Genomic DNA, 115343 nt, shown 5'->3' on the forward strand with positions numbered 1-115343 from the left:
AGCATCAGAAGAGCTTGGAAATACAGATCCTCACGACATATGGCCTGGCGTAACAGCTGAGCAAATGCGCCTTTATGTATTTGATACAGTGATGCTGCTGCAGACATATTCTCCGGCGATCCGAAAACTCAGTGAATTAAAGGCATTTAATCATTTTGATATTCAGCAGGTGCTGTTAAAGCTAGTGGAATCGATTCGCGAAGCAGAGGTATTAAATGAAAATCCTACTCATTCCTTAACGGATGCAGCTCAGCATTTGCAAGAGCTGCGCCAAAAATTAAGCGAACTCGAACCTCAAGACGAAAGATATAAAGACTGGCTTTACTTAATACGCCGTATCGAAACGATATCAAATCACGTCATTGATGAAGCGTATGAGCTGCAGCAAGCAATTGTGAAACAAGAAAAACAGCCTCAAAAAGAAGCGGAAGAACAAGAAGACGAAGAGGATAATGATGAAGAAAAAGGATTAAAACCGTCTACGAAAAAGTCTATTCAAGCGGTCATCACTGCTGTTGCGACATTAATATTTGGCTCGTTTTTATCTCCATCGCATCAATATTGGGCGCTTTTAGCAGGCTATTTAGTTCTTCTCGGTACAGAAACGATAGGAAGTACGTTTGTAAAAGCCGTGCAGCGAAGCGTAGGCACGCTTTTAGGAGCAGCTGTCGGCTTTATTGTCGCAAGCTACGTTTCCCCTGGAATACTTGAAGTAACGCTGCTCTTTATCTGTGTGTTTATGGCTTTTTATTTCTTTCCCATTACGTATTCGTTTATGAGTTTTTGGATTACGATGATGCTGGCCTTTATGTATGACATGCTTCTTGGCGGAATTTCAGAGAGTTTATTGCTGGCCCGCGTGTTAGATACGGTCGTAGGAGTTGGAATCGGTTTAGCCGTAGCTGCTCTCGTGTTTCCTAAAAGAACAAGAGATAAAATAACCGACACTTCAGTAGAATACGTAGCGGCTTTAAAAGAATTTGTTCACACCTATTTACATCGTTTTACGAAGCAGTACGCATTTGCCAATTTAGCTGATAAAGGAATGGAATTAGAAAAAAAGCTAAAACAGCTTCATGTCGATTCAGATCCTATTATCAAAGGTTTCGTTGGCCGTTCACGTCTTCAGCAATTTTTGACCGTTTTTACCGCCATTAATTATTACGCCAAGCATTTGGTAGCTTCTTCTACTAGAAACGAAGCTTTTTATAAGGAAGCAGAATTCCATGGCGTAGTAAAGGAAGTGGAAGAGAAAGTGGCAAGCAACTTCACTCAGCTTGAAAAAGCATTACGAGGAGAAAGAGGAACGTATGTATACACGCTTGAAGATGTAAGACAAAAGATTGAACAATCTTTAGATTATTTTGATACGTCCGTTCAATCAAGAAACTTACAGCATCTTCAGCTGCTGCATAACATTTATTACGTATGGAAAATCAATCAATCGGTTGTTCACTTAGCCAAAGATCTAGGAGCAGAAGAAATAAGTAATGAAAGCTAAAAACCAGCGAATACCTCGCTGGTTTTTTAGTCTGATGAGTAAGGAGACGTATCTTTTCTAATCGTTCTCCACGTTGTTTTAAGACCGGCATAGCTTCCAATTGCGGCGTATCCATAAAAATATCCCATAAACAATCCGGCAATAATATGATGAGGGTGACTGATAAATACTGAAAAAAGCACGCCCACAGCTAAAGCGATAGTCGGAACATACTGCTTTTTAGGATGAAAAAGCCATTTGATGAGCTGCGTCACGATTAATACGACAGGAACGCCAATGACTGCGTCCCAAAAGTTTGTATGAATTGTTGGGAAATCCATGTTTAAGCACCTCGTTAAATGTGTTGGATGTAAGATTATCTATGCTGTTTTACCTAAGAACACTTCAATTAGAGTTATGAGGGGCTCCAGGTGGATAATAATAAGGGGGAATTTTGAGCCATCCTTTTTGCTGCATTAGAATTTTTATTTTTGATCCTAATATGACCTTTTCAGTGTGGAATTTCAACCACATTAATCCAATATCGGTTCTAATAGATTGTCCCATATTCGTGCTGCACATGACGATATTAGAGGCAATTTTTATAGATATTAAGTTAGCGATTTCAGAATCCGTGGCTTTTGCTCCTAATGGAATACTGTTAGGGTCGGATTTCGGTTTGGTAGCCGGTATTTCAGGAAGGGGAATTCCTTCTTTAATCATTAATTTTTTTAGTGTATCAATCTGAGATTCAGCCAGGTTTTTTGAGTCTTGAGCAAGCTTAAGCAATTCACTGTTGGTTGTTGTATTAAGACAAGTTTCTAAGGCAGGTATTTCTTCCGCTAAAGCAGTAAAATACAGCCAGCATCCCATAGTCTCACCGATATGTGGGCGAGGGGGCGGATCATCTGTAGAAGAGTTCTTTATATAATCAAGTAGTGTCTCAATGACGTTAATCATAACTTTTCACCCTTTATATAGTTTATGCATCTTCATTATTACCTTCAGCAGAAAAGGATAAACACAGCTAAGAAATGTTACATATAAAATTGATTATGATGAGTGGAAGAAAAAGCATCCCATTCAGCAATTTATAATAGTGATGGTACAAACATCCAAAGGTATAAAAATTGTTGAAATGCTTAATAAATAGGTTGGTGCTAGAAGATAAAGTCAATAGAAAAAAATCTCCTTGCTCATCAAGGAGATTTTTTATCTTGAGTATTATACAGTTTTTCTCCGATACTCTCTCCATAAAGAAGTTAGCTCTTCTGACCAATATTTATAATCAAATACCGTTATATTTTTACTGGGCATAAAAACGTTTAACAGCCAATTAACCCTTAATTTGTCTCTGACGCCTATCGTTTTATCATTTTTACAGCAGCCTTCATCACAAGGTTTATCGTGTATCTTGTAAGGAATATTTTTAACGACTAATCCATTTTTCACACGCTTTGTGTACTCAATTCCTATAATCAAATATATCACTCCTCACAGTAACTCTTATCTTCATAATAATATGTAAGGATGACTTCTTTAATGAAAGGGGAAAAAGGGCAGAAGACAAAAATAAAAAAGCCCTGCCGTAGGGCTTTTAGATTAAGCAACTTTTGATGCAACCACGATTACTTTGCCGTGATCTAATTCTTCTTCATAGCGTTCAGCTTCCGGCTGTGATAGGCCTAATGAACGCATTTTGGCACGAAGCTCGTCTCCTCGAGAACGAAATACATTCGCAATCGCATCAAAAACACCTTGTTCAGAAAGGCCGATATTGTTTGTATTTGTTGCAGCTGTTAAATCCTCGGAGCGATCTTGATGGTGTGCAAGTAAATAAACTTCGTCTTTTGTAAATCCTTCACGCAAAAATTGTTCGATTGTATCTTTTGCCTGTACGCCATTTTCAACTACTTTTACATTTACCATTTCAAAAAACCTCCTTGTATGATAGACAACTTTCTAGAATATGTTTAGTAATGAAGAGAAGTTTAAGTAACTTATCTCCTTGCTTTGTGTATACACGTTATTGGAATAGATAAAACCTATTTCATAAAATTGAGTTAAAAAGTCTAACATAGGAGAAGAGGAAACAGCGCGGTTATCTTTGAGGAGAATCTGGCGGACAATAAGCAGAAGAAGGCTTTAGCCAGCCTTTTTCCTGCATCTTTTTTTTGACCTTTTAAGGTACAGTACAAACTGCAAAAAGCCTAGATCTTAAACAGCTAAGATCCAGGCTTTTTGCATACATAAAAATAGAGAAATTTAAGATGAAAGACGTTCTTTTTGTTTTTCATAAACAGAAGTAGACTCGTTCCATGTATATCGACCATCTTGTAATTGAATGGTTGCGCTGAATGGACAGTCTATTGACGTTTCTGCGTCATCTAAACTACTTTCAAGTAAACGTTTTTTAAATCGAAGCAAATCTTCTTTTGAAGCAACTCGAAAAACCATTTCTAACGTAAGATCATCGTCCATCGCATTGTGTAATTGACTAATACTTTTGCGGAATTCTTTATTATATTGAAGCATAATTTTAATATCTGCTACGCAAGCAACACCAAACACATCTTTCACAACAGACTCAACCGTTAACTGAGTTGTGGAAGCATATGTTGAGATATTACGCTGTGGATTTTCTAAATAATAAATCGTTTCTACAGGATGTCTCGTGATAAGCACCTCTTTCCTATTCTTAAGTATACAGGAAAAAAGAATGGAATGGGGAAAGATTTTTAGGAAAGGAGTCCTGACATACATAAAAAGATTGTTTGTGATAGGAAAGAGGGTTATAAATTGATGGCTTTTCGCTTATCATTTTTGCTATATCCTTAAATCGACGAATTCTGTGCAACATCCCTTAAGATTTGATAAAATAAAATCCTACGTCTTAATTCCTTCTAACTTACTTCCTCAACTACTATTTCTACTTATTTTAAAGGAGGACACTATTTTGCAATTTGAACACGCTTTAACACATTTACAGTCCTATTTTGGCTATGATTCATTTCGAAAAGGACAGGAAGAGTCGATTCGTTATGTTTTAGAAGGACACAATACCGCTTGTATTATGCCGACAGGAGGAGGAAAATCACTTTGTTATCAGATTCCTTCGTTGCTTTTAGAAGGAACAACACTGGTTATTTCTCCGTTGATTTCTCTCATGAAAGACCAAGTGGACACGCTGAACGCAGCTGGTATTCCGGCCACGTATATTAACAGCTCGCTGACGCACACGGAGGTACAGCAGCGCTTAGAAGAAGTGGCGCTTGGCGAATATAAGCTACTTTATGTAGCGCCGGAACGACTGGAGTCTCCGCAGTTTTTAGAACAGCTTCAAATGCTTCCTATTCCGCTTGTAGCGGTAGATGAAGCGCACTGTATTTCACAGTGGGGCCATGATTTTAGACCGAGTTATTTGCGTATCAATGAACTCATCAGCAAGCTGTCTAATGCGCCGATCGTGATGGGGCTGACGGCTACTGCGACGCCTCAAGTGCGTGAAGATATTTGCCGAGCTCTTCATATTAACGAAGAGTACACGGTGATGACTGGTTTTGAACGTGAAAATTTATCGTTCGCTGTGGTAAAAGGTCAGGATCGAATTAGTTACATCGATCAGTATATCCGTAAAAATGACCAAGAAGCAGGGATTATCTATGCAGCTACGCGTAAAGATGTGGAAGAGCTTCACGCTAGGTTGCAAAAATCAGGAGTTAACGTGTCAAAATACCATGCTGGTATGAACACAAACAGCCGTGATGAAGAGCAGAACCGTTTTCTTCAAGATGATGTCCAGGTAATGATAGCCACGTCTGCCTTCGGAATGGGGATCGATAAATCCAATATTCGCTTTGTTCTTCACTATCAGCTTCCGAAAAATATGGAAAGTTATTATCAAGAAGCAGGACGTGCTGGTCGTGATGGACTTCCAAGTGAGTGTATCGTGCTTTATTCACCTCAAGATATTCGCGTGCAGCGCTTTTTGATTGAACAGTCAACGTCGAATCCTAAAAAGCAGATTCAAGATCTTGAAAAGCTGCAAAGTATGGTGAACTACTGTCATACAGAAGGATGCTTGCAGGCGTATATTCTTCATTATTTTGGAGAAAGTGAAGCGCATGAGTGCGGCCGCTGCAGCAACTGTACAGATGATCGCGTGGAAATAGACGTAACGGTTGATACGCAAAAAGTGTTGTCTTGTATGATTCGTATGGGCGAACGTTTCGGTAAAATGATGATTGCTCAAGTGTTAACGGGCTCTAGAAATAAAAAAGTAGTTGATTTTGGTTTTGATAAACTGAAAACGTACGGCGTCATGAGCGACCGGTCGGCTAAAGAAGTGAGCGATTTTATCGAGTATTTGATTTCAGAGCAGTTTATTTTAGTAGGACAAGGGTCATTTCCTACTTTATCCGTAGCGGCCAAAGGAAAAGGCGTGCTTCTTGGTACGGAAAAAGTAATGAGAAAAGAACAAATGGAAGTGAAGCAAATTGTCCAAGACGACGAGTTGTTTGCTCATTTGCGCTCCGTTCGAAAGCAGCTAGCAGACGAAGCCGGCGTGCCTCCTTTTGTCATTTTCTCAGACGATACTCTTCATGATATGTGTGCAAAACTTCCGGTAACTATTGAACAGTTCGCCACTGTAAATGGAGTGGGAGAACAAAAACAAGAGCGATACGGAGAACGATTCACGACTGAAATCAAACAGTTTTGTGAAGAACATCCAGACCGAAAGCGAGAAGTTTCAGCGCCTGCTCCGAAAAAAGCAAGAGCTTCATCAAAAGAAGGCTCTCACTTAATGACGTATGAGCTATTTCAACAAGGGAAATCGTTAGATGAAATTGCTGAAGAACGTGAACTGAGCCGCATTACCATTGAAAATCATTTGTTTAAATGCGCGGAAGAAGAAAAAGAAATTGACTGGGCTCCTTTTCTTTCAGAGGAGGACGAACAGCTTATTTTAGAAGCTGCTTCCTCAGTAGGCGATGAAAAGTTAAAACCAATCAAAGAAGAATTACCTGAAAACATTACTTATTTTATGATTAAAGTAGCACTGTTTAAACAAAAAATGAAGCAGCTGTCTTAAACAAAAAGCTCCTATTAAAGGAGCTTTTTGTGTTGAATAAGCGAGTTTACTGATAAAATAGAAGGTATAAATATTTGAAAAATCAGATCAAATAAAAAGGGGTACTGCACTGAGATGATTGAACGAGAGCTTGAAGCTATTTTGCATGCTTCTAACGACAATATCGTCATCACTGATGAAAAAGGGTGTATTTTACGAGCGAGTCAAAACTGCCGTGATATATACGGGTATGACGTGTCAGAGTTAGTCGGACAAACCGTATACGAATTGCAAGACCGTGGGATCTTTTCACCTTCCGTTACGATTGAAGTGTTAAAGAAAAAGAAAGAAGTACAGCTGATGCAACAAACAGAAACGGGTAAAGTTGTAATGGCAACCGGTATTCCCGTGTATGATGAACATCAGTGTATGAAAAGAGTCATCAGCTTTTCGCATGATTTAACAGAGCTTCAGCGCTTAAAAGAAGATTATGAGCAGCTCGAAGTGAAAATGAAAACATATCAGCTAGAAGTGGAAGAGCTTCGTGAACAGCAGTCGAATGATATGGTCATACGAAGTGAATCGATGAAAAAGGTATGGTCGATTATTAATCGTGTGGCAGACAGCGATGCAACGGTTGTGCTGCTAGGTGAATCGGGTGTTGGTAAAACGGCTTTTGCCCGCGCTTTACACTATGGAAGTGAACGAAAAGAAGAGCCGTTTATTGAAATCAATTGCGGAGCCATTCCAGCTAGTTTGTTTGAATCTGAAATGTTTGGATACGAAGCAGGCTCTTTTACAGGTGCCAGTACAAAAGGGAAAATAGGAAAGTTTGAATTAGCTCATAACGGTACGCTTTTTTTAGATGAAATAGGAGAGCTGCCTCTTGATATGCAAGTGAAGCTGTTAAAAGTGCTACAAGAAAAAACAGTCACCAAAATTGGAAGTGAACGAGCCAAACACGTAAACTTCAGGCTGATTGTAGCCACAAATCAGCCGCTTGAAAAAATGGTCAAAAAAGGAACGTTTCGTGAAGATTTGTTTTATCGTTTACACGTTATTCCGATTACCATTCCGCCGCTTCGCGAGCGAAAAGAAGACATCGCGGCACTGCTTTATCACGTGTTACATAAACAAAATGAAAAATATAGCATGAAGAAATTTTTTCACGCAGAAGCATTAAATCTGCTTCTTGAACATCCGTGGCCCGGAAATGTGCGCGAACTTGAAAATACAGTTGAACGCCTTGTGTTAACAACGGATGAAAACAGCATCTCGCCTCAAGACCTCCCGTTTTATTCAGAAAATAGCATCAGTGAAAAAGAAGAATGGGAGCCTCTGGACACGTTAACCTCTCAAGGAATGACGCTTCAGCAAGCACTTGCAGAAGTAGAGAAAAACTGGCTAATTCGCGCTCATCGTCAGTGTCAAACAACGTATGAAATGGCAAATGCACTAGGAATCAGTCAGCCTACGGTCGTAAGACGTTTACGAAAGTACAATATAAAATAATGAAATTTTAATTCAAAATGAATTAGCTGATTCAATACTGAATCAGTTTTTTTGTTTTGATTCTATTATGAATTAAAAATCGTCCATAATTGCGCGGAATAAGGCGATAAAAATTGGCATGCATTTTGCATTAATAAAAAGTATCTAAATAAAAAGCGTCAGTATTTAAAATAATGATGCGGCGCTAATGAATGAAACCCACTAGGAGGAATAAATTATGCCAAAATATCAGCCGAAAAATTCATTTGAATCTCCGCGTTTTTGTGGACCTCGAACGTTTATGAGACTTCCGTATGTAGAACAAGTAAATTCAGAGATGGATTTTATTGTAACGGGTATTCCATTTGATTCAGGTCAATCTTTTCGAACAGGAGCACGTTTTGGGCCGGAAGCTATTCGAGATTTCTCCATTTTGCTTCGTCCGTATAACCCAGAACAAAAGATTAATATTTTTGATTACATCTCAGGCGTGGACTACGGCGATTTATCAGTGGTTCCCGGGTATATTTTAGAAACGTATAAAAAAATTGAAGAAGGGCTAGCACCGGTTGTGAATGAAGGAATTATTCCTATCTCACTGGGCGGTGATCATTCGATGACCCTTGGTGAACTTCGTGCTATCGCGAAAAAGCACGGACCGGTAGCACTTATCCAGTTTGATGCTCATTCTGATACGTGGGATAGTTATTTTGAACAGAAATACAATCACGGTACGGTATTCAGACGAGCAATTGAAGAAGGGTTAATCGACGTGTCGCGCTCGATTCAAATTGGTATGCGAGGCGGTCTGTACGGCATTGAAGATTTAGAAGATGCAAAGAACTTAGGTCTAGCTCTGTATACGACAAATGAATATAAAAAGCTTGGCGTTGAAAGAATGCTAGACATTATTCATGAGCGTGTAGGGGAAGGACCCGTATTTTTATCGTTTGACATTGACTTTTTAGATCCAGTTTACGCGCCGGGAACAGGAACGCCTGAAGTCTCAGGTGCAAGTATTGACGATGCGCTTCAATTCGTTCGAGGCTTAACAAATATTGATTTTGTCGGTTTTGATTTAGTAGAAGTACTGCCAGCTTATGATCATGGCCAAATTACAGCAGCGGCGGCCGCTAATATGGTCTATGAATTTATTACCCTTATTGCGTTAAGAAAAAAAGCAAAAGAAGAAGAAGCGCTGTTAGTGAAAGCACGCGACTGAATATAAGCAAGACGGTAAAAGTGGGAAGGTACTAGTATCTTCCCATTTTTATATAAGAGTTCTCTATGAGGGGTGTTTGACTATGAACGGGCAAGTAAATGTAAAAATAGATAAGAAACAAGCAAAACCATGTAAAAGAGAAATAATCAACCCAGCGACCAATAAGATTATAGCGGAAGTGTTTGATTCGTCGCTTCAACAAGTAGAGGAAGCGGTAGGTAAAGCAAAACAGGCTTTTGAACAAAGTGAATGGAAGAAAAATAAATCACTGCGTGTAGAGGTGCTTACGAAACTAGCAGACTTATTAGAAAATGAAGCGAGTATATTCGCTGAAACAGAAACATTGAATACTGGCAAACCGATAAAAGAAGCGCAGTTAGATATTGAAGATACAATTAATTGTTTAAGATATTACGCACATTTAATAAAAGAAAATCAGCCGTGGACAAAGAACATGTTCGACGACACAAACAGTAAAATCATTCAAGAACCTATTGGGGTATGCGCGCTAATCGTTCCTTGGAATTTTCCTTTGCTGCTTGGCATGTGGAAGCTGGCTCCTGCATTAGCAGCTGGAAATACGGTGGTGTTTAAGCCGTCAGAATTAACGCCGCTTTCTTTTTTAAACTTAGCTTCACTATGTAAAAAAGCTGGTATACCAGAAGGCGTGTTTAATTTACTTACAGGAGACGGTGAAGTGGGAAGTGCCCTTGTTGAACACAAAGACGTAGCCAAAGTCTCTTTTACAGGAGGATCAGAAACAGGCAAACGTATTTATCAACAGTGTGCAAAAGAGATGAAAAGAGTTTCGCTTGAACTGGGAGGGAAATCTCCGCTTCTTATTTTTGAAGATAGCGAAATTAATATTGCAGTAGACTGGACAATGTTTGGCTCATTTTTTAACCAAGGACAAGTGTGTGTAGCTTCATCGCGTATACTCGTACACGAATCTATTTATAAGCCGTTTCTTTCTGCTCTTACGGAAGCTGTTGCTGCTATAAAAATTGGTAATCCGTTAAGAGAAGAAACGGAGATGGGTCCGGTTATTAGCAAGGAGCATCTGAATAAAATACAGAGTTTTATTAAGCTAGGTCAAGAAGAAGGTGCGAATTTATTAACAGGAGGAACGTTAATTGACTGCGAAGGTGGAAACTATATAACGCCAGCGGTGCTCGTTGACGTGGAGCAGCATATGAAAGTCGTCCAAGAAGAAATATTTGGTCCCGTCATTACCGTTCAATCTTTTTCAAGTGAAGAAGAAGCCATAGCCCTTGCTAACGGCACAAAATTTGGTTTAGCTGCAGGGATTTTAACGAATGATTTAATGAAAGCAGAGCGAGTTGCTGAACATCTTCAAGCGGGAACGATTTGGATCAACGGCTACCATACGCCTCATATTGAAACGGCGTGGGGCGGTTTTAAAGAAAGCGGCATTGGCCGGGCGTTAGGCCCATCAGGATTAGCTGCTTTTACTGAAATAAAACATGTGAATACAAATTCCAAGCTAGCTCGAGCCAATTGGTATCAATAAAAGTGAAAGGTGGAAAAGGGATGACAACAAAAAGTGGTCTCGCCCATGATGATGTGCAGCCGATTGCAATGAATAAAAGAAGTATGGGCTTCTTCTCTACATTTTCCATGTGGATAGGAGCCAATGTGGTAGTAACGACCGTTTTTACGGGAATGCTGTTTGTACCCGATATGACCTTTTTAAAGGCATTATTTGTGATTGTGCTTGGCTCTTTAGTTGGTGCCATACCGCTCGTGCTGATGGGGAATATCGGAACTCGAACCGGTCTTCCAACCATGGTTTTGATGAGACCTGCTTTTGGACAAAGAGGGGCTATGCTTCCTGCTGCTGTTAATCTTATTACATTAATAGGATGGGCATGGATTCAAGCCTACATGGCAGGGCTAAGTTTAAATCATGCCGTCACCTTTTTGACCGGTTACAGCAATATCAATCTATTTACGATTCTTACTCAAGTACTAGTAGTAGCTATTTCTATATACGGACACAAAGGTATTGAAGCAACGGAAAAGTTAGTAGCTACGCTAATGGTCATTTTAGCAACCGTTGTGTTTAGCTATTTGTTTATCGAATTTGATGCAGCAAAATTAATTCAAATGAAAGCAAGCGAAAATCCTGGTATTACAGGAATGTTAGCTTTTGATATTGTAGTAGCTACAGCTTTTACGTGGATTCCTATTGTTTGCGATTATAATCGAAACTGTAAATCTGAAAAAACGGGCATTGCGGGAACGTATTTAGGCTATAACGTTGCGACTTTGATTGCGATGGGATTAGGCGCAACGGTTTCCGGCTTTTCAATTCTCGGAAATATGACGCAAACGTATGACCCAGTAAATTTAATTGGCGCATATAGTCCGCTGTTGGGATTAGTAGCAGCCATCGTCATTTTTTTATCGGTGTTGTCAACCAACGTAATGGTACTATATAGCGCAACAATGTCTTATTTGTCTATTTTTCCAAAGCAGCGCTTTTGGATACCGGCACTAACAGTGGGAGTTGTCACAGTCCTAGGTTCTTTATTAAAAGAGTGGTTAATGACAAATTTTCAAAGCTTTTTGCTTATGATCGGCGTCTTATTTATTCCTATTATTGCGATTGTTCTTGTTGATTACTATATCATTCGCCGAAAACACTATGACATTTCAGCTATTTTAGATAAGGAAAATAAAATATATTGGTATACAAAAGGATTTAACCTTCATGTGTATCTATCATACGTAGTGGGGGCTGTATTTGCCTACTATTTTACGTACGTTCACCCGCTAGCCACAGGAGCAACAATCTTAGCTTTTTTATTTACAGGTGTTTTACACGTATTGTTCACCAAGCTTTCACAGCTCTCCATCACTTACTCAAAGGGAATCGACAAAAATGCTTGATAGATATTTAAAAAAGACTGAATTATCTAAAATATATTGAAAGCTCCTGTTTAAAGGAGCTTTTTGTCTTGAAAATAGGTGAGGAATAAGCAAAAGCATGGGGAAGAGAAGTTCTTAATCTAAGTGGTAACAATGTATTTGATTCTATAAGGGGTCTTTTCTATAATAAATGTAGGAAAACTTTCCAAAGGAGAATTTTATGCTCGAATTAGAGGCTATTCAAAGCAGGGCCATTGAAAAAACTAAGCATACATTGCTACAGGATATAAAAAGCGTATTAGGTGAACAAGAAGAATGTCCGGATTTAGAGACGTATTTAACAGACAGGCACTCTTTTATTAAAAAAGCCTGGGGGACTGCGTGGAGAAAAATAGTTGTTTCTTCTGTATCTAAGAAAAACAGAAGATCGTATTTAACAGAAAGAGGCTTTGAGATAAAAGGATATAAACCCCAAGCTATCGATAAGTTATTTGCTAAAGAAACGAGAAAAGGTATAGAATTTGATGCTTTTTCTTGGTTAGAAAAGCAGTACGGAAAGGGTAATAAAGCAGAGTGGCTATCTCTATACGGAGAAGCAAGAGTTGAATTTGCCAAAAAAGAAGAAGAAAGAAAAGAGAAAGAAAGACAGCAAAGTATTAATGATCGAAAAGCCAGATATCAATTACAGTTAAATTTAGAAGCAGCTCCTATTTTGGAAGTAAACAAAGAGCTGTATTACCTACATATAAGAGAAAAGCTTTCACAACAGCTATTAAAAGACATTGAAACAAACTCAAAGTATATTGAAAACTATGCGCCGCATACTGAGCTTGAAGATGAATTAATAGAAAACGGTGATTTAACACGTCATGATTATGAAACGGTTCATGACTTTTTTCAAGAGCTCACCGGGAACGTAAGCTCAGAATTAGACAGATATTCAACGATTATATTGTTTGAAACGTATGAAGATGTATACGAGGTATTTATCACCGATAAAATTTATGAAATCATTCCAACTATGATTATGGATGACCTTCCTGCTTCATTTAAAGAAGAGTATAAATCTTATACAAATGATTCGGTAACACGAATGGATATTATAAAAGCACTCAGAAGTGATTTATCGGATTTGGTCTATGAATATAAAAGAATGCTTGTAGAAGAAAAGCTTTCCGATGTACTGGAAGTTTCAGATCACAATTTAACAATCGAAGAACATCAAGAGAGATACACACAGCAGCTGGAAGAAAGACGATTACAACAAGAACGTGAACGTGAAGAAAAGAAAAAGCTGATTGAAGAAGAACAGCGACAGTTAAATTATATTTTTGGTGCAGAATACGAAATGGATCCAAGAAAAGAAACGGAATACATTCTTCATCTCGGTGATACAAACACAGGAAAAACGTATACAGCATTAAAGTCCTTAAAGAAAGCTGCTTCAGGTAGCTACTTAGCGCCGCTTCGCCTGTTAGCTTTAGAAGTCTTTGAAAAGCTGAACAAAGACGGAGTTGCTTGTTCGTTAAAAACAGGTGAAGAAGAAAAGGTTGTTGAAGATGCTCAGCACATGGCCGGCACCGTAGAAATGTTTAGTGAATTAGAACATGGCGATGTAACCGTAATTGATGAAGCACAGATGATTCAAGACCGAGATCGGGGGTTTTCATGGTATAAAGCCATAACCCGAGCTAATGCCAAACAAGTTCATGTGATCGGAAGTTTAAGCATTCGAAGTATGTTAGAAGAGATGTTAGACGGTGTAATCTCAGAAATTCATGAGTACGAAAGAGATATACCTTTAAAAGTAGATCTTCGAAATTTCAAAATTGAACAAGTGAAACCCGCAGATGCTTTAATTGTTTTCTCGCGTAAAAAGGTGCTCCAGACAGCAGCTAAGCTAGAAAAAGATGGTCACAAAGTGAGCGTGATTTATGGAAGTATGCCGCCTGAAACAAGAAGAAAACAAATTGAGCAGTTCATTAATAGAGAAACAACTGTCATTGTGTCTACAGATGCGATCGGAATGGGGTTAAATCTTCCAATTAGACGAATTGTTCTTTTAGAAAACATGAAATTTGATGGGCAAAAACGGAGGTTGCTGACTTCTCAAGAGTTAAAGCAAATTGCAGGTCGTGCTGGAAGAAAGGGTCTCTATAATGTGGGAGAAGTTGCATTCGCTAAAGATGCAAAGCAAATGAGAGAACTGTTATTTTCAGCAGACGAGCAAATTAGCAAATTTTCAATTGCGCCTACTTCAGATATGCTAAGAAGATTTAAAGAATATCATCATGACCTCGGAACGTTTTTTGACATGTGGGCTAAATTTAAAAATCCAAAAGGTACACAAAAATCAAACTTGGCACAAGAACGTGAGCTTTATGAGGAAGTGAAAGACACGCTGATTGAGGCGAAAATGCCAATTGTTGATTTATACGGCTACTTGCAGCTGCCGTTTTCAGCAAAAGAAAGCTCTTTGAAAAAGCAGTGGGTGGCTAGCATGAATGCAATTGTTAACAGAGAAGAGTTACCTGAACCAAGGATAATAGAAGGTTCACTGGAAAAATTAGAGCTGTCTTATAAGGCGATTGGCCTGCATCTTTTATTTTTATATCGAATGGATAGAAGACCGGAAGCTATTTACTGGGAGCGTGTCCGAGAAGAGCTTACAGATAAAATCCATAACGTATTAAGAAAAGATATGAAAAAATTTAAAAGAACGTGCAGTGCTTGTTCTAAAGACCTTCCTTGGAATCATGATCATGCGATATGCGATTCGTGTTTTCATAAAAGGTTCCGCAGAAGACATGGGGACGACGATTTTAATTACTAAGATGTAGTGATAAAAAAAGAGGCTTGTATGAACGTATGTTAGTTAAAGGAAGATCCGACCGAGTTCGATTCTCGATTGAGAATCCAATTCGTTCGGCTTTTTTTATTGTGAAGGTAGCTTTCATGTGTTTCGTTCCTTCTAGCAGTTGATTGGAGGGCAAGGCAAAGACTACTGCGGGAGAAGCGGAACAGGTGAGACCCCGCAGGAGCGTAAGCGACGAGGAGGCTCAGCGGCCGCCCGCGGAAAGCGACGTCTTGCACGGAAATCAGCTGCGGGGTCACAAGCTGTTCAGCTCGTGTATCCCATTTGTGCTTCTTTAGATGGCATTGATGTAGTTATGTCTCAATCTCATTTTTCATAAAGGTTTTTTATCTTTTTCCTATGAATTTCCGTGTCAAAGCAGATTTTTGTAGAAAAAAGCCGGAAATGTATAAGCGGTCATCTTGTAAAAAGAGCAATAAATTATTATGATATAAGATGGAACTTATATTTTAAAGGATTCCGTGATTTTTTTGTTGGGCGGACGTGTATTGTCTTAGAGTAAGTTTGCTATCATTCATTATGTTAAAAGCAGCACTTTTAAATAGAGATACGGTTCGTAATAGAAGGGAAGAGGATGATGACAAGTCATAACAAAGAAAACAAAGCTGCAGTCGAGCAGTACAGTAAAGGGAAAATTTTGTGGCAATTAACCCGTCCTCATACGTTAACGGCATCGTTTGTACCCGTTTTGATTGGAACAGTTCTAGCTATGTTTTATGGCCATGTGAACGTTTGGATGTTCCTAGCGATGCTTTTTTCATGTTTGTGGATTCAAATTGCGACGAACTTATTTAACGAGTACTATGATTTTAAACGCGGGTTAGACACAGAAGACTCCGTAGGAATTGGAGGAGCCATCGTCAGACACGGAATGAAGCCGAAAACGGTATTAAATTTAGCACTGATTTCTTATGGAATTGCTCTTATTTTAGGCGTATATATATGTGCAAACAGCAGCTGGTGGCTTGCTTTAGTTGGATTAGTAGGTATGGCGATTGGTTATTTGTATACAGGCGGACCGCTTCCGATTGCGTATACGCCGTTTGGAGAGTTATTTTCAGGTCTGTGCATGGGCGCGATGTTCGTGTTGATTTCATTTTTTATTCAAACGAATACCGTAACGTCTGAAAGCATCTTTGTATCACTCCCTATTGCGATTTTAGTAGGCGCGATTAATTTGTCTAACAACATTCGTGATATAGAAGAAGATACAAAAGGCGGACGACGTACGCTAGCTATTTTATTAGGTTCTAAAAATGCAATTAGATTTTTAGCTGCTTTGTTTGGCATTGCGTATATTTGGACCGTTGCATTAGTTGTATTTTTCGATATTAGCCCTTGGATTTTCTTAGTGTTTCTTAGTGCACCTAAGCCAATTCAAGCCGTACAAGCATTTGTACGCGGAGAGCTTATTGCAATGAAAGCAACTGCTCAAACAAATACGTTTTTTGGATTTACTTTATCAATTGGGTTATTAATTGGCTATTTAGTAAGCTGATTGTGTTGAAAAAGCCTGTCTTTTTAAAGACAGGCTTTTTGTTATGCTCCAGTTATTTTTTCTTTTACTGCGCTAAGAAATGCGTTCATATTTTCAGAAGATGAAAAGCTGGCTTGAGCTTGTTTTGGTCCGCCGCCGCCTTTTCCATCGTAAAGCGGAAGCAGCTCTTTATAAAGCTCTCCGCATTTTACCTCACTGCCGCTGTGAGCCAGTAAAACTTTTTGATCACTTGAAAAAGCAAAAAGAAGCGTCGTATCAGGCGTTTGAAGCAGCTGCTTTGTCAAAGCTTGCACATCTTTTAATGTACGGTTTTCAAAGTGATGGTACAGAAATGATCCTTCTTTTTTTGCTTCTAATTCATTTGCTAAAAAAGCTGCATTTTCATTTTTTAATTCTTCTAGTTGTTTTTGCAGCTCTTTTTGTTCAGTCTCCAATTTTTTAATTCGTTCTACAACTAATTCACGGCTTGTGCTGAATTTGTTGCTAAGTTCTGCTACGATTTCTTGAGACTGCTGATAATCAGCTAATGCACGCATACCGCATTTGAAAAAGAGGCGTGTATTGCCGCGCTGCTTTTCTGTTTTCGTAAGTTTAATGAGACCCAGCTCTCCAATTTGGTTCACATGAGTACCGCAGCAGGCAGAAACATCAATGCCTTCAATTTCTACGATGCGTACCACTTCGTCTTCTAGCTCGGGCACTTTGCGAAGCGCAAGAGTATGTAAGTCTTCCTTTTTCACTTCGTACGTTTTAATGGGGCGGTTGCTGTAAATAGCATTGTTTACAACTTTTTCAATGTGTAATAGCTGCTCATGAGATAACTGAGGTACATTTAAATCGATAGAGACTGCTTCGCTTCCTAAGTGAAAGCTAACGGTGTGAATATCATATGTATCGATTAATAGAGCCGAAAGTAAGTGCTGTCCGCTATGCTGCTGCATATGATCAAAGCGGCGGTGCCAATCAATTTCACACGTGACGTTCGTTTGTGCAGGCAGTGTATCGACGAGATGATAGACTTCTCCATTTTCTTCGTAAACATCTTTTACGTCGATTCCGGCAATAGTACCGTAGTCAGAAGGCTGTCCGCCGCCTTCTGGATAAAAAGCGGTTTGTTTTAACGTTAATGCGTAGCCAGTTGAAAGAGCGCGCGTCTCTGTCACTTCTGTTTCCCACGTTTTTGTGTAGGGATTGCTATAATAAAGTCTTTCTGTCATGTTCATCATCCTTTCTACTAAAACCATATCTAACTTTTTCTATAGTATCAGAAATATGTTTCTTCGAACATGGATAAGCTAACTTGTAACAATAAAACTGGGTGGGACATATGAAAAATACTGTTTATATTTATACGCGCGATTTAAAAAGAATTTTCACCAATTGGGCGATGATTATCATTGTGCTGACGCTTATGATTCTGCCGTCTTTTTACGCATGGTTTAATATAAAAGCATCTTGGGATCCATACGGGCGGACTGAAGGTATTGCCATTGCAGTAACGAGCGAAGACGAAGGTTCTACGATAAGAGGGCAGCACGTAAACGTGGGAAAAGATATTATTGCAACGTTAAAGAAAAATAAAACGCTTGGATGGACGTTTGTCTCCAAAGAAAAAGCTGATCACGGAGTAAAGCACGGAGACTATTATGCAAGTATTGTTATTCCAAAAGATTTTTCACAAAAGCTTGGTACCGTTCTTCAAGATCGTTTGGAAAAGCCGGTCATTATTTACAAAGTAAACGAAAAAATAAACGCCGTAGCGCCTAAAATTACAAGCAAAGGAGCCAGCAGCTTAACACAACAGATTAGTGAAAAATTCGTCAAAACAGCGAATGGAGCCATTTTTTCTGTTTTTAACGAACTAGGTATTACCCTGCAGCGGGATTTACCGACCATTCAACAAGTTGAACAACGGATTTTTGAGCTTGAAAATCGTCTTCCTGAAATTAAAAAAGTAATTAATGAAGCGAATGACACCACTCAAAAAGCTGGAGCTATTGTATCGAAAGCTCAGGCCGCTCTTCCTGAAGTAGAGAGATTAACAGCTGACGGCGCACAGATGACTCAGCAGCTAAACACTTTTTTAACTAAAAGCGATGAAGTGTTAAAAAACGCTGAGCCAACGATCAGCGAAACGCTGCACCGTGTTCAACAGCGAGCTCTCGGAGTTCAAGAATTGAAGAATCAGCTGATGGAAAAAGATATAGCCCCGGCTGAAGTCAGCGCAGCAGCGGAACAGCTAAAAGTGCAGTTAACAAAACAAGTTGCTGACACAGGAGAAATTCTTACGCTTCTTACGGATTTAAATGCGGTGTCTCAAGGGAACGTTCTTTCACCGGTTATTAATCAAATAAAAAGTGTACATACGCTTTTACAGCAGCAGCTGCCGGATGTAAACGACTTGCAGCAGCAAACAAAAAATGGAGATGCACCAGATCCAAGTGTGCTTGAGAAATTCAGTTCTCGCACCGACCAAGCTGTTTCTAAATTAAATACGTTAACGAATTCGTATTCTTCTACGATTGTGCCGGCTGTTGAACAAGCTATCAAAGAAGCGAAAGATAAAACAGCAAGCGCAAACGCACTGCTTGATGAAGCTAATAAAAGCATGCCGGATGTTTCGAACGTGCTGTCTAAAACAGCGAGTGGCATTTTGCTCGGACAGCAGGAGCTTGCGAAAATAACAAAAGACTTTCCGCGAATTGAACAAAACGTGCACAATATAGCGGATAAAATACGCGAATTTCAGCGAAAAGAAAACATTGAAGATATTATTAATTTGTTAAAAAACGATGTGCAAAAAGAAAGTGATTTTTTTGCTAAGCCGGTTCTTTTAAAAGAAGAAAGACTTTATCCTATTCCGAACTACGGGTCGGCTATGTCACCGTTTTACACAACGCTTTGCTTGTGGGTCGGGGCTTTGCTGTTAGTTTCAATTTTAAGCGTAGAAGTAGCTGATGAAGAGCGTTTCAAAAGCTATGAAGTCTATCTTGGAAGACTTTTAACGTTTTTGTCTATTGCTCTTGTGCAAGCTTTTATTGTGACGCTAGGCGATTTATTTTTAATCAAAACGTACGTCGTAGACAAAGTGCCTTTTATCTTTTTAGGCTTGCTGTGCAGCTTAGTGTTTATGACGATTGTCTATACGCTTGTTGCGATATTTGGCAATGCAGGAAAAGCGATGGCGATTGTTTTGCTTGTGCTTCAGCTTTCTGCTGCAGGCGGTACATTTCCGATTCAAGTCGTGCCTGCTTTTTTCCAAGCACTCAATCCGTTTTTACCATTTACGTATGCAATAAGCATGATGAGAGAAGTTGTGGGAGGCATGTTAGCGGATATTGTAAGAAAAGACGTTACGGTTCTACTTTGCATTTGGCTTGGCGTGCTGCTCGTTGGCATTTTTCTTCACAAGCCTCTTAGTAAAACGAGTGCAAAATTAACAAAAAAAGCGCGTGAAAGTAAATTAATTCATTAAAAAAACGTTTTGGGTTTCCAGACAGAACAAAATGCGGTAGTGTAGATAGAAAGGAGTGATAAGCATGGGTATATTAGATGGACTATTAGGAAATGCATCAGAAGCAGATATAAGAGGAACTGAAAAAGATTTACAAAACATTTTAATTGCCAACGAGCGAGTGGAACAAGCGTATAAAGTCATTCGCGATTTAATGGTGTTTACGACGAAACGTTTAATTATCGTTGATAAACAAGGAGTGACGGGAAAGAAAACAGATTATCATTCCATTCCTTATAAAACGATTACACATTTTAGCGTAGAAACGGCTGGAACGTTCGATTTAGATGCCGAATTAAATATTTGGGTATCTGGTTCTAGCGCGCCAATCTCAAAAGAATTTCGTAAAGATAAAAGCATTTACGACGTGCAAAAAGTATTAGCATCTTATGTATTGAATTAAAAAGTTGAGCCATGAAAAATTGGCTCGACTTTTTTTGTGTGTAAAACAAGAAAGCATAGCAGTCTTGCATACAGTCGTTTGAAAATACTCAGGCTGTTGTCCATTCCTATTTTCACTTTACTCATTACCAAAATGCATGAAAACGATTTACATAATGAATTATACAGAATAAAAAAACCGTGATATGCTTTTTTTAGAGAAAAAAGGAAGTGACCAACTGTGAGCTATACCGTAATTGGAACATCGGCTTTTCGCAAAACAAATGTTGCGCTTTTTGCAGCAGGCTTCAACACATTTTCAATTTTATATTGTACACAGGCCATTTTACCTGAATTTTCTAGAGAATTTGGGATATCTCCGGCGTTTGCAAGTTTATCTCTTTCGTTAACGACCATCACGCTTGCGGTTAGTATGCTTTTTTTAGGTTCTTTGTCGGAAGTGTGGGGACGAAAGAAACTGATGGGCCTATCGTTAATTTTTGCGTCATTGCTATGCATCATGACAGCATTTAGCTCTACCTTTGAAACGCTGTTAGTTTTTCGCGTTATTCAAGGAATCGTGTTAGCAGGACTGCCTTCTGTGGCCATGGCTTACTTAGGAGAAGAAATTGAACCCGGAAGTTTAGGAAAAGCGATGGGGATTTATATAAGCGGAAACGCCTTTGGAGGCGTAGCGGGAAGGCTTATGACAGGAGTGCTTACGGAGTATTTTAACTGGTCTGTAGCTCTTGATGTTGTAAGCGCAATCAGCTTATTGGCCACATTTGTTTTTTTTATGAACTTGCCTGATTCACAGAACTTTACTTCCCGGTCATTTGAACTTCGTCAGCTTACCGGCTCTCTTCGCAGTCATCTTCAAGATAAAGGAATGCTTTGTCTTTTTGCTATTGGTTTTGCACTGCTTGGAAGTAATGTAGCTTTATACAATTATATTGGATACGCTTTATCTGCTCCTCCGTATTCTTGGAATCATACACTTGTAAGTTTTATTTTTGTTATTTTCTTTGTTGGAGTATTCAGCTCAGTCTGGATGGGGACGCTGGCGGATCGATACGGCCGGAAAAAGGTGCTGTTATGTACGATTGCTGTTACGCTTATAGGTTCAATCGTTACGCTGCATCCCGTTTTATGGATAAAAATTACCGGGCTTTTGCTGCTGACGTTTGGCTTTTTCGGAAGTCACTCCATCGCCAGCAGCTGGGTAGGAAGAAGAGCAACGCATGACAAAGCGCAGGCTTCGTCTTTGTATTTGTTTTTTTACTATGCAGGATCGAGCATTGGAGGGACTGCGGCTGGCTTATGCTGGAGCGCGTACGGCTGGAAAGGTGTGATTGCTCTAATTGGTGTGTTTCTTACAACAGCCTTTTTCTTAGCTGTTCGTTTATCAAAAATGCCGGCTCAGCAGACGCACGTTCACTAAGAAAATGTAAAGACATATAGCTCTATTGATTTAAAAAAAGAGGCCGGTACAAAAGGATTTTAGCCCAAGTGAAAAACGAACCATTGATCAACATGTTTGATTAGTGGTTCGTTTTTTTTGTTATGGTGAACATAGTTTCATCTGTTTCGTTCCTTCTAGCAGCTGATTGGAGGGCAAGACGGAGACTCCTGCGGGAAAGCGGAACAGGTGAGACCCCGCAGGAGCGGAAGCGACGAGGAGGCTCAACGGACGCCCGCGGAAAGCGAAGTCTTGCACGGAAATCAACTGCGGTGTCGCAAGTAATTTATACTAGCTACTTTAGTCTTTAGATTGAAGTAATTTAGTTATGTCTTAATTTCATTCCCTAGTTTAAAAGCTGGATAAAAAGCTCCGCTACTTTTTTATGAGCGCTGTTAGCAGGATAGATATAAGAAAAGCGGCGCTTAAAAGGAGCGGTGTTAACATTGAGAATCGATAGGTGCTTTTGTTCTACATCTTCTTTAATAGCACAAAGCGAGAGTACAGACATTCCTAAATCGTGAACAATCGCTTCTTTAATTCCTTGATTGCTGCTGATCGTTAGCATGCTTTTCATTTTTAAACCGTTGGACATTAGAACGTGATCTAAATATTCTCTTGTTCCAGAGCCTTTTTCACGCGCTACCCACCGCTGGTTTTGTAAATCATCAATTTCTACTCTTTTAAGCTGAGCTAAAGGGTGATCCACTGACGCAACGATGGCAAGCTCATCGTCCATAAAGGACTGAATATGTAAATCGGACTCTTCCGTGTGACCTTCAATAAGCCCTACATCCACTTTGAAATGACGAACAAGCTGAGCAATTTCTTTTGTATTACCGATCGTCACTTCTACATCAATATCAGGATATTGTTCACGAAGCTTTGCTAAAAAGGAAGGAAGAATATATTCGCCAATTGTAAAGCTGGCGCCAATCGTTAGCATTCCTTTGACACGGTGATGGTGTTCGTAAATATCTCGTTTCGTATGCTCATATATTTGAATCATTTGTTTAGCACGATCGTATAAAATTTCGCCGCTGGGTGTGATTTTTAACATTTTAGGTGAACGCAGGAACAGGGAAGTTTGAAATTCTTTTTCGAGATTTTTGATGTGTACGCTTACGCTTGGCTGTGAAATCATTAATTTTTCCGCAGCTTTTGTAAAGCTTTGCTCTTCTACAACAGAAACAAACGTCTTTAACGCATCATAGTACATAGAGTATGGCTCCTTTTATATTAAAAAAATTAATTATAAACATTATAAAACATTATTATGGTAATAACTAGAGGCACTTGGTTAAGAAAAGTAAAACAAGGTGCTGACTTAAAGGAGTATGTTAGCTTGCAACGAAGGCGGCCTGCGCAATTTGTTTACAGTTATTTTTGTTTCATCTATAAAGCTATTAAACACTTTTTTGTCATCTATTTGTAACAAAAGTAAAAAAAGTACTTGTTTTTTCCAGAAAACATACTATAATATTAACTGTAATGCGACAAGTAATACAGTTAATACACCTAGTACACACATCATGATTTTGGGTAGATGAAGGGAGGCAGACTATGTTCGATTTAGATATTCGTAGTCGTAAGCCGATATACGAGCAATTAGTAGATAAATTGAAAGAGCTTATTATTCATGAAGTCTTTAAGGCTGATCAAAAGCTTCCATCTGTTCGGCTGTTAGCAAAAGAATTAACGATTAATCCAAATACAATTCAAAAAGCGTATCGTGAACTAGAACATCAAAACTATATTTATTCAGTTCCAGGCAAAGGAAGTTTTGTAACGCCTCAAGTTGATACACTAAATAACGAGAAGGTGAAAAAGATGAAAGAAGAATTAGTAAAGCTGTTGGCAGAAGCTATGTATTTAGGAATGGACAAAGATGAAATTCTATCACTTATTTCACAGGCTGAAAAAGCAGTAAAAGGAGGAAGCGATAGTGATTGAACTGAAGGCGATAAAAAAAGAGTTTGAAGAAATGGAAGCTCTAAGAGACGTCACGCTTTCTATAAAAAAAGGATCTATTTACGGACTGCTTGGCTCCAACGGGGCAGGGAAAACAACGCTATTAAAAATCATTGCAGGTATTTACAAGCAGGATCACGGAAAGATTGCCATAGACGGCGAGGAAGTATTCGAAAACGTTGGTTTAAAAGAACGTATTATTTTTATGCCAGATTCTCTTTATTTTTTCCCTCAAACAACGATTAAGCAATTAGCGTCTTTTTATAGAAGCGTCTATCCGACTTGGAACGAAGAACGGTTCCAAAAATTAAAAGAAGCTTTCCCAATTCAATTACATAAAAAGGTACATAGAATGTCCAAGGGAATGCAGCGTCAAGTAGGATTTTGGTTAGCGCTGTCTGCTATGCCTGATGTACTTATCTTAGATGAGCCGCTCGACGGTTTAGATGCGGTAATGCGTCAAAAAATTAAAAACCTTCTTGTTCAAGACGTGGCAGAACGGGAAATGACGATTTTAATTTCGTCACATAACCTGCGAGAAGTAGAAGATCTTTGTGATCATGTAGGCATCTTGCATCACGGTCAATTATTAATTGAAAAAGAGCTGGATGATTTAAAGTCTGATGTGCACAAAATTCAAGTTGCATTTGAAGGAGATGTGCCGCTAGCGCTTTATGACACGCTAGACATTTTATATCAAGAAAAACGAGGAAGCGTCTTGCTTTGTATTGTTCGAGGAAAAGAAAATCACTTAGTAAACAAAGTCCGATCGTATAAGCCTTTAATTTTTGACATCTTGCCACTTACGCTGGAAGAAATCTTTATTTATGAAATGGGGGATGTGGGTTATGCAATCGAAAACATCATCGTTTAACCGCGGCATGTGGATTCAATCCATGAGAAACGTGGGATGGATTGGGCTTGTATATTTGCTAGTACTGCTGTTCGCTTTACCTTTACAACTGATTTTTACTTTCACAGGAAAGGTAGAGCCTTATATAGAAAAACCAGATACGCTATTTAACGTATTGGATGGGCTGGAATTTGTGTTTATGTTTGTTGTACCAGTGTTACTTGGTATTTTTCTATTTAGATATATCCAAACGAAGATTGCGGCTGACTATATTCATAGTTTACCAATTAAGCGTTCTACGCTGTTTCATCAAAATATGCTTCTGGGCGCGTTGGTTTTAGTTGTTCCTATTTTAATTACGGGAGTCGTTACTTTTGCCGTTAAAGGAGTTTTAACCGTTGAGGATGTTTATACAACAGGAGATGTTCTAAGCTGGGTCGGTTACAGTATTTTAATTAACTTATTTGTGCTGACTGGAACTGTTTTAGCGGGAATGTTCACCGGAATGTCTGTCCTCCAAGGAATCTTTTTATATGTTCTATTTCTTCTACCCGGCGGAATCTCTTATTTAGCTGTATCTAATGTAAAGTTTTACTGGTACGGTTATGCGTATGACTATTACGTGAACAAAAATGTTGACAGCCTTGTTCCGTTTTCACACGTAGCGCAAATGGTAGCTCATAAAAGCTTTTCTACTAGTGCATTTGTTTATATTGGGCTCATTGTCTTATTTTACATCATTGCTTTAATCACCTACCAAAAAAGAAAAGTAGAAGCTGCTACGCAAACCATTTCAGTTAGCTGGTTAAAACCGGTATTCGTATACGGAGTAACCGCTTGTTCACTCATGTTAGGCGGATTTTACTTTATTAGCATGAAAGGTGAATTTTCATGGATGGTCGTGGGCTATATTATTGGTTCATTAATAGGTTATATCGTTGCTCAAATTATCTTAAATAAAACGTGGCGGATCTTTACGAAATGGAAAGGGTATCTAGGCTTTGTTATAGCCGCAGCTATTGTGGGCTTTATCATTCATTTAGATGTATTTGGCTACTCTACTAAAGTACCGGCAGCTTCAGAGATTGAAAGTGTATATTTCGATGAAGATATATATCCATTGACTGATAAACCTGAAAACTATGCAAATGGAATGAATGGCTATTATGAAGCTCCATATTACTATACAAGTAAAGAAACGATTCAGAGTGTTCGTCAGCTGCAAAAACAAATTACAGCATCTAAAGATAAGAAGCTGGATCCTGATAAACAAAGTGAAATAGAAAGCAGAAACGGTAAAATGGCTGTATTTGCTTATAAATTAAAAAATGGAAAACAAATGGTCCGAGAATACTTTATTCCATTTTCAGACTATAAAGCTTTTTATAAAGAAATTGCAGAAACAAAAGAATACAAAGAAAATTTCCATCCGCTTTTACGAACAAAAAACACGGATAAAATTAAAAGCGTGAGTTTTTCTGTTCAAGGAAAGTCAAATTCAATCAACATTACAAATCCAGATAAAGTACAAGAACTTATACACGTAGTCAAACAGTCGATGATGAATGAAACGTTTGATGAAATGTACAGCACAAAAGAAAGCTGGGCTTCAATTGAGTTTATGGATGGAAAAGGACAGTACGTACAAACTGCATCTTGGGATAAGTCTTATAGCGAAGTAGAAGCATGGCTGAAAAAAGAGGGTTTATATGAACGTGCTCGTCTCATGCCAAAGGACGTAGAAAAAACCGAAGTGTTTAAAAATTCTTCTCATCTTAAAAACGATTATCGTCTTCAAGAAGAGTTTACATCTCTAATGAAGGATGAGAAAGCAATTAAAGTAAAAAACAATCAGCAGGTAGAAACACTTCTTCAACATGCGAACTTACGAGACACGGGAGATTATCTTGTTGCTTTTTATTACAAAGACCAAGTAGATACTCCTCAGATTTATATGTTGAATGAAAATGAACTGCCAGCAGAACTAAAAGAAAAACTAAAATAACAAGGGAGAACTTATTATGTGCGGCGAGGAATTACAAGATTATTTAAATCAGGTGCTGGCTTATTTATTAAAAAATGGTGTGAATAGACAAGACGCTGAAGATATTACGCAAGAAGTAGCATTAAAATATTTAGAAAAACAAGAAATGGTCGATCCTGAAAAAATAAAAGCTTGGATGTTTCGCGTCGCATTAAATAAACGCTGTGATTTAGGCAGGCGTAAAATAGTGAAAGACCGCTATACGTCTTCTTACAAAGAAGAACCCGTTATGTATACGCCTATTCAGCAGGTCCTCAGAAATGAAGAAGCGGCTGAATGTCAGGCGATTTTAAATCAATTGAATCCTAAGTATCGCAATTTGCTTCTATTAAAATATGGATTAGGATTTAAATATGAAGAAATTGCCGAGTTATTAAATATGCAGATGACTACGTTAAAATCAGCTCTTTACCGCGCGCGCAAATACTTTGTGAAGGGATATAATGAAGTCATTTAATATAAATGAAACAGCAGCAGTTTGTGAAAAAGAACTTTTTTACACAAACTACTGCTGTTTTTTTCGTATTTTTCTTCTTTGAACGGCATAGATAATCAAACTGATCGCACAAAAAGCTAAAGTGATCTCAATCACATCAGTATAAGAAGATGTCGTATTAAAAAAGGAACCGAAAATAAATAAAGCCAGCGTCCAAATGAAACCAAAAGAAAATGAGACTTTAATGTAATGACGATGCTTCATTCCGCTTGCCCCTAGAAAAAAAGGCATCACATGTCGCATTCCTGGTAAAAAGTAGCTTGCGATGATGGCGTGAGATCCATATTCTTGAATCGTTCGCTCAACTTTCATGACATTCTTTTCCCATCGCGGGCGTTTTAATAGCGCAAGCGCCTGAGCTGAAAAAAGACTGGCTATCAAAAACTTGAGGTATAAGCTAAGCATCATGCCGCTGTAGGTAAGTATAAAAGCTGGAATATACTGAACGGATGGAGACGTAGCCTGGCTGCCTGCAAGCATAATATATACCGGGTCAGGAATAGGAGTAAGGTTGGCTCCGACTAAAATGATAAAAAAGAAATATCCGTAGCCTAATTGGTTAATGGCTCCGATAAGCTGATCAATCACGTTTTCTTCCTCCTTTCTTGATTAGAATACGAGAGAGTGACACACAGTGTTCGCTCAAAATAAAAATAAAGTATAGGTACGCACAACTTAGGAAAAAAGAGTTATAATAAATAAGAATGTACGTTCTTCTTTCGGGGATTAATTATACAGAAAGAGGTGATAGTATGAAAATGATGTACCCTAAAAACGGCAAAGTTATTCTTCATATTGATGCTAATGCTTTTTATGCATCTGTTGAAACCGCACATGATCATACGCTCAAAGATAAGCCTCTTGCTATTGCTGGCAATCCAAAAGAACGAAGAGGAATTGTTGTAACCTGTAACTATATTGCTCGTAAACGCGGAGTGTATGCGCCTATGCCTCTTTGGGAAGCGAAAAGAAAATGCCCCGAGCTGGTTGTTATAAAGCCTAATTTTCCATTATATCGCCAAGTGTCCAAAAACATGTTTGATTATTTAGTAACCATTTCACCTCTTTTAGAGCCCGCTTCAATTGATGAAGGCTATTTGGATATTACAAACTGTGCTGAATTAGGCTCTCCTCTTGACATAGCAAAGTCCATTCAGCAGCATTTAATACAGACGCTGCAAATTCCTGTGTCAATTGGAATCGCACCGAATAAATTTTTAGCCAAAACGGCAAGTGATATGCAAAAACCTTTAGGAATTACCGTTCTTCGAAAAAGAGATGTCCAAACAGTTCTTTGGCCAAAAGCCGTAGAGGAAATGCACGGAATCGGTAAGAAGACAGCTGAAAAGCTAAATGCGATTAAGGTGGTGACGATCGGTGATCTAGCAAATGCCGCTCCCGGTCTTCTTAAACAAACTCTCGGAGTAAAAGGAGAAGTTATGAGAGACCGAGCGTGGGGCCAAGATGATCGACAGGTGAACCCTGATCGCCAATCACAGTTTAAATCAATTGGAAACTCTACGACGCTATCTCAAAATGCAGTAGATGAACATGAAGTTCTGCCTATTTTAAATAAACTATCGCACTCAGTGAGTTCTCGTATGAAAGCGAAAAAAGTTGTAAGCAAAACGATTCAGTTAACGATACGATATAGTGATTTTAAAACTATTACTCGAAGCCAAACTATTTCTAAAACAATTAGCGAGCCAAACGATCTTTTTCATTACAGTGCGGTATTATTTCAAAAGCATTGGAACGGAGAACCGATTCGTTTATTGGGCGTAGCTGCTCTTCAAGTGAGTCACCAGCTTCAAGAAGAAGAACAGTTGGATTTGTTTACATACGGAGAACAAGCAAAAAAAGAGCCTTTATACAAAGCGGTCGAAAGTTTGCGTGAAAAATATGGAGATAACATTATTCAAAGCGGTTTAAAAAAACAAAGAGGAAAAGAAGAGAGGTAACTCTCTTTTTTTGTATAAAATAATAGGTTTACACTCATTATAGAAGGGGAAGTACATTACTATCACGGTAATCAAAGTGATTACAAAATGAATTTGATTGCGACTTTTTTAATTGTCTGCAATGAAATTACATAAAATAATCTATGAGGTGATCTTATGTCAGACGCACTATTTACATCTAAAGCAACAGCGGTTGGAGGCCGAGATGGTCGAGTTAAATCAGATGATGGTATTATTGATTTAACCCTTGTAAATCCTTCTCCAAATAACAAAAAAGAAGGAACAAATCCCGAGCAGCTGTTTGCAGCAGGGTATTCTGCTTGTTTTGACGGCGCTTTAAATTTAATCGCTAAAAAACAAAAAAAAGACATTGATTCGTCTATTACTGCAGAAGTAAGTCTACTAAAAGACCACACTGATGATGGATTCAAAATTGGCGTGGTGTTAAACGCTCATATTAAAGGCGTTTCACAAGAAGTAGCTGAGAAGCTAGTAGAAGATGCACATCAATTCTGCCCGTATTCTAAAGCAACACGCGGAAATGTTAACGTAACGTTAAATACAACGGTTGAGTAAATAAAAAAACGCTTGGATTTTTCTGAAATCCAGGCGTTTTTTTTATGTGCAATTTTATATGGTCTATTTTTGATTGTACGTATGCAGTGATTTCAGTAACTCCTGCAGCGTTTCTTTCAGCTTTTCTAATTCTCCCTGTGACTTATTTGTCATGCTAAAAACTTCTTCTGGAATATGACAAGCTTTATCACGTAATTTTTTTCCTTTTTCGGTTAAACTAATAAAAACAACGCGTTCATCTTCATGAGAACGTTCACGAATCACTAATTCTTGATCCTGCATTCTTTTTAGCATAGGAGTAAGGGTGCCTGAATCCAAATACAGAAGTTCGCCCATTTTTTTCACGCTGAGTGTTTCATGTTCCCATAAAACAAGAAGGGCTAAATACTGCGGATAGGTTACTCCTAATTTATCGAGCAGCGGCTTGTACACCTTTGTAATTTCTCGAGACGTGGCGTAAATTGAGAAACAAAGCTGATTTTCTAGCTGCAGCTGCTTATAAAGTTGTTCCATTCATGTTGCCTCCAGTCTATTGCTTTTTATTTAATTATACACAATTAAATAGGGGTGTCCAATAACGCTGGATGAAAAAGTGATCAAGCTGTAAATAAAAAATGGGAATTTTACATATACTAAGAAAAAAAGGGAGCTGTGCACATGTATTTTGCAAAAAAAGCCGTAGAAGAAGAAGTAGATCAAATGATGGATACGACTGTATATGCGTGTCAATCTGAATCATGTAATGGGTGGATGAGAGAAGATTTTGTTACGGTTGATTATAACTGTCCGATGTGCGGAACAGGAATGTCGCAGGAAGTACGCGAGTTGCCGAAAATTAAGTACGACCACCAATTTTATAATAAATAAAAAAGAAGCAGCTGCTTCTTTTTTATTTTTCACTAAAATTTCATTAAGGTGAGCTAGACTAAGAACCAACATATGATGAAGGTGAGGAATATCAGAATGAATCAAGGGAACTTTTTGAAAGGTTTATTTTGGGGAACCTTATTTAGTATTCCTATTTGGATTTCATTGTTTGGCTGGTTCCGCATTTTATCACATCTTGCATAGTTTCGTTTTATAAACCGTCATACGCGCCCTTATCTTTCTATTTCCGCTATAATAAGGGTGATAGAAAAAATAAGGAGCTGTTCTCTATGATTCAATACAAAACGGAGCAAATGACGGTTTTTGAAAGCGCGCTATTTCAAACAACATCTGCAGTGATTGAAACAAAAGACTGTGTGATTGTTGTTGATCCAACATGGCTTCCTCACGAAATTAATGAAATTAAACAGCATGTTCAAGAGATCTTAAATCATCGCAAGCTGTATGTATTTTTTACTCACGGAGATTTTGATCATGTCATTGGGTATGGCGCTTTCTTAGAATTAAATGCCACCTTTATCGGCAGCAAATTTTTAAAAAATCATCCGGACAAAGAAGAAAAAGTTCAAATGATTAAGCAGTTTGATCATGACTATTATATAAAAAGATCTCATGATATTATATTCCCGGAGCTGGATATTGTGGTAACCGAAAATGAACAGCACATTACCTTAGGTGAAACATCTATTACCTGTTATTTTGCAAAAGGTCATACAAACGATGGACTATTTATGATTGTCGATAATTCAATATGGATCGCAGGGGATTATTTATCGGACTTTGAATATCCGTACATATATGAAAGTGTAAACGATTACCGCGACACTCTTGCTACTGCGCGACACATTTTAGCTAAGTACCAAAATCTAACACTAGTTCCCGGACACGGAAAAACGACACATCACCGAGCTGAAATTCAAAGACGAGTGGAGATGGCCAGCTCTTATTTAGATGAACTGCAAGCTGCAGTGAAAGAAGACAGTAAAGAAGCGCTTGATAAGCTAAACGACAAATTGGCATTCCCATCTGATTTCACGGCACAATGTCATCAGAAAAACGTTGAAATTATGAAAAGAGAATTGCTGTTATAGAAATCGAGTGCACAGTCATCTCGTTGATATTAAAAGTAAGAAACCGCATCTTCTGTTGGAGATGCGGTTTCTTACTTTCCTTTATTTATCAATTTAATGAAACTTTTTCCTTTTATATCCGTTTATATAAATAAGAAGTTATTTTATTTGTAAAGGAGTATGGCAATGGGGAAAAACGGTTGTGTAAAATGCGGACATACAGAAGCAAAAACAAAAGAAATTGCTACAACGGGAACGGGGCTGTCTAGATACTTAGACGTTCAGCACAATCAATTTACTGTGGTATATTGCACGAGCTGCGGGTATTCAGAGCTATATAATAAATCATCTTCAAGAGGCAGCAATATTATTGACTTATTTTTTGGAGGATGAAAATGAGTATCGAACTTATTGAAATTGATAAAGACCGGCACGCTTCCTATTTAAACCTGCTATTAATAGGGGATGAAGACGAAAAAGTAGTGAAGTCGTATATAAATGAAGGTTCCTTATTTACCATTGTGTATGAAAAGAAGGAGATAGGAGTTGTGCAGTGCCTCACCGATGAAGAGGAGTCGGCAGTAGAAGTAAAGAATATCGGTTTAAAAGAAGCATACAGAGGAAAAGGAATCGGCAGCAAAGTCATTAAAAAGTTAGAAGTACTGTATGAACGTAACCAATATTCTAAAATGATTGTAGGAACAGCGGACTCCAGTCTTGAAAACATAGCATTTTATAAAAAGGCAGGCTTTTATCAAAGCGGTGTCAAAAAGAATTTCTTTTTGCAGTACGTTCCACCGATTTACGAGAATGGCCTGCAAGCTATCGATATGATTATGTTTGAAAAGAAATTAAAAAGCAGAAGCGACTAACACGCTTCTGCTTTTAATGATTAATCTAAAATTTGAAGTTTTACCGTTTTGCGTCCCCAATTTAAAGCTGAGCTTTGAGATGCCATAAATAAATCAACGCGAGTACCTTTAATGGCACCGCCAGTATCTCCAGCAATTGCTTCTCCGTAACCTTCTACGTATACGCGAGAACCTAATGGAATCACGCGAGGATCAACTGCAATTACTTTTCGATTAGGATTTGACCTTAGGTCGATGCCTGTAGCAGTGATTCCGCTGCAGCCCGCACAGTAAGCAGTATAAGCTGTTGCTTCAACCGTAATCTCTTTCGAAACCGACTTACTTTCTTGCGCTGGAGCAGGTGCCGGCGTTGAAGTCGACGGTGTTGAAGGAGTAGCAGGTGATGGCGTTGATGGTTTCGCCTGAGCTGCAGCTTGTCCGCCTACTTGTAGCACTTGATTAATGTAAATCGTATTAGACGATAAGTTATTCCACTGTTTTAATTGAGAAATTGAAATGCCGTGTCGCTGTGCTACGCTCCACATTGTATCTCCAGGCTGAACTTTATAACTTTTACTGTTGCTAGGAGCCGGGGATGCCTGCGTTTCGTTTGTTTTTTCTTGTACAGGTGCTGAAGGTGATGATGAAACTGTTCCTGTTCCGTTTATTTTTAATACTTGATTCACATAAATTAAATGACTAGATAAGTTATTCCACTCTTTTAGCTGCTGTACAGAAGTACCGTTGTTTTTAGCGATACGATAAAGCGTGTCACCTGATTTTACTGTATATGTATGATTTGAAGATGTTGTAGTTGGAGTTGAACTAGATGAAGAGTCAGTAGATGTAGATCCAATTTGTAATGTTTGGTTTGCATAAATTAGTGTGGAAGAAAGACCATTCCACTTTTTTAAGTCCTCAACTGTTACATTATGCTGCTGTGAGATGCTGAATAACGTTTCTCCAGCTTTTACTTTATGCGTGTCTGTGTCAGCCGATGCTGCGTCTGCAATTCCAATTGATACTAAAGCTGTGGCCCCTAATGTAAAAATGTGTTTTTTCATCTAATAATTCTCCTTTATTTCCAATAGTTGTCTCTTATTCTATCAGCAATATGTAACAAACTCATGACAAAATGGTAGGTTTTATATTACAAGTTTGTAACAATACGTCTAAAAATATAGAAAAAACGCAGTTTTTTTACGATTATGATGAAAAAAGTCTTAATTTGTCTGGAGAGATAGACTAGTAAAAAAGGTATTCTGCTTTTATAAAAATGAAGAAGAAAGAAGCTATGCTATATTCAAATGACATGATAGAATAGACAAGTTAGAAATGAACGGATAAAAAGGGAGTTAGACATCTATGGAAAAACGCTCTATCTCTTCATATTTAAAAGCATGGGTGCGCGCACTTTCAATTGAGATTAATTATATGAAGAAACACGGCGGAGAAAAGTATACGGTAGGAAAAGGAGAGTACTTAGGGCAGCAGGGAGATGCGTATCTTTACCGATTTGAACGCACAGCCGATTTATACCTTTTTGATGGAGCTCAGGTACGCCTTGTCCACCAGCATAAAGAAAGTAAAGGAGAAGTTATCGGAACGGAAGGATTTGATTTGTACCTTAAAATAGATGCGTTTATTGGACAAGAAGTAGACGAACTCGATATATATAACGAACCATGGGAATTATTGCAGGCGCTCATTGATAGACTGACGGAAGCAAAAGACTATAAGCAAAAAATAGTAAGAATCAAACGTCTTATGAGAGGCGATAGTCCTGTTCGCCATAAAGAGTATACGTCTAAGAACGCTCTTCATGAAGTGTTGCTGCGAGCGCGTTATAACCGTACTACTTATATTTGGGGGCCTCCTGGAACAGGGAAAACATATACGCTGTCCAAAATCGCGGCAAGCTATTACCGGAAATCAAAGCGTGTCCTTTTATTATCTCACAGTAATGCAGCGGTGGACGGTTTGCTGCAAGAAACTGCACGTCAGTTAAAAAAGAAAGAAGCTTGGAAAAAAGGAAAACTCATTCGATACGGAGCAACAAAAAGCAGCGGCTTAGAAAATATAAAAGTAGAAGAAGTCATTGGAGAAGATGATCCGGATTTAGCTCAGGAGATGCGTGATTTGCAAGAAGAACGAGTTTACTTAAGCAGGTATCCCAATAGAGCTCACCAGCTTCAGCAAGTTAATAAAAAGCTAAACGCCCTTCGTAACAAGTGGATTGAAGCGGAGAAAAATGTTTTTGATCAAGCGTATATTGTAGGCACTACTTTATCAAAAGCGGCTATTGACCGATTACTTTATCAAAGTGAATTTGATATGGTTGTGGTAGACGAAATTAGCATGGCATATGCACCGCAAATTGCTTTTGCAGCTACGTTAGGAAAACGAATTGTCGTATGCGGCGATTTTAAACAGCTTCCCCCGGTATCTCAATCTTCTCATGCTGAAGTGAAGAAGTGGCTGCAGCGAGATTTATTTGAGCAGACGGGTCTTGTAGAGCAAGTAGAAAGCGGTGAGATCCATCCGCATCTTTTTATGTTGAAAAAGCAAAGAAGAATGCATAAAGATATCTCAGCTTTTACAAATCGCTATATTTACAGCAATCGAGTAGGGGATCATCCATCTGTCACAACAAGTCGAGAAGTAGTAGCAAGCAGCCGGCCGTTTGCTCATGAAGCAGCGCTTATGCTTAACATTGGTCAGTTGCATTCTTCCGCTATGCGAGATGTCGCTTCCGGTTCACGCTATAATGTGATAACAGCTGTTTTGGCGGTAAGTTTGATACTGCGGGCACGCAAAGCTTCTTCGGCTACTATTGGCTATGTGACTCCTTATAAGTCTCAAGCTAAATTGATTAATGCATTTCTTCAAGATATTGAACCAGCCAGCGATATAATCGCAGCAACCGTACACAAATTTCAAGGCGCGGAACGAGATATCATGATTTTTGATACGGTCGATACAAAGCCGCAGTCAAAACCAGGTTTACTTTTAACAAATGAAAATAGCGACCGATTGGTAAATGTAGCGGTGACGCGTTCAAAAGGAAAATTTATGATGCTTTCAGACGAGTCGTTTGTCCAGCAGCGTGTACCAAAGGAGCGAGCGTTCTGGAAGTTGGTCAACCACTTTAACGAAAATCAAAAAGTATACCAACCTCAGCAATTTTTAAAAGAAGTCATTCAGCATCGGAAATTGATTTGGTACCATCCATCGAACAGCAGTCAGTTAAAAAAAGATTTATATCAAGCTCGGCAGCAGATTTTATTGTGTATTCCTTATGCTTCGCTTGTTCCTCAAGAAATACGGGAGATGTTACATTCATTTAAAGGTGAAGTGACCGTTCTTACTCGTGAACCAAAAGAAGTTCGAATTGACGGTGCTCACGTCATTTCATCTGCTGTTCCGATGTCACTGCTTATCATCGATGAATCCACTATATGGATCAATATGCCTTACGGCGGAAAAAATGAAGCGTTTATGGCAGCTAGAATTGAGTCAAAGCTAGGCGCTAAACAGCTTATTCGGTCAATTGATTTTACAGAAGATAAAACAAGAAATCAAGAAACAAAAATGTATATAGAAACAAATAAACCACAATATTCTTTGAGTAATTACCTTCGTAGCTGGGATCGCTGTGAATCCTGTCAGCATATGCGAGAAGTAGAGATAACAAAAAAAGGAAAAGTAAGGTTTATTTGCTATTATTGCGGGAAAACAAGTGGGGCAACACGTTTATTAGTGGAAAAATATTTAAACTACGTACATGCTGTATGTAGAGCATGCAAGCAGCCGATGAACGTAGAGTATGATGAAAATAAAGGCGTCTACGCATGTTGTCCATCTTGCAAAAAAGAAGTTTTGCCTAGAGATCTATTGTAACTTTAGGAAAAGGGCGTGATCTTATCGTTTACTCTCGTAGTGTAGCGGCTTTAGCTGATTGTTTGCTAGAAGGAGACGTTCAAAAAAGCTGGCTGCTCATTGCTATATATATAGAAGAAGGCCATTCTTCAACTGACGTATATACGTTTCTGACAGAAGCGATGTATGAGATAGGGAAAAGGTGGCAAGAAAATAAAATTTCAGTCGCGGACGAGCATTTGGCTACTGCAACCTGTGACTATGTGTTAACTCGCTTTCAGCTATCACAGCATCAATTGCTTCAGCGTAATCGAGCACTTCTTTTTTGTATTGAAGGAGAAGAGCATTACTTAGGCATTAAAATGATTGCAGGACTTATGAGCGAACACGGATGGGAAGTTAAAAACTTAGGAGCAAACTTGCCGCTGCCGTTCGCTCTAAAAAGTATTGAAAGATGGGATCCTGATGTAGTATGTTTGTCCGTCTCACAAGTGCATTTGCTGCCTGATTTACAAAAATACATTGCTGAGATTGAAAGCATGTCGCAAAGTCCTCTTGTATTAGTGGGCAGCAGGCTTCTCAGCACGCATGATTTATCGGCTTCAGGATCTTCAAAAACTATATTCATTAATCGTATTCAAGCTTTTAAAGACTGGCTTCTAATCAACAATAAAGAAAGTTCGACGCAAGATAAAATGTTAGTAATGGGGGAAGAAATATGATCAGTTTGCCGATTCAACACATTCCGGTTCCAATGTTTTTACTCAATAAAGACAACGAAATAATTGAATTTACACCAAGCGTCACGAAAAATTTCCCGCCTGTTCAGAACTTTTTAGATCTAGTTGATGAAGACAGCCAAGAAAAAGTAAAAAGAGCACTCCAGGGAAAGGAAGAAGTGCAAATCGAAGTAAATATGCGCACGTTTTCCAACCCGGTTGCTCTTTTTGATTTTCATTTTAAGCCTGAAGCGTACCATTCGCTGCATGCTGTTTTCTGCTATCCTATTCATGAGCATATGATGAGTGTTCAATCAACCCTTCAACAGTTTCGCTCTATACTTATGCAAGACTCACCACAAGTGAACCAAGGTTTTTCGGTCAGAGAAACAGATGTAGAAACGGCGAAAAAAATGCAGCTAGTTGATCTTCAGCGTCATTTTCGAGAAATGAAAACAAATGTGCTAACCATTCAAGACCTCCTAAGTATTATCCGCTCCGACGTAATTGAAGCAGGAAAAGGAGAGTATATTGAATTGGTCTCTACACATTTGTTTGACATTCAAGATTTAATTAATCAGGAGCTTGACTGCTTAAGACAGAAGAACAAAGTACATTAAGAAAGCGGCAATCGGATTTCTACCGTTGTTCCTTTGCCTTCTTCACTATCATACGAAATGCTTCCTTTATGATTACTAATGATTTTATGACTCACCATCAATCCTAATCCTGTTCCTTTTTCTTTTGTTGTATAGAAAGGCTCGCCAATTCGTGTTAATCGATCTTTCGGCATGCCTTTTCCTTCATCTATCACTTGGACGACTACTTGATTTGTATCTGGATCAAATTTAGATACCACTAGAATAGACCCGGGGTCATCCATCGCTTCAATAGAATTTTTCACCATGTTGATAAATACTTGTTTCATATCTTTTTCAATACAATGAACAACAGGTAATTTTTCTTCAAAATCCGTTGAAATAGTAATGTTTTTAAGAATGGCCTGTGTATGCAACAGTGTACATACGTCTTGAAGAATTAAATTTATCTGCTTATTTTCATATTTTACGACTTCGGGTTTGGCTAGAATGAGCAGTTCGCTAATAATCAGCTCTAAGCGGTTAAACTCGGACATCATGACATCCATATATTCTTTTTTGTACGTTTCTTCTTGCATCATAAGCTGTAAGAAGCCCTTTAATGATGTAAGAGGGTTTCGTATTTCATGGGCAATGCCGGCAGCCAGCTGTCCAAGTGCTGACAGCATCTCTGAATTTTTGAGCATCATTTCCGACTGTTTGCGCTGTGAAATGTCTTCACTTAAACCAATGTAATGGATGATTTCATCCTGATCATTTTTAACAGGCATTAAGGCTAACTGTTCCCAAACGGTTTCTCCGTCTTCTTGAACGTAGGAAATTTCTCCGTTCCATTTTTCTCCTCTATATACTTCATTCCAAATCTTAGGGAATCTTTTAACGCCTAGCTTTTTTGTATATAAGTCGTAGAGGTGTAGCCCAAATACTTCTTGCGGCGCATGCTTTTGCTCCATGAATTTTTGATTAATGTACTTAATTTTACCTTGATGATCGGTAATAAAAATGCCCGTAGGACTGTGAGCTACTGCAAATGATGTAATAGCCAATTCTTCATTTGAACGTTTAATTTCTGTAATATTAATAAACGTAATAACTACACCGTTAATTAAATTCTCATTCGTACGATAAGGCATCATTTTCATGCTATACCATTGGTTATCGTAGCTTTGAATTTCTTTTTGAAGGGTGTTATTTGTTCTTAAAACGTGCATTGCGTCCTCAATTAGATGGTCATATCTAAAGTTATGCGAAATATGAAAGAAAGGTCTTCCGATATCTTGATGAAGAACGTTGATTACTGTTTTCGTTTCCGGCGTAAATAATTTAATATTCAGCTGCTCGTCTAAAAAGATGGTAGCAATAGTTGTACTGATTAATAAATTATCAATATCGTTGTTTAAGTCCGTTAATTCTTCAATCTTTCGCTCGTACTGGTTGTTAACACTAATTAACTCTTCATTAACAGACTGCAATTCCTCATTTGTGGACTGCAGCTCTTCGTTGGAAGCAATCAGTTCTTCGTTCGTGGACTTTAGCTCCTCATTTGCTGTTTCTAGCTCTTCAATCGTCGTTTGCAAATGCTGCTGTGTGTAATGAAGCTCTTGCTCTAAATCTACTACAAGCTCACTAATAGAGCTTGTTTGATTAAGAAACATGGGCTCTTCCTTATCAATAATGGCACTATCTGTCTGTTCATCAAACATAAGTAAGTAAAGAGAGTGATTTGTTGGAAGGGCAGATATCGTAATATTAAAACGGCGCTGCACGTTGTTTATGACAAATTCAATGTGCTGACAGCATACGCTCATACCTTGCTCTTTTACGCGTTTAATAGCTGCTCCAATGGCTAAAGAGACATGAACGGGAACCATTTTGAAAATGGTATAATTAATCTTCCCCACAGGAACGTTAATAAGCTGAGTTGCTTCTTTTGAACAAAATATCACTTCGTTGTATTCATTTAATACAAGACAAGGGCTCATAAAATGATCAATCATTGACTGATACATCTCATCCAATTTAAGCGAAGGAAGAGGCTTATAAAGTTGACTTGGCAGCGGTACGCTAGAAAAATCACCTTCATGCAAGCTGGATTTTGAAAGATTAAAAGCTCCTGTAATTTGTCGGCTGGGCTGCCCCGAACGTTTAAATATTTTCCACTTACTGTTGATAGGGCGGAACAAATCAGACAAATTTCCCGTTGTTTCACTAGGGCCTAAAAAAAGTACGCCTTCTTCTGTCAAAGAAAAATGAAAAAGAGACAGAATGCGCTGTTGCAGTTCAGCTTGGAAGTAAATCATCATATTTCGACAGCTGATTAAATCAACGTTTACAAAAGGCGAGTCTTTTCCTATATTATGCGGGGCAAAAACAATCATTTTACGGATTGTTTTTTTAACTTGATAACCACCGTGTTTTGTTTGCTCAAAATATTCATTAATCTGAGCTGCTGAGAAGGAATGAACTTCCGCTTCTTCATAAATGCCTTGACTCGCTCTTTTGATTGCATGACGATCGATGTCCGTAGCAAAGATTCGGACATCGAAATAACGGTTGATTGTTGATAAATAGTCATGAAGCAAAATAGCTAATGTATATGCTTCTTGACCAGTAGAACAACCTGCTACCCAGATGCGGATTTCATCTTCTTGGCTATGAATCTTTCTTTCAACTAATTGAGGGATGACTTGTTCTTCAATAATAGAGAATGCTTCTTTATCTCTAAGAAATTGCGTCACTCCAATCAGCAGGTCTCGCTGCAGTTCGACGATTTCTTCGGCTTCCTTACATAAATAGTCCCGGTACTCTTCCATCGTTTGAGAGGGCGGATCGAGTAAAGCCATTCTTTTTTCAAGTCGTCGCAGCACCGTATTTTTTTTGTACATAGAGAAGTCGATGCCAGTTTTCTTCTTTATTAATGAATAAATGTATTGCAGCGTTTCTTCGTTATATGTAAATTCAGTTTGGCTGACATGCGTTTGCACAAGGTCAGGCATATCAGCAGGAGAAAGAATATAATCAGCAAGGTGTGCATCAATAGCGCTTAGGGGCATATCTCTGTACTTTGCTGTGCTCTCATCTTGTACAAGTACAGTTCCGCCATACTCTCTTATCGTTTTTGCTCCTCCTGTTCCATCATTTCCTTTTCCCGATAAAATAATGGCTGTGCACCGGTGTTTTTTTGCAGCGGCCAGAGAATGAAAAAAGGCGTCAATCGGATACTTTACCTGATCATTTTCTTCATAAGGACGAAGGCGAAGAGTATGATCCACAACGGTCACATAATGATGGGGAGGATTTAAATAAATTGTGTCTTCTTGTAAAGTCATCCCGTCTTGTGTCAGTTTGATATTCATTCCTGTTTTTTTTGCTAAAAGTTCTGGCATAAAACTTTTATATTTAGAGGAAAGGTGCTGTACAATAATAAACGCCATTCCATTTGGTGAAGGCATATTAGCGAAAAACTGCTCAATAGCTTCTAACCCTCCGGCAGAAGCGCCAATTCCCACAACGTGTAAATCCTGTTTCTCTATTCCTTCTGAAGACGATGGAACTGTAGAAAACGAGTTGTTCTTCATAATAGAACCTCCAATAATGTTTCGACACTTCCTAGATTGTATGTCGTTTTGTTTATTTTAATGTCGACAGCACAGCGTGGTTTACATCAAAAGTAAATTTTTCAAAAAAAACCAAGATGCCGGTACATAGGTTCATTTTAGCAAACCTATTATATTGTTCAAATAACGTTTTCAAAATTCCTCTATTTTTCGCAAAAAAATTTTAAAGTCCAAACTATATAGTATGCCCCGATTTTCCTTATATAAACGTATTTTTATAAAAAAAATCGTTTTTTTTTGCAGAAAAAAATATTTAAAAAAGTTTTGTTTACGCTTACATGCGCATAAGGTTATACGCTCAAGGAGGAAAAAACCGGTTAAATTCAACTTGACACTCTTTTTCAGCATGTTACTATAGGAACCGTTGAAAGAAACGAGAACAAAAATACGAACAAATGACAGGGGAGATTTGATGGATCAAAAACAAAAAGTTGCTTTTTTAGGTGCTGGATCAATGGCAGAAGCGATGATTTCTGGTATGGTCAATGCAAAGAAATTACCTGCTGAAAATATTATCGTAACAAATCGCAGCAATGATGCGCGACTGCACGAACTTGAAAATAGATATGGTATCAAAGCAGTAAAGCGCAGCGAGCTGAAAACAGATGACATTGACGTTTTTATTCTAGCGATGAAGCCAAAAGGCGCTGAAGAGGCATTAAACGAATTAAAGCCTCAAATCAACAAAGACCAGCTTGTCCTATCTGTTCTTGCAGGGATTTCATCTTCTTACATGGAAGAGTTATTGCATGATGAACAGCAGGTCATTCGAGTGATGCCGAATACATCAAGTATGATTCAGCAATCAGCAACGGCTATATCTCCAGGTCAATATGCTGCAATGGATGCTGTGCTAACAGCAAAAGAGCTGCTTTCTGCAATCGGAAAAGTGTACGTGATTGATGAGCCTCAAATGGACATTTTCACAGGAATTGCCGGAAGTGGACCCGCTTATTTTTATTTCCTTATGGAGCATATCGAAAAAGCAGCTAAAGAAGAAGGTCTCGATCCTGAGCTAGCACGTGAAATTGGCGCCCAAACCATTTACGGTGCAGCAAGAATGATGATGGAAAGAGATGAAACGCCGACGGAGCTTCGTGAAAATGTGACGTCTCCAAACGGTACAACAGCAGCTGGTTTAGACGCCTTAGCTAAACACGGCGGCGGAGAAGCAATGATGCAAGCAGTCAAAGGAGCATCAAAGCGTTCAAAAGAAATGAGTGCTCAACTACAAAAAGTGGCAAGTACTAATTAATTCGTCACTTATCTTCTTCGTGAATTCCTCACCACAAAAAAATAATCATAAACAAGAAAACATACAGAACACACTAGGAGTGATTTGATGAGTCCCGACAATAAGAAGCGGGTTGTAATTAAAATTGGAAGTAGTTCATTAACAAGTTCACACGGTGAAATCAGCAGACGGAAGCTCGAGCGCCTTGTGGATCAAGTCGTAGACTTAAAAGACAGCGGTCATGAAGTGCTATTGGTTTCATCAGGAGCTGTAGCTGCAGGATACCGCAAGCTTGGCTGCTTAGAGCGACCTAGCTCTTTACCTGAAAAACAAGCAGCTGCCTCAATTGGTCAAGGACTGTTAATGGAGGCTTATTCAGAACTGTTTCTATCACATGGATACGTTGCTTCTCAAATCTTAATTACGAGAGACGATTTTTCAGACGAAAATCGTTACAACAATGCACGAAATACAATTAATGTGCTGTTAGAACGTGGCATCGTACCAATTGTCAATGAAAACGACACGGTAACCATCAATCGATTAAAATTTGGCGACAATGATACACTTTCAGCTAAAGTTGCTGGACTAGTGGATTCCGACCTGCTTATTATTTTATCGGATATCGATGGCTTATACAGCGCAGACCCTCGTCAGGATCCAAATGCAAAATTAGTTCCTCACGTAGGGGAAATCACGCAAGACATCGAAGAATCTGCAGGAGATTCAGGAAGTTCAGTTGGAACAGGCGGCATGCGCTCGAAAATTGACGCGTTCAAAATCGCTATGGCGTCAGGAATTCCAGCATTTTTAGGAAGAGCTGGCGTGCCAAACATTTTAACACAAGCGGTTGACGGAGATGCAACAGGAACGTATTTTGAATCTGAAGATGATTCTGCGAACCTTAATCAGAAAAAGCAGTGGATTGCGTTTAACTCTGGTCCTGAAGGGGAAATAGTAGTCGAAGATGCCGCGAAACGTGCAATTATTGAAGATAAAGAGCCTTTACTTCGCGAGCATGTTAAATATATTAAAGGCCACTTTAGTGAACGAGCAGTTGTACGTATTCTAGATAAAGATGACAATGAGCTGGCTCTTGGCGTGACAAATTATTCATCTGATGAACTTGCACTGAATGAGCCAATTGATCAACCGATTGTTGACAGCGAAGGTCTAGTGTGTCACTTAGAAATTCCAGTACCGGTCGGTTTGTAAGCAAACATGCTGTAAAGAAAAGGAGCCCTTCCTTTTCTTTGCATGATTGCATTTACCTCTTATGCCTCACACTTTAAAATCAAACAAAACTAAAACGAATCCAGGAGTGATTTGGTGTTACAAACAAATGAAACGTATTCAGTAGAAGAACAAGCTATTTCAGCAAAAAAAGCAGCTAAGCAATTAAGTTTACTAACAACAAAGCAAAAGAACGATGCGCTGTTAACGATTGCTTCTACACTTGAAAGCAACACGGAGTATATTTTAAAAGCAAATGAAGTAGACTTAAAAAACGGGAAAGAAAAAGGTTTTGACGAAGCGCTTATGGACCGCCTTGCTCTTTCAGCGGAACGTGTAAAAGAATTTGCAAACGGCCTTCGTGAAGTTGCTGAGCTAGATGATCCAACAGGCGATATTTTATCAAGCTGGACATTGGATAACGGTCTAGATGTAAAGCAAGTACGGGTGCCTCTTGGCGTGATCGGAATGATTTATGAAGCACGTCCAAACGTAACGGTAGATGCAACAGGGCTAGCGTTGAAATCTGGAAATGCTATTGTGTTAAAAGGCGGCTCTTCAGCTATTTCATCTAACCAAGCTATCGTGGACATTATTCATAAAGCTCTTGATGAAACGCCAATTCCTAAAGAAGCGGTACAGTTTATTTCAAGTACAGATCGTGCGGCTACGCAAGAATTATTTACAATGAAAGAGCATATTGACGTGCTGATTCCGCGCGGAGGGGCTTCATTGATTCAAGCGGTCGTCAATAACGCAACCGTTCCCGTGTTAGAAACGGGAGTCGGAAACTGTCATATTTACATCGATGAAAAAGCTGACGTTAAGAAGGCCATTCCGATTTTAATTAATGCAAAAACAGATCGACCAGCGGTGTGTAACGCAGCAGAAACGGTTCTTGTACACAAAAACTGGCTCGATTCTCATAAAGATGAATTGATTCAAGCATTCAACGATCATAGTATTGAAGTATATGGTGACAAAGCGACAGTAGGTGAAATTCCTGGAGCAAAACCAGCGGCTGAAAAAGACTGGGCCGAAGAGTATTTACGCTTAGCAATTGCGATGAAAGTAGTAGAGAGTGTGGATGAAGCGATTGACCATATTGAAACATATGGAACAAAACACTCCGAAGCCATCATTTCAGAAGATGAACAAGCCGTTTCACGCTTTATGTCATTAGTTGATGCAGCCGCACTGTATCATAATGCATCTACGCGCTTTACTGACGGAGGAGCTTTAGGATTTGGAGCTGAAATTGGGATTTCAACTCAAAAGCTTCATGCACGTGGTCCAATGGGACTTCCTGCACTTACGACAATTAAATATATTATGAGTGGAAACGGACAAACTCGATAAGAAATCAAAAGCGAGCCTAATCATGTGCTCGCTTTTTTTTTATGAAAAGCAAAACAAGTAAATGGAAGCTGATTTGTAAAAAATTATAAACTCTGTTATAATAGTAAAATATATAATTTTTGTGATCTTCATTTTTGTTCTTTTCAGACTATCCCGTTGTTTTAAGAAAAGCAACTGCTATCTGCTTTGTTATAACTTCATTTTTATTTTAGTCTTTCAAGACGCCGTATTATTCCTCAAAGATTGATTTACGGATGTATAGTATCACTTTATCTTGCACCATTTACCGCATTTACACGCTAAGTTAATCTTCATTTATTATCCACTTAAAAAGTACTGTTTAAAGGAGACGATGTGTATGTATAATCGTAAAAATTTAGAGCCGGCTGTTATTGAAGAAACAAAAGTTTGGGAATGTACATCAGATACGTGTAATTGTTGGGTTCGAGATAACTTTAAAAGCGGAGATCAGCCAACTTGTCCAATTTGCAAAAGCGAAATGAAGCAAGCTGTAAAAGAGCTGCAGGTTATTCATAATCCTAGAGTCATTGATTAATAACTTTTAGGAAGACGTTTTTGAAAGGGGTTTGTGGATGTTTCTGGGAATTGATCATGTTCAGCTTCTTGGTCCAGAAGGATGCGAGCAAGAAGCAAGAAATTTTTATGAGAATCTTTTAGGAATGAAAACTGTTCTTAAGCCGGAAAATTTAAGGCACAGAGGCGGCATATGGTTTCAATGTGGGACTCAAGAAGTGCATATCAGTATTCAAGATGACTACATACCTGCTAAAAAAGCGCATCCAGCTTTTGTCGTGGAAGATATCAAGACGCTTAGACGTAAATTGGCACATTCGGGCTGCGTTCTTTCTGAAGAAGAGCCTATTGCAGGGAGAGAGCGTTTTTTTGTCCATGACCCGTTTGGAAATCGATTAGAATTTTTACAATATGACAAATAAAAGACCTCCAAGCGGAGGTCTTTTATTTTAGGGCTTTATCTAAATAGGTATATACCGTTTCTTTGCTAATTAATACTTCGTTCTCTCGGTCTTTATCTTTTTGCCATTTTTCTCGTGCTTTTGCTAATACTTCTTCGGCTTGCTCCTTGGGAATGACAATCACTCCACCGTCATCACCTGCAATAAAGTCCCCAGGACGGATTTTTACGCCCCCGCAGGAAATGATCTCGTTTACCTTTCCTTTTTCTTTTTTGCTGCTTGCTGCGATCGTAGAGCCCTTACAAAATACGGGGAAATCGAGCTTTTCGATGTCTTCTTGATCTCGTATAACCCCATCTAGTACAATACCGCTTATTCCAACAAGCTTCGCCATGGCTACTACGAAATCTCCTGCTAAGGCACGGTTACAGTAGCTTTTACCATCAATAACGAGCACACTTCCCGGCTCCGCTAGTCGAATCGCTTCAAGCACTGAGTAATTATTGCCAGCGGGCGTATCTATGGTAAGAGCCGGCCCGAATAGTTTGTAATGACGCTGCAAGGGCTTAATAGAAAAGTCTAAGTGGTTGGCACCTTCCATTGCATCTGATAAATTTGCTGTTGATAATGGGAGCTGTTCATTCAACATCATATCTCTCCTTTGTAACTTTAGTTTATCTATACATATTCATATAAGAGAAAGCTCTTATTTATGAAAGGGGGAGTAGATAACATTTGACTACGAATCGACTACAAACGTGGAATATTAAAGGTGTTCAGAACCATTTTTCGATGCATTGTACTATACTGAGACGCTGTTTCCTGTATGGTATTCGTCATGTAAACTCATATCTCCTTTATTACCACCAATAGAAGCGAAGGGAGCGTATAAAGGTATTTTTAAAAGAGGGGACTTGCTACAGAACTCTGCGAAAGTAATATGCTGGGCGAAGTGTAAAATAAGCGTTAACGAAGATGAAGAGTCTTTGTTAGTTTTATAAATTTCACTGATGTGTACATAAAAGGGTCTTATATCCATATGAAACGCGTCTAAATGTTTAATCCTGTGAACATTTAATGGAGCTTTATGCATTTTTATATAAAAAAGTGAAACCTTTTGGTATGATGAAACGTAGGAACATATATGGAAATCATATATGAAAAAACATATGTGACGTTAGTCATTTAGTGGAGGGAAAGCAATGGTAAAAAAATTATTGGCCGCATTTATCGCATTAGCGGTTGTGTTTTCACCAGTCGGTGGATCACTTATTCATGACGGTTCAAACGTAGCAAGTGCAAAAGGGTATAAATCAGGAAAGCGCTCTTTTGACAGCGGAAGCAATAACCAATCAAGCTTATTTAAAAACAATAACAGTAATTCGGTTAAGCAAAACAATACGTCTAAAAACTCATCATCTAAAAGTACAGCAGCTGGTTCAAAGCGCGGCGGCTTAATGAAAGGTCTTTTAATGGGAGGAATTGCGGGCTTATTATTTGGAAGCTTATTATCTAGTTTAGGACCATTAGGCCCAATTTTAGGCTTTATGGTAAATATGCTTGTGATTGTCGCTTTAATTCTTCTTGTAGTAAAGTTATTCCAAAGCGTACGTAGCAACAAGCGTAAAAATGAGGAAGTGAAATCTTGGAGACAATAAAAATTTCTGAACAAGATATTATCAATGCGATGTGTTTGTATATCGCAGAAAAAAAACAAGTTCAGCCTCAAGAAGTAGAGATTGAGCTAATGTATGATGATGACTACGGTTTTTCAGCAGAGTCATACGTGCATGATCGTAAACAGGTTCATATTACTTTGAACATTATCGAAGCCCTGCGCTATTGGCTGGATACGGAAATGAACGTAGACCCATACGCAGCAGGACTAGAACTGGAATTAGACGATGAAGAAGGCATTATCGCTTTTGCTAAATTAAGTCGATAAAGAAATCTTCAATGAAAAACCCGCTCACTTGAGCGGGTTTTTTTATCATGATTTTACCTGTTCGTTGGAACTGGACTTATCGCTTTTTTTAGTGAAAAACCACCAGTTGGCATCTCCAAGTAATTTCATAAGAGAAGGGACAAGAAGCATTCTGACAATCGTTGCATCGATAAATATAGCTAAGGCAATTCCTACACCCATTTGTTTAACAGGCGTTACGTCTGTAAAAGCAAAGGCTCCTGTAATGACAATCATGATTAAAGCAGCGCTCGTAATGATTTTACTAGTGGAAGCTAGGCCTTCTACCGTTGCTACATTGTTATCCTTCGTTTGATGATACACTTCGTGAATGCGTGAAATCAAAAAGACTTCGTAGTCCATGCTAAGCCCAAATACAAGGCCGAAAACAAAGACCGGCAGCACTAAAGCGATATTGGATTGGGTAAGACCTAGATGTCCATTTTGAAACAGCCATACAAGTAAACCAAACGTAGCTGTTAAGCTTAAAATATTCATAATGATAGCTTTTAAAGGAATCAGGACGGAACGAAAAGCAATCATTAAAATGACATACGTTGAAAATAAAACAAGAGCCAGGCCATAAGGCGCCTTTTCATAAATTTCATCAAATATTTCTTGTTCGAATTTTGGATAGCCGCCAATATGAACGGTGAAAGGTGAACGTTTCTCTTTCCATTTTCGAACAAAATCTTTTGCTTGATCTGAATTTTGGTCTGTATCTAGCGTAGCTTTTATGAGCATATAATGTTCGTTAATAAACGAATCTACAGCTGGCTTTGTCTGCGCGCTTATCTGCGGGTTGTTCAGCATAGCTTGAAGCTGATCACTGGATTTTACGTTTAAAGCGGTAGAAATAGAATCAACTTGCTTAACTAACGAATCTTCTTTTAATTGTTTTATAAAAGTAAAGGCATTTGTTAAAGGCTTTTCCTTCAGCATATCTTGCTTAGCTTCTAACACAAAATAAACGTCTGCCGTGTTTTTATTTATAAACGTATCGTTATACGTGTCAAAAGCTTGACGAGACTCGTATTTTGTTGGCAGTGCTTCTGAAGACGGTATTTCTAGATGCATGTCTCGAACGGGAATAAGTGCTACTAACAGAATAATAAGAGAAACAATCGTCATAGCTACAGGCTTTTTCATGACAAATGTAGCGAATGAACGCCACCTAGATTGACCGCCTTGTTCACTGATTTTTAAGATGCGTAAACGATTGATGCGTGTACCTAGTATAGCCAGTATGGAAGGAAGCAGCGTAAGAGCTGAAAACACAGCAATAAAAACAACAGCCATTCCTCCAAGAGCGACGTTTTGAAAAATATCAACTTGAATAAACAGCATTCCCGCTAATCCAATAAATACGCATAATCCGGAGAAGATGACTGAGCGTCCCGCTGTTTGAATGGTGATTTTGATTGCTTGTTCTACCGATTTCGTTTGAATTTCTTCTTTAAAGCGATTAATAAATAAAAGGGCAAAGTCAATACTAAGAGCTAATCCAATCATTGGAATCACGTTTAAAATGAAGATGGACAGCTCTGTGTACGGATGAAAGAAATAGACAACGCCCATGGTGGTAACGACGGTTACAATTCCTATCATAAGAGGAATTGCAGCGGCTACCACGCCGCCAAAAGCTAGAAGAAGCACAACTAAAGCAACAGGAATACCAATGGCTTCTGCTTTTGCTAAATCTGCTTGGCTTGCTGTATTCATATCTTTTTCAATAATAGGACCACCGGTTAATTTTACACTAACTTCTTTTTCTTCAGATGAAAGAGTTCTGATCTTTTCCACTCGTTTATCCATCGTTCCATCATCGTGATTAAAGTGGATAATTCCATACGCTGTGCTTCCTTTTATCATCTTGTTAGAAGCCGTTGGTATGTCAACTTTCGACGCGTCTGATTTGTCCTTTGCTTTTTGCATATACTGAGCGATCGTTTGCTGGAATTTCGAGTCAGAAACTCCGTCTTTTTTTTCAAACAAAACGATGATCTGAGCTTCGCTAACATCAAATTTATTAACTAAAAGCTGCTCGGTATCTTTATACATTCCTTTCATTTCAAATCCGTTTCCTCCAAGCACAGAAGGAAGCTTAGCCGCATAAAAGCCAAATCCGACAATTAGGATGACCCACAGTAGTAATAAAATTTTTCTGCCCGCATATAATGCGTTCGCTATTTTATTCATATTAACCTCCAATTTTTTGTACAGTTACTAGACTATTTTATACTAACAGTTATTGTAATTAGAAGAAGTATTGTGTTTTTTTGTTTTTCTTGCCTGAAAAAGCTTTTCAGATAGATGCGCAGGGGTGTTTCCTTAGCAAAATCGTGTTTATGTTTCAGGCGATTTAGGGAACACTGTACATAAATGCACGAAGGGGGATTTAAAAAGATGCAAATGAAACAGCCAGCTAAAATGACGAATAGTTATGGATGTAAAAATGAGTATGATACATTAAAACGTGTGGTCGTTTGTCCACCTACATATATGAAAATTGAAGAAATTATTAATGAAACACAAAAGCATTATGCGGACGAAAACATTGATGAGAGCTTAGCTTCAAAGCAGCACCGTCAATTTGTCGAATGTCTTCAAAAAGAAGGGATTGAAGTCATCGGACTATCTGCACAAGAGCCATTTCCAGAACAAGTATTTACACGGGATATTGGCTATACGCTCGGAGATACCGTTATTGTCACGAAAATGGGCAGCGAAATTCGAAGCGGAGAAGAACAAGTGCTAGCCGATTGGCTGCAGCAGCAAGGTATTCCTTTCCATCAGGTACCGGACCACTCCATTGAAGGTGGAGATGTGCTGATTGATGGACAAGCTATTTTTATTGCACTCAGCGACCGTACAAGTAAAGAAGGCGTGGAGCATATCCAAGAGCTGCTTCCAGCGTATGAGGTTGTTCCGATTCCTATTGATCGGTCTTATCTTCATCTTGATTGTGTGTTAAATATTTTATCACCTACAGAAGCGCTTGTATTTTCACCCGCTTTACATGAGAAAGAATTAAATTTACTTCGCATGAAATATGACTTAATTGAAGTAACAAAAGAAGAGCAGTTTACGATGGGAACCAATGTATTATCCATCGGTAATCAACGGGTGATCAGTCTGCCAATAAATACAGAAGTGAATGAAGAGTTAAGGAAACGAGGCTATAAAGTGATTGAAGTTGATATATCTGAAATTATTAAGTCCGGCGGTTCTTTCCGCTGCTGCACAATGCCTCTTGAACGAGTGTAGAAAAGCTTAAAAAGAAAAAAAGATCTCGGCGATAGCCAGGGATCTTTTTTTTTGAAGGATGTTGTATAAAATTTCAAGTGAAAGGAACATTAACCTATATAAGCTGTTGAAGGAAAGGAGTGATAAACATGGCAAATCGTAATCCTATTTTAGTTCAAGGTGCTGAACAGCTTCTTGATCAGTTAAAAACGGAAATCGCGGGAAGACTTAACGTTCAGCTTGGCGCTGAGCAGACGGCTCGTGCAAATGGTTCTGTTGGTGGAGAAATGACGAAGCATCTTGTTGCAATGGCGCAGCAGCAATTAAGCGGTGCACAAGGACACATTCGCTAGTCTGCTCTACATAAATACTTTGATGAAAAGTTCTGGCTCTTTTGAGCCGGAACTTTTTTTGTGTAGGAAACATCATTCTACTTTCTCATGGTCGCTTGATTTGAGATTTTGCTCGAAATTCTCCACTTTCAAGGTTGAAAAGTGCATAAAATGGGAAAAGAACAAAAAAAGAGAAAGTAGAGGTTTATCATGAAAAAGCTATTATCATTCGGAAAAAGTCTTGGTAAAGAAATTCAAGAAGACCAAGCAACGGGACTAGCGGCTGAGCAAGCCTATTATTATATGCTATCATTATTCCCTATGCTTATTTTACTGATATCGATTGTTCCGTATCTATCTATTAAACCGGCAGAGGCAATCGATCTTCTTCAAAGCGTTATGCCGGGAGAAACGGCTGCAATCTTTAAGGATAACGTAGCTCAATTTGTAAGCCAACCAAACGGCGGGTTACTGACTGTAGGGATTTTAGGAACCATTTGGTCCGCTTCAAACGGTATGAACGCCTTTATTCGTGCAATGAACCAAGCCTACGACGTGAAAGAACAGCGCTCGTTTATTAAAGTAAGAGGCTTGTCCATTCTTTTAACAATTGGATTAATTGTAACAATTGTTGTATCGCTTCTTTTACCAGTGTTCGGAGGGATTTTGTTAAATTGGATAAGCGAATGGTTTTCTCTTCCTTCAGGTACAACAGTGGTTTTAAATATTCTGCGCTGGATTGTTGGTGTCGGCATTATGGTACTTGTTTTATCCGTATTATACAGATTAGCGCCAAACAAAACATTTCCTTTTGCTCACGTATGGCCCGGAGCACTCGCTGCTACGCTGCTATGGCAGCTGACATCTTTAGGGTTCTCATTTTACGTAAGCAACTTTGGCAATTATTCTGCTACTTATGGAAGCTTAGGAGGCGTAATTGTTCTGATGCTTTGGCTATTTTTAACGGGGTTAATTCTCGTCATTGGAGGAGAGATTAATGCTATCTATCACCGAAACAAAACGGCTGCACCTCCTAAAGATACGTCTCAGGCGATGTAATAAAAAAGGAAACCTTTATAAAGGTTTCCTTTTTTAACGTTTAAAGCTATTAACAAGCTGTTTAAATGAGTTGGCTGTATATTTGACCGAATCTTTTTTGTACTGTATATCCGTTTTAATCGCTGCTTGTGTTACTTTTAAATGGTTTGTTTTTTCTTTAATATGATCAGTTTCGTTTTGAAGATGTTGAGAAGTGGCATTTACAGAGTTCACAGTTGGCTTGATTTTTTTATTAAATGATACGCCTGCGTAAATAAGATACGCAAGTGATGCCAAAACAACAGCTAAGCTTATATAAACAATAATCATCATTGTGCCTCCTTTGTACGTATTTATATTTATATAGGTGAGAATAAAATATATACGAATATCATCCTCTTTATTTAATTGTTATACCCATTTTTAATTAAAACAAACAAAAGCCTGCCGAGAAGACAATATATTGGATTTTTTCTGAAATTTCATTCATCATTACATATAGAGTTACCTTGAAAGGAGAGAGAAGAAGAATGCCGTTAGATCCGCATATTCAAATATTTCTAAATCAATATAACGAAATGCCCCGTCCTTCTTTAGAGGACGTTACACCCCTGCAGCTGAGGGAAATGGAAAAGATGTCTTTAACTCCTTCTAAAGAAGCAGTTAAAAAAGTATATAATGAAGAAATCCAATTAAATGAACGTACCCTCACTATACGAGTGTATGAGCCTGAAGGAACAGGGCCATTTCCAGCTCTTGTTTATTATCACGGAGGAGGCTGGGTATTAGGAAGCCTGGATACTCATGACTCCATATGCAGGTCGTATGCAAATGAAACAAACTGTATTGTAGTGTCTGTTGATTACCGCCTTGCTCCTGAGAGTAAATTTCCCGCTGCGGTGAACGATGCCTATGACGCCTTGGATTGGATTTCAGCTCACGCGTCTCAATTAAATATCGATTCAAACAAAATTGCCGTTGGAGGAGATAGTGCCGGTGGCAACCTTGCTGCGGTTGTAAGCATTTTAGCAAAACAAAGACAAGGTCCATCCATTGTTCATCAGATGCTTATTTATCCGTCTGTAGGATTTAAAAATCAGCATCCTGCCTCTATGAAAGAAAATGCCGAAGGATACCTGCTTTCAAAAGATCTTATGGATTGGTTTCGCCTTCAGTACTTAAATAATAAAGAAGAAGAACAGCATCCCTATAATGCTCCGGTATTACTAGAAGATTTATCGAGTCTACCAAGCGCTACCATTATTACAGCACAGTACGACCCTCTAAGAGATAGCGGAAAAGACTACGCGGACGCATTAAAAAATCACGGTGTTCCCGTCACCTACGAAAATTATGAAACGATGATTCACGGATTTTTAGGGTTTCATGAATTTGTCCCACTCGCTCAGCAGGCAATCAATAAAAGCGCAGCTCAACTGCGTCAAGTATTTGATTCTATTTAAGTTGAAAAGATGTACAGTGTCACAAATCATATGAACTTGAGGGAAACAGCACATGGATGTGCTGTTTTTCTTTATTGATAGGTAGAAAAGATTAGAAAATTATAAAAATGGAAAAAATATATTTAAGAAAAACAATAACTACTGAAGCCGTTCTAATTAGAGTGGCTTTTTCTCTTTTTAAAATAAATCTAGCAAATGAAAACTAAATCAACAAAAAATTATGTAATACTACTGTTAACAAGATTCATCATGAATATATGTTTGATTCGATTTTCCCTACAGGATCAGGAATTTTAATTACAGATGCTTATTATAAGTTTAATAAGTCAGGAAATATTGAGCTGGTTGATTTGAAACCTAGTGCTAAAGTGACGTGGCCGTTTTCTTTAGAAAAATCAGGTCAAAAGATTTTATCTAAAAAACCAGCATCTACACAAGCAGGATATACAACACACCAAGTACTGTATGACTTGAAGCTTTTAAAGGTACGTGAACCATATACAACTGATATAACATTTACAAAAGGTGTTGCGGTAAAAGGCAAGAAAGATACTTAAAGCAGTATTTAAAGTGACAGGAAGAGTTATTTAATGAGAGTAAAGATGTACATAAATAGCATTCAGCATGCTAACTTCTGAAAGGTAGATGAAAGTGTAAATATGAGTGTAATTTAATTGATTAATCAACAATTATTATCATTAACTCGAGGTCATATAGAACCGCAGGTTATAGCAAAAAAAGTAGGTGTTAGCAGGATTACATTATATAAGCAGTTGAAAAATCCTGAGTTTAATGCAGAGATTGATAGAAGAATACAAAAGTTCAAAGACTTTGGTGAGGTGTTAATGATCTTCAAGTTACATGAGACAGTACAACCCTACTGGTGATTAGCATTCGTCTCACGTAATAATGTCAGAGGTAAAATAATTGAATGCTTCATCGATCGTACGCTAGGTTGCCCAGTAGATAAGACAAATCTTACTATTATTAATACTGAAATTAAAGCTAATACAAAGTAAGAGTGAAGGACTTGGAATATGATGTTCTGATATAGGAGTTGAGAAACTAATAGTAATTTCAATTCAAGTCAATAAAACCATAAAAGCCACATTTTTATATAGTAAAAAAGACTTTATTGCTTTATAATAATAGTACTAAAGTAATGGGTGGTGCTATATGAAATTTAATATGTTAAAAGTTTCCTTAATTGTAATCTTAGCAGTTGCTGTTATTTTGCCATTTTCTAAAGCAGATACAACTGAAGCTGCTTCAACGAAAACAGCATACGTGGATGTTAGCAGTGGGAGTCTTACTGTTAGAAGCGGCCCAGGAGCTAATTATAAAAAAGTGGGTTCTTTAAAAAAATGGTGTAAAAACCACAGTTTATTCTCAAACTAAAACTGGATGGTCAGAGATTAGATATAATAAGCGTAAAGCCTATGTATCAACTAAATACTTAAGATTTTATTATAATATGTCTCAGAGCACAGCAAAAAGTATTACAGACAAAGTAATTAATATGCAAAGAAAAACTTGGGAAAGAAATTATACCAAGCAACAGATTTATTCAATTATGAATCCAGGATTCACGACAACTTACATTGACAAGTTTTTTAAAGAGCAAATGTACAAAAGCGGAAAAGATAAGTACGGAAATCAACTGTATCATCAAATTGAAACTGAAATATTCGGTTACAATATAGATAATTTTGAGTGGTATGCTAAGAAAAAACCAACTATCCAATACTACATAAAAGATAATCAAGAATATTTAGCTGTTTCTCAATACCTCCTCGATGAAGAGTCTGGAAATCATTGGACTTATTTATATTTGTCAAAAGCAAACTCTAAATCAAGCTGGAAGGTTTATGATATTAGTAGAAAATATGATTAACCAGTATTAGTTAAAATGCCCTTTCCTTAATTGGATTGGGCTTTTTTACATCTCAATTTTCTCGTATAATTCATCCACTCCAACATTTAGAACGTGAGCTAACTTAAATGCTTTATCCATGCTAGAGCAAGCTGAAAAAGAAGAAAAGAAGTGAAGCTATGAAAGCTATGGAGAATATTAGCGATTTTAACGGAAATTCCTCGGAAAATAAAAAAGAGATATAATTGAAAAAATAACAAAAATAACCTATTTTGTGGTATTATTTACTCGTTGAAGGGATAAGTACTGTGATAGAGCAATTGTAGGGGTTAAGTTTGAGCTTCCTCAAATATGTCATAACGTAATGAATAATAGTTGCAGACCCAACCAATTAATTATGAATTTAGAAAAAGTAATCAGCCAACTTAGTTTATCAGTTTAAAGTAACACTATATAAAAAGAAATTTAAGGTACTTCTGATTGTGGCTTCCATCAAACAAAAGGGGAGAATTCTGTGAAAAAGTTGCTAATTGGTACTGCTTTGTTGTCTTTGAGTTTGACTATGGGTGCTTGTGACGGTGATGAGAAGGAGAATAATTCACTAAAGAAGAAAAGTGTAGCTGAAGAACCTAAGAAGAAGCCTGAAGGCAAAGATTTAGATAAAAAGTCTGAATCTCAGCAAATTCAAAACGAACAGAAAGATTTACGTGCGTATAGTGTAAAAGTTGAAGAAGAAAAAAAAGCTAAAGAATTAGCAGAGCAGAAAGCAAGAGAAGAAGCGGAAGCTAACCGTCAAGCCGAAGTAGTTGAGCAACAAAGACAACAAAAGATTGCTGAACAACAACGTATCGCAGCGCAAGAAGCAGAAGAAAAAAAGAAACAACAAGTTCAAGTAGCACAAAGTCAAAAGCAACAAACAAATGATGAAGAATTATCTCATGCTGATCAATATGAAGAACCTGAAGTAAACGAAGATATTTCTGCTCCAGATCAATACGAAGAAGAGGTTCGTCGACAACAAGAAGAAAGTTTCACAGACGAAACAAAGCAACAAATTAATCAAGAAATGGAAGAAAACGATGGATATAGTTCTACTTTATGGCGATGTGATCAAGTGTTATATGGAGTGCAAGAAGGATACATTTCAAAAGAAGAAGCAGGAGATTGTCTAAAATAATACTATAACTAGAACAATCTTTCTTGGGATATTTTTCTTGATACTATTGATAAAAAAACTACCTAAATGGTACAATAGACTTATAAAAACATAATGGAACGTTGTTTTCACAGAGTTCATTGACATTAAGTAAGGTGATTTTTTGAATGATAAAAAACAAGTAGGTCAGCTGATTCAAGATCTGCGAAAGATTGCGGAAATGACAACTGTCGAGTTATCAGAAGGAATTTGTACAGAAGAAGAGCTACATCGATTTGAACAAGGTGAAATTCATGCAAGCAGTGAAGTTCTCTATCATTTATCGAAACGCTTAGGGGTTCCGATGAATTATTTCTTTGAAGCAGGAGAGCTAACGCCCAACGATTATTCAAAAGAAATTAAATCGACCATTAGGCATTATATACGAAAACGCGATTATGAAACCGTGTTACATATGGTGGATAAAGAAAAAGATAATCCTATGTTTCAAGATCCTTTTCACGCACAATTTTTCCTATGGCACGAAGCCATATGTGATTATTATATTGGAAATAAATTTGAGCAAGCGCTTCGTAAATTGGAAAAAGCGATTGCGTTCACGCGTACGAGCGAACAGTTTTATTCAGAAAAAGAGATTGCTATTTTAAATAGTATTGCCATTATTTACGAAGAAGAAGGTCATTTAAAAAAAGCGTTCAGTACGTTTATGGAAGGATTGCAGCATATTGCTTTGCTTCCTAAGTTAAAAGATCCTCTTGTCAAAATTCGAATTTTATATGGATTATCACATGCGCTTTTGCAAATGGAACGTTATGAAAAGTCGGTTAAATATGCACAAGCAGGACTAGAGCTGTGTATTCAGCATGAGACGCTTTATTTATTAGGAGAACTGCACTATCAAATTGGAGAAGCACTCTGTCAGCTTGGTGAGCTTAAAGAAGGAATAGTTTACCTAGAAAAAGCTATTACTGTTTTTGAAATTGAGCAAAATGAAGCGTTTGTGACCATTATTAAAGAAGAGATGTCTAAATATCAAGAAACAAAAAAGAAGAGCTGACAGCTCTTCTTTTTTTATCTCCAATACACTGGGTGTGGGTAAAACGGACGAGGACGAGGGTAAAAGTAAGGGGGGTGGTAATAAATAGGACGTGGGTAAGGGTAAGGATAAAATGGACGTGGGCGAGGATATGGATAATAACCATAAGGGAATCTTTCTTCAGTTTCCTGGGGATTGGAATAATAATCGTAGCCATATTGATACTCTTCTAAAGGTTGTTCCGGGTAATATGGGTAATTCACTCTTTTCACCGCCTAAGTTTTTATGCTTTTTACTGTATTCATTATAGAAAGAGTTGGAGTATGTACCCATCAAATTTTCACTTTAAAAATTCGACGGGAGATAAGGAATATTTTAATAATAAAAAGAAATTAGTTGTCCTTTTTATTTTTTTGTAAGGTATCTGCTGTGTGAGGCAAAGTAGGCAGTTCGAAGCTTTTAATAAAGGAAGCGTAAGCAATCGTATCTTTAATAGGATTTACATAAGATAATGGTTGACCTCGGTAGCTGAAATTAAACGTAATCCAAGCAAAATCTTTATTATTGTTGGAAATCAGTTTTGCATTATGTATAAAAGCAGATGCGGCAATCATCGCATCTGGGCCTTTAATTTTTTTATTGGATTCTATTTTAGCTTTTCTGCGAATTTGAGCTGCTAGCTGTGCAATTTCACTTGTAACGTCTACAATCTTATCGGTCATATCGTAAATATAATGATTTTTTACTGCTTTGACTTGAGGATTTGTTTCTACTTCCCAATGCGACAGAAGTTCCATTTCTACAACGGTAGGCATTAAAAATTCCGCATTATTTGAAATAAGTTCATTAATGTATTCCACAACTTCTGGATAATTAAGCGCATGTGAAGCCCAAATGTTTGTATCAATGATTACTTTTTCATCCAACACAAATCGTTCACTCCTCTCTACTAGCCATTCGTACGAGCTCTTCTAACCCAAAAGGTGAGTAAAGAGCCGCGGATTCTGAAAGCTGATTGCTTAATAGAAGCTTTTCATATTTGGTTAATCTAGTTTTGGCAGATTTTATGAGCTTTTCTTGTGTGCCGTTTACCACTTGATCTTTTTTATCATACGTGCGCAGAACCTTATTTTGAGGTTTGTATTTAAGATTTTTCTTCTGCATAGGGGGTGAGGAAGGTGATGGCGGCGAGGGTTGTGTATAAATTTTCCCATTTATTTTTAGGTTAAAGTGCTTCTGAACTTCCTTGCTGTATGTTGCTTTTTTGTCATCTACCAAGCGCTGTGCTTTCATGATATCCCTGCCTTTTATATAAATTTATATAGTATATGTGATGAAGTTTTTTCTTACTATTCCTTTTATATAAAAAGATTAAAAAAGTTAGCTGCCGGGAGTTATTGAATTAATTGATGTTTGCCTGTTGGGTGATGATCTCACCGAATACCGGACAAAGGTTTAAAAACATGATATCGTGTAAGAGAAATAAATTAGTATAGGTTAGAGAAGGAACTAGGCAACAATACGGTGTTTTATTACCGATTTGGTCCGTCCTCATTTATGAGATTTTGCTAAAATGTAAAAACCTACATATTTCCTTCCGAGATCATCCATACTTTATTGACAAAGGAAAATTAATCATGGTATATTATCTTTAATTAAAGATATTTAAATTAAAGATAAATAACGAATGATAAACTAGACGATTTATCCGGAGGAATGTAGAATGAACCACTTAAAAGGAATACACCACGTAACGGCTATTACGAGCAGCGCAGAAAAAAATTATGAATTTTTCACCTATGTGTTAGGCATGCGCTTAGTAAAAAAAACGGTCAATCAAGATGATATTCAAACGTATCATTTGTTTTTCGCAGATGATAAAGGCAGTGCCGGAACGGACATGACTTTTTTTGATTTTCCAGGAATTCCAAAAGGTTCTCACGGAACAAATGAAATTTCAAAAACATCTTTCCGCGTTCCAAATGATGAGGCTTTAGACTATTGGGTAAAGCGCTTTGATCGCTTAGAAGTGAAGCATACGGGGATTCAAGAGCTATTTGGGAAAAAGACTCTTTCGTTTGTTGATTTTGATGATCAGCAGTATCAGTTAATTTCCGATGAAGGAAATCAAGGAGTTGAATCAGGCACTCCTTGGCAAAAAGGTCCTGTACCTCTTCAATACGCTATTACGGGACTCGGTCCTATCTTTATTCGTATCGCCGAGTTTAATTACTTTAAAGAAATGATGGAAAAAGTCCTTTTATTTAAAGAGATTGCTCAAGAAGGAAATCTCCACCTATTTGAAGTAGGAGAAGGAGGAAACGGTGCGCAAGTAGTAGTCGAACACAACGAAAAACTTCCGCAGGCTCAGCAAGGTTTTGGAACGGTTCATCACGTTGCTTTTCGCGTAGAAAATCGACAGGCTCTTGAAGAATGGATTAACCGAATGCCAAGCTTCGGTTTCCATACGTCTGGTTATGTGAATCGTCACTTCTTTGAATCGTTGTATGCAAGAGTGGCTCCGCAAATTTTATTTGAATTTGCGACAGATGGACCAGGATTTATGGGAGATGAACCTTACGAAACGCTCGGAGAAAAATTATCACTTCCTCCATTTTTAGAGCCAAAACGTGCAGAAATTGAGAAGCTCGTGCGTCCGATTGATACAGTAAGAAGTACAAAAGAGTTTGTGAAAGAATAGTACACAAAAAACACTCAAATAGCTATTTGAGTGTTTTTTGATGTTTTCTACTTTTACATATATCTGTCGCGAATGTTTACTTGAACAATGCCAATGTTCTACAAGGAAGGAGTAGGAGTGGGTTGTGCATAGCCTTCCTTATATTTTTCATCGATGTCTTTGCGAATATCTTTTATTGATTTGCCTCGGTTATAGTCGAGCATAGCTTTAGCTGCAATTTCTATACACAATCCGCATTTTGTTCCATGATCATCCCAGACAACTGCTCCATTTCTTTTGTTTTTAAAAATAAAGCAGTCATAGCTATTTTTGTGATTCGCTTCCATGCCACATCCACAGTAGCAAGGGATTTTTTCAAGTAGTTCACGATTTTTAGCAACGGATAGATAAACTAGCTTCATGTCTTTAGGCTGGTTCTTCAAAAACTGTGGTAAAACATCTGCTCCTGGAGTCTCTTCGCGAATATCAGCAACTGCAGCTTTATGATGTTCATGACCTGAATGTGCAGAAGAGTTTGTAGCAGAAGAAGTGGTTGTAATGTTTGAGCAAGCTGATAATCCAATACTTGTAGCGAGAAGCCCCAACAAAATAATTGATTTTTTCAATACAATTAACATCCTTTCATGTGAAAATAAATGATAGTTGCATCATACACGGCAGTTTATCTATGTAGATAATTAAATACCTGCTTGTTTATATCTAATTCTCTATAAGTATGCATAGCGGTTATCGTGTATGATAGAGATGGACGAGGAAAAAATATGAAGCATGAATTTCTCATAAGGTGCGTTTTGTAAGTGATTGGACAGAAAGAGAAAGTGAACGGAGGTTAAACAGTAGTGAGTGAACAAAATCAACGTCTTTTTGAATATATTTTAGAGAATTCAGCCTCTATCAGTGAAGAATGGCTGCGCCAAAGAAGTAATATTAAAGGATCGATTTACTCAAAGGACGCAGACGCATCAGTTGAGAAAAAGCTGCGCGAGCAGCATCGTTATACGATCGAAACAATTGCGAGCGGCTTTCTTGACGATCAAGAGATTTTTAAACAACGTATGATGAAATGGACGACGGAAGTAGTAAACAGCAGAATTAAATTTGATACGCCGATTTACGAAGTAGTAGAAGCGCTAAGCAAAACAAGAAAAATTATTTGGACATATGTCAAAACATATAGCCTGATACATTCATCTATTACAAAAGAAGATATACTGTCTTGGAGTGAAGTTTATCATACAACATTTGATAAACTCATTAATGAATTTTCCGAACAGTATTATAAAATCACAAGGCAAAAAATAAGTCTTCAGCAAGAGCTAATCGACGAAACGAGTTTTCCTGTTATTCCAATTGTAGACCACATCGCGGTCTTGCCTTTGGTAGGGCTTATTGATGAAATCAAAGGTGATTCTATTATCGAGGTTGTTCCAAAAAGGTGTGCAGAAAAACATATAAGGCATTTAGTCATTGACTTATCGGGTGTAAATTATGTAGATACGTATGTCGCTCACAAATTTTTTGATTTGATTAACATTTTGCAGCTGTTAGGCATTCATGCGATTATGTCAGGAGTGAGTCCTGACATGGCTCAGACGGCTGTTAATGTAGGAATCAGTTTTAATAAAATTGAAACGTTCGGACATTTAAAACAAGCGCTCTCTTCGCTTGGTGTAAAGAAAAAAGAAGAAGAATAAAGTATAGAAATGCTAGATCGAAACGGAACTGTTTGAGACCTTTACTTTCAGTTCCGTTTTTTTGTTTGTCTATATTCTGTATATGAAAATATGAAATAATATTCTGCTGCATTCAAAATTTTGTAAGCATGTCTTACAAACTCCTTTTCATATGGGGACAAATGGAAGATACTAAGGAGCAAACAAACGGCGGTTTTCTATGACAAACGTCTCGTTTAGCTCAAGAATGGAGGTGTAAAGAGAAGAATAAGAGAAGTACATAATGAGATAGTTAAAGCCTTAGATAAGTACTGATAAGCCGTGTGATTAAGGAGGAGTTCTATGAAAATAATTTATCTTCTTTGCCTGCTTCCGTTTGTAGGAATATTAGGTTTATTGCCTTTCGTTAACAAAGTGACGCCGTTTATTTTAGGGATGCCTTTTTTTCTTTTTTGGATTGTTATGTGGGTAATCCTTACATCTTTTATTATGGGTATTGTGTACAAGCTCGATCCTGCTGTTAAAGGAGGAGATAAACAATGAATACCGCACTGATTATTATTTTCGGTTTTTTACTTTTAGCTATTTATCTTGGAATTCGAGCTACGCGGGGCAAAAAAATGGATTTAGAGCAGTGGAGCGTAGGGGGCAGAGGTTTTGGAACCGTTTTTGTCTTCTTTTTGATGGCGGGTGAAATCTATACTACTTTTACGTTTCTAGGTGGAAGCGCTTGGGCATATGGGAAAGGAGGGCCGGCGTTTTATATTTTAGCCTATATTTCTTTAGCGTACGTTTTAGGGTATTGGATTGGTCCGCAAATATGGCGATATGCGAAGCAGCATAAGCTCATGTCTCAGCCGGATTTTTTTGTTTCAAAATACAAAAGTCCGTTTCTGGGTATCGTTGTTTCATGTGCAGGGGTGCTGGCAATTGTTCCTTATATTATTTTACAATTCAAAGGCCTAGGCATTATTGTATCTGAAGCTTCTTATGGCTCTATCTCTTCAACTGCAGCCATTTGGATTGGAGCCATATCATTAACGGTTTACTTAATGATATCAGGCATACATGGTTCCGCTTGGACGGCTATTGTGAAAGATATTATGATTTTTATTGTTGTCTTATTTTTAGGAATATATATGCCGTTTCATTACTACGGAGGCTTACAGCCAATGTTTGAGGCTGTGCATCAAGCAAATCCAACGTTTCTTACTCTTCCCAAGACAGGTCTAAGTATTTCGTGGTTTATTTCTACAGTCATGCTGACTGTATTAGGATTTTACATGTGGCCGCATACGTTTAATGCAACGTATTCAGCTGAAAACGAGAATGTATTTAGAAAAAATTCTATTATAAGTCCTATTTATACGTTAATGCTGCTTTTTGTCTTTTTTGTAGGGTTTACTGCTCTTATGCAGGTACCTGGACTACAAGGCGCAGAAGCGGACTTGTCACTGCTTCGTCTTTCCATTCAAACATTTGACCCGTGGATTGTCGGCTTTATCGGCGCAGCTGGTTTATTAACAGCGCTTGTGCCTGGATCGATGCTCTTGATGGCAGCTTCTACGTCACTATCTAAAAACGTTTACGGCGTGCTTGTTCCCTCAGCGACGGGCAAACAAATTTCGATACTGGCTAAATGCTTCGTACCAGTCATTGCGCTTGTTTCAGTCTATTTTACACTTCATGGAGGGAATACAATTGTAACGCTTTTACTAATGGGTTACAGCATTGTGACGCAGCTGTTTCCTGCTTTTATTTTTAGTTTAATGAAAAACAATATCGTGACTAAATACGGGGCGTGTGCAGGTATTGTTGCCGGCATTGCGTCTGTGATGTATATAACGATTACTGAAACAACGCTTGGCACGTTGTTTCCTGCGTTGCCACAAATCATTAAAGATACAAATGTCGGCGTCATTTCTTTATTTATTAATTTAGTTGTATTAATGGTGGTTAGTTTAGCAACAAAAAAAATCGCCGCACAGCCGCATTTTGAAAGCGGGGCAGTAGATGGCAAACAGATTTTATGAAAATCTTTTTCCAATTGCGTTTTAAGAACATCATGAAGGGTATAAAAGTAGTGCATCACCAAAATGTTCAATATGACTGCAAGACGTAAGCAGCCTTCTCGATAAAATGTAACGATTGCGTTGTTTTTAAACATAGGTAACGAGTGTGAAAAGCAACAAGACGTATGCCACAAGCGGTGTACGTCTTTTCTATGAAAGATATTCACTTAAAAAAGGAGATGATAACATGACATCTGAAAAAGCATTTGAGCAAAAGAAAGATCTTTTAATGAATCAAATTATTGAATCGGGTTACTTTAAAGCAGAAGACGGGAGACATTTGTACGAATTGAATTTAAGTGAACTAGAACAAACGCATCACGACCTTCAAAGCCAAAAGGTAAGAGAAGTATAATTTGAATCTTCTAGATTATTAGCAAATCAGCTGATTTCGTATATGTCTGTAAACACCAGCTGTTCAGTTTGTTCCTCCGCGATTTTTTGGTTTGAAAGCAGGAACTTTTCTTTTTCTTCCGGTGCGTTTACAACCTCGCTGTTTACAACCATATTCCTCAAACATATAACTCAACACTTAAGAAATAGGCAAATAAAAACAAAAAAAGCGCAGAAGCTGCGCTTTTTTTATTAAGTTAAAAACGAGTGGAAGCCGCTGTTTTTTTAGGTTTGCTCATTGCTTTTTTTAATACTTCAGAAAAATAGGGCTCTCCGCTAGGATTTTGCTGTCTTAGCAAGTCAATGGTTCCTTTCACGTCATCCATAGCTCTGTGAGCGTTCTCTCTCTCAATCTTATGATGGTCAAGAAGTGTTGTTAGTTTTTTATTAGGAAAGCCGTACTCTTTCCATTTGACAGCACGCATAGAGCAGTGCCATTTTTGGTTAAATAAAGATGGATACCGTTTTAAAAGAAAACTGCGATCGAAAGAAGCATTATGAGCGATGATAGCCGAAACGCTAGTTAACAATGATTCCACTTTTTTATCGTCTAATGTTTTATTTTTGACCATCTCATTTGTAATTCCCGTTAAGTTTGTAATGTACGGGAAAATGGGAGTTGAAGGCATATTAAATTCTTCATATTCTTCTACAATGTCGATTATTTCTCCGGTAGAAGAATCATAAGAAACAACAGCAATTGCCAGTTCGATAATATCGCATGTTTGAGCACTTAATCCCGTTGTTTCAACATCTAAAACGGCTGCTAATTTCACTTGTTCAGTTGACAACTCGTCGCCCTCCCTTTCTATTTATCATTCTATTAGCTTATCATTTTTTAACAGAAAACGTTAGTAAAAAAGATGAGCAAGCATGTACACGGGTTTATTTTATACGCCCACGTGTAAAAGGAATTTACTTTTTTAAAGGAGATGACGATAGCAAAGGAGAATAGTAATATTTACTCATCTAAATTAAGTCTTCATTGAAAATAATGAAATGAAGGAAGAAGGGGATCGTTATCATGCAATTGCTGTATATGGTACTTTTTCTTGTCTTAATTTTTTGGGGAATTACATCTTTTATTCATTACAGGAATCAAACTATTAAAGTTCGTTTGAACAAACATTATACGAATGCAGTAGAATGGATTGAAGCTGTTAAACAAGAGCTGGAAAAGCAAGGGAAATCCGTGAGTTATGAAGGGGATTTCTTGTTTAAAATTGATGAAAAACCTTATGAAATCGCAGCGCGCAATATGTCTATTTGGAGCACGTCGCTCTATCATATCTTGCTGCATCGTCAAAAAGAACATTCTTAAATTTACTTGCATACAAAGGTTATCACTTCTCGTCTATCGAGAAGTGATTTTTTTATCTTTCTGTATCCATAATGGGGAATTTTTTGTTTTTATATAATAGTAATACGGAAAAGGTGGTTCTAATTCCCTAAAAAAATACGCTTCATACAGTTTTAGTTGTGGTTATCGATTTGGCATGGAATTTGCATACGCAAGAAGGGTTTATCAGACATTTTAATTGTCAGGCAAAGAAAACTAGTTACATACTATAAAACTATTTTACATTATCTACTAGAATCAAAAAATTTTAATAATATAGTAAAATGTAGTTGACCTTCCTAGTTTTAGAATATAAAATAAATCTTGCTAATAGTTTGAAAATTCTAAAATGGAGGGGTTTACTTGAAAAGCTGGAAAAAGATTTTGGGGACATCTTTTCTTGCCACAACTGTTACATTAAGCGGAGTGGGACCAGTACTTATGAATGGAAGTACTGCTTCAGCTAAAACCGCACAATCGGAGGAACTTCCGAGTTCACCAATTGATATGAATACAGTACCGGAAGAAAGATTGGCTAACGCACTGAAAAACCAAGGAGTTATTTCTCAAAGTGCAACACCGCAAGAAGTGAAGAAAGCCGTTACTTCTTACATAAACAAAAAAGATGCACATAAAGAGAGCATGAAAGGACATAAAGCTAGCAAAATTGATTTGAAAGCGAAAGAAATGCAAACAAAACAAAAAGAAAAGTTTCAACGAGGCGAATTTGCTAACATTAAGTCTCAAGGAAACAATTCGGGGAACGGGGTAAACGTTAAACCTGCAGCTCAGGCAAAATATAACGGACAAGTGAGAAAAGATAAAGTTCTTGTACTTTTAGTCGAATACGCAGACTTCAAGCACAATAATGTCGTTCAAGAACCTGGTTACATGTATGCAAAAGACTTTAACCGAAATCACTATCAGCAATTAATGTTTGGAAAGAAAGACTTTACGCTATTCAACGGAAAGAAAATTAAAACGTTTAAACAATATTATGAGGAACAGTCTGGAGGTAGTTACACAGTAGATGGAACGGTTTCTGACTGGTTAACCGTACCTGGAAACGCAAAAGAATACGGAGCAGACAATCCAGCGGGAGGAAACGATAATGCGCCTGGATCTAAAGGGCCTCGTAACCTTGTAAAAGAAGCGCTTGCTGCAGCAGCAAAAAGCGGCATTAACCTTTCAGATTATGATCAGTTCGATCAATATGATATCGATGGAGATGGCAACCGCAATGAGCCTGACGGCATAGTGGATCACTTAATGGTCATTCATGCTGGAACTGGGCAAGAAGCAGGTGGAGGTAAACTAGGAAACGATGCTATCTGGTCTCACCGCTCTACTTTGGGACAAGTATATAAAGTTCCTGGAACAAACATGGCTGCTTATGATTATACAATCGAACCAGAAGACGGAGCAGTTGGGGTTTTTGCTCATGAATTTGGCCATGATTTAGGTTTGCCGGATGAGTATGATACACAGTATACGGGTCAAGGTGAGCCGGTAGGCGTTTGGTCAATTATGAGCGGAGGGAGCTGGGCTGGTGAAGTAGCTGGAACAGAACCGACAAGTTTCTCCCCGCAAAATAAAGAGTTTTTCCAAGCAAATATGGGTGGAAACTGGGCAAATATTCAACAAATTGACAGCAAAAACATTACAAAATCGGGCTCTGTGAGCGTGGTTGATCAAAGTGTCACAAAATCTAAACGACCAGGTATTGTAAAGATTAATTTACCTAAAAAAGCTGTTCAAGGGATTAAGCCTGAGTTTGGAAGCAACTATTATTACAGTAAACGCGGAGACGATCTGCATACGACGATGACAACGCCAGAGTTTGATTTAACAACGGCCAACACAGCTAAATTCAATTACAAAGCGTTCTATGAAGTAGAGGCAGAATACGATTACTTATATGTAAATGCGATTCTTCCTGACGGTTCAAAAGTTCTGTTAGATACAATTGGTGATAAAGCGAATAATGCAGATGGTTCTGCTGAAACATCTAACGGAAAATGGGAAGATAAAAGTTATGACTTAACGCAGTTTAAAGGTAAAAAAATCAAGCTTCAATTTGAATACGTCACGGACGGCGGACTTGCTCTTCAAGGATTCGCTCTTGATAATGCTAGTTTAGTAGTAGATGGAAAAACGGTATTCACGGACGATGCTGAAGGAGCTCCAAAAGTAACGTTAGATGGATTTGAAAAGACAAACGGCATCAGCTATAAAGATAACTATTATTACCTTGAGTGGAGAAACTATGCAGGCAGTGATAAAGCACTTCAATTCGCGCGCGGTGCAAAATATAATACAGGCATGCTGCTTTGGTACGCAGATGAAAGCTATCTTGATAACTGGGTAGGACAACATCCGGGTGAAGGATTCCTTGGTGTAGTAGATTCACATGCTCATAAAGTTCTTTACTTTAATGTGAATGGTATTAGCACTACAGCAAATTCAAGCCGATATCAAATTGCAGACGCGGCGTTCTCATTTGATAAATCACCTGCTTGGTCATATTCTCATAAAACGTGGGGAACGATTTCATCTAAAGAATCAAATGGTGTTACAAGCTTTAACGATAAAAAATCGTATTTAGATGAAAGAATTAAAGATGCAGGCCGCTTGCTTCCTCAAAACGGATTAAAATTAGACGTAATTGGTGAAGCAAAAGACAATTCAGCTGGTGCTGTATGGATTCATAAGTAAAATTGGACTTATTAAAAAGACCTGAAGAGCGTATTCTTCGGATCTTTTTTTGTATCATAAAATCAAAATAAACTATGAGCTAAATAATCAAATAAGTTAAGCCCGTTTAAAAAATAGAAAAAAGGGAATTTTCAACAGTGAATAATTGTTATTATGTCATGAAATTCATCCATATAATCAATACTAATAGGTAAAGAAAATATTGAAAAGGAGTTCTAACTATGAGCTATCGTATCGAAAGAGATTCAATTGGAGAAATCAAAGTGGCAGAAGATAAACTATGGGGAGCGCAAACGCAAAGAAGTAAAGAAAACTTTCCAATAGGGATTGAAAAAATGCCGATTGAAGTAATACGCGCTTTTGCGGTTCTGAAGAAAAGTGCGGCTATTAGCAATCATAAACTAGGCAAACTATCAGCAGGGAAATCGGAAGCCATCGTGCAAGCTGCTAACGAAATTATTGAAGGGAAATGGAATGAACATTTTCCTTTAGTAGTATGGCAGACAGGAAGCGGAACGCAATCAAACATGAATGTAAATGAAGTGATTTCCCACCGGGGAAACCAGCTAATAAACGGCGACGAAACGCTCCATCCAAATGATGATGTTAATATGTCACAAAGCTCTAACGATACTTTTCCTACAGCTCTTCATATTGCAGCTGTACTAGAAGTCGAAGATCAATTATTGCCTGCTTTAAAAACATTAAAAGAAACGTTTGCTGCGAAGCAAGAGCAGTTTAAAGATATTATTAAAATAGGAAGAACCCATTTACAAGATGCTACACCGCTAACACTAGGACAAGAAATTAGCGGGTGGCATCATATGCTCGAAAAAAATGAAGAAATGATTAAACAAAGCGTAGAGTATATGAAGGAGCTAGCTATTGGCGGTACAGCTGTTGGAACGGGGATAAATGCACATCCTGACTTCGGCGATGAAGTAGCGAAAGAAATCAGCAGCACGCTTGGAAAAACATTTATCTCAGCACCTAATAAATTTCATGCATTAACAAGTCACGATCAAGTGGTTTATGCCCATGGTGCACTCAAAGCCTTAGCAGCTGACTTAATGAAAATCGCCAATGACGTACGCTGGCTGGCAAGCGGTCCTCGGAGCGGATTAGGTGAAATCACGATTCCTGCTAACGAACCAGGAAGTTCTATTATGCCTGGAAAAGTAAATCCAACTCAAAGTGAAGCTCTAACAATGGTTTCTGCACAAGTGTTAGGGAATGACGTGACGATTGGAATTGCGGCTAGTCAAGGAAACTTTGAATTAAATGTATTTAAGCCGGTTATTATTTATAATTTTTTACAATCAGTCAGACTGCTGACAGATTCCATGCAGGCTTTTAAAGATAAATGCGCAGTAGGAATTGAACCCAACAAAGAGAAAATCCAGCATAATCTAGAAAATTCTCTTATGCTTGTAACAGCGTTAAATCCGCACATAGGGTATGAAAATGCGGCTAAAATCGCCAAGCTGGCTCATCAAGAAGGAACGACATTAAAAGAAGCAGCGGTAAAAACAGGCCTTCTGACAGAAGAACAATTTGAGCAATGGGTAAATCCAGCTAATATGATTCATCCATCAAAATAAAACAAGAAGCCAAGCATTCTGAGCTGCTTGGCTTCTTGTTTTATAATAAAATGAACATTGTTCTAAATAAACATATAAAAAGAGAAAGCGGATTAAAAGAAATTTTACACTACCTTGTACTAGATTCAAGTACATACGATTAGGGTATTTACATCTTTATAAAGGAGGGATTCAAGTGACGTACGAAGTGAAGTTTTATTTTGGAAATGAAAAATCAATCAGTACATTGGTTGAATCAGAAAGTGTAAAAGAGCTTGAGGAATCTATTATTCATACGCAAGGATGGTATCGTTATTATGACAAAAAACACGAAGCTTATTTAGCTATTCAAATGAGCAACGTTTTACACATCGTTATAAAAGAATATCAAGATCCGGAAAAACAGGGGTTTTAAAATATTCGTCGTATACATAAGGAAGCTAGCAAAAGAGGTGAAAACTATGCAAAGTCGACATTCAAATAATCCTATTATTCTCGATGTTTCTCATCATCAAGGAATCATTAATTGGAAAGAAATAAAAAACACCTCAGTGAAAGGGGTGTATATAAAGTTAACAGAAGGCGGAACTTTTGTAGACCCTAGATCTTATGAAAATTATATAGGTGCTAAAAATGCGGGCTTGAGAGTAGGATTTTATCATTATGCTCACTGTACAAATAGCCCGGAGAAAGAAGCTGCTTTTTTTATTGCTCAGCTTGGACAAATGAAACTAGACCTTCCGCCGTGTTTGGATCTAGAAGAAGATAAGAAAAAATCCAAAGAATTTGTTTCTCGCTTTGCCGTAAGCTGGCTCGAGCATGTTCACAAAACAACAGGGATTAAGCCTATCGTATATACTAATTATCATTTTGCTAAAACTTTTTTTACAACTGAAATAAGTAAGTATCCTTTGTGGGTAGCAAGATATAGTGCAAACAACAGACAAGGCGGTATGCAGCACCCTGGTGAGCTAAGTCAATGGCAGCGGTGGGCAATGTTTCAGTATACGGATTCTGGCAGAGTAAAAGGAATTTCTACAAATGTGGATATAAATGAAATGGACTGCTCATTTTTTAAAGAAGTCACAACAAATCTCTCTATGACGAATAATACAAAAGGACCATTTGTCTATTCCAAAGGTGATAGAGGGTTAGGAGTCAAACAAATTCAGCAAAACTTACTTACGCTAGGTTTTTCTCTTCCGAAGTTTGGAGCAGACGGTTCCTATGGAGATGAATTAATCGCTGCAGTGAAAAAATTCCAGAATCAGTATGGCCTTTTTTCAGATGGAATAACAGGAGCGGACACGCTGCAGCGTCTTGTTAAAGAAGTGAATAATCTGAATAATCGGGTTTGAGAGAGTACCTGAGAGGGAAAAGTTATTGTAAGATTCAAAATGGTACAAGGAAGGAGCTATTATGAGAAAACGAAAACAAAAAGCATTGATATCAGGTATTACGCTATCAACGGTAGGAGTCGGCATTACGTCTTATCTATTAAGCGATGCTGCGAAACGCCGAAAAGTAAAAGGACTTGTTCGAAGTGCCAAAGTAAAACTTTCAAGTTTATCTAAAAAACAGCAGGTAAATGCTAGCCTAAATAAAGATGCGCATTCAGATCCTACGTACGTTTCTGAAAGCAATATGATTTCAGAAGGACCTATGTATCAAGATCAGCATAGATAATAAAAAAACTAGTCTTGCCTCGGGCGAGACTAGTTTTTTTTATCAATTTTATAAATAGCAGCGCTTATTCATGTTACACTCTCTATATAAGGGAATTATTTCACGCATATTTACAAGCAAAGGAGGAATAGAAGGAGTGATTAGTAGCGGATTATTTGTTAACTTATGTATTTTTTCGTTTTTTGTCAGTATTATGATTGCGATACGAATATTTTTGCTGCAGCGTCTAGCCCATAAATACAAATGGATGAGTGGTATTTATGCAAGTATTGTTTCTGCTATTCTTATGATATATAGCGTTACGTATCAACAGATTACATATGATTTACGTTTTCTTCCTCTTATTTTGACCGTTCTATACTTTGGTTATAGAGCCGGTGCAGTTGCAGGTATCACTATGGCTGTGTGCAGTATCTATTTAGAAAGTCATTGGTTACTGACTATCTTAATTTTAATCTTTACCTTTTTATTTTCCCTTCCTCTTATTCGATATAGAAAGCAGTTTTCTTTATTAAAACAATCTCTTCTTTGTTTTTTTATTCATTTTATCGTTCATGTCTTACTGACGAATTACTTCTGGAATACACCTATTCAGTCGCCGTTTTATAGCGAAATAGAATATTTAGTGTTCGGAATTCTCGGACTGGGAGTAGCTGTAGCGACGATAGAATTTTATCGTAAATTTTACGCTGTAGCAGAAGAAGCTGCTTATGCTGGATCAGATTCATGTAAGGATGAAGAAGATTCTTTTTTTGTCAGAATAATGAAAAAAGAACTGGAATATACGAAAGAACAGCTGGAGTCTTTTATTAATCATCACATGGATGCGGTGATCATAACTGATTTAGAAGGGCGGATCTTGCGAGTTAATGAAGCCTACGAAAAAGTATATGGCTGGAAAGCCCACGAAGTAGTTGGGAAAACATATTACGAAATAGCAGGGGCTTTTAGTGAGGACGTACATGAGAATATAAAAAAGACGGTTGCTGAAAAAGAGGCAATCAATCGAGTAGAAGTTGTAAGAGCTCGTAAAGACGGAAGTTTAGTAGATCTTCGCATCACTATTTCGCCAATTTTTAATGGGAAAGATGAGTTAATAGGTTTGTCTGGAGTATGTGTGGATATATCTGAGGCTAAAAAAGCGAGAAAAGAGCTTGACTTGCTGCATCGTAAGCTTAAGGAAAGTGAGTTGAAATATCGAACGTTATTTGAATATGCAAACGACGCAATTTATTTACTTGAAATAGGTTCTAATCATTTTCCTTCTCGTTTTATCGAAGTAAATGAAGCTGGATGTAAGCGCTTTGGATATACGAGAGAAGAGCTTTTATCCATGCCATGCCAAGATATTATACCTAGAGATTCTGACATTGTTCGAAAAACGGTTGAAGAAATTCGCCAAGGAAATCTTTCTTTCACGCTGCAATCACAGTTTACATTTAAGTCTGGAGAAGTAAAAAAACTAGAATATAGTGGGAAATTGTTCAATATAGAAAACAAAAAAGTGCTTCTTATTGTTTCAAGAGACAGGACAGAATACCTAGAAACAGAAGAGCTGTTGCAGAAATCTGAGAAATTAGCAGCGGTCGGTCAGCTTGCTACAGCTATTGCTCATGAAATTAGAAATCCTTTAACGGCCATCAAAGGGTTTATGCAGCTATTAACTGAAAAAGCGAGTAAAGAAGAGTTAACCTATATGAACATTATATCCTCTGAAATTGAGCGTATTGAAATGATTACAGATGAATTCATGTCTGTGGCAAAACCACAGGCTGTAACATTTCAGTCGATTGATTTGCAGCTGTTAATTCAACAAGTGATTTTATTGCTGCAGCCTCAAGCAACCATGAAAAACATTTTTATTGAACTTCACTCATATGGAGAATTGCCTCTTGTATATTGTGAAAGCAATCAAATGAAACAGGTGTTTATAAATATTCTTAAAAATGCGATTGAAGCAATGCCTTCCGGAGGCGAAATTAAAGTTGAGCTGAGACAAAAAGACAACAATCACCTTCATATTCAAATTATTGATGAAGGTGTAGGAATTTCAAAAGATCGCATTAAACATTTAGGTGAACCATTTTACAGTATTAAAGAAGACGGTATTGGGTTAGGGTTAATGATCTGCTTTAATATTATCCAGCAGCATAAAGGAACTCTTAGTATTGAAAGTGAAGTAAACAAAGGGACGAATGTGGAAATTTGTTTACCGTTAAAATAAAAGGTAATCAGTTAAAGGCAGAAGAAATTTTGCAACAAGTTGTTTAGTAAAGTTATAATATTCTATGTTGGAGTAAAATAAGCAAAGGAGTGGTTACGATTAAACAGAAAAAGTGGATTAACATATTTCGTATTCTGTATATTATTTTTGCTATTATTGCAATTGGAGCATCTTTTGGAGACTATTCTTTCGGGCTTAATAATCCCCGCATAGTCAGTTTAACGGCTCTCGTTTTGGCGGTTATTTGTATTGTTCCGTATTACATACTTCGCTTTAAAGAACAAGCTTCTAAAAGTAAATAAGTTAATATTTGTTATCTTAAAAGAGGCTGTGACAAAAGCAGTTTAGTTGAAGGAAAATCCGAACGATGAATCGTTCGGATTTTTTCATTGGTAGGGTGAACGTAGGTTTCATCTATTTAGTTGCTTCTAGCTATTGATTGGAGTGATTTCGTTATGTCTCAATTTCTTTTTTATCGTTATAAAAGGGCGATAAATGGGCGAGCATTTTTTCTAGCCTGTACATATGCTATAGAGTAAACAGGCTACGGAGGTGAAGTGAAATGGGATTTTACAACTGGGGTTACGGCGGTGGTTATGGCTACGGCGGCTACGGTAGTTACGGTGGCGGTTTTGCATTAATCGTTGTACTATTTGTTTTATTAGTTATCGTTGGTTGTGTATGCTTGAAATAAACAGAAAAAGCACGGATTTACAAAGATTTTAGTAGATTCGTGCTTTTTTACGTTCATAAGAAGTACAGTACTATAATAAAATAATGTTGTGCACGTACATAAAAAACATATAAAAAATTTAATTAATAGATTAAAAAAATAAAAAAATGAAGAGGAAGAGTATATCTAAGCCGAAAAAATGGTCTGAAATTTATAATTTTCCTTATAAGTAATTTTTGTAAAATGCTTCATAGAACTGACAGTAAGAACGAATAACGCTACCTATCCTACTAGTTTTTATCAGCTGGCTAGAAGAATTATTTTACTTGTATGAAAATCAACATAAATGATTTTCATATAGTTTAAATAGGTAAAAAAGACTTATTGCAGAGGAATCATTTTTAATTTTCATAATAATAGGAATATTGAAATAATATATAGACGTAGTAATTTTTAGTTGCTATAATGTTGCTAATTATCGCAATTAACAGAAAAATTGAGGTAATTAAATTTACTAGGGATAGGGAGAAAAAAACTATGAAAAAGAAAAAACAGGCTTTAAAGGTATTATTATCAGTTGGTATTCTTTCTTCATCATTTGCTTTTGCACATACGAGCAGTGCTGCGCCAAATAATGTACTTTCAACTGAAAAGTATAACAAAGAAATTAAATCTCCTGAGTTTATTTCCGGAAAGCTCTCGGGCCCGTCATCGCAGAAGGCTCAAGACGTCGTATTTCACTATATGAATACAAATAAAGACAAATATAAATTAGGAAACGAAAATGCTCAAAACTCATTTAAAGTGACAGAAGTGGTGAAAGATCCTATTGAACAAGCAACCGTGGTACGCTTGCAGCAAGTATATAATAATATTCCCGTTTGGGGATCTACTCAATTAGCACACGTAGCGAAAGATGGAACCTTAAAAGTTGTATCAGGTACAGTAGCTCCTGATTTAGATAAAAAGGAAAAGCTAAAAGGCCAAAAGCAACTTGACAGCAAAAAGGCGATTCAAGTAGCTGAAAAAGACTTAGGCTTTAAGCCGACGTATGAAAAATCTCCTTCATCTGAACTGTATATTTATCAAAATGGTTCAGACACTACATACGCTTATGTAGTAAATTTAAATTTCTTAAATCCTGAACCAGGCAACTATTATTACTTTGTTGATGCTACTAGCGGTAAAGTACTGGATAAGTACAATACAATTGATTCCGTAGCTGGTCCAAAAGCCGACGTGAAGCAAGCGGCAAAGCCGGCAGCGAAACCTGTAACAGGCACAAATGCTATTGGCTCAGGTAAAGGAGTTCTTGGAGATACTAAATCCTTAAAGACAACGTTATCTAGTTCTACTTACTACTTACAAGATAATACAAGAGGCGCTACAATCTATACGTACGATGCAAAAAATCGTACATCTCTTCCGGGTACGCTATGGGCCGATACCGATAATACGTACAATGCAACTCGCGATGCAGCTGCAGTAGATGCTCACTATTATGCAGGCGTGACATATGATTATTATAAAAACAAATTTAACCGCAACTCCTATGACAATGCAGGAGCTCCGCTAAAATCGACTGTTCATTATAGCAGCGGCTACAACAATGCGTTTTGGAATGGCTCTCAAATGGTATATGGAGATGGAGATGGAACTACTTTTGTTCCGCTATCAGGAGGATTAGATGTTATCGGACATGAATTGACGCATGCGGTGACAGAAAGAAGTTCTAATTTAATCTATCAATATGAATCAGGTGCATTAAACGAAGCGATTTCCGATATTTTCGGAACGTTGGTAGAATACTATGACAACCGAAATCCAGATTGGGAAATTGGAGAGGATATTTATACGCCTGGAACAAGCGGCGATGCACTTCGTTCAATGAGCAACCCAGCGAAATACGGAGATCCGGATCATTATTCAAAGCGCTATACAGGTTCTAGTGACAATGGCGGGGTTCATACAAATAGCGGTATTATCAACAAAGCTGCCTACTTGCTAGCTAACGGAGGAACTCATTACGGAGTTACTGTAACAGGCATCGGCGGAGATAAGCTAGGAAAAATTTATTACCGTGCCAATACGCTATACTTCACTCAGTCTACAACGTTCAGCCAAGCGCGTGCAGGTTTAGTACAAGCTGCTGCTGATCTATACGGTTCAGGCTCTCAAGAAGTAATTTCAGTAGGCAAGTCATTTGACGCAGTTGGTGTTCAATAAGCTATAAACCAAAAGTCGCAAGATAAATGAGGTATCTGGCGACTCTCTATACTACCTAACTACCAATAAAGGAGTACTCGTATAAATATATTACAGTACTCCTTTATTTTATGTTAATAAATAAGGAAGATAGATTTCTTCCCAATCCATAAAAACCCACTTCTTATTCTTCCCTTTTATATCCATTCGAATTATACCGTTGCTTGTTAAATGAAGAGGACCCGTTTTAGTAAACGGTCTTATCATAAAATGTTATAATAAAGAAAAGGCTTGAATACATACATATGAAAAAGGAGTGGAGGAATCAATGGACAAAATTGCTGTTATTTCAGATATCCACGGAAATCTCCCTGCATTAGAAGCAGTTTTAGCTGACATACAACAACGAGATATCCATCGCATCATTTGTCTAGGTGATTTAGTAGGAAAAGGACCGGATTCAAGTAAAGCAATTGATATCATAAAAGAAAAGTGCGAAGTAACAGTAATGGGGAACTGGGATGATTTCATTACAAAGCCTGCGGAATTTGAAGCGTTAAAATGGCATCAAGAGAAGTTAAGTTCAAACCAAGAAGCATACTTAAAGGAACTTCCTTTTTCTGTTGAGTTTATGATGAGCGGGAAATTAATTAGAATGTTTCACGCTTCACCTAGAAGTCTTTATGACCGAATTCAACCCTGGGATTCACTTGAAAAGCGCCTTAGTCTATTTGCTAATACGGAATATACGGAAAATATAAAAGGATCAAGAGAACCGGATGTCATCTGTTACGGAGATGTACATAATGCATTTATTCAACATATTAAAGGGAAAACGCTGTGTAATGTAGGAAGTGTAGGGAACCCGCTTGATTTACCACAAGCTTCCTATCTTATCTTAGAAGGAAAGGATCAAGGCGAAAGTCCTTCAGCATTTTCTATTCAATTTGTGCGTATTCCATACGATATTGAAAAAGCAATTGAATTGGCGAGAGCTGTAGAGATGCCGGACTTTGAACCCTACGTTCAAGAATTAAAAACAGCTCGCTATAGAGGACTAAAAAATTAAGAGTAGAATGTATCTTAACCTTCAGCATAAATGCTGGAGGTTTTTTAGTTGAGTAGATGAGAGGTTTTTCAACATCATTAGTATGATACATACAAATAGAAGTTATTCAGATGAGTTTAAAGAAGGTAAAACTTGGAGAAAAACATACAGCATTTGAAAGGAAATAAATTTTATTTTATGAAGACAATATGAAGAGGGCAATTCCATTTGAACATAAAGTTATGCAAAAATGCCCCTGAAAAGCTGTTTTTAACATAACGAGTGGAGGAATACATGATGAAATTTTTTATTGATACAGCTAACCTGGAAGATATTAAAAAAGCATATAAAATCGGGGTATTATCAGGTGTTACCACAAACCCTTCGCTAGTAGCTAAAGAAGGCGTAAAGTTTGAAGATCGCATCGAAGAAATTTTAAAAACCGTCCCGGAAGTAGAATCCGTTTCAGCAGAAGTCACCCCCGACACAGTAACAGCAGAAGACATGATTGCGCAAGCAGAAAAGCTTATAAAAATTAACGGAGGAGACAAAAATATAACAATTAAACTTCCTATGACCATTGCTGGATTGGAAGCAACCCGTTATCTAGCTAAAAAAGGCGTGAAAACAAACGTAACGTTAATTTTCACAGTGAATCAAGCGCTTCTAGCAGCCCGTGCTGGTGCGACATACGTATCGCCATTTTTAGGACGCTTAGATGATATTTCAGAAGACGGTGTGTATCTGGTATCTCGAATTGCCGAGCTATTTCGAATTCAACACATTGACTCACAAATTATAGCAGCGTCAGTCAGACACCCAGATCATGTCACACGAGTAGCTCTTGCTGGGGCTCATATTGCGACCATTCCGTATGCTGTAATTGAACAATTAGTAAAACACCCGTTAACAGAACAAGGAATTGAAAAGTTTGCATCAGACTGGGAAAAAGCTGTGAAAAGTTAAATTCACTTAAGGAGAAGACATCATTTGAGTGTCTTCTCTGTTTAAAGGGTATACGAAGATTCTTTTTTTCTATTTTGCAGCAAACAACTTATCATTAATAGGCGAACATCCTATACATATATACAGAGATGACATACGTTAATAGAAACGAAAGAGGTGGTAAAATGGGATGTATTATTAACATTGAGAATATCGTGACTAACGGGTTAAAAGACAATTCAAATGTAAGCGTAGGCTGTGTTGTACAAAATAGTCACACGGCCAATACAAAATCGGTAGGAGCTTGTTTTTCGTTTGGAAATAGCTCTCCTGCTATTGCCTCTATGACAAACAGTAATATCGACTTTTGCAAAGATGAAGAAAATAAAGAGCAACAATCTTAAAAACAATTCCAGAAAGAGTATTTCTGGAATTGTTTTTTGGTAAGTGATAGAGTTTTGTTAACGAGATATTTTATGCTCCAAAAGGAAAATATTCATAAAGAAGGGGAGCTGTGCTATGAGCATTATTTCTATGATTCCTTATACATACGTTGAAAGAAAAATAAAACGAACAAAAAAAGTGACGATTCAGCATTCAAAAGACATGTGCTTATATACGGATAATATTGAAACAGAGAATGAGTCCTTTCACATTAACAGCGTATTTGACATCTCTTACAAATGCGTTTCAAAAGAAAGCGGCTTTTTATACTTACATACAAATCAAGGAATGTTCGCTTATACCATACACACAGATCCTGGTGATTTTATAGCAGCATATAAAGATATAAAAAAGAAGAGGTGAGCAACGTCACCTCTTCTTTTTTTGGTTTATTATTTGATCCACTGTACAACTTGATCCATACTTCTTCTTGTTTTTTCGCGTTTAGGTTCGTGAATACGGTAGCCGAACGCAACCATAACAGAAACATCAAACTTGCCGTCTTCTAGTAATCCTTCTTCTTTTAGAATTTCATGTACTTGGTCATAGTTAAACCCTTCAATTGGGCAAGAATCAATGCCAATTTGAGCAGCTGATGTCATCATATTAGCTAGTGCAATATAAGATTGTTTGCTGGCCCAATCAAATAGTGCTCGCTTGCTTTCGAACAAGTGAAAATCATTTTCTTGGAAATCTTTGTAGCGAGGCATTAATGTCTCTAATACATCCTCCGGCATTTCTTTTACGTTTTTCTGAAGATTTAACACATATTCAGAGTCATATCTTGCGTCTGTACGAGAAAGAATAATAACAAAATGACTTGCTGTAGGAATTTGGCCTTGTGCTCCCCAAGAAACAGCTTTTAATTTTTCTTTTAAATCTTCATTTTCAACGACTAAAAATTTCCACGGCTCGTAACCTACTGAGCTTGGAGATAAACGCCCCGTTTCTAAAATGAATTGGAAATCTTCATCGGAAATTTTCTTCGCTGGATCAAACTCTTTTGTAGCATGACGAAAGTTAAATGCGTCTAAAATTTCTTGTTTCTTATCTGTATTGTTCATGTGTAAACAACCTTTCTGTAAAAATATTTAATGATGAACTGTTCAGAGTAATCTATACCCTGTATAGCTTACAACTAACAGTCAGTTAACATACAATTTGTCGTAAAATCCGTTTGCAGATTTATCATAAATCATATAATTCATCCTAACAAGTACGCACATTTTTGTTGTATAGTATACTTTTTTATACTATTGATACAGTTTTATAAGAAGCAGAAAGAAGTAAACGACCTGAGGAGTGTATGTAGGAAAGCAGTTAAGAGGGGGAGAAGGGAGAAGAGGAACCTTCTCCTTTTTAGTTAAATTTTTGTATTTGATTTTTTCGCTTTGTTTTCAAGTTCACTTTTCGGTTCTGTTGAAAATTCAACATCTTTTCCGTGCCCTTGAGGGTTAACACCAGGAGCTACTTGACCTCGGTTAGCAGATTTTTGTGTACCCATTTTCGTCACCTCCGTTCGGTTAGTATGTGCAAAAAAGTGAAACAAAAATCAGGAAATAAAGAGTGCAAGTATAAGTCGAGTTTGAACACGACTATCTTTAAGCATTTTCATCACATAAACAAGATACCCATTCAAGAGTCCATAAAAAAACACCCCTAAAAGGGTGCTTTTCTGTTTAAGAATCTGAACTTGTCGCTCTGTCTGCATATGGATAGATAGGATCTTTTAATTGAAATTCGTAAGTCACGCCATCTACAAGTCCTACCGTTTTATTGCTATCATAAAGGTCCAGCATAAAAGCAGCCATTTCTTTTGACGTATGAAACTTAGGTACTCGTCCTTCGTATTCAAAATCACTCATATCCATCGAACGCTGTGCAAATTCTGTTTCAGTAGCCGCTGGAGCTAGAACTTTAGCCTGCATTTTTGATCCTCTTCCTTTCAATTCTTGAGAAAGACCTTCTGTAAATGCACTTACATAGAATTTTGTTGCGCAATAAGTGACTGCATCAGCAACAATGGTGTAGCCGCCTCCAGAAGAGACATTAATAAGCTGTGTACCTTCAACATTTTCATAATCTCTTACAAATAGAGAAGAAAGAATGGTTAAGGCTTCGATATTTAAGTGAAGCATTGTTTCAATTTTAGTTAATTTTTGTTCACCGACAGAAGCAAAGTTTCCAAATCCAGCATTGTTAATCCATGTTTCTAACTCATATTCTTTAAGCGACTCATAAAACGTGTGAGCATTTTCTGCCACGGATAAATCAACCGACTGGATAATAACATTTACATCTTGGTTCAGTTTTTCAATCTTTTCTTTTAACTCATCCAGCTTGTCCTCTCTACGTGCAGCTAATATAAGGTTTTTTCCGCGCGCTGCGAAAGCTAAAGCTGTTTCATATCCAATTCCCGAACTTGCGCCAGTGATTACTGTATATTTCATGTTAATTCCTCCATTTGCGATGTTTTCGAATTGATTATAATTGTTAAAGTATACTTTAAGTCAAGCGTTTATTCGATTTATTTTTCCCTTTATCAGTCTGATTATAAACATTTGAAGTTTGGTGCTAAACTTCAGTGATTTGCAACGATTTTTAATTAAGTGGGCGCTAGGAACTACGGCGGTGATGACACTAGCTGCATTAATCTTAGGTGTTATTTCCATTTAATAAAAAAAGACCCCTCGGGGTCTTTTTTTATATTCTTAATCTTAAGTTGAACTAGACTGTTCGCTGCAGCTGCTCTTTTTAAAATAGAACTTATAAATTAAAAATCCGCATACAGCCACTACCGCTGCAATTAGAATATAAGTTTGTGCATCTGAGATAAAAGACTGAATGGACTTAAAGTTTCCGATTTGTCCTAGCCAAAGCATGGCAATATTCAAAGGAAAGATACCAAGAAATGTGAGCAGAGCAAACGGCATAGGTTTTACTTTAGATAGCCCTGAAAGGTAAGAAATGTAGTTGCCGAGCCCTAAAGGACGAGCAATCGCAATACTCCATAATCCGCATTTTTTAAACCATTTTTGCGATTTCTCAAATGCTTTTTTCTTTTTTGATAATTTTTTCTTTACCTTATCTTCTAATTTATAGCCTATCCCATACGGTATAAAGCTAAAAGCTGTATAAACGGCGCTTCCTGCAAGAGCGATTAATAATAATTTCACTATGTGCATGTTTAATAAGTATCCGTAGGTAAGGGTGAGAAGAGAACCAGGAAACGGCAGGGAGGAAGCCTCAATGGCCAGTCCGCTTAAAAGTCCCCAAATTCCAAATTGTTTCAGTAAGTCTGTTATGAAGTGTAGCATAAGATCGCCTCTTTTTCTGTGTCATAACATTCAAATACCCATCTATATGTTCGGAAAAACTTATAAGAGAAAAGAAAATAAAGGAAGAGCGCGGGATATAACAGAAAAAAACTTAGCTTGTACAAGGAAAAAAGAAGGAAGTATATTTTATAGCTTCTACTCAAAGTAAAATTATAGGGAAAAAATAATTGAGTGTGAATTTTTAAATAAACTACGACTTTTATTCATAGTTTTGATTCCTTTTATTCATTTTACTTATAAAACTAACGGGTGTAAACTTGTTGTGTTGTGAAATAATCCATTATGTATATGTATTAAAAGGAAAGGAGGTTACCGTGTGGTTATTATTGTAGGATTGTTATTGTTGATGTTTTTTGCTTATCTAGGATGGTCTATTATCTGGGTGGCACCTGTTGTCGCTACGTTTGTTGCTTATTTTAGCGGTTTAAAAGTACTGCCTACTTATACAGATGTGTATATGGGAGGGTTTGTAGATTTCGCTGCAAAATGGTTCCCCATCTTTTTATTAGGAGCCGTCTTTGGAAAGCTAATGGAAGATACAGGCGCAGCTAAGTCGCTAGCGCAGCGCATTGCTAAATTGTTTGGAAGTAAAAGAGCCATTTTAGGGGTGCTGATTGCTTCAGCCATTTTGACATACGGCGGAGTCAGTTTATTCGTTGTTGTCTTTGCGATTTATCCTTTAGCAATCGCATTATTTCGAGAAGCTAACGTATCGCGAAATTTACTGCCAGCAACCATTGCACTCGGAGCATTTACATTTACAATGACAGCGATTCCAGGTACGCCTCAAATTCAAAATCTGATTCCGACTGCTACATTTAAAACCAATGCAATGTCCGGTTCGATTATTGGAATTGTCTCAGGTCTTATTATGGCAGTGGGAGGCTATTTATGGTTAGCTTATCGCGATAAAAAATTAAAAGCTAAAAATCAAGGGTTTACTGAGCCTAATGAATCATCGGTTGCCGCAAGTGAAGAGCAGGACTCGATGAATGTAATGTTAGCTATTTTACCGCTGATTATCGTTGTCGTGACATTAAACGTTTTAAAATGGGAGCCTATCGTATCATTATTAATTGGTATTTTTTCTATTTTACTTATTAATTTCAAACACTATAAGACGTTTATTTCTTCTATAAATGAAGGAGCAAAAGGATCCGTAATGGCTGTTATTAACACGAGTGCAGCAGTAGGCTTTGGCTCGGTTATTACAGCAGTTCCAGAGTTTAAAGATGTCACGCACGTACTACTAAACATTTCGAGTAATCCGCTCGTTTCAGAAGCGTTAAGCGTTCAAGTGCTAGCGATGATCACGGGTTCAGCATCCGGTGGTATGGGTATTGCGCTTCAAGCATTAGGAGATACGTGGTATCACTTGTCTCAAACGACGAATTTAAGCGCAGATGCGCTTCACCGTATTGCAAGCGTTGCGTCAGGTGCATCTATTTTACCGCATAACGGTGCGTTGTTAACGCTATTAGCTGTAACTGGTCTTCGGCATAAAGAAACGTATAAAGACGTATTTGTTGTTGCATTTATCATCCCGACAATCGCTTTATTTGCAGGAGTCGCATTAGCGGCAGCCGGCATTATTTAAAAACAGGAGGAGAATACACATGGTTGAAAATCAAGTAATTGTAATCACAGGAGCAGCAAGAGGAATTGGATTTGAAATAGGTAAACGATTCGCTGAAAACGGCGGGAAAATTGTGTTATCTGATATTGATCAAACTGCCGTAGAAGCTGCAGCACAAAATCTTCGTGAAGCTGGATTCGAAGCACTTGGTGTCAAAGCGGATGTAACAAAAGAAGAAGAAATCAAACATTTAATTGAAACAGCAAACGCACATTTTGGAGCGGTTCATACGTTCATTAACAACGCTGGTTTGCAGCACGTTTCTCCAATCGAAGAGTTTCCAACTGAAAAGTATGAGTTAATGATTAAAATTATGCTAACAGCTCCATTTATGGCGATTAAGCACGCGTTTCCGATTATGAAAAAACAAGGGTTCGGACGTATTATTAACGTTTCTTCTATCAACGGTTTAATCGGTTTTGCAGGCAAAGCAGCTTATAACAGTGCCAAACACGGTGTAATTGGGCTAACAAAAGTAGCTGCTCTTGAAGGTGCAGCACACGGTATTACGGTTAATGCACTTTGTCCTGGTTATGTGGATACACCACTAGTGAGAGGTCAGTTAGATGGTTTAGCTAAAACAAGAAACGTACCATTAGAAAGCGTTCTTGAAGAAGTTATTTATCCTTTAGTCCCTCAAAAAAGATTACTAGACGTGAGCGAAATTGCTGACTACGCTATCTTCTTAGCGAGTGATAAAGCAAAAGGTGTAACTGGTCAAGCGGTAGTAATGGACGGCGGATATACAGCTCAATAAAAATAGAACAAATCATTAAAAGCATAAATGAGTCCAACGGGCTCATTTATGCTTTTTTAGGTTATATCTATTCTATTGAGTTAATCAACGTTAAAATATAACTAGGCGATACATAAAAAAAGCCTCATATGCTATTTCTACTGTCAAGATAAATAGTAGGATAAAAAAGCGTACAGATTAGAAAGGATGATACATATGGTGCAAACAGTAAATGAATTAATTAAACATCCGGTTTTCTATTTCTTTAACGAAATCTCAGCTATTCCTAGAGAATCTGGAAATGAAAAAGAAATTAGTAACTATTTAGTTTCTTTTGCAAAAGAAAGAAGCCTTGAGGTTATCCAAGACGAAGCTTTAAATGTAATCATTAAAAAGCCGGCAACTAGAGGATATGAACATGCTCCAGCTATCATTTTGCAAGGACATATGGACATGGTATGCGAGTTAAATAAAGGAACTGTCCATGACTTTGAAAAAGATCCGCTTCAACTGCGAATTGTTGAAGATATGCTTTATGCAAATGGTACTACGCTAGGAGCTGATAACGGGATTGCCGTTGCATATGCACTGGCTTTACTAGATGCTCAAAATATAGCGCACCCCTCTCTTGAAGTAGTCATTACCACTGAAGAAGAAACGACTATGGGCGGAGCCATTGCTGTAAATCCAGCTTATTTTGAAGGGAAAATTTTTATTAACCTTGATACAGAAGAGGACGGAAAGCTCCTTGTCAGCAGCGCAGGCGGGGTAAAAGGCGTGCTTCGTATTCCTATAAACTGGGAGTCGTCTTCCAATAACTCAGAAACATATAGCTTAAGCATCGGAGGACTGCGCGGCGGACATTCCGGAATGGAAATTGACAAAGAAAGAGGAAATGCGAATAAACTGCTAGGGAGAGTTTTATATGATTTACAACAAGAACTTCCCTATTCTTTAAGCAGCATTAGCGGAGGATTAAAATCAAATGCAATTCCCCGTGAATCAGAAGCAATTCTATCAGTTGAGCCTTCTGAGGTAGGAAAGCTAGAAAATAAGATTCGTGAGTGGAACGAAATAGTAAAAAATGAATTACAAGCGGCTGATCCGAGCGTATATGTAAAAATAAACAAATTTTCTTCCGTTGAGAAATGTTTTACAAGAGAAACGACAGAACGAATTGTACAAGCTATTATGCTAACACCAAACGGCGTTCAAAGCATGAGTATGAATATTGAAGGATTAGTAGAATCTTCTACCAACTTAGGTGTGATCACGACGACAGAATCTGAGGTTGTTTTTCAAAATGAAATTCGCAGCTCAGTAAAAAGCTTAAAAGAAAAAATAGTAAGTCAAGTGCGCATACTTGCTCAGGTAGTCGGGGGAAGAGTTGAAACAAAAGGTAATTATCCTGAATGGGCGTACAATGGAGATTCAAAAATTCGCGAATTATGTAAAAAGGTTTACAAAGAAAAGTATGGTGAAGAGGCGGAGATCATCGCCATCCATGCTGGAATTGAATGCGGTATTTTCTTAGAAAAAATCCCTGGATTAGATGCCATTTCGCTCGGACCCGATATGTACGACGTTCATACACCTGATGAACACCTGAGCATTCCGTCTACTCTTAAGACATGGGAATACTTATTAGCAGTATTAAAAGAGGCAAATAAGATATAAAGTTATCAGCATCCCTATAATCTTAAAAAGAGAGCTTCTGTAAAGGAGCTCTTTTTCATTCGTCATTTATCAGATAATAAATAGGGTTCCATCAACGCGTCAGGCAATTGAGAACATTTATGTAAGCGTTTTACAAATAAAGGTTTTAAAACGGTCCTAAAAGAGGTAAACAATTATTAAAACGATAGACAAATGAATTCAAAACAAGCTCTGCAACTAATAAATTAGTAGGGAGAGAATGTATATGAATGATAATAGTCTTATCAAAGATCCTTTTTTAGAAAAAGGAGAAATTGAATTTTTAGAATTAAAGAAAGACGAAATACGTTATCTAAAGTTCGATCGATTTTTAAAAGTCATTAAAGCACTTAATCAACGCAGTGATAAAGGCTACCAGAGTCTTATGCTTTCCGTTGATGGCTTTAAAGGTACTTCAAGAGAATTATATGAGATAGAGGAGTTTCGCAGGTATGTAAATTTGTTAATTAATCAAGTTCCTCAAATGTTATTTTATATTCATGATAAAAACAAAATGACTAATCAAATTTTAAAGAGTCTATCAAATAATAGCAGCCAGCCGGCCTCTATAGATCCTAAAAGAGCACGTTTAATGATTGATGCCATACAAGAGCAAGTAGCGAAAACAGAGGATAAAGAGATAAAGGAGAATCTTTCTGAATTCGTATGTAAAATCCAGAGCTTTGTGAATCAGTATTAACAGTTCCCAATAGAAAAGCAGAATCCATATTATAAAAAAGTACGAGAACTTAAAGCTTCTCGTGCTTTTTTTGTTGGGAAAACTGTAGAAAAAGAAAAGGATTATCAACATATATTGATAAATAATAAAAGTAAAGCTTCATATTTGGCAGTGAAATAATCAGGAGGGATGAACATTGAATCATATTGAAATAAGAAGACCAAAAATAGAGGACAGCGCAGAACTCCACGAGCTTTTTAATGAAGTGATCACAGATACCTTTCATAGAGAGGGTCTATCTGACATGGTGAACGATATACAAATAGAAATTGAAAGTAAAGAACAATATTTAAAAAGTGACCTTGATAGCGGTGGGAAATGTCGATTCTTTTGGCTCGGAATAGATACGTGCACCAATAAGATTATTGGCTGCATTGAATATGGCCCTGTTAGTGAATTAATTATGGCGTGTACAAAAGGGGAGCTGCAAGGATGGATTGAAATCGGCACAGTTTTTGTTCATCCAAAGTACCAAAGAAAAGGGGTAGGAACACTGCTTATACATATTATGCTGCTTACGCTTCAAAGCAGAGAAATTAAAAAAATTTGTTTGGATAGCGGATACAAGAATGCTCAGAAAGTATGGAAAAACATATTTGGAATTCCCGATTACTTAGTAAAAGATTACTGGAGCAAAGGATATCATCACATGATTTGGAAAATAGAAACAGAACGTACACCGATAGTATTTAAGTTCAGTCATAACGGATAATAAGATGTCTTCTAGAAAATAGCCGGTAGAAAGGTACCGGCTATTTTTTACGGATTGAGCTACGATTATTTAAAGATAAAAAAGACCTCTCTGAAGGTCTTTTTTTATGGACATATAACAATTCTTTTTAAGAGCGAGCAGGATAGTTTATTAGAGAGCTAGAACACATTCATAATACGAACGATTACGGCAACAAGCTGAATATGAGAAAAACATATTCGTATCTTTGAATAATAAAGCTTTTATCACTTATGTGGAGGAGTATGGAAATGTCTATATATGAAATTTGGAATGAAGTGGATCTTTATATGAATGATAAGCTCATACAACCTGACCCTATTCTTGATGAGGTATTGAAGGCAAATCAAGAGGCTGGATTACCTGCCATCGACGTATCGCCTAGTCAAGGAAAGTTTCTGCATTTGTTAGCTTCATTAAAAGGGGCTAAACGCATTTTGGAAATTGGTACTCTTGGAGGGTACAGCACGATTTGGCTAGCCAGAGCTCTTCCGAAAGATGGACAGCTGATTACGCTCGAATTAAGCGCTCAGCATGCAGAAGTAGCACGAGCTAATTTAAAAAGAGCGGGAGTAAGCCACTTAGTAGAAGTCATTGTCGGCCCCGGGCTTGATACATTAGCTGTATTAAAGGATAAGGGAACAGAGCCGTTTGATCTTATCTTTATTGATGCTGACAAGCCGAATAACCCAAATTACTTAAAGTGGGCTCTAGAATTATCGAAACGAGGAAGTACGATTATTTGTGATAATGTTGTTCGTCAAGGGCATGTGGTGAACTCAGAAAGTGAAGATGAAAATGTAAAGGGAATTCGACAATTTATGGATGCTCTGGCTCAAGAAAAACGAATCAGCGCCACGGCTATACAAACCGTTGGAAGCAAAGGCTATGATGGATTCATTGTAGGGATTGTTGAATGATAGAACTCGTGTTACATATAAAGAGGCTGGGACAAAAGTAGTTTTGTTGAAGGGAAATCCGACCGATGAATTCAAATTCTTGATGGAGAATCTCGATTCCTCGGTCGGATTTTTTCATGGTGATAGTGAACGTAAATTTCATGTGTGTAGGTGTAGGTGCTTCTAGCTGTGGATTGATTTCGTTATCTCCCAGCCTCTATTTAATTTGCGTCCAACTTATTTGTTATTTGTTTTGCTGTCAGAAAATTAATCAACTCTCTTACAGCGAATGAACTGTAGCGTTCTTTTAACAGAATAATTCCAAGTTCCCACATCATTTCAGGATCTGCAATAGGTACCGTAATAATATTGGAATCTTTCACTTTGGCATAAAGCGATTCGGGTAAAATAGCAATACCTAGTTCTGCTGCTGTTAATTCAATAATTAAATCCCATTGAGAACTTTTATATGCGATAGAAGGCACAAATCCTGATTTTAAAGCATCTTGAATTAACCGGTCGTGCAGCGTAAATTCTTCACTGAACATAATGAATTTTTCATGCTCCAATTCTTTCATCCAGAAGGAAGAACGTTTAGCTAAAGGATGGTTTTTATGGGCGTATAAAAGGAATCTCTCCTTAACGAACGGGTATACGTGAAAATGCTCATCATGACCGCTTGTGAGAGGAAGCATAACAATCCCCATATCTACACCAGCCTCTTCCACAAGGGCTTCAATTTTTTTTGCTCCAAATTCAATAAGCTCTAGAGATACTTTAGGGTATTGTTCATTAAATGCTTTTGCAATCTTCGGGAAAAACAAGGTCCCGATGAGCGGAGGGATTCCCATCTTGATTTGCCCTGTTTGCAAGTTCATTAAATCGCCCAACAAGTGAGGCATGTCTTTTAACACCGACAGCGCTTTAGTTGCCTGATGATACACGACTTCTCCTGCATCGGTTAGCTTTAATTCTCTTGTTGAACGGTCAAGAAGCTCAAATCCTAGTTCATTTTCTACTTTTTTGACGGCTTTACTTAAAGCCGTTTGTGACAAATGAACTTGCAGCGCTGCCTTTGTAAAATTTTTATGATTCGCTACCTCTATAAAGTATTCTAAGTCTCTGATTTCCATGTGAAACTCCATTTCTGCAAACTGCTTATCCTTTTTTTTTACTCTTTATTTTAACCATTAAATTATTTACTGTAAATGCGCTGATTAAAAAAGGGAGCTATCCAATGAATAAAAACGAGGAAAGGAAATGAACTAAAGTTTCTGTCGAAATTGATTTATAAAACCAATAATCTTTTTATAGAGAAACATAGATTTTGCTACTAGCTGATGAGGAATATAAAGATTTTTGCCTGTACGTTCGGGCAAAAATGCAAAACTTATCAAAATAACTGAAAGCCCAAAGGCTGCAGCTGTAATCTCTATCCAAGAAAACACCATATCATTCCTCCTTTTACAAACCTATTAATAGAATATGTAAAAGTTTGAAAGGAGGTTGTACGATAGACCTATAAAGAGCGTCGTCATTAAGCTCTCTCAAAATAAAATGACGTCAAAGAACGCAGGGCCTGTGCCAAACGTTCTTTGACGTCATTTTATTTTCGCTCTTCAGCTTGATGCTCTTGTTTGTTTTGCTCAGTGAGACGTTTTTGATGAGCTTTTGTTTCTGCACTTACGTGATTCGCATCATTCGGTTGATTCTTCTTTGAACCTCCTGCAGCGTTACTCATTAGACGACACCTCCAGTCCGGTTATGAAACATACCTATAGAATGTGCGTATTTACAAACTTTATACACGGCTATCGATATTACTGCACACGAAAAAAGCAAAGGGAGAGTCACTAAGACTGTTCCCTTTGCTTTTTTACTAGGCGACTTTATCGGTGGTGATAATTTTGTTAATCCAGTCTTTTCCTTCTGTAAACCTTGTAACAAGCATCGCTGTTACTGTATTTCCCGTACTGTTTAAGAGCGTAGCAGGGGCGTCAATAATTGTGGAAATGACCGCAATGATGGGCAGAACTTCTGGCGAAAATCCGTAAATTGTAATGATTAACATTTCGCCAATCATACCGCCTCCAGGAATTGCTCCCATTACGGCTCCAACTAAAAAGGCTACGCCTAATATGCTCAAAATACTCGTAGCAGACGTCATATCTTTGCCGAACAAACTGAATAAGAAAACAATTTTTAGAATACCACCGATAACAGAACCATCTTTATGGGTGTTTGCTCCTAATGGAATCACTGTTTCAGCAATATCCAGAGGCACACCCATTTTCTTTGTTGCGTCTAAATTGACTGGAATAGATGCCGCGGAAGAACAGGTAGCAATAGCAGTGATAGAAGGAGCAGCTGCATTTTTCCAAAACAGCTTAATTCCTGCTTTACCGCCAGCAATCCATGCGTATAGCGTAAAGAAGCCAAAATAGTAAACGATTGCAATTAATAAATAAAGAATAAATGCTCTAGCATACCCTTGCAAGATCTTTGGTCCAAGTTCTCCTACTACAGTAGCAAAATAGCACCCTAAACCAATTGGAGCATAGTACATGACAATTTTAACGACTTTCATCGATACTTCTTGACCCGAAGTCAGAAATTTCGCCATAGGCTGTCCTTTTTCACCAGCCATCGTGGTAGCAATACCGAAGATAACGGCAAAGACAATTAATTGTAAAATATGCTCTTTCGAAAATAACTGAACAAAATCAGGTACAGTAAATGTACTAACAAGCTGATTTAAAAGCGTCATTTTTTCAGCTGTATTTTCACTGTCACCCATTAATTCTTTAATGGCAGAAGTATCTACGTTGTGCAGCGGATTGTAAAGTGATGCGCCTAAAAAGCCTAGAACGGCTGAAACAACAGCAGTGGCGACAAACACAACGGCGATACCTAGCATAATTTTACCAAGACGTTTCATTTCGTTCATGTTTGCGATCGCCGAAGCCACACTAAAAAAGACAAGGGGAACGATAATCATGAACATTAAATTAAGAAACAAATCACCAAAGGGCTTTACGACTGCCACATCGGGCCCGATAGCATATCCTGCTATCCCGCCAATTAAAATAGCGAGAAGCAGAATAAGCGATGATCTGTACGTTTTAAATACACTTAAAACCATATAGATTTCCTCCAAACAACAATAGCTTCTTTACTACGCAAGAACAGCTATCATTTGCTCATTGCATACGTAGTAACGACTGGCTTTACATCTTTACGCACCAAATCTTCGTATGTTTCTCGCTCTACAGCAAGACGAGCTTCTCCATTTTTCACAAATACAACAGCAGGGCGCGGAATACGGTTGTAATTGCTAGCCATTGAATAGTTGTAGGCACCTGTAGAGGATACTGCTAGTAAATCTCCTTGATTAACGCGCGGTAAATCGATATCCCAAATAAGCATATCTCCTGATTCACAGCATTTCCCCGCAATTGATACTGTTTCATCTTTTTTATCCGTCACTCTATTAGCCAAGACAGCTTCATGTTTTGCATCGTAAAGAGCAGGACGGATATTATCGGTCATACCGCCATCAATTCCTACGTATTTGCGTACACCTGGAATCTCCTTCGTTGAGCCGATTGTATAAAGCGTTGTACCTGCTTCTCCTACGATGCTTCTTCCAGGCTCAATCCAGACTTCCGGAAGGGTATAATTCTGTTCAGTTAACGTGCGGCTTAGCTTTTCTGTCAGTGCATCTACATAATACTCAACTGGAAGTGGAGAGTCGCTTTCGGTATAACGAATACCAAAACCACCACCTACGTTTAAAACTTTTACTTCAAATTCCATTTTATCACGAATACTGAATAAGAAATCAGTTAAAATATCAATGGCGCGAGAAAAACCATCTACTTCAAAAATTTGCGAACCAATATGACAATGAATGCCTAAAAGATCGTAGTAAGGCTTTTCTAATGCAGAACTTACCGCTTTCATAGCCTGGTCATTGGAAAGACCAAATCCAAACTTGGAGTCTTCCTGTCCGGTCATAATATATTCATGTGTGTGGGCTTCAATCCCTGGAGTAACACGCAGAAGAATAGATGCTTTCTGTTTGCGCTCAGCTGCTAAGGCATGTAAAACTTCAAGTTCGGTAAAGTTATCCACAACAAAACAGCCAATATTCGCATCAAGAGCCATTTCAATTTCTTCAATCGTTTTGTTATTTCCGTGAAAATGAATGCGTTCAGCTGGATATCCCGCTTCAAGAGCTGTAAATAATTCGCCTCCTGAGACCACATCTAATGACATATCAAGCTTCGTTAAAAGGCTAGCCATTTCCATACAAAGAAACGCTTTCCCTGCATAGGCGATTTGATATGAAAAGCCGCTTCTTTGAAAGGCTGAATGGAAGGCCTTGCATTTCGTCTCAATTAATTCTTGATCGTAGATGTATAGGGGAGTGCCGTATTGTTTTTTCAGTTCGACCGTATCGCACTGCCCAATTTCTAAATGATTGCTGCTGTTAATTTTACTCGTTCCATGTAAGTACATAATCCGTATCCCTCCATTTAAATCATTCAACTATAACTTTGATGGTCAGTAGAAAAACACAAAAAAGACCCGTGAAGTGATGTTCACGCGTCTTGGTTTCATAATAATAAAGTATTATTACATTCTAGGCATCAACATCTCTTCAATAGCTCTCCACAAACCAAGTGGTTTGTGACAGCTCAGCATTTATTCAATACTGAACCAGTATATGAACACAATGGATGTTTATATACTTCGGCACGAAATCCCTTTTACTTATCTTCACAGACTCCATTAGTCTCCAATAAGTGACTCTTGATTTCATGCACCTCTATTCTCAGAGAGGAAAATTATATTTAAATGTAACTCCTATTATATTTCCTTTTCCTCTGTCTAGTCAATGAAAAGTTAAGGCATAGGAATATCAAAGAAGATAAATAAAAAAGCTATGAAGCTTCCAGATAGAATCCAAGCAGCCAGCGCTGTCTTCTGATGAATGATTAAAAGTGAGAACGTGACAATATTGAAGAGAAAAGAACATAGCAGCGACCATCCATAATGATGAGTGATACTGTGATTAACATAAGCAATGAACTCAATCACAGTAAATAAAAGCGCCCATAAAAGAATCCACCACAGCCGGCCGCTTACATGCAGCGGCAGCCTTCCTAAAAAAACCGGTATAACAAACGGATAAATAATTAAGGTTATTCCAAGAGAAACCATTAGGTGATCGGGTAGAAAAAGATGATCAATACCAACAGGGTGAAATACCCATACGCGGTGATGAAACAGCAGCACTTCATAAAGCAAATTCCCCGTGACCCAAAACAGCAAAGTAGGGTAGTATTCTTGATACCTTCGCCACTTGCCAAATAGTAAACCAAGAATGATAAAAAATAATACAAATGAAGATTGCATACGCTCTCCTTAAAATAATGGTTATTTCTTTTTATTTACATATTATAGTGGTTTTATTCTTTCATTTTTTTATTCAGCACCTATAATAGAAAAGCCGTAAGCCACAGCGTTAAAGACGTACTACCACTATTTATGGCTTTCTTCACCCTGTTATAATCTTGGTAAAAGAACTTCTACCGCTTTTGTTTACGAGACGAAAGGAGCTATATGTCAAAGTCAGCAAGGCTTAAAAATAAGCTTAAAATAGCTTCGCCTAGTATGTGACTTCTTTTTTTGCTATGCTAAAATTGCATACATATAGCATGAGAATACTAGAAGAAAGAAAAGGGTGTTTTGGTATGAAAACATACATCGTAGTTGGAGCTGGGGTACTTGGAGCTTCTACGGCATATCATTTAGCAAAAGCAGGAGCAGATGTGACATTGATAGATCGCAAGGATGCTGGTCAAGCTACTGATGCAGCAGCAGGAATTGTTTGTCCATGGCTTTCGCAGCGTCGAAATAAAGCATGGTACCGCTTAGCAAAAGGCGGCGCCAAGTACTATCAAACATTAATTCAGCAATTAGAAGAAGATGGAGAAACGGATACGGGATATAAGCGAGTAGGAGCAATTAGTTTACACACTGATGAACAAAAGCTTAAAAAAATGGAAGAACGAGCATATAAGCGTCGGGAAGAAGCCCCCGAAATAGGCGAGATTACACGTTTATCCGCTAAAGAAACACAGGCTTTGTTTCCGGCTCTTTCGGAAGAATACAGTTCAGTTCATATTAGTGGAGCCGCTCGCGTTAACGGAAGAGCTCTTCGAAACGCACTTGTGAATGCAGCGAAGAAAAACGGTGCAAAAATAATAGAAGGAAACGCAGAACTACTTTATGAAAATAATCAAGTAACGGGCGTTGCCGTAAATGGACAAACCCTTCTAGCAAGTACAACAATCGTGACAGCAGGAGCGTGGGCAAATCAATTACTAGAGCCTCTTGGAGTGAAATTTTTAGCAAGCTTTCAAAAAGCGCAAATTGTCCACTTGCATCTTCCTGATTTAGATACAAAAGACTGGCCCGTTGTAATGCCTCCAAGCGACCAATATATTCTTTCGTTTGAACAAGGTCAAATTGTCATAGGAGCAACACATGAAAACGACACGGGTTATGACTTGAGAGTAACGGCTGGGGGGCTTCATGAAATTTTTTCAAAGGCCTTATTAATTGCTCCTGGCTTAACAGAAAGCACAGTCTTAGAAACAAGGGTAGGGTTTCGACCATTTACTCCAGGCTTCTTGCCAGTCATTGGGGCTCTTCCAGCTTACGAAGGAATACTAGTAGCGAATGGTCTCGGAGCTTCAGGCTTAACGTCGGGTCCTTATCTTGGTTCAGAGCTTGCTAAATTAGCACTTGAAATGGAAATGGAAATTGATCTTAGCGATTATGATGTAAGAGGAGCTATTGAGTCCTAAGCAAATAGAATGAATGAAAACAAATAGAAGTTCGCAAACTATAACTACTATATGATGAAAGGAAGTAGATTGTTTGCGAAAGGTTATGATAAGTGCAGCAGCAGCTTTTTTATTTATGAGCGGGACGCCTGTATTAGCGGAAAACAATCCTCAGCCAGAAACAAAAGACGTGCAGCTGACGTCTCAGCAAAAGCAGGAATTATCCGTTCTGTACAAAGAAATGTTCGAAAAAAAGAAAGAAATACTTTCAAAATATGTGGAGTACGGCGTGCTAAGCAAAACGGAGAGTCAAAACATTTCTTCACATATGGAAAATCGCTATCAGCATATGGAGAAAAATGGGTTTGTTCCGAAGCGGCACTGTCATAAAATGCATCATTCAAAGTAATTCCTATTCACATAAAAAAGCGCCTATACAGGCGCTTTTTTTATGTGAATGAATGGAAAATATCTGCTTCTTTATCTAGTAAATTTTAAACGCCTCATGTAAAATTAAGAGAATGAGAACGATTAGGAAAGATGCTAGTGAGGGGTAGGTAAATATGAACGATGAACGAAAATAAAAAAATAGTCCGATTACATGCAGAAAATCATTCAGCTGAGGCTCTAGGAATCATATTTGCTTACAAACAAAAAGGTGACCACCTTGTTTACAGTATGTATCAAGGAGAAAGCGTTTCTGAGCAAAAAATACCTCTAGAAGAATGGGTCTCGTATGAGCATTTTTTCGAAGCGCTAAATAAAAAGAAAACGCTTATGTACGAGCTTCAAATAAATGATAAACGCTATGTAGTAAACTTAACCCCTTTATCTTACACAGAAAAGCCTGAAATTATGGGACATTGCGTTAATATAACTACTTATCAAGAGAAAAAAGAACAGATTCAGCCTTTTATTTATCATAACGCAGATGCTGTTGCTATCGTTGACTTAGAGGGTAAAACGCTTCAAGTGAACCCTGCGTTTGAGAATACATTTGGCTGGACGTTTGAAGAAATTCATCAAAAGCCTCTTCCGATTATACCTTCGTTTTTAAAGGAGCCCGTGTGCGAACTTCACAAGACTATTCAATCAGGGGAATCGAAAACGGAATTTGAGACGGTAAGACAGCATAAAGACGGGCATTTAATTAATGTAAGCGTCACACTATTTCGCGTTGAAAATATGAATGATTGGCCGTTATGCATTGCGTTTGTCTATCGAGATATAACATCGCGCAAGCAGGATGAGACGGCTTTAAAAGAAAGCGAACAGCGCTACCGAAGTTTGATTGAGTTATCCCCGGAAGCAATTATCGTTCATAGTGAAGGTAAAATTGATTATATCAACCCTGCAGGAGCTAAAGCACTAGGATACAAGAATCCTCAAGATGTATTAGGAGCTTGTGTTTATCAGTTTGTTCACCCTGATTACTATGATGTTGTAAAACAGCGAATTTATCGAATGAAAACAGAAAATAAATCTGTGGATCTGCAGGAAGAAAAGTTTATTCATAAAGACGGTCATACGATTGATGCCGAAACCATTGCCTTTCCTATTCCGTATATGGGAAAGCAGGCCATTCAAGTTTTGTTTCGTGATATTACAGAACGTAAAAAAACTGAAAAATTGCTGCGTGAATCCGCTCAGCTTTCCTTAGTCGGACAGTTAGCAGCGGGTATCGCTCACGAAATCAGAAACCCTCTAACAGCGGTAAAAGGATTTATGCAGTTATTAGAAGAAACGAGCGGTCAGCCTTACTATGTAGAAATGATAAATCATGAGTTAGATAGAATCGAATTGATTGCCGACGAGTTCTTGAGTCTTGCAAAGCCTCAGGCGAAAACCTACAAAGACAAACACGTCCAAGATATCTTAGAGAACACGTTAAAGCTAGCTGAGGTGCAGGGGATTACAGAGAAAATTCACGTAAAGAAAGAGATTGATCTTCATCTTCCTCTCGTATTATGCGAAGAAAACCAGTTAAAACAGGTCTTTAGCAATATATTTAAAAATGCCGTCGAATCTATGCCAAGTGGAGGAACTGTAACGATTCAACTAAAAAGATTTAATCAGGAGAACCTTGTTGTCCGGTTTAGCGACGAGGGGCCAGGCATCACGCAGGAACGAATGCAGCATTTAGGAAAACCTTTTTATAGTACGAAAGAGAAAGGAACGGGGCTTGGACTGATGGTGTGCTATAAGATCATTCGAGAACATAGAGGAGAAATTAACTTTGTAAGTGAACTTGGAAAAGGAACTACCGTAGACATTCTTTTGCCTTTTAAAAAGTAGATTCTACTTTTATAAGCATGAAACCTTTTCTAAAGGGGAATACATGTTAGTGAACGAATAATGAGGTTAAAATAGGAGGGAATACGATGGAACGTATTGAAACGGGAGAGATTTTTACAATTTTAGATGAAAATGATCAAGAGCAAGATATTGAAGTGCTTGGAAAAATGACGATTGAAGGCCACGATTATATTGCCGTTGCGTTTGTGGAAGAAGTTTTAATTGAAACAGAAGAAGAAATTGATGTTTTCTTTTTAAAAATTGAAGATGATGGTGAATGGTCTTCAATTGAAGATGATGATGAGTTTGAAAAAGTATCAGCCGTATTTGAGGAAATGACATCCGCGTAAAAAGAGAGGTTACAACCTCTCTTTTTTTTATTTCTGAATAATATAATATTTAGAATTTTTCTAAAAATATCTTGCTGAATTATTTCCCTTCATTTATGATGAATATGTAACATACCAACCGGTTAGTAAGTAAATGAAAGCGAGGGACTACCGTGTATTTTTCTTACTCTGACAAAGTAGTGAAGCTGCAAAAAGAATTGAGCTCTTTTATGGAAGAGCATATTTATCCAAATGAACGGCTATACGAACAACAGCTGAATGAACAGCCATCTAGATGGTCAACTGTTCCTCCAATCATGGAAGAGTTAAAAGAAAAAGCAAAGCGAGCCGGGCTATGGAACTTATTTTTGCCAGAAAGCGAATACGGAGCAGGTCTAACAAATGTAGAATACGCTCCTCTTTGCGAAATTATGGGCCGTTCTATTATTGGACCAGAAGCTTTTAACTGCGGAGCTCCTGACACTGGCAATATGGAAGTGCTGGTTCGATACGGAACGCCTGAACAGAAAGAAAAATGGCTAAAGCCTCTGTTAAATGGAGACATTCGCTCCTGCTTTTCTATGACAGAACCAGATGTAGGTTCTTCTGATGCCACAAACATTCAGTGCAGTATTGTAAGAGAAGGCGATGAATATGTAATCAATGGAAGAAAATGGTGGTCTTCAGGTGCGGGAGATCCTCGCTGCAAAATTGCTATTGTCATGGGAAAAAGCGATTTTAACGCATCTAAATATGAACAGCAGTCTATGATTCTAGTTCCATTAAATACTCCGGGAGTTAAAATTGAACGAATGCTGCCAGTCTTTGGATACGATCACGCTCCTCATGGACATGCTGAAATTCATTATGACAATGTGCGTGTGCCAGCATCCAATATGCTTTTAGGCGAAGGAAAAGGGTTTGCTATTGCTCAAGGTAGATTAGGGCCTGGACGTATTCATCACTGCATGCGTCTAATAGGAGCAGCTGAAAGAGCGCTCGAAGAATTATGTAAGCGTATTCAAATTCGTTCTACATTTAATAAGGTGCTTTCTCAGCAAGGGGTTATTCAAGAATGGGTGGCAGAATCGCGTATTGAAATTGAGCAAGCTCGCTTATTAACATTAAAAGCTGCTTATATGATGGACACAGTTGGAAATAAAAAAGCGCGGAAAGAAATTGCCATGATTAAAGTAATAGCTCCTGCTATGGCTTTAAAAGTCATTGATCGTGCCATTCAAGCATTTGGAGCAGCAGGTGTTTCAGAAGACACGCCGCTTGCGGCACTTTGGGCAAATGCCCGCACTTTGCGCCTTGCCGATGGTCCAGACGAAGTGCACAAAGCACAGCTTGCAAGACTTGAGCTAAAATCCTATCAAGAACAGGAGGCAACCTATGCACATAAAGGATCTATTTGATTTAACTGGAAAAACAGCTATTATTACCGGAGGAGGCAGAGGATTAGGAGAGCAAATGGCAGAAGGGCTTGCAGAGGCAGGGGCAAATATTGTTCTATGCTCAAGAAAAAAAGAAGCATGTCAGCAAGTGGCTGATCGATTGGCCACCATGGGCGTAAAAACCCTCGCTTTAGCATGCGACATCAGTCAGCCTGAAGATATTAAAAATGTCGTGCATCAAACGATTGAAACATTTGGACGCATCGATATTTTAATTAACAACAGCGGAGCTACGTGGGGAGCTTCGGCTGAAGAAATGCCTCTTGAAGCATGGCAAAAAGTGATGAATATTAATGTGACGGGCACGTTTTTAATGTCACAAGAAGCTGGAAAAGAAATGATTAAACAAAAAGCTGGTAAGATTATTAACATTGCTTCAATTGCGGGTCTTGGAGGAACGGACCCTCAGTATATGGATACAATCGGGTACAACACGAGTAAAGGAGCGGTCATTACGTTCACGAAAGATTTAGCTGTCAAATGGGGACAGCATAATATTCAAGTTAATGCAATTGCGCCGGGATTTTTTCCTACTAAAATGTCAGGTGCGATTATGGAACAAGGAAAAGATTATTTTCTAAGTCAAACCCCTTTAAAACGCTTTGGCTCCGAAGCTGATTTAAAAGGAGCGGCTGTTTTTCTTGCTTCTGCAGCGTCTAATTATATTACGGGCGATATTCTGACAGTAGACGGTGGAGTTCATGCTATGTGAATAAGAAAGGAGTTACTCAATGGAAGACGTTAAAAAATGGTTTACACCTTATCCAGAAACCTACACTCATGACATTCACATCGAAGATATTTCACTATTTGATATGCTGAAAGAAACAGCCGAACGTTATCCTGCTCACACAGCCACGCGCATGTATCAGCATACGTTAACGTACCAGGAGCTGTACCACTCAGTTCGCGTATTTGCAGGAGCACTGCAGAAAAAAGGGATTAAAAAAGGAGATCGTGTAGCAATTATGCTGCCAAATTGTCCGCAATATATAATAAGCTATTTTGGCATTGTAGCAGCGGGCGGCATTGTCACTCAGGTCAACCCCATGCTTGTCGAACAAGAACTAGAGCATATTTTACACGATTCCGGCGCAAAAAAAATAATTCTACTCGATGATTTTTATACGAGACTTCAAGAGATAAGGAATCGTGTTGAGATAGAAGAAGCGATAACCGTCAGCTTGCAAAAACCTTTTGTTCCTGCATCACCAGACCTTTCCTTCTTAGATTTTCTAACCATTAAGCATGAATTTAATCAGCCGGTCATCCATCCAGCACACGATATTGCTGTTCTTCAGTATACGGGAGGAACGACCGGACCATCTAAAGGTGCGATGCTTACACATACAAACATTTACACAAACGCAGTTCAATCATACGAAATATTTAAGCATGATATTGAATTAGGAAAAGAAAAATGCTTAACCGTTATTCCATTGTTTCACGTATTTGGCATGACTTCCTGTATGCATTTATCAATTCTTTGCGGAAATGAAATATTGCTATTGCCGCGTTTTGATTTAGAAGAAGTACTAAATACAATCAAAAAAGAGCAGCCTAGTATTTTTCCTGGAGTGCCAACTATGTATGTCGCAATTACCAATCATCCGCGGGCAGAAGAATACAATATCGAAAGTATTCGCATCTGCAACAGCGGCAGTGCGCCAATGCCTGTTGAGCTGATGAAAGAGTTCGAACGAAAAACGGGTGCTAAAGTGTTAGAAGGGTACGGCTTATCAGAAGCGTCCCCCGTTACCCATTGCAACCTGCCGTTTTGTGAACGAAAGCCAGGCACAGTCGGACTTGGCGTTCCGCAAACTGCTTATAAAATTGTAGACGTGGCTACAGGAACAAAAGAACTGCCAAGAGGAGAGCTTGGAGAAATAGTGATTAAAGGCCCTCAAGTTATGAAGGGCTATTGGAATCAGCCTGAAGAAACAGCTCACGCGCTTAGAAACGGCTGGCTGTACACAGGAGATATTGGACAGATAGACGAAGATGGGTATTTATCCATTGTTGATCGCAAAAAAGATATGATTATTGCGAGTGGTTTTAATGTGTATCCTCGAGATATTGAAGAAGTTTTATATGAGCACAGCCACATTAAAGAAGCCGTTGTCATTGGCGTTCCGCATCCTTACAGAGGAGAAACAATTAAAGCGATTTTGGTAGTGAAAGAAGGAAAATCTCTTTCTGAAGAAGAGCTTACTTCTTATTGTCGACATCATCTTGCAGCTTACAAAATTCCGCGAATCTTTGAGTTTCGCGCTGAGCTTCCTAAGACCAATGTAGGAAAAATTTTACGAAGAGCACTGCGAGAAGAAGTGGTGAAAGAAACGATGTAAAGAAGCTGAACATAAACAAACTTTTTCAAAAGCTCCCTCTAAGCCATGGTATAATTTGTGAAAATGAGAAAAGACAGAGAGGGTTTGACGATGAAAGATTTGATGATGGAACGAAGCATTCAGCTTTTTGCTCAAAAAGGTTTCAAAGAAACGTCTATTCAAGATATTGTAAATGAATTAAACGTCACAAAAGGAACGTTTTATTATTATTTTAAAAGCAAGCAAGAGCTTTTAATGGATATTCACCTTCAATATATTGAAAGATTAATAGAAAACCAAGAGACGATTCTTGCAGATAAGACAATATCTTATCCTGAAAAGCTGCACAGCATTATTTTTAAACTTGTTCATGATATTGAGAAAGAAGGTCTTCGAGCTAAAGTGTTTTTTCGAGAGATGCGTCATTTGAGTGAAGAACACTTACAGCAAATCATTCCAAAGCGCGATCGTTTTAAAGAAAACGTACAGGAAATTATTGAAAAAGGAATGGAAGCAGGGCAGTTCCGTTCAGATTTGCCTTCAGATATCGTGACGCTAGGCATATTAGGAATGACAAATTGGAGCTATTTTTGGTTTCAGCCGGATGGTGAAAAGTCAGATCGAGAAGTTGCGGCTATTTTTTATAAGATGTTAATGAAAGGTATTCAGTCACAGTAGCTGCTAGGCTGGACAGTGCTCGTAAAAGGTGGGAAAGTATAAGCTCTTTCTCTCCTTTTATATTAAAAGGAGGCTATAACATGAATAGTAAAGATATACAGCGTATTGCTGTCATTGGCGCAGGACAAATGGGACATCAAATTGGTATGCTTTGTGCACTTGGAGGATATGAAACAATTATTCAAGATATGAATGAACAATCACTCACAGAGGCGAAAAATAAGCTGGAAGCAATTATAGACAAGTGGGTTCACAAAGGCAAAATCTCCTCTGATGCTAAAGAAGCCGCATTTCAAAGGTTGTCTTTTACAAGCACATTAAAGGAAGCGGTTTCAAGTGCTGATTTTGTGATTGAAGCTGTTGTAGAAAAGTTAGATGTAAAACAAAGCGTCTTTAAAGAAATAGATGAGTACGCACCAAGTCACGCCATTTTAGCATCGAATAGTTCAACAATTGTTAACTCGCTTATTGCAAGTGCAACAAACCGTCCAGAGCAAATCGTTAACATGCATTTCTTTTTTCCTCCTCTTGTAATGGACTGCGTAGAAGTTGTGATGAGTGAAAAGACAAGTGAACAAACAGCTCAAACGACAATGGAAGTTTGCAAGCAAATTAATCGCACAGCAGTCCTTCTGAAAAAAGAAATCTCAGGTTTTATTGCCAATCGAATTTTAGGAGCGCTGCAAAAAGAAGCCGTTTTCCTTTACGAAAATGGATACGCAGATTTTGAAGACATTGATACGATTTGCAAAAAAGCGCTCAATCACCCGATCGGTCCTTTTGAATTGATGGATCTCTCAGGAATTGACGTCGGATATTTTGTGATGCAGCAGCGCTATAGCGAAACAGGGGACCCTGAGGACAAGCCAGCTGCGTGCATAGAAGAAAAAGTTCAAAAAGGCGAGCTTGGACGCAAAACAGGAAAAGGTTTTTACACATACCACACACAGGGAGTGAAGCAATGATGAAAAAATTTGTACGTATTGAAAAAGAAGAGAAAACAGCTATTGTAACCATTGATAATCCGCCTTTAAATGTAATGAGCCAGGCTGTTGTGCAGCAGCTTGAAGAAACGTATGAAGAGCTTAGTAAAGATCCTGATGTCATTACAATCATTTTAACGGGAGCGGGCGACCGGGCGTTTATGGCTGGAGCTGATATTAAAGAATTTCCACAGCTAATGGGACAAAGCGGTATTAAAGAAGAGTTTATGAAAACCCATCGTGTTTTGCAAAAACTTGAAAACATTGAAAAACCAACAATTGTCGTGTTAAACGGTTTAACGTTTGGGGGAGGGTGCGAACTTTCACTAACCGCTGATATACGCATTGCCGAAGAACATGCTCAAATCGGTCTTCCGGAAGTGAAGCTCGGATTGTTTCCCGGAGGCGGCGGAACTCAGCGTCTTCCGCGCGTAATCGGCGCATCTAAAGCTAAAGAATGGATGTTTGCCGGCAGTCCTGTTGCGGCGGAAGAAGCACTTCATGCAGGCTTTGCCAATCATGTAACGCCTAAAGGAAAAGGGCTCGAAAAAGCAAAAGAGCTGGCTAAGAAATTTAACCGTCACTCTCTTCCGTCACTTTCTCGAATTAAGGCAGCGGTAAACGAAGGAATGAATCGTACACTATCTGAAGGTCTTGAACTTGAGGCAGAGCTGTTTGAAGAAGTCTTTCAAACAGAAGATATTAAAGAAGGAGTATCAGCATTTATTGAAAAGCGTCCCGCTGTTTTTTCACATAAGTAAAGGAGGAGAAAACCATGTATGAAACACAGGTCAAAGTGCGTTTTTGCGAAACAGACGCACTCGGTCACATTAACAATACGAGCTATTTCATTTATTTAGAAGAGGCACGCATTGCTTTTTTTGAAGAAATGGGAGCATCCATGCATACAAAAAAGTGGGAGTATATTTTAGCGTCTACTAAATGTGATTTTGTTGCGCAAGGATATTTTAATCAAGTGTTAACGATTAAAACCTTTGTATCTAATGTCGGCAATAAAAGCTTTACAATTGGCCATGAAATTACCGACAGCAAGACGGGATCGCTGATTGCTAAAGGAGAAGCTGTCATCGTGTACTTTGATTTTGATGCACAAAAAAGCGTTTCTATTCCAGCGGACATTAAGCAGTTTTTGATGAATTATAAAGTAGCTGTTTAACTATAAAAAAGCAGGTGGTAAAAGAATGTCACAAATCATTCCTGTACGAAAAGGAGAGGAATTAAACACGGAAAAACTGCATCAGTTTCTCCGTGTTTCGATTCCTGATTTACCTAAAGAGCCTCTTTTAATCAAACAATTTGGATCGGGTGCGTCCAATTTAACCTACGCTCTTTCAGTCGGAGAGTGGGAGGCGGTGTTGAGACGCCCGCCATTTGGGCCAGTTGCGCCAAAAGCGCATGACATGGAAAGAGAATACAAGATTTTATCTGTTTTATCGAAATCTTTCCCTCTCGCTCCTAGGCCTAATGTGTTTTGTGAAGATGAAACGGTGGTCGGGAAACCCTTTTTTTTAATGGAGCGAAAGCACGGTGTTCTCATCGACACAGCGTTTCCAAAAGAAGTGAAAGAAACGAGCCAACTTTGCCGTCGTATTTCAGAACAAATGGTAGATGTCCTTGTTCAGCTTCATGACGTTCCTTATAAAGGTACGCTCCTTGAAGAAATCAGCAAGCCTGAAGGTTTTTTAGAACGTCAAGTACACGGCTGGATTCATCGTTATGAAAAATCAAAAACAAGTGACATATCGGAAGTAGAAGCACTAAAGAAATGGTTGACCACACACATCCCCACTTCACAGCATTCAACCATTATTCACTATGATTATAAGCTTAACAATACGTTATTTTCACCGGATGGAAATAAAATTGTAGGATTATTTGACTGGGAAATGACAACCGTTGGAGACCCGCTTGCTGATTTGGGAGTGGCGATGAGCTATTGGATGGAAGACAGCGACCCTGAACTTTTAAAAAGAGGATTGGGGAACCCACCTGTTACTGTGCAAAAAAGCTTTTATTCCCGTCGAGATTTTGTGGAAGCGTATGCTAAAAAAAGCGGACGAGATGTGTCACACATTGACTTTTACCTGAAGTTTGCGTACTTCAAACTTGCTGTCATTTGTCAGCAAATTTATTACCGTTATAAAAAAGGCCAAACAAATGACAAACGGTTTTCACAATTTGGAGAGTATGTAAAAACGCTGATTATTCATGCTCTGCATACAGAACGCGGGCATATATGAAAAGAAAAGTTCACGTAATACTCAAAAAAGAAGAGCTTCTTGCCAAAAAACTAGAAGGAAAAACGGTCGTTATATTTGACATCTTATTGGCTACTTCAACAATTGCGGCTGCTTTACAACAAGGAGCAATAGAGGTTATTCCCGTAAAAAACGAAGAAGAAGCGCGCAATAAAGCAAAAACGTATAATCCTGACGAAATTGCGCTTGTAGGCGAATATAGAGGGAAAACGATTGAAGGCTTTTTTGATCCAAGCCCCAGCACGATAAAGCAGCATGTTCAAGATAAAACGGTTATTTTATCCACCACTAATGGAACGGTGGCCATTCATAACGCTGAAAAAGCAAAACATGTCTATGCAGCTTCACTGTTAAACGGAGAAGCGGTTGCCAGTGCTGTTTGTCAACCAAGTCAAGATGAAACTGTTTTATTGGTTTGTTCAGGTTCATCCGATCGTTTCTGTCTAGAAGATTTATATGGAGCGGGGTACTTTATAAGCTGTCTTCTGCAACTAAAAACATTTTATTTAACGGATGCTGCAAAAGCCGCACTGCTTTTGTATAAGGCTTATGAGCATTCATCTGTTGAAATATTGAAACACTCAGCCGTAGGAGAAATGCTCACTCAGTATGGCTTTCTAGACGAAATTGGCTTTGTAAGCCGGAAAAACGTCTATTCTGTAGTTCCTAAGGTAGTGAAGAAAAAGCTAATAAACGGGGAGGAAATGATATGTCTGAAATGAAAACCGAAGCAAAAGGCGGATCATTTTTACTTAAAAAAACATCTGCGCAGCACGTCTATACACCTGAAGACTTAACGGATGAGCATCGTATGATCGCTCAGACAGCAAAGCAGTTTATTGAAAAAGAAGTCGCCCCTTACCACAGTGACATTGAGCAGCAAGATTTTGATAAAGTAGTAGAATTGATGCACAAAGCAGGCAAACTCGGACTTCTTGCTCACAGTATTCCAGAAGCATATGGAGGACTAGGTCTTGATAAAGTAAGCAAAGGACTCGTCGGTGAAATCATCGGCCGGACAAGCGGATATGGAGTCGCTCATTCTAATCATACATGCATTGCGACACTTCCTATTACGTATTTTGGTACCAAAAAGCAAAAAGAAAAATACTTGCCCAAATTGGCAAGCGGTGAATATATTGGCGCCTACTGTTTGACAGAGCCAGAAGCTGGTTCTGATGCTCTTGCAGCCCAAACAAAAGCCGTATTAAATCCTGAAAAAACGCATTATGTATTAAATGGAATGAAGCAGTACATTACCAATGCTGCCTTTTCAGATACGTTCATCACATACGCAAAAGTAGACGGAGAACATTTTACCGCTTTTATTGTAGAAAAAGATTTTGAAGGACTGTCTCTCGGGCCAGAAGAAAAGAAAATGGGGATTAAAGGGTCGTCTACTCGCCCGGTTATTTATGAAGATTGTTTAGTACCCGTAGAAAACGTACTTGGACAAGTAGGAAGAGGTCACTTAATTGCGCTGAACGTCTTAAACCTTGGACGTTTTAACTTAGGTTCTGCATGTATGGGCGCAGCGAAATATGCGTTTGAACTTGCTTTAGGTTATACAAAAGAACGCAAGCAGTTTAAAACAGCTATTGCGGAATTTAACGCTTCAAAAGAAAAAATAGCAAAAATGGCGGCTCGTATTTTTGCATCTGAATCTATCCAGTACCGTACAGCTGGTTTACTAGAAGAAGCGCTTGGTGGACTATATGAAAGTGAAAATCATAAGTTAGTAGCTAAACAGCTGGCTGAATTTGCAATGGAATGTTCAGTGTGTAAAGTGTATGGATCGGAAACTCTTGATTTAATTGCCGATGAATCGCTGCAGCTTCATGGCGGAGCAGGATTTATTCAAGAATATAAAATTGAACAAGTATACCGTGACTCACGCATCAATCGTATTTTTGAAGGTACAAATGAAATCAACCGCCTTTTGCTTCCAACTCAGCTTCTAAAAAAAGCAGGCAAAGGAGAAATAGAGCTGAACAAACGAGTAGAACATGCCGTTAGTGAATTGATGAGCGGTCAGTGGGAAATATCTTCAAATGAACTTCTAGCACGAGAAAAGCAGGCTGTTATTACAACAAGGCATTTATTTCTTGCATTGCTAGGAACAGCATTCCAAACGTTTCAGACAAATCTAGCGCAAGAACAAGAAACGCTGATGAAATTAGCAGAAATTGCTATTGGGCTATTCGCTATGGAGTCATCTGTGCTGCGCGTGGAAAAAGCTGTAACCAGAAATGGAGAAGAAAAAGAAACGTTAAAAAGCAAGCTCATAGCAACAGTTGTTAGTGAAACGCTCTTTGAAATTGAAAAGCAGGCTCGACAATTAATAAACGGGATGTTAACGGATGAAAAACACCGACAGTACCGCACAATTCTTGGAAAATGGATGAATGATTTGCAAAGTGAAGGAGAGTTCATGCGCAATCGAGACATCGCCCGTGAATTTATCGACAGCGGACGATATGTTGTATAAGGAGGGGTATTATGATGCGTTTTGAAGGGCAAATAGCTATTATTACAGGAGCTGGAAGCGGCATTGGAGAAGCGACCGCTCAAAGAATGGCGAAAGAAGGCGCTCGCGTCATTCTTGTCGGGCGAACGAAAGAAAAACTAATACAGGCTGCATCCGCTATTGACACACGGTGTGAACGAAAATGTACAGATATTTTCCCAGCTGATGTAACGAAAGAAGAAGACGTCAAAGAGCTTGCTGAGTTTATAAAAGAAAAGTACGGACAAATTCATTTATTAATTAATAACGCAGGCGGATCTGTTAATTCCACAATCAAAGAAACAACGCTTGAACAGTGGAAACAGGTGCAGGACGTCAATTTAACAAGCGTATTTCTTGTAACAAAACATTTGATTCCTTTTTTAACTGAAGAAATAGCAGAAAATCGCTCTATTGTTAACATCGCTTCTCTTTCAGGACATAAAGCAGGTGCGCAAATTCCCCACTATAGCGCTGCTAAAGCTGCTTTAATCAACTTTACAAAAGCAATGGCATTTGAATTAGCACCTCACGGAATCAGAGTAAACTCTGTGTCTCCTGGATTCGTAGAAACACCTTTAACACAGCCTGGACTTGAAAATGAGCGCTTCACTAAGGCAATCGAAAAAAATACGGCTTTAAAACGTGTAGGTAAACCAGATGAAATTGCAAATGTTATTGCTTTTGCAGCGTCTAAAGAGGCATCGTATATGACGGGAAGTGATTTATTAGTAGACGGCGGGTGGCTTATCGTTTAATGCAAAGCAAAGAGGAGGAAGTCGAAATTATGAGTGATTTAGTAGTAGAAAAGCAGGGGACTATTTTATCTTTAACGTTAAATCGACCGGATCGTTTAAATGCATTCAGTGAGGAAATGATTGAAAAGTTAACAGCTGAAATAAAACAGGCACAAAGCGATGAGTCTATTAAAGTGGTTATATTAAATGGAGCGGGGCGCTCGTTTTCTGCCGGAGGCGATGTAAAAACGATGGGTCAAGCATCGGGAGCTGATGTTTATGAACATATCGGCCGTTTAAATGAATGTATTTTAGCGATGCAAAATCTAGAGAAGCCAATTATTTCAGCAGTTCATGGGTTTGCAGCAGGAGCTGCTTTTAATTTAGCTCTCGCTTCTGACTTTATCATCGCATCACAAGAAAGCCGATTTGTATTAAGCTTTTCTCAAGTGGGATTGATTTCAGATGGAGGAGGTCTTTACTTTCTCACAAAGGTCGTTGGCCCCCACAAAGCTAAAGAACTGCTATTTTTAGCAGAGCCTCTGGATGCCGATACGGCTTACAAAGCCGGTTTTTTGAACCGTGTAGTGCCGTTAGATCAGTTGAAAGATGAGGTTACGTCTTTTGCAAGCCGTTTATCACAAGGGACAACGAAAGCGTACGGAAAAATGAAAAAAATCGTCAACGATTCATTCCATTTAACGCTAGAACAAGTGCTTGAACAAGAAAGGCTAACGCAAGTTCTTATGGTAGAAACGAGGGATCATCAAGAAGGAATATCTGCATTTAAAGAAAAAAGAAAGCCACTATTTCAAGGGAAATAAGAGGGGGATATAAAAGATGAAAGCTATTCAATTCACGCAGTATGGAGGGCCTGATGTTCTGCAAGTTATTGATATTGCACGCCCTGTACCTAAAAAGAAAGATGTGCTCATTAAAGTTGCGGCAATTGGCGTTAATTATGCCGACGCTGCGCGGCGCGAAGGAGCATATGTAGTCGAAACGCCGCTGCCTTTTATTCCAGGCTCTGAAGTAGCAGGCGAAGTGGTTGAAGTAGGCGAGGATGTACAAGGGATAAAAGTAGGTACAAAAGTCGTGACACTGCTGGGATCTAATCGAGCAACAGGATACGCTGAGTACACGCTGGCAGATTCAAGAGGCCTTATTCCGTTGCCGGAGAATGTGGATTTAACACAGGCCGTTGCTTTGCCTCTTCAAGGACTAACGGCTTATCATATTTTAAAAACAATGGGTCGCCTTGAAAAAGGAGAAATCGTCATCGTTCATGCAGCAGCAGGCGGCGTCGGAACCCTAGCTGTTCAGCTTGCGAAAATTTTTGGAGCTGGAAAAGTTATTGCTACAGCGAGCTCTAAAGAAAAGCTTGAGCTTGCAAAAAAGCTTGGAGCCGACGAAGTGATTAACTATACAGAAACAGGCTGGGAAAAACGGATTTTAGAAGTAACAGAAGGAAAAGGAGCCGATATTATTTTAGAAATGGTAGGAGGGCATATATTCTATGAATCTCTTCAATGTCTTGCACCATTTGGGCGCCTCGTTTTTTACGGAATGGCTAGCGGAAAATCTGTAAAGTTTAACCCTGCTCGCTTGATGGAAAAAAATCAGTCGGTTCTCGGCTTTTTCTTACCTCAAATGATGGCAAAACCAGCACTTTATCAGCAAAGCCTGCATGAGCTATTAAACTACGTGAATTCCGGTCAGTTAAAATTAATGCTGGGCGGTACATTTTCACTTGAAGAAGCAGCACATGTACATCGTCTGCTTCAAGGAAGAAAAACGACCGGAAAATTAGTGTTAGTTCCTTAACAAAACAGCTTCCGTCTCTAATAGGGATGGAAGCTGTTTTAGTTTAAAAAATTGGCTTTCGCCTGCCAAATTTTTAAAAACCGCTTAATAATTTGGCATAAAAATCAGTACTTTTTACTAATTTTTTCTATATTTTAACCCTGGCATGGAAGTTGCATAATAAGTGTTTGAACATATAAAGGAGGAATTGAATATGGTGAGAAATGGAACGGACCGCGTGAAGCGGGGAATGGCAGAAATGCAAAAAGGCGGCGTTATCATGGACGTGATCAATGCAGAACAGGCAAAAATTGCAGAGGCAGCAGGCGCTGTTGCCGTTATGGCATTGGAGCGTGTTCCAGCTGATATTCGTGCAGCAGGCGGTGTGTCTCGTATGGCAGACCCAACAATTGTTGAAGAAGTGATGAACGCTGTATCCATTCCAGTTATGGCAAAAGCCCGAATCGGCCATATAGTTGAAGCACGCGTGCTAGAAGCAATGGGTGTAGACTACATTGATGAAAGTGAAGTGTTGACTCCAGCGGATGAGGAATATCACCTTAACAAAAGTACATTTACGGTTCCATTTGTATGCGGATGCCGTGATTTAGGGGAAGCAGCAAGACGAATTGGTGAAGGTGCTTCGATGCTTCGTACAAAAGGCGAACCAGGAACAGGAAATATCGTGGAAGCAGTGCGTCATATGCGCCAAGTCAACGCTCAAGTACGTAAAGTGGTAGGCATGGATGAAGACGAGTTAATGACAGAAGCCAAACTATTAGGTGCCCCTTATGAGCTATTACTGCAAATTAAACGTGAAGGCCGCTTACCGGTTGTAAACTTTGCAGCAGGCGGCGTAGCAACACCCGCGGACGCAGCGTTAATGATGCAGCTTGGAGCAGACGGCGTGTTCGTGGGTTCAGGAATCTTTAAATCAGACAACCCTGAAAAATTTGCGCGAGCAATCGTTGAGGCAACAACCCATTATCAAGATTATGAACTCATTGCAAGCTTGTCAAAAGGGCTAGGAAGTGCAATGAAAGGAATTGAAATTTCATCATTATTACCAGAAAATCGTATGCAAGAACGCGGCTGGTAATAAGTAATAACTTTTAAACTTAGTTAGGAGAATGATCATGGGGAAATATACAATAGTCGATAAAGAAACGTGTATTGCGTGCGGCGCATGCGGAGCTGCGGCACCTGATATTTATGATTATGATGATGAAGGAATTGCGTTCGTTATCCTTGATGATAATCAAGGCACTGTTGAAGTGCCCCAAGAGTTAGAAGACGATTTAATAGATGCGTTTGAAGGCTGCCCAACAGAGTCCATCCGTATAGCAGATGAAAAGTTTGATGGAGATTCGAATAAATTTCAATAAAGCCGAATAAATAAAAAAATAGAAAGTTTTTTTAAAAGAAAAGAAGGATTTTGTCTAGAAAAGGCGAAATATTAGTTGTGTAAGAACATATCTTTTTAAAAATGAAAGCACTTACATAACTAAAAGCATATGAGTTAGTCTCATTTGACCTTTCAGAATTATTAGTGTAAATGTGCGGAGTAATTAAATAGTTTTTAAAAGGAGATTAAGGGGCATGCAAATACTGAATACAGTCATTGTGACAGGATATGCAAAAGCTCCACAGGGAACTTCCATGTATGAAATGTATAAGCATGCGGGAATTGTACTAGAAGTGGATCTGACAGAGCATAAAATTGTAAATGCTGAGTTTACGTTTATTACGGAGCTGACGCAAAATTTTTTCCGGAAGCTGCTTATTGGTTACTGCCTTGCAGATGGAATTGAACCTCTTATTGAACGTATTCAAAATTATTATTTTGCTCCATCTCAACAGGCGATTATCGTAGCGCTTCAGGCTGCAATCCAACGTTACTGGGATAATGTGAATCAAAAAATTACATAGCGTTTGGTTAGAATAAAGTGAGAAGACAACCTCTTTTCATGGTCTTATTAAAACCAAGCAGACACACACGCTTTACAAAGAATGGGGGACGTCCCTGTTTCTTTGGGGAGTCATTGTGTCCTGCTTGGTTTTTTTCGTGTAAAGCGCTGTGAAATATAAAAAGAAAAGGAGGAAACAAAATGAACAAAATCATCACGCGCGAAGAAGCAGTAGGAAAAATAACTGATGGCGCACGCATTATGGTAGGTGGATTTGGTCTTGTAGGAAGCCCGCTCAGTCTAATTGAGGCGATTGCCAAATCAAACCTTAAAGATTTAGAGATTATTAGTAATAACCTCGGTGAACCTGGAAAAGGATTGGGTATATTGGTTCAAAGAAAACAAGTAAAAAAAGCTATAGGTTCGTATTTCACTTCCAATCCTGAAGTTGTGCATGCCTATCAACAACAAGAACTTCAAGTGGAGCTTATCCCGCAAGGAACAATGTCCGAGGCTATTAGAGCAGGAGGTGCGGGCATTGGAGGATTTTACACGCCTGTGAGCGTAGGGACTCAGCTCGCTGAAGGAAAAGAAGAACGAGTATTAAAAGGAAAGAAATATGTTTTGCAAGAATCGCTGCACGCAGATGTAGCGCTTATAAAAGCTAAAAAAGCAGACCGACTCGGAAATCTTATTTACAGCAAATCAGCAAGAAACTTTAATCCAATGATGGCAACGGCCGCTGATATCGTGATTGCTGAAGTAGAAGAAGTGGTTGAAGTTGGACAAATTTCTCCTGAAGAAATTATCACTCCTCATTTATACGTTACTTATATCGTAGTGAAAGGAGAAAAATAAGATGAACGTCAAACAATATATTGCTGGGCGCGCTGCAAAAGAGCTTTGTCACGGAGATGTAGTGAACTTAGGGATAGGGATTCCTACTTTGGTTGCTAATTATATTTCACCCGATGTTCACGTGTTTTTACATTCAGAAAACGGAATTCTCGGCGTTGGCCCTACTCCTGAAGAAACCTATATAGATCCAGAGCTTGTGAATGCTGGGAAGCTTCCCGTCACGGTCTTGGAAGGTGCCTCATTTTTTAACAGCGCCGATTCTTTTGCGATGATACGCGGAGGTCATGTGAATGTATCCATTCTTGGAGTGCTTCAAGTAGATGAAGCAGGGCGAATTGCGAACTGGGCTGTCCCTGGGAAAAGTGTTCTTGGCGTAGGAGGAGCAATGGATTTATTAGAAGGATCGAAAAAAGTGATTGTGACGACTCTTCATACGAATAGTCAAGGAGAGTCAAAGCTAGTTAGGAATTTAACCTATCCGCTTACTTCAGAGCGACGAGTCGATATGATTATTACGGAATTAGCTGTCTTTTCGGTAACCGATCTTGGTCTTGAACTTCTTGAAACAGCTCCGGGTGTTT

The 115343-nt window shown here is 38.2% G+C and carries 115 protein-coding genes, 1 pseudogene and 1 riboswitch (2 of these 117 running past the window's edge); of the genes and pseudogenes, 88 read left to right on the plus strand and 28 right to left on the minus strand.

The features are described from left to right. Positions 1–1501, plus strand: partial view of an FUSC family protein gene (locus NST66_RS09830; protein WP_033578923.1) — the 3' portion only. It extends 677 nt beyond the left edge of the window; the window shows 1501 of its 2178 coding nt (coding positions 678–2178); its start codon lies off the left edge, out of view; it ends in the stop codon at positions 1499–1501. A gap of 26 nt (positions 1502–1527) precedes the next feature. On the opposite strand, the gene NST66_RS09835 is transcribed toward NST66_RS09830, so the two are convergent. From NST66_RS09835 to NST66_RS09855, 5 genes are all read right to left on the minus strand, one after another. Further along, a complete protein-coding gene (locus NST66_RS09835) occupies positions 1528–1821 on the minus strand; it encodes a hypothetical protein (RefSeq protein WP_025752303.1) in 294 nt (97 codons plus the stop codon). Positions 1822–1885: 64 nt separating this feature from the next. Continuing rightward, positions 1886–2440, minus strand: a complete 555-nt coding sequence (locus NST66_RS09840) for a DUF3231 family protein (protein WP_033578924.1) — start codon at positions 2438–2440, stop codon at positions 1886–1888. A 264-nt stretch (positions 2441–2704) separates the two neighbouring features. Further along, a complete protein-coding gene (locus tag NST66_RS09845; RefSeq protein WP_028413424.1) occupies positions 2705–2962 on the minus strand; it encodes a hypothetical protein in 258 nt (85 codons plus the stop codon). Positions 2963–3082: 120 nt separating this feature from the next. Further along, positions 3083–3409: a general stress protein gene (locus NST66_RS09850; RefSeq protein ID WP_013056955.1), complete on the minus strand. Its 327-nt coding sequence runs from the start codon at positions 3407–3409 to the stop codon at positions 3083–3085. 336 nt (positions 3410–3745) lie between these two features. Next, positions 3746–4165 carry a hypothetical protein gene (locus tag NST66_RS09855; RefSeq protein WP_033578925.1) on the minus strand — a complete coding sequence of 140 codons (420 nt, stop codon included), beginning with the start codon at positions 4163–4165 and terminating at the stop codon, positions 3746–3748. Positions 4166–4436: 271 nt separating this feature from the next. Between NST66_RS09855 and recQ the strand changes: the two genes are divergently transcribed. The 8 genes from recQ to NST66_RS09895 all read left to right on the plus strand — a co-directional run bounded on the left by recQ (position 4437) and on the right by NST66_RS09895 (position 16529). Further along, positions 4437–6572, plus strand: a complete 2136-nt coding sequence (gene recQ, locus NST66_RS09860) for a DNA helicase RecQ (protein ID WP_049164445.1) — start codon at positions 4437–4439, stop codon at positions 6570–6572. A 114-nt stretch (positions 6573–6686) separates the two neighbouring features. Continuing rightward, complete coding sequence (locus tag NST66_RS09865; protein ID WP_033578927.1) at positions 6687–8063, plus strand: sigma-54 interaction domain-containing protein; 1377 nt, start codon at positions 6687–6689, stop codon at positions 8061–8063. A 217-nt stretch (positions 8064–8280) separates the two neighbouring features. After that, entirely contained in the window at positions 8281–9264 is a 984-nt protein-coding gene (gene speB, locus NST66_RS09870; protein WP_098626385.1) for an agmatinase, read from the plus strand. Between the two features lie 82 nt (positions 9265–9346). After that, complete coding sequence (locus NST66_RS09875) at positions 9347–10795, plus strand: aldehyde dehydrogenase family protein (protein WP_033578929.1); 1449 nt, start codon at positions 9347–9349, stop codon at positions 10793–10795. 20 nt (positions 10796–10815) lie between these two features. Next, positions 10816–12177, plus strand: coding sequence for a purine-cytosine permease family protein (locus tag NST66_RS09880; protein WP_340843290.1), 1362 nt, complete (start codon positions 10816–10818; stop codon positions 12175–12177). A 199-nt stretch (positions 12178–12376) separates the two neighbouring features. Continuing rightward, positions 12377–14989 carry a helicase-related protein gene (locus NST66_RS09885; protein WP_340843291.1) on the plus strand — a complete coding sequence of 871 codons (2613 nt, stop codon included), beginning with the start codon at positions 12377–12379 and terminating at the stop codon, positions 14987–14989. A gap of 145 nt (positions 14990–15134) precedes the next feature. Beyond that, the gene (locus NST66_RS09890) at positions 15135–15350 is read left to right on the plus strand and encodes a hypothetical protein (protein WP_154988833.1); all 216 of its coding nucleotides are present in this window, start codon (positions 15135–15137) and stop codon (positions 15348–15350) included. A 258-nt stretch (positions 15351–15608) separates the two neighbouring features. Beyond that, entirely contained in the window at positions 15609–16529 is a 921-nt protein-coding gene (locus NST66_RS09895) for a 1,4-dihydroxy-2-naphthoate polyprenyltransferase (RefSeq protein ID WP_025752322.1), read from the plus strand. Between the two features lie 41 nt (positions 16530–16570). Here the strand turns inward: NST66_RS09895 and NST66_RS09900 are convergent, their stop codons facing one another. Beyond that, on the minus strand, positions 16571–17746 hold the full coding sequence (locus NST66_RS09900; RefSeq protein ID WP_340843292.1) for an alanyl-tRNA editing protein: 1176 nt from the start codon (positions 17744–17746) through the stop codon (positions 16571–16573). A gap of 110 nt (positions 17747–17856) precedes the next feature. Between NST66_RS09900 and NST66_RS09905 the strand changes: the two genes are divergently transcribed. The 4 genes from NST66_RS09905 to NST66_RS09920 all read left to right on the plus strand — a co-directional run bounded on the left by NST66_RS09905 (position 17857) and on the right by NST66_RS09920 (position 22194). Next, positions 17857–20004, plus strand: coding sequence for a YhgE/Pip domain-containing protein (locus NST66_RS09905; protein ID WP_340843293.1), 2148 nt, complete (start codon positions 17857–17859; stop codon positions 20002–20004). 64 nt (positions 20005–20068) lie between these two features. Continuing rightward, positions 20069–20446, plus strand: a complete 378-nt coding sequence (locus NST66_RS09910; protein WP_028413413.1) for a PH domain-containing protein — start codon at positions 20069–20071, stop codon at positions 20444–20446. A gap of 219 nt (positions 20447–20665) precedes the next feature. After that, entirely contained in the window at positions 20666–21865 is a 1200-nt protein-coding gene (locus tag NST66_RS09915; protein WP_047751009.1) for an MFS transporter, read from the plus strand. A 122-nt stretch (positions 21866–21987) separates the two neighbouring features. Next, positions 21988–22194 (plus strand): hypothetical protein, encoded by a 207-nt coding sequence (locus NST66_RS09920; protein ID WP_162200721.1) that lies wholly within the window; start codon positions 21988–21990, stop codon positions 22192–22194. A gap of 35 nt (positions 22195–22229) precedes the next feature. Here the strand turns inward: NST66_RS09920 and NST66_RS09925 are convergent, their stop codons facing one another. Further along, entirely contained in the window at positions 22230–23102 is an 873-nt protein-coding gene (locus tag NST66_RS09925; protein WP_047751008.1) for a selenium metabolism-associated LysR family transcriptional regulator, read from the minus strand. Positions 23103–23446: 344 nt separating this feature from the next. On the opposite strand from NST66_RS09925, the gene NST66_RS09930 reads away from it, so the two are divergent. Genes NST66_RS09930 through NST66_RS09945 form a run of 4 tightly spaced genes read left to right on the plus strand, consistent with a single transcriptional unit; the run spans position 23447 to position 27208 of the window. Then, on the plus strand, positions 23447–23836 hold the full coding sequence (locus NST66_RS09930) for a GntR family transcriptional regulator (RefSeq protein WP_013083081.1): 390 nt from the start codon (positions 23447–23449) through the stop codon (positions 23834–23836). Beyond that, the gene (locus NST66_RS09935; RefSeq protein ID WP_028413411.1) at positions 23829–24728 is read left to right on the plus strand and encodes an ABC transporter ATP-binding protein; all 900 of its coding nucleotides are present in this window, start codon (positions 23829–23831) and stop codon (positions 24726–24728) included. The genes NST66_RS09930 and NST66_RS09935 overlap by 8 nt, the downstream gene beginning before the upstream one ends. Then, on the plus strand, positions 24703–26712 hold the full coding sequence (locus tag NST66_RS09940) for a DUF6449 domain-containing protein (RefSeq protein WP_182028765.1): 2010 nt from the start codon (positions 24703–24705) through the stop codon (positions 26710–26712). Before NST66_RS09935 ends, NST66_RS09940 begins: the two co-directional genes overlap by 26 nt. 16 nt (positions 26713–26728) lie before the next feature. After that, positions 26729–27208 carry an RNA polymerase sigma factor gene (locus tag NST66_RS09945; RefSeq protein ID WP_028413409.1) on the plus strand — a complete coding sequence of 160 codons (480 nt, stop codon included), beginning with the start codon at positions 26729–26731 and terminating at the stop codon, positions 27206–27208. A gap of 48 nt (positions 27209–27256) precedes the next feature. Here NST66_RS09945 and NST66_RS09950 read toward each other — a convergent pair whose 3' ends face one another. Beyond that, positions 27257–27835, minus strand: coding sequence for a DedA family protein (locus NST66_RS09950; RefSeq protein WP_014460178.1), 579 nt, complete (start codon positions 27833–27835; stop codon positions 27257–27259). Between the two features lie 164 nt (positions 27836–27999). On the opposite strand from NST66_RS09950, the gene NST66_RS09955 reads away from it, so the two are divergent. Together NST66_RS09955 and NST66_RS09960 are read left to right on the plus strand one after the other, a co-directional pair. Further along, complete coding sequence (locus tag NST66_RS09955; protein WP_033578936.1) at positions 28000–29208, plus strand: DNA polymerase IV; 1209 nt, start codon at positions 28000–28002, stop codon at positions 29206–29208. Between the two features lie 156 nt (positions 29209–29364). Continuing rightward, positions 29365–29784, plus strand: a complete 420-nt coding sequence (locus NST66_RS09960) for an organic hydroperoxide resistance protein (RefSeq protein WP_016764045.1) — start codon at positions 29365–29367, stop codon at positions 29782–29784. A gap of 63 nt (positions 29785–29847) precedes the next feature. On the opposite strand, the gene NST66_RS09965 is transcribed toward NST66_RS09960, so the two are convergent. Next, positions 29848–30297, minus strand: a complete 450-nt coding sequence (locus tag NST66_RS09965) for a MarR family winged helix-turn-helix transcriptional regulator (protein ID WP_033578937.1) — start codon at positions 30295–30297, stop codon at positions 29848–29850. 144 nt (positions 30298–30441) lie between these two features. On the opposite strand from NST66_RS09965, the gene NST66_RS09970 reads away from it, so the two are divergent. From NST66_RS09970 to NST66_RS09985, 4 genes are all read left to right on the plus strand, one after another. Further along, positions 30442–30651: a cold-inducible protein YdjO-related protein gene (locus NST66_RS09970; RefSeq protein WP_014460174.1), complete on the plus strand. Its 210-nt coding sequence runs from the start codon at positions 30442–30444 to the stop codon at positions 30649–30651. Positions 30652–30941: 290 nt separating this feature from the next. Next, entirely contained in the window at positions 30942–31763 is an 822-nt protein-coding gene (locus NST66_RS09975; RefSeq protein ID WP_033578938.1) for an MBL fold metallo-hydrolase, read from the plus strand. A gap of 165 nt (positions 31764–31928) precedes the next feature. Next, the gene (locus NST66_RS09980; protein WP_016764047.1) at positions 31929–32135 is read left to right on the plus strand and encodes a zinc ribbon domain-containing protein; all 207 of its coding nucleotides are present in this window, start codon (positions 31929–31931) and stop codon (positions 32133–32135) included. A 2-nt stretch (positions 32136–32137) separates the two neighbouring features. Continuing rightward, entirely contained in the window at positions 32138–32614 is a 477-nt protein-coding gene (locus NST66_RS09985; protein ID WP_340843294.1) for a GNAT family N-acetyltransferase, read from the plus strand. Positions 32615–32634: 20 nt separating this feature from the next. Here the strand turns inward: NST66_RS09985 and NST66_RS09990 are convergent, their stop codons facing one another. Then, complete coding sequence (locus NST66_RS09990) at positions 32635–33657, minus strand: LysM peptidoglycan-binding and 3D domain-containing protein (protein WP_080754421.1); 1023 nt, start codon at positions 33655–33657, stop codon at positions 32635–32637. 301 nt (positions 33658–33958) lie between these two features. On the opposite strand from NST66_RS09990, the gene NST66_RS09995 reads away from it, so the two are divergent. Genes NST66_RS09995 through NST66_RS10005 form a run of 3 tightly spaced genes read left to right on the plus strand, consistent with a single transcriptional unit; the run spans position 33959 to position 37811 of the window. Then, complete coding sequence (locus NST66_RS09995; RefSeq protein ID WP_033578940.1) at positions 33959–36493, plus strand: AAA domain-containing protein; 2535 nt, start codon at positions 33959–33961, stop codon at positions 36491–36493. Between the two features lie 23 nt (positions 36494–36516). Next, positions 36517–37194, plus strand: coding sequence for a cobalamin B12-binding domain-containing protein (locus NST66_RS10000; protein ID WP_340843765.1), 678 nt, complete (start codon positions 36517–36519; stop codon positions 37192–37194). Next, positions 37191–37811 carry a hypothetical protein gene (locus NST66_RS10005; protein WP_033578942.1) on the plus strand — a complete coding sequence of 207 codons (621 nt, stop codon included), beginning with the start codon at positions 37191–37193 and terminating at the stop codon, positions 37809–37811. The genes NST66_RS10000 and NST66_RS10005 overlap by 4 nt, the downstream gene beginning before the upstream one ends. Here NST66_RS10005 and NST66_RS10010 read toward each other — a convergent pair. After that, complete coding sequence (locus tag NST66_RS10010) at positions 37808–41368, minus strand: CheR family methyltransferase (RefSeq protein ID WP_028413400.1); 3561 nt, start codon at positions 41366–41368, stop codon at positions 37808–37810. The genes NST66_RS10005 and NST66_RS10010 overlap by 4 nt on opposite strands. A gap of 451 nt (positions 41369–41819) precedes the next feature. Here NST66_RS10010 and proC point away from each other — a divergent pair, with 451 nt between their 5' ends. The 5 genes from proC to NST66_RS10035 all read left to right on the plus strand — a co-directional run bounded on the left by proC (position 41820) and on the right by NST66_RS10035 (position 46189). Next, the gene (gene proC, locus NST66_RS10015; RefSeq protein WP_028413399.1) at positions 41820–42662 is read left to right on the plus strand and encodes a pyrroline-5-carboxylate reductase; all 843 of its coding nucleotides are present in this window, start codon (positions 41820–41822) and stop codon (positions 42660–42662) included. Positions 42663–42749: 87 nt separating this feature from the next. Then, on the plus strand, positions 42750–43856 hold the full coding sequence (gene proB, locus NST66_RS10020) for a glutamate 5-kinase (protein WP_028413398.1): 1107 nt from the start codon (positions 42750–42752) through the stop codon (positions 43854–43856). A 114-nt stretch (positions 43857–43970) separates the two neighbouring features. Continuing rightward, positions 43971–45233 (plus strand): glutamate-5-semialdehyde dehydrogenase, encoded by a 1263-nt coding sequence (locus NST66_RS10025; RefSeq protein ID WP_028413397.1) that lies wholly within the window; start codon positions 43971–43973, stop codon positions 45231–45233. 358 nt (positions 45234–45591) lie between these two features. Then, on the plus strand, positions 45592–45789 hold the full coding sequence (locus NST66_RS10030) for a cold-shock protein (RefSeq protein ID WP_013056990.1): 198 nt from the start codon (positions 45592–45594) through the stop codon (positions 45787–45789). A gap of 37 nt (positions 45790–45826) precedes the next feature. Continuing rightward, positions 45827–46189 (plus strand): VOC family protein, encoded by a 363-nt coding sequence (locus NST66_RS10035; RefSeq protein WP_013056991.1) that lies wholly within the window; start codon positions 45827–45829, stop codon positions 46187–46189. 22 nt (positions 46190–46211) lie between these two features. Here the strand turns inward: NST66_RS10035 and NST66_RS10040 are convergent, their stop codons facing one another. Further along, entirely contained in the window at positions 46212–46817 is a 606-nt protein-coding gene (locus NST66_RS10040) for an RraA family protein (RefSeq protein ID WP_155017240.1), read from the minus strand. Positions 46818–47370: 553 nt separating this feature from the next. Between NST66_RS10040 and NST66_RS10045 the strand changes: the two genes are divergently transcribed. Next, a complete protein-coding gene (locus NST66_RS10045; RefSeq protein ID WP_033578944.1) occupies positions 47371–47826 on the plus strand; it encodes a hypothetical protein in 456 nt (151 codons plus the stop codon). Then, positions 47814–48113, plus strand: a complete 300-nt coding sequence (locus tag NST66_RS10050; protein ID WP_014460159.1) for a YxcD family protein — start codon at positions 47814–47816, stop codon at positions 48111–48113. The genes NST66_RS10045 and NST66_RS10050 overlap by 13 nt, the downstream gene beginning before the upstream one ends. Positions 48114–48158: 45 nt before the next feature. Here NST66_RS10050 and NST66_RS10055 read toward each other — a convergent pair whose 3' ends face one another. Beyond that, positions 48159–50330 (minus strand): MMPL family transporter, encoded by a 2172-nt coding sequence (locus NST66_RS10055; protein WP_047750997.1) that lies wholly within the window; start codon positions 50328–50330, stop codon positions 48159–48161. A 207-nt stretch (positions 50331–50537) separates the two neighbouring features. Between NST66_RS10055 and NST66_RS10060 the strand changes: the two genes are divergently transcribed. The 3 genes from NST66_RS10060 to NST66_RS10070 all read left to right on the plus strand — a co-directional run bounded on the left by NST66_RS10060 (position 50538) and on the right by NST66_RS10070 (position 52768). Then, complete coding sequence (locus tag NST66_RS10060; protein WP_034266049.1) at positions 50538–51398, plus strand: dimethylarginine dimethylaminohydrolase family protein; 861 nt, start codon at positions 50538–50540, stop codon at positions 51396–51398. A gap of 128 nt (positions 51399–51526) precedes the next feature. Beyond that, positions 51527–51730, plus strand: a complete 204-nt coding sequence (locus NST66_RS10065; RefSeq protein WP_013056997.1) for an alpha/beta-type small acid-soluble spore protein — start codon at positions 51527–51529, stop codon at positions 51728–51730. Positions 51731–51919: 189 nt separating this feature from the next. Next, positions 51920–52768, plus strand: a complete 849-nt coding sequence (locus NST66_RS10070; protein ID WP_325075494.1) for a YihY/virulence factor BrkB family protein — start codon at positions 51920–51922, stop codon at positions 52766–52768. Positions 52769–52801: 33 nt separating this feature from the next. On the opposite strand, the gene NST66_RS10075 is transcribed toward NST66_RS10070, so the two are convergent. Beyond that, positions 52802–53077: a hypothetical protein gene (locus tag NST66_RS10075; RefSeq protein ID WP_034266052.1), complete on the minus strand. Its 276-nt coding sequence runs from the start codon at positions 53075–53077 to the stop codon at positions 52802–52804. Positions 53078–53277: 200 nt separating this feature from the next. On the opposite strand from NST66_RS10075, the gene NST66_RS10080 reads away from it, so the two are divergent. The 6 genes from NST66_RS10080 (at position 53278) to NST66_RS10105 (ending at position 58296) form a co-directional block, all read left to right on the plus strand. Then, positions 53278–54210 carry an alpha/beta hydrolase gene (locus tag NST66_RS10080; protein ID WP_033578947.1) on the plus strand — a complete coding sequence of 311 codons (933 nt, stop codon included), beginning with the start codon at positions 53278–53280 and terminating at the stop codon, positions 54208–54210. A gap of 257 nt (positions 54211–54467) precedes the next feature. After that, the gene (locus NST66_RS10085; RefSeq protein ID WP_033578948.1) at positions 54468–54767 is read left to right on the plus strand and encodes a hypothetical protein; all 300 of its coding nucleotides are present in this window, start codon (positions 54468–54470) and stop codon (positions 54765–54767) included. 619 nt (positions 54768–55386) lie between these two features. Continuing rightward, positions 55387–55608, plus strand: a complete 222-nt coding sequence (locus NST66_RS10090) for a hypothetical protein (RefSeq protein WP_340843295.1) — start codon at positions 55387–55389, stop codon at positions 55606–55608. Positions 55609–55684: 76 nt separating this feature from the next. After that, entirely contained in the window at positions 55685–56104 is a 420-nt protein-coding gene (locus NST66_RS10095; RefSeq protein ID WP_340843296.1) for a hypothetical protein, read from the plus strand. Positions 56105–56597: 493 nt separating this feature from the next. Further along, positions 56598–57260 carry a hypothetical protein gene (locus NST66_RS10100; RefSeq protein ID WP_033578950.1) on the plus strand — a complete coding sequence of 221 codons (663 nt, stop codon included), beginning with the start codon at positions 56598–56600 and terminating at the stop codon, positions 57258–57260. A gap of 142 nt (positions 57261–57402) precedes the next feature. After that, on the plus strand, positions 57403–58296 hold the full coding sequence (locus tag NST66_RS10105; protein WP_033578951.1) for a helix-turn-helix domain-containing protein: 894 nt from the start codon (positions 57403–57405) through the stop codon (positions 58294–58296). A 371-nt stretch (positions 58297–58667) separates the two neighbouring features. Here NST66_RS10105 and NST66_RS10110 read toward each other — a convergent pair whose 3' ends face one another. After that, positions 58668–59204 carry a PIN domain-containing protein gene (locus tag NST66_RS10110; protein WP_034266063.1) on the minus strand — a complete coding sequence of 179 codons (537 nt, stop codon included), beginning with the start codon at positions 59202–59204 and terminating at the stop codon, positions 58668–58670. Positions 59205–59211: 7 nt separating this feature from the next. Further along, on the minus strand, positions 59212–59568 hold the full coding sequence (locus NST66_RS10115) for a hypothetical protein (RefSeq protein ID WP_034266066.1): 357 nt from the start codon (positions 59566–59568) through the stop codon (positions 59212–59214). A gap of 430 nt (positions 59569–59998) precedes the next feature. Between NST66_RS10115 and NST66_RS10120 the strand changes: the two genes are divergently transcribed. Beyond that, a complete protein-coding gene (locus tag NST66_RS10120; RefSeq protein ID WP_028413383.1) occupies positions 59999–60976 on the plus strand; it encodes a ring-cleaving dioxygenase in 978 nt (325 codons plus the stop codon). Positions 60977–61074: 98 nt separating this feature from the next. Here the strand turns inward: NST66_RS10120 and NST66_RS10125 are convergent, their stop codons facing one another. After that, positions 61075–61581: a PCYCGC motif-containing (lipo)protein gene (locus NST66_RS10125; RefSeq protein WP_311264506.1), complete on the minus strand. Its 507-nt coding sequence runs from the start codon at positions 61579–61581 to the stop codon at positions 61075–61077. A 234-nt stretch (positions 61582–61815) separates the two neighbouring features. On the opposite strand from NST66_RS10125, the gene NST66_RS10130 reads away from it, so the two are divergent. The 4 genes from NST66_RS10130 to NST66_RS10145 all read left to right on the plus strand — a co-directional run bounded on the left by NST66_RS10130 (position 61816) and on the right by NST66_RS10145 (position 65076). Beyond that, positions 61816–62670 carry an STAS domain-containing protein gene (locus NST66_RS10130; protein ID WP_034266072.1) on the plus strand — a complete coding sequence of 285 codons (855 nt, stop codon included), beginning with the start codon at positions 61816–61818 and terminating at the stop codon, positions 62668–62670. 321 nt (positions 62671–62991) lie between these two features. After that, complete coding sequence (locus tag NST66_RS10135) at positions 62992–63192, plus strand: DUF3311 domain-containing protein (protein WP_033578956.1); 201 nt, start codon at positions 62992–62994, stop codon at positions 63190–63192. After that, positions 63189–64682, plus strand: coding sequence for a sodium:solute symporter family protein (locus NST66_RS10140; RefSeq protein WP_047750990.1), 1494 nt, complete (start codon positions 63189–63191; stop codon positions 64680–64682). Before NST66_RS10135 ends, NST66_RS10140 begins: the two co-directional genes overlap by 4 nt. A 226-nt stretch (positions 64683–64908) precedes the next feature. Beyond that, entirely contained in the window at positions 64909–65076 is a 168-nt protein-coding gene (locus NST66_RS10145; RefSeq protein WP_080754423.1) for a Fur-regulated basic protein FbpA, read from the plus strand. Positions 65077–65311: 235 nt separating this feature from the next. On the opposite strand, the gene NST66_RS10150 is transcribed toward NST66_RS10145, so the two are convergent. Continuing rightward, positions 65312–65905: an exonuclease domain-containing protein gene (locus NST66_RS10150; protein ID WP_028413378.1), complete on the minus strand. Its 594-nt coding sequence runs from the start codon at positions 65903–65905 to the stop codon at positions 65312–65314. Positions 65906–66138: 233 nt separating this feature from the next. Here NST66_RS10150 and NST66_RS10155 point away from each other — a divergent pair, with 233 nt between their 5' ends. The 13 genes and pseudogenes from NST66_RS10155 (at position 66139) to NST66_RS10215 (ending at position 80336) form a co-directional block, all read left to right on the plus strand. After that, on the plus strand, positions 66139–66435 hold the full coding sequence (locus NST66_RS10155) for a hypothetical protein (protein WP_028413377.1): 297 nt from the start codon (positions 66139–66141) through the stop codon (positions 66433–66435). 381 nt (positions 66436–66816) lie between these two features. Further along, entirely contained in the window at positions 66817–69168 is a 2352-nt protein-coding gene (locus NST66_RS10160; protein WP_028413376.1) for an immune inhibitor A domain-containing protein, read from the plus strand. A gap of 221 nt (positions 69169–69389) precedes the next feature. Continuing rightward, on the plus strand, positions 69390–70769 hold the full coding sequence (gene fumC / locus NST66_RS10165; RefSeq protein ID WP_340843297.1) for a class II fumarate hydratase: 1380 nt from the start codon (positions 69390–69392) through the stop codon (positions 70767–70769). Positions 70770–70944: 175 nt separating this feature from the next. After that, positions 70945–71163, plus strand: coding sequence for a hypothetical protein (locus NST66_RS10170; RefSeq protein WP_251440386.1), 219 nt, complete (start codon positions 70945–70947; stop codon positions 71161–71163). A gap of 46 nt (positions 71164–71209) precedes the next feature. Continuing rightward, positions 71210–72106, plus strand: a complete 897-nt coding sequence (locus NST66_RS10175; RefSeq protein ID WP_098999320.1) for a GH25 family lysozyme — start codon at positions 71210–71212, stop codon at positions 72104–72106. Positions 72107–72167: 61 nt separating this feature from the next. Further along, a complete protein-coding gene (locus tag NST66_RS10180; protein WP_028413373.1) occupies positions 72168–72434 on the plus strand; it encodes a hypothetical protein in 267 nt (88 codons plus the stop codon). Between the two features lie 136 nt (positions 72435–72570). Next, entirely contained in the window at positions 72571–74658 is a 2088-nt protein-coding gene (locus NST66_RS10185; protein WP_028413372.1) for a PAS domain S-box protein, read from the plus strand. Between the two features lie 562 nt (positions 74659–75220). Continuing rightward, positions 75221–75352 (plus strand): YjcZ family sporulation protein, encoded by a 132-nt coding sequence (locus NST66_RS10190; protein WP_033578960.1) that lies wholly within the window; start codon positions 75221–75223, stop codon positions 75350–75352. 606 nt (positions 75353–75958) lie between these two features. After that, positions 75959–77557 (plus strand): annotated as a pseudogene (locus NST66_RS10195) (M4 family metallopeptidase); the annotation flags it as partial. 307 nt (positions 77558–77864) lie between these two features. Then, positions 77865–78605 carry a metallophosphoesterase family protein gene (locus tag NST66_RS10200; protein WP_028413369.1) on the plus strand — a complete coding sequence of 247 codons (741 nt, stop codon included), beginning with the start codon at positions 77865–77867 and terminating at the stop codon, positions 78603–78605. Positions 78606–78881: 276 nt separating this feature from the next. Then, positions 78882–79550 (plus strand): fructose-6-phosphate aldolase, encoded by a 669-nt coding sequence (fsa, locus tag NST66_RS10205; RefSeq protein ID WP_028413368.1) that lies wholly within the window; start codon positions 78882–78884, stop codon positions 79548–79550. 164 nt (positions 79551–79714) lie between these two features. Then, a complete protein-coding gene (locus NST66_RS10210) occupies positions 79715–79933 on the plus strand; it encodes a spore germination protein (protein ID WP_033578963.1) in 219 nt (72 codons plus the stop codon). Between the two features lie 115 nt (positions 79934–80048). After that, positions 80049–80336, plus strand: coding sequence for a hypothetical protein (locus tag NST66_RS10215; RefSeq protein ID WP_028413366.1), 288 nt, complete (start codon positions 80049–80051; stop codon positions 80334–80336). Positions 80337–80365: 29 nt separating this feature from the next. On the opposite strand, the gene NST66_RS10220 is transcribed toward NST66_RS10215, so the two are convergent. From NST66_RS10220 to NST66_RS10235, 4 genes are all read right to left on the minus strand, one after another. Continuing rightward, positions 80366–81037, minus strand: a complete 672-nt coding sequence (locus NST66_RS10220) for an NAD(P)H-dependent oxidoreductase (protein WP_047750986.1) — start codon at positions 81035–81037, stop codon at positions 80366–80368. Positions 81038–81336: 299 nt separating this feature from the next. Next, entirely contained in the window at positions 81337–81477 is a 141-nt protein-coding gene (sspL, locus tag NST66_RS10225) for a small, acid-soluble spore protein L (RefSeq protein WP_340843298.1), read from the minus strand. 175 nt (positions 81478–81652) lie between these two features. Next, positions 81653–82423 (minus strand): SDR family NAD(P)-dependent oxidoreductase, encoded by a 771-nt coding sequence (locus tag NST66_RS10230; protein ID WP_028413364.1) that lies wholly within the window; start codon positions 82421–82423, stop codon positions 81653–81655. A 267-nt stretch (positions 82424–82690) separates the two neighbouring features. Beyond that, positions 82691–83290, minus strand: a complete 600-nt coding sequence (locus tag NST66_RS10235; protein WP_014460120.1) for a DedA family protein — start codon at positions 83288–83290, stop codon at positions 82691–82693. Between the two features lie 337 nt (positions 83291–83627). Here NST66_RS10235 and NST66_RS10240 point away from each other — a divergent pair, with 337 nt between their 5' ends. The 6 genes from NST66_RS10240 to NST66_RS10265 all read left to right on the plus strand — a co-directional run bounded on the left by NST66_RS10240 (position 83628) and on the right by NST66_RS10265 (position 89767). Continuing rightward, positions 83628–84908, plus strand: coding sequence for a GntP family permease (locus tag NST66_RS10240; protein WP_014460118.1), 1281 nt, complete (start codon positions 83628–83630; stop codon positions 84906–84908). Positions 84909–84927: 19 nt separating this feature from the next. Further along, entirely contained in the window at positions 84928–85704 is a 777-nt protein-coding gene (locus NST66_RS10245) for a 3-hydroxybutyrate dehydrogenase (RefSeq protein WP_028413363.1), read from the plus strand. Between the two features lie 195 nt (positions 85705–85899). Next, complete coding sequence (locus NST66_RS10250; RefSeq protein WP_182029615.1) at positions 85900–87360, plus strand: beta-Ala-His dipeptidase; 1461 nt, start codon at positions 85900–85902, stop codon at positions 87358–87360. Positions 87361–87604: 244 nt separating this feature from the next. Beyond that, positions 87605–88078 carry a hypothetical protein gene (locus tag NST66_RS10255; RefSeq protein ID WP_033578967.1) on the plus strand — a complete coding sequence of 158 codons (474 nt, stop codon included), beginning with the start codon at positions 87605–87607 and terminating at the stop codon, positions 88076–88078. Between the two features lie 175 nt (positions 88079–88253). Continuing rightward, positions 88254–88829: a GNAT family N-acetyltransferase gene (locus NST66_RS10260; protein ID WP_182029617.1), complete on the plus strand. Its 576-nt coding sequence runs from the start codon at positions 88254–88256 to the stop codon at positions 88827–88829. A gap of 251 nt (positions 88830–89080) precedes the next feature. After that, positions 89081–89767, plus strand: a complete 687-nt coding sequence (locus NST66_RS10265) for an O-methyltransferase (RefSeq protein WP_034266120.1) — start codon at positions 89081–89083, stop codon at positions 89765–89767. 200 nt (positions 89768–89967) lie between these two features. On the opposite strand, the gene NST66_RS10270 is transcribed toward NST66_RS10265, so the two are convergent. The 6 genes from NST66_RS10270 to NST66_RS10295 form a co-directional block, all read right to left on the minus strand. Continuing rightward, positions 89968–90879 carry a LysR family transcriptional regulator gene (locus NST66_RS10270; protein ID WP_340843299.1) on the minus strand — a complete coding sequence of 304 codons (912 nt, stop codon included), beginning with the start codon at positions 90877–90879 and terminating at the stop codon, positions 89968–89970. 132 nt (positions 90880–91011) lie between these two features. Further along, positions 91012–91197, minus strand: coding sequence for a hypothetical protein (locus tag NST66_RS10275; protein WP_028413357.1), 186 nt, complete (start codon positions 91195–91197; stop codon positions 91012–91014). Positions 91198–91352: 155 nt separating this feature from the next. After that, the gene (locus NST66_RS10280) at positions 91353–91487 is read right to left on the minus strand and encodes a hypothetical protein (protein ID WP_013057043.1); all 135 of its coding nucleotides are present in this window, start codon (positions 91485–91487) and stop codon (positions 91353–91355) included. A gap of 138 nt (positions 91488–91625) precedes the next feature. Next, positions 91626–92888, minus strand: coding sequence for a dicarboxylate/amino acid:cation symporter (locus tag NST66_RS10285; RefSeq protein ID WP_047750979.1), 1263 nt, complete (start codon positions 92886–92888; stop codon positions 91626–91628). Positions 92889–92938: 50 nt separating this feature from the next. After that, positions 92939–94267: a diaminopimelate decarboxylase gene (gene lysA, locus NST66_RS10290; RefSeq protein WP_014460106.1), complete on the minus strand. Its 1329-nt coding sequence runs from the start codon at positions 94265–94267 to the stop codon at positions 92939–92941. Between the two features lie 138 nt (positions 94268–94405). Next, a riboswitch (Lysine riboswitch) is annotated at positions 94406–94588 on the minus strand. Positions 94589–94654: 66 nt separating this feature from the next. Then, positions 94655–95167, minus strand: a complete 513-nt coding sequence (locus tag NST66_RS10295; protein ID WP_028413355.1) for a CBO0543 family protein — start codon at positions 95165–95167, stop codon at positions 94655–94657. Between the two features lie 338 nt (positions 95168–95505). Here NST66_RS10295 and NST66_RS10300 point away from each other — a divergent pair, with 338 nt between their 5' ends. From NST66_RS10300 to NST66_RS10405, 22 genes are all read left to right on the plus strand, one after another. Further along, complete coding sequence (locus NST66_RS10300) at positions 95506–96624, plus strand: NAD(P)/FAD-dependent oxidoreductase (RefSeq protein ID WP_033578972.1); 1119 nt, start codon at positions 95506–95508, stop codon at positions 96622–96624. 73 nt (positions 96625–96697) lie between these two features. Then, positions 96698–97012 carry a YckD family protein gene (locus tag NST66_RS10305; RefSeq protein ID WP_028413353.1) on the plus strand — a complete coding sequence of 105 codons (315 nt, stop codon included), beginning with the start codon at positions 96698–96700 and terminating at the stop codon, positions 97010–97012. 161 nt (positions 97013–97173) lie between these two features. Then, on the plus strand, positions 97174–98898 hold the full coding sequence (locus NST66_RS10310; protein WP_340843300.1) for a PAS domain-containing sensor histidine kinase: 1725 nt from the start codon (positions 97174–97176) through the stop codon (positions 98896–98898). A gap of 86 nt (positions 98899–98984) precedes the next feature. Then, a complete protein-coding gene (locus tag NST66_RS10315; RefSeq protein WP_013057050.1) occupies positions 98985–99248 on the plus strand; it encodes a DUF1292 domain-containing protein in 264 nt (87 codons plus the stop codon). A 152-nt stretch (positions 99249–99400) separates the two neighbouring features. Next, positions 99401–100645, plus strand: coding sequence for an acyl-CoA dehydrogenase (locus NST66_RS10320; protein WP_328132313.1), 1245 nt, complete (start codon positions 99401–99403; stop codon positions 100643–100645). Next, positions 100623–101396 (plus strand): SDR family oxidoreductase, encoded by a 774-nt coding sequence (locus NST66_RS10325; protein ID WP_033578975.1) that lies wholly within the window; start codon positions 100623–100625, stop codon positions 101394–101396. The genes NST66_RS10320 and NST66_RS10325 overlap by 23 nt, the downstream gene beginning before the upstream one ends. A gap of 19 nt (positions 101397–101415) precedes the next feature. Further along, positions 101416–103032: a long-chain-fatty-acid--CoA ligase gene (locus tag NST66_RS10330; protein ID WP_340843301.1), complete on the plus strand. Its 1617-nt coding sequence runs from the start codon at positions 101416–101418 to the stop codon at positions 103030–103032. 90 nt (positions 103033–103122) lie between these two features. Next, positions 103123–103689, plus strand: coding sequence for a TetR/AcrR family transcriptional regulator (locus NST66_RS10335; protein ID WP_028413348.1), 567 nt, complete (start codon positions 103123–103125; stop codon positions 103687–103689). Positions 103690–103769: 80 nt separating this feature from the next. Next, positions 103770–104654, plus strand: coding sequence for a 3-hydroxyacyl-CoA dehydrogenase family protein (locus tag NST66_RS10340; RefSeq protein ID WP_099330996.1), 885 nt, complete (start codon positions 103770–103772; stop codon positions 104652–104654). After that, positions 104651–105433, plus strand: coding sequence for an enoyl-CoA hydratase (locus NST66_RS10345; protein WP_049164532.1), 783 nt, complete (start codon positions 104651–104653; stop codon positions 105431–105433). The genes NST66_RS10340 and NST66_RS10345 overlap by 4 nt, the downstream gene beginning before the upstream one ends. A 14-nt stretch (positions 105434–105447) precedes the next feature. Continuing rightward, positions 105448–105849: an acyl-CoA thioesterase gene (locus NST66_RS10350; protein WP_033578978.1), complete on the plus strand. Its 402-nt coding sequence runs from the start codon at positions 105448–105450 to the stop codon at positions 105847–105849. Between the two features lie 25 nt (positions 105850–105874). Beyond that, complete coding sequence (locus NST66_RS10355; RefSeq protein ID WP_099330997.1) at positions 105875–106933, plus strand: phosphotransferase; 1059 nt, start codon at positions 105875–105877, stop codon at positions 106931–106933. Beyond that, a complete protein-coding gene (locus NST66_RS10360) occupies positions 106930–107673 on the plus strand; it encodes a 2-phosphosulfolactate phosphatase (RefSeq protein WP_099330998.1) in 744 nt (247 codons plus the stop codon). The genes NST66_RS10355 and NST66_RS10360 overlap by 4 nt, the downstream gene beginning before the upstream one ends. Next, positions 107661–109439 carry an acyl-CoA dehydrogenase family protein gene (locus tag NST66_RS10365; RefSeq protein WP_049164538.1) on the plus strand — a complete coding sequence of 593 codons (1779 nt, stop codon included), beginning with the start codon at positions 107661–107663 and terminating at the stop codon, positions 109437–109439. The genes NST66_RS10360 and NST66_RS10365 overlap by 13 nt, the downstream gene beginning before the upstream one ends. A 14-nt stretch (positions 109440–109453) precedes the next feature. Beyond that, positions 109454–110215 carry an SDR family NAD(P)-dependent oxidoreductase gene (locus tag NST66_RS10370; protein ID WP_049166364.1) on the plus strand — a complete coding sequence of 254 codons (762 nt, stop codon included), beginning with the start codon at positions 109454–109456 and terminating at the stop codon, positions 110213–110215. A 29-nt stretch (positions 110216–110244) separates the two neighbouring features. Continuing rightward, entirely contained in the window at positions 110245–111018 is a 774-nt protein-coding gene (locus tag NST66_RS10375) for an enoyl-CoA hydratase/isomerase family protein (protein ID WP_340843302.1), read from the plus strand. Between the two features lie 16 nt (positions 111019–111034). After that, a complete protein-coding gene (locus NST66_RS10380) occupies positions 111035–112018 on the plus strand; it encodes a quinone oxidoreductase family protein (protein ID WP_049164545.1) in 984 nt (327 codons plus the stop codon). A gap of 193 nt (positions 112019–112211) precedes the next feature. Further along, positions 112212–113096, plus strand: coding sequence for a pyridoxal 5'-phosphate synthase lyase subunit PdxS (pdxS, locus tag NST66_RS10385; protein ID WP_014460089.1), 885 nt, complete (start codon positions 112212–112214; stop codon positions 113094–113096). Between the two features lie 37 nt (positions 113097–113133). Continuing rightward, complete coding sequence (locus NST66_RS10390; protein WP_013057065.1) at positions 113134–113382, plus strand: ferredoxin; 249 nt, start codon at positions 113134–113136, stop codon at positions 113380–113382. 214 nt (positions 113383–113596) lie between these two features. Further along, the gene (locus tag NST66_RS10395) at positions 113597–113926 is read left to right on the plus strand and encodes a DUF3870 domain-containing protein (RefSeq protein WP_013057066.1); all 330 of its coding nucleotides are present in this window, start codon (positions 113597–113599) and stop codon (positions 113924–113926) included. Positions 113927–114105: 179 nt separating this feature from the next. Continuing rightward, complete coding sequence (locus NST66_RS10400) at positions 114106–114762, plus strand: CoA transferase subunit A (protein ID WP_028413338.1); 657 nt, start codon at positions 114106–114108, stop codon at positions 114760–114762. Between the two features lies 1 nt (position 114763). After that, positions 114764–115343, plus strand: partial view of a 3-oxoacid CoA-transferase subunit B gene (locus NST66_RS10405; protein WP_274863891.1) — the 5' portion only. 83 nt of this gene lie beyond the right edge of the window; 580 of the gene's 663 nt are visible here — the first part of the coding sequence; the start codon lies at positions 114764–114766; the stop codon falls past the right edge of the window.

This window comes from Priestia sp. FSL W8-0524 (genome assembly GCF_038005965.1).
GTDB lineage: Bacteria > Bacillota > Bacilli > Bacillales > Bacillaceae_H > Priestia > Priestia zanthoxyli.

Bases quoted from the DNA above. Each gene is read 5' to 3' on its own strand.
- NST66_RS09835 (WP_025752303.1), bottom strand. From the start codon at position 1,821: ATGGATTTCCCAACAATTCATACAAACTTTTGGGACGCAGTCATTGGC.
- NST66_RS09840 (WP_033578924.1), bottom strand. From the start codon at position 2,440: ATGATTAACGTCATTGAGACACTACTTGATTATATAAAGAACTCTTCT.
- NST66_RS09850 (WP_013056955.1), bottom strand. From the start codon at position 3,409: ATGGTAAATGTAAAAGTAGTTGAAAATGGCGTACAGGCAAAAGATACA.
- NST66_RS09865 (WP_033578927.1), top strand. From the start codon at position 6,687: ATGATTGAACGAGAGCTTGAAGCTATTTTGCATGCTTCTAACGACAAT.
- speB (WP_098626385.1), top strand. From the start codon at position 8,281: ATGCCAAAATATCAGCCGAAAAATTCATTTGAATCTCCGCGTTTTTGT.
- NST66_RS09875 (WP_033578929.1), top strand. From the start codon at position 9,347: ATGAACGGGCAAGTAAATGTAAAAATAGATAAGAAACAAGCAAAACCA.
- NST66_RS09880 (WP_340843290.1), top strand. From the start codon at position 10,816: ATGACAACAAAAAGTGGTCTCGCCCATGATGATGTGCAGCCGATTGCA.
- NST66_RS09885 (WP_340843291.1), top strand. From the start codon at position 12,377: ATGCTCGAATTAGAGGCTATTCAAAGCAGGGCCATTGAAAAAACTAAG.
- NST66_RS09895 (WP_025752322.1), top strand. From the start codon at position 15,609: ATGACAAGTCATAACAAAGAAAACAAAGCTGCAGTCGAGCAGTACAGT.
- NST66_RS09900 (WP_340843292.1), bottom strand. From the start codon at position 17,746: ATGACAGAAAGACTTTATTATAGCAATCCCTACACAAAAACGTGGGAA.
- NST66_RS09905 (WP_340843293.1), top strand. From the start codon at position 17,857: ATGAAAAATACTGTTTATATTTATACGCGCGATTTAAAAAGAATTTTC.
- NST66_RS09910 (WP_028413413.1), top strand. From the start codon at position 20,069: ATGGGTATATTAGATGGACTATTAGGAAATGCATCAGAAGCAGATATA.
- NST66_RS09920 (WP_162200721.1), top strand. From the start codon at position 21,988: ATGGTGAACATAGTTTCATCTGTTTCGTTCCTTCTAGCAGCTGATTGG.
- NST66_RS09925 (WP_047751008.1), bottom strand. From the start codon at position 23,102: ATGTACTATGATGCGTTAAAGACGTTTGTTTCTGTTGTAGAAGAGCAA.
- NST66_RS09930 (WP_013083081.1), top strand. From the start codon at position 23,447: ATGTTCGATTTAGATATTCGTAGTCGTAAGCCGATATACGAGCAATTA.
- NST66_RS09940 (WP_182028765.1), top strand. From the start codon at position 24,703: ATGCAATCGAAAACATCATCGTTTAACCGCGGCATGTGGATTCAATCC.
- NST66_RS09945 (WP_028413409.1), top strand. From the start codon at position 26,729: ATGTGCGGCGAGGAATTACAAGATTATTTAAATCAGGTGCTGGCTTAT.
- NST66_RS09955 (WP_033578936.1), top strand. From the start codon at position 28,000: ATGAAAATGATGTACCCTAAAAACGGCAAAGTTATTCTTCATATTGAT.
- NST66_RS09960 (WP_016764045.1), top strand. From the start codon at position 29,365: ATGTCAGACGCACTATTTACATCTAAAGCAACAGCGGTTGGAGGCCGA.
- NST66_RS09965 (WP_033578937.1), bottom strand. From the start codon at position 30,297: ATGGAACAACTTTATAAGCAGCTGCAGCTAGAAAATCAGCTTTGTTTC.
- NST66_RS09970 (WP_014460174.1), top strand. From the start codon at position 30,442: ATGTATTTTGCAAAAAAAGCCGTAGAAGAAGAAGTAGATCAAATGATG.
- NST66_RS09975 (WP_033578938.1), top strand. From the start codon at position 30,942: ATGATTCAATACAAAACGGAGCAAATGACGGTTTTTGAAAGCGCGCTA.
- NST66_RS09980 (WP_016764047.1), top strand. From the start codon at position 31,929: ATGGGGAAAAACGGTTGTGTAAAATGCGGACATACAGAAGCAAAAACA.
- NST66_RS09985 (WP_340843294.1), top strand. From the start codon at position 32,138: ATGAGTATCGAACTTATTGAAATTGATAAAGACCGGCACGCTTCCTAT.
- NST66_RS09990 (WP_080754421.1), bottom strand. From the start codon at position 33,657: ATGAAAAAACACATTTTTACATTAGGGGCCACAGCTTTAGTATCAATT.
- NST66_RS09995 (WP_033578940.1), top strand. From the start codon at position 33,959: ATGGAAAAACGCTCTATCTCTTCATATTTAAAAGCATGGGTGCGCGCA.
- NST66_RS10005 (WP_033578942.1), top strand. From the start codon at position 37,191: ATGATCAGTTTGCCGATTCAACACATTCCGGTTCCAATGTTTTTACTC.
- NST66_RS10010 (WP_028413400.1), bottom strand. From the start codon at position 41,368: ATGAAGAACAACTCGTTTTCTACAGTTCCATCGTCTTCAGAAGGAATA.
- proC (WP_028413399.1), top strand. From the start codon at position 41,820: ATGGATCAAAAACAAAAAGTTGCTTTTTTAGGTGCTGGATCAATGGCA.
- proB (WP_028413398.1), top strand. From the start codon at position 42,750: ATGAGTCCCGACAATAAGAAGCGGGTTGTAATTAAAATTGGAAGTAGT.
- NST66_RS10030 (WP_013056990.1), top strand. From the start codon at position 45,592: ATGTATAATCGTAAAAATTTAGAGCCGGCTGTTATTGAAGAAACAAAA.
- NST66_RS10035 (WP_013056991.1), top strand. From the start codon at position 45,827: ATGTTTCTGGGAATTGATCATGTTCAGCTTCTTGGTCCAGAAGGATGC.
- NST66_RS10040 (WP_155017240.1), bottom strand. From the start codon at position 46,817: ATGTTGAATGAACAGCTCCCATTATCAACAGCAAATTTATCAGATGCA.
- NST66_RS10045 (WP_033578944.1), top strand. From the start codon at position 47,371: ATGGTAAAAAAATTATTGGCCGCATTTATCGCATTAGCGGTTGTGTTT.
- NST66_RS10055 (WP_047750997.1), bottom strand. From the start codon at position 50,330: ATGAATAAAATAGCGAACGCATTATATGCGGGCAGAAAAATTTTATTA.
- NST66_RS10060 (WP_034266049.1), top strand. From the start codon at position 50,538: ATGCAAATGAAACAGCCAGCTAAAATGACGAATAGTTATGGATGTAAA.
- NST66_RS10065 (WP_013056997.1), top strand. From the start codon at position 51,527: ATGGCAAATCGTAATCCTATTTTAGTTCAAGGTGCTGAACAGCTTCTT.
- NST66_RS10070 (WP_325075494.1), top strand. From the start codon at position 51,920: ATGAAAAAGCTATTATCATTCGGAAAAAGTCTTGGTAAAGAAATTCAA.
- NST66_RS10075 (WP_034266052.1), bottom strand. From the start codon at position 53,077: ATGATTATTGTTTATATAAGCTTAGCTGTTGTTTTGGCATCACTTGCG.
- NST66_RS10080 (WP_033578947.1), top strand. From the start codon at position 53,278: ATGCCGTTAGATCCGCATATTCAAATATTTCTAAATCAATATAACGAA.
- NST66_RS10085 (WP_033578948.1), top strand. From the start codon at position 54,468: ATGTTTGATTCGATTTTCCCTACAGGATCAGGAATTTTAATTACAGAT.
- NST66_RS10090 (WP_340843295.1), top strand. From the start codon at position 55,387: ATGAAATTTAATATGTTAAAAGTTTCCTTAATTGTAATCTTAGCAGTT.
- NST66_RS10095 (WP_340843296.1), top strand. From the start codon at position 55,685: ATGTCTCAGAGCACAGCAAAAAGTATTACAGACAAAGTAATTAATATG.
- NST66_RS10115 (WP_034266066.1), bottom strand. From the start codon at position 59,568: ATGAAAGCACAGCGCTTGGTAGATGACAAAAAAGCAACATACAGCAAG.
- NST66_RS10120 (WP_028413383.1), top strand. From the start codon at position 59,999: ATGAACCACTTAAAAGGAATACACCACGTAACGGCTATTACGAGCAGC.
- NST66_RS10135 (WP_033578956.1), top strand. From the start codon at position 62,992: ATGAAAATAATTTATCTTCTTTGCCTGCTTCCGTTTGTAGGAATATTA.
- NST66_RS10140 (WP_047750990.1), top strand. From the start codon at position 63,189: ATGAATACCGCACTGATTATTATTTTCGGTTTTTTACTTTTAGCTATT.
- NST66_RS10145 (WP_080754423.1), top strand. From the start codon at position 64,909: ATGACATCTGAAAAAGCATTTGAGCAAAAGAAAGATCTTTTAATGAAT.
- NST66_RS10155 (WP_028413377.1), top strand. From the start codon at position 66,139: ATGCAATTGCTGTATATGGTACTTTTTCTTGTCTTAATTTTTTGGGGA.
- fumC (WP_340843297.1), top strand. From the start codon at position 69,390: ATGAGCTATCGTATCGAAAGAGATTCAATTGGAGAAATCAAAGTGGCA.
- NST66_RS10175 (WP_098999320.1), top strand. From the start codon at position 71,210: ATGCAAAGTCGACATTCAAATAATCCTATTATTCTCGATGTTTCTCAT.
- NST66_RS10180 (WP_028413373.1), top strand. From the start codon at position 72,168: ATGAGAAAACGAAAACAAAAAGCATTGATATCAGGTATTACGCTATCA.
- NST66_RS10190 (WP_033578960.1), top strand. From the start codon at position 75,221: ATGGGATTTTACAACTGGGGTTACGGCGGTGGTTATGGCTACGGCGGC.
- NST66_RS10200 (WP_028413369.1), top strand. From the start codon at position 77,865: ATGGACAAAATTGCTGTTATTTCAGATATCCACGGAAATCTCCCTGCA.
- fsa (WP_028413368.1), top strand. From the start codon at position 78,882: ATGAAATTTTTTATTGATACAGCTAACCTGGAAGATATTAAAAAAGCA.
- NST66_RS10210 (WP_033578963.1), top strand. From the start codon at position 79,715: ATGGGATGTATTATTAACATTGAGAATATCGTGACTAACGGGTTAAAA.
- NST66_RS10215 (WP_028413366.1), top strand. From the start codon at position 80,049: ATGAGCATTATTTCTATGATTCCTTATACATACGTTGAAAGAAAAATA.
- NST66_RS10220 (WP_047750986.1), bottom strand. From the start codon at position 81,037: ATGAACAATACAGATAAGAAACAAGAAATTTTAGACGCATTTAACTTT.
- sspL (WP_340843298.1), bottom strand. From the start codon at position 81,477: ATGGGTACACAAAAATCTGCTAACCGAGGTCAAGTAGCTCCTGGTGTT.
- NST66_RS10230 (WP_028413364.1), bottom strand. From the start codon at position 82,423: ATGAAATATACAGTAATCACTGGCGCAAGTTCGGGAATTGGATATGAA.
- NST66_RS10235 (WP_014460120.1), bottom strand. From the start codon at position 83,290: ATGCTACACTTCATAACAGACTTACTGAAACAATTTGGAATTTGGGGA.
- NST66_RS10245 (WP_028413363.1), top strand. From the start codon at position 84,928: ATGGTTGAAAATCAAGTAATTGTAATCACAGGAGCAGCAAGAGGAATT.
- NST66_RS10250 (WP_182029615.1), top strand. From the start codon at position 85,900: ATGGTGCAAACAGTAAATGAATTAATTAAACATCCGGTTTTCTATTTC.
- NST66_RS10255 (WP_033578967.1), top strand. From the start codon at position 87,605: ATGAATGATAATAGTCTTATCAAAGATCCTTTTTTAGAAAAAGGAGAA.
- NST66_RS10265 (WP_034266120.1), top strand. From the start codon at position 89,081: ATGTGGAGGAGTATGGAAATGTCTATATATGAAATTTGGAATGAAGTG.
- NST66_RS10270 (WP_340843299.1), bottom strand. From the start codon at position 90,879: ATGGAAATCAGAGACTTAGAATACTTTATAGAGGTAGCGAATCATAAA.
- NST66_RS10275 (WP_028413357.1), bottom strand. From the start codon at position 91,197: ATGGTGTTTTCTTGGATAGAGATTACAGCTGCAGCCTTTGGGCTTTCA.
- NST66_RS10280 (WP_013057043.1), bottom strand. From the start codon at position 91,487: ATGAGTAACGCTGCAGGAGGTTCAAAGAAGAATCAACCGAATGATGCG.
- NST66_RS10285 (WP_047750979.1), bottom strand. From the start codon at position 92,888: ATGGTTTTAAGTGTATTTAAAACGTACAGATCATCGCTTATTCTGCTT.
- lysA (WP_014460106.1), bottom strand. From the start codon at position 94,267: ATGTACTTACATGGAACGAGTAAAATTAACAGCAGCAATCATTTAGAA.
- NST66_RS10295 (WP_028413355.1), bottom strand. From the start codon at position 95,167: ATGCAATCTTCATTTGTATTATTTTTTATCATTCTTGGTTTACTATTT.
- NST66_RS10300 (WP_033578972.1), top strand. From the start codon at position 95,506: ATGAAAACATACATCGTAGTTGGAGCTGGGGTACTTGGAGCTTCTACG.
- NST66_RS10310 (WP_340843300.1), top strand. From the start codon at position 97,174: ATGAACGAAAATAAAAAAATAGTCCGATTACATGCAGAAAATCATTCA.
- NST66_RS10315 (WP_013057050.1), top strand. From the start codon at position 98,985: ATGGAACGTATTGAAACGGGAGAGATTTTTACAATTTTAGATGAAAAT.
- NST66_RS10325 (WP_033578975.1), top strand. From the start codon at position 100,623: ATGCACATAAAGGATCTATTTGATTTAACTGGAAAAACAGCTATTATT.
- NST66_RS10330 (WP_340843301.1), top strand. From the start codon at position 101,416: ATGGAAGACGTTAAAAAATGGTTTACACCTTATCCAGAAACCTACACT.
- NST66_RS10335 (WP_028413348.1), top strand. From the start codon at position 103,123: ATGAAAGATTTGATGATGGAACGAAGCATTCAGCTTTTTGCTCAAAAA.
- NST66_RS10340 (WP_099330996.1), top strand. From the start codon at position 103,770: ATGAATAGTAAAGATATACAGCGTATTGCTGTCATTGGCGCAGGACAA.
- NST66_RS10345 (WP_049164532.1), top strand. From the start codon at position 104,651: ATGATGAAAAAATTTGTACGTATTGAAAAAGAAGAGAAAACAGCTATT.
- NST66_RS10350 (WP_033578978.1), top strand. From the start codon at position 105,448: ATGTATGAAACACAGGTCAAAGTGCGTTTTTGCGAAACAGACGCACTC.
- NST66_RS10355 (WP_099330997.1), top strand. From the start codon at position 105,875: ATGTCACAAATCATTCCTGTACGAAAAGGAGAGGAATTAAACACGGAA.
- NST66_RS10360 (WP_099330998.1), top strand. From the start codon at position 106,930: ATGAAAAGAAAAGTTCACGTAATACTCAAAAAAGAAGAGCTTCTTGCC.
- NST66_RS10365 (WP_049164538.1), top strand. From the start codon at position 107,661: ATGTCTGAAATGAAAACCGAAGCAAAAGGCGGATCATTTTTACTTAAA.
- NST66_RS10370 (WP_049166364.1), top strand. From the start codon at position 109,454: ATGCGTTTTGAAGGGCAAATAGCTATTATTACAGGAGCTGGAAGCGGC.
- NST66_RS10375 (WP_340843302.1), top strand. From the start codon at position 110,245: ATGAGTGATTTAGTAGTAGAAAAGCAGGGGACTATTTTATCTTTAACG.
- NST66_RS10380 (WP_049164545.1), top strand. From the start codon at position 111,035: ATGAAAGCTATTCAATTCACGCAGTATGGAGGGCCTGATGTTCTGCAA.
- pdxS (WP_014460089.1), top strand. From the start codon at position 112,212: ATGGTGAGAAATGGAACGGACCGCGTGAAGCGGGGAATGGCAGAAATG.
- NST66_RS10390 (WP_013057065.1), top strand. From the start codon at position 113,134: ATGGGGAAATATACAATAGTCGATAAAGAAACGTGTATTGCGTGCGGC.
- NST66_RS10395 (WP_013057066.1), top strand. From the start codon at position 113,597: ATGCAAATACTGAATACAGTCATTGTGACAGGATATGCAAAAGCTCCA.
- NST66_RS10400 (WP_028413338.1), top strand. From the start codon at position 114,106: ATGAACAAAATCATCACGCGCGAAGAAGCAGTAGGAAAAATAACTGAT.